Source organism: Lentzea sp. NPDC051213 (assembly GCF_044455585.1).
GTDB lineage: Bacteria > Actinomycetota > Actinomycetes > Mycobacteriales > Pseudonocardiaceae > Lentzea.
In genome coordinates this window covers 278498-389956 of sequence record NZ_JBITEX010000008.1, presented here as the reverse complement: position 1 = coordinate 389956, position 111459 = coordinate 278498, and the positions used below count along the sequence as shown (strand labels likewise).

At 68.6% G+C, this 111459-nt stretch carries 114 protein-coding genes and 1 riboswitch (2 of these 115 only partly in view); of the genes, 42 read left to right on the top strand and 72 right to left on the bottom strand.

What is annotated here, in order from left to right:
- Positions 1-1092 carry the 5' portion of an extracellular solute-binding protein gene (locus ACIA8G_RS33690; RefSeq protein ID WP_396422749.1) on the bottom strand. The gene continues 126 nt to the left of window position 1, outside the view, so 1092 of the gene's 1218 nt are visible here — the first part of the coding sequence; it begins with the start codon at positions 1090-1092; the stop codon falls past the left edge of the window.
- Positions 1089-1964 (bottom strand): carbohydrate kinase family protein, encoded by an 876-nt coding sequence (locus ACIA8G_RS33685; RefSeq protein WP_396422748.1) that lies wholly within the window; start codon positions 1962-1964, stop codon positions 1089-1091. The genes ACIA8G_RS33690 and ACIA8G_RS33685 overlap by 4 nt, the downstream gene beginning before the upstream one ends.
- 100 nt (positions 1965-2064) lie before the next feature.
- On the opposite strand from ACIA8G_RS33685, the gene ACIA8G_RS33680 reads away from it, so the two are divergent.
- The 3 genes from ACIA8G_RS33680 to lspA all read left to right on the top strand — a co-directional run bounded on the left by ACIA8G_RS33680 (position 2065) and on the right by lspA (position 4915).
- On the top strand, positions 2065-2853 hold the full coding sequence (locus ACIA8G_RS33680) for a DeoR/GlpR family DNA-binding transcription regulator (protein WP_396422746.1): 789 nt from the start codon (positions 2065-2067) through the stop codon (positions 2851-2853).
- Positions 2850-4145 (top strand): 6-phospho-beta-glucosidase, encoded by a 1296-nt coding sequence (locus ACIA8G_RS33675; RefSeq protein WP_396422745.1) that lies wholly within the window; start codon positions 2850-2852, stop codon positions 4143-4145. Before ACIA8G_RS33680 ends, ACIA8G_RS33675 begins: the two co-directional genes overlap by 4 nt.
- Before the next feature lie 284 nt (positions 4146-4429).
- On the top strand, positions 4430-4915 hold the full coding sequence (gene lspA, locus ACIA8G_RS33670; protein WP_396422744.1) for a signal peptidase II: 486 nt from the start codon (positions 4430-4432) through the stop codon (positions 4913-4915).
- Here lspA and ACIA8G_RS33665 read toward each other — a convergent pair.
- The 4 genes from ACIA8G_RS33665 to ACIA8G_RS33650 all read right to left on the bottom strand — a co-directional run bounded on the left by ACIA8G_RS33665 (position 4881) and on the right by ACIA8G_RS33650 (position 7744).
- Positions 4881-5540 carry an endonuclease V gene (locus ACIA8G_RS33665; RefSeq protein ID WP_396422743.1) on the bottom strand — a complete coding sequence of 220 codons (660 nt, stop codon included), beginning with the start codon at positions 5538-5540 and terminating at the stop codon, positions 4881-4883. The genes lspA and ACIA8G_RS33665 overlap by 35 nt on opposite strands.
- Entirely contained in the window at positions 5518-6483 is a 966-nt protein-coding gene (locus ACIA8G_RS33660) for a DUF3500 domain-containing protein (protein ID WP_396422742.1), read from the bottom strand. Before ACIA8G_RS33660 ends, ACIA8G_RS33665 begins: the two co-directional genes overlap by 23 nt.
- Complete coding sequence (locus tag ACIA8G_RS33655; RefSeq protein WP_396422741.1) at positions 6483-7250, bottom strand: Tat pathway signal sequence domain protein; 768 nt, start codon at positions 7248-7250, stop codon at positions 6483-6485. The genes ACIA8G_RS33660 and ACIA8G_RS33655 overlap by 1 nt, the downstream gene beginning before the upstream one ends.
- A 77-nt stretch (positions 7251-7327) precedes the next feature.
- On the bottom strand, positions 7328-7744 hold the full coding sequence (locus ACIA8G_RS33650) for a hypothetical protein (protein ID WP_396422740.1): 417 nt from the start codon (positions 7742-7744) through the stop codon (positions 7328-7330).
- A 62-nt stretch (positions 7745-7806) separates the two neighbouring features.
- On the opposite strand from ACIA8G_RS33650, the gene ACIA8G_RS33645 reads away from it, so the two are divergent.
- The gene (locus tag ACIA8G_RS33645; protein WP_396422739.1) at positions 7807-8154 is read left to right on the top strand and encodes an ArsR/SmtB family transcription factor; all 348 of its coding nucleotides are present in this window, start codon (positions 7807-7809) and stop codon (positions 8152-8154) included.
- On the top strand, positions 8147-8683 hold the full coding sequence (locus ACIA8G_RS33640) for an SRPBCC domain-containing protein (protein ID WP_396422738.1): 537 nt from the start codon (positions 8147-8149) through the stop codon (positions 8681-8683). Before ACIA8G_RS33645 ends, ACIA8G_RS33640 begins: the two co-directional genes overlap by 8 nt.
- A 365-nt stretch (positions 8684-9048) precedes the next feature.
- Here ACIA8G_RS33640 and ACIA8G_RS33635 read toward each other — a convergent pair whose 3' ends face one another.
- From ACIA8G_RS33635 to ACIA8G_RS33625, 3 genes are all read right to left on the bottom strand, one after another.
- Positions 9049-9477, bottom strand: coding sequence for a CBS domain-containing protein (locus tag ACIA8G_RS33635; RefSeq protein ID WP_396422737.1), 429 nt, complete (start codon positions 9475-9477; stop codon positions 9049-9051).
- Between the two features lie 144 nt (positions 9478-9621).
- Positions 9622-9783, bottom strand: coding sequence for a hypothetical protein (locus ACIA8G_RS33630; RefSeq protein ID WP_396422736.1), 162 nt, complete (start codon positions 9781-9783; stop codon positions 9622-9624).
- A gap of 203 nt (positions 9784-9986) precedes the next feature.
- On the bottom strand, positions 9987-10952 hold the full coding sequence (locus ACIA8G_RS33625; RefSeq protein WP_396422735.1) for a DUF6923 family protein: 966 nt from the start codon (positions 10950-10952) through the stop codon (positions 9987-9989).
- 315 nt (positions 10953-11267) lie between these two features.
- On the opposite strand from ACIA8G_RS33625, the gene ACIA8G_RS33620 reads away from it, so the two are divergent.
- Positions 11268-12026 carry a DUF4239 domain-containing protein gene (locus tag ACIA8G_RS33620; protein ID WP_396422734.1) on the top strand — a complete coding sequence of 253 codons (759 nt, stop codon included), beginning with the start codon at positions 11268-11270 and terminating at the stop codon, positions 12024-12026.
- Here ACIA8G_RS33620 and ACIA8G_RS33615 read toward each other — a convergent pair.
- From ACIA8G_RS33615 to ACIA8G_RS33600, 4 genes are all read right to left on the bottom strand, one after another.
- Entirely contained in the window at positions 12023-12679 is a 657-nt protein-coding gene (locus tag ACIA8G_RS33615; RefSeq protein WP_396422733.1) for an EcsC family protein, read from the bottom strand. The genes ACIA8G_RS33620 and ACIA8G_RS33615 overlap by 4 nt on opposite strands.
- A gap of 10 nt (positions 12680-12689) precedes the next feature.
- The gene (locus tag ACIA8G_RS33610) at positions 12690-13529 is read right to left on the bottom strand and encodes a bifunctional 5,10-methylenetetrahydrofolate dehydrogenase/5,10-methenyltetrahydrofolate cyclohydrolase (RefSeq protein WP_396422732.1); all 840 of its coding nucleotides are present in this window, start codon (positions 13527-13529) and stop codon (positions 12690-12692) included.
- An 18-nt stretch (positions 13530-13547) separates the two neighbouring features.
- Positions 13548-13630: riboswitch (ZMP/ZTP riboswitch) on the bottom strand.
- Positions 13617-16103, bottom strand: coding sequence for a PEP/pyruvate-binding domain-containing protein (locus ACIA8G_RS33605; protein WP_396422731.1), 2487 nt, complete (start codon positions 16101-16103; stop codon positions 13617-13619). Its footprint overlaps the riboswitch before it by 14 nt.
- A gap of 74 nt (positions 16104-16177) precedes the next feature.
- Positions 16178-17014: an alpha/beta fold hydrolase gene (locus tag ACIA8G_RS33600; protein WP_396422730.1), complete on the bottom strand. Its 837-nt coding sequence runs from the start codon at positions 17012-17014 to the stop codon at positions 16178-16180.
- Between the two features lie 45 nt (positions 17015-17059).
- Between ACIA8G_RS33600 and ACIA8G_RS33595 the strand changes: the two genes are divergently transcribed.
- Complete coding sequence (locus tag ACIA8G_RS33595) at positions 17060-17518, top strand: CGNR zinc finger domain-containing protein (RefSeq protein ID WP_396422729.1); 459 nt, start codon at positions 17060-17062, stop codon at positions 17516-17518.
- Positions 17519-17529: 11 nt separating this feature from the next.
- Here the strand turns inward: ACIA8G_RS33595 and ACIA8G_RS33590 are convergent, their stop codons facing one another.
- Together ACIA8G_RS33590 and ACIA8G_RS33585 are read right to left on the bottom strand one after the other, a co-directional pair.
- A complete protein-coding gene (locus ACIA8G_RS33590; RefSeq protein WP_396422728.1) occupies positions 17530-18411 on the bottom strand; it encodes an ADP-ribosylglycohydrolase family protein in 882 nt (293 codons plus the stop codon).
- Positions 18412-18444: 33 nt separating this feature from the next.
- Complete coding sequence (locus tag ACIA8G_RS33585; protein ID WP_396422727.1) at positions 18445-19122, bottom strand: SDR family oxidoreductase; 678 nt, start codon at positions 19120-19122, stop codon at positions 18445-18447.
- A gap of 70 nt (positions 19123-19192) precedes the next feature.
- Between ACIA8G_RS33585 and ACIA8G_RS33580 the strand changes: the two genes are divergently transcribed.
- Positions 19193-19981 carry a LysR family transcriptional regulator gene (locus ACIA8G_RS33580; RefSeq protein WP_396422726.1) on the top strand — a complete coding sequence of 263 codons (789 nt, stop codon included), beginning with the start codon at positions 19193-19195 and terminating at the stop codon, positions 19979-19981.
- Here ACIA8G_RS33580 and ACIA8G_RS33575 read toward each other — a convergent pair.
- Complete coding sequence (locus ACIA8G_RS33575) at positions 19956-20507, bottom strand: hypothetical protein (protein ID WP_396422725.1); 552 nt, start codon at positions 20505-20507, stop codon at positions 19956-19958. The genes ACIA8G_RS33580 and ACIA8G_RS33575 overlap by 26 nt on opposite strands.
- A gap of 85 nt (positions 20508-20592) precedes the next feature.
- Here ACIA8G_RS33575 and ACIA8G_RS33570 point away from each other — a divergent pair, with 85 nt between their 5' ends.
- Positions 20593-21114, top strand: a complete 522-nt coding sequence (locus ACIA8G_RS33570) for an HNH endonuclease (protein WP_396422724.1) — start codon at positions 20593-20595, stop codon at positions 21112-21114.
- A gap of 130 nt (positions 21115-21244) precedes the next feature.
- On the opposite strand, the gene ACIA8G_RS33565 is transcribed toward ACIA8G_RS33570, so the two are convergent.
- From ACIA8G_RS33565 to ACIA8G_RS33555, 3 genes are all read right to left on the bottom strand, one after another.
- Positions 21245-24055: a vitamin B12-dependent ribonucleotide reductase gene (locus ACIA8G_RS33565; RefSeq protein WP_396422723.1), complete on the bottom strand. Its 2811-nt coding sequence runs from the start codon at positions 24053-24055 to the stop codon at positions 21245-21247.
- 65 nt (positions 24056-24120) lie between these two features.
- Positions 24121-24591, bottom strand: coding sequence for a transcriptional regulator NrdR (gene nrdR / locus ACIA8G_RS33560; RefSeq protein ID WP_396422722.1), 471 nt, complete (start codon positions 24589-24591; stop codon positions 24121-24123).
- Between the two features lie 271 nt (positions 24592-24862).
- Positions 24863-25147: a hypothetical protein gene (locus ACIA8G_RS33555; protein ID WP_396422721.1), complete on the bottom strand. Its 285-nt coding sequence runs from the start codon at positions 25145-25147 to the stop codon at positions 24863-24865.
- Between the two features lie 222 nt (positions 25148-25369).
- On the opposite strand from ACIA8G_RS33555, the gene lexA reads away from it, so the two are divergent.
- Positions 25370-26047 (top strand): transcriptional repressor LexA, encoded by a 678-nt coding sequence (gene lexA / locus ACIA8G_RS33550; RefSeq protein ID WP_396422848.1) that lies wholly within the window; start codon positions 25370-25372, stop codon positions 26045-26047.
- Here the strand turns inward: lexA and ACIA8G_RS33545 are convergent.
- Positions 26031-26759, bottom strand: coding sequence for a helix-turn-helix domain-containing protein (locus ACIA8G_RS33545; RefSeq protein WP_396422720.1), 729 nt, complete (start codon positions 26757-26759; stop codon positions 26031-26033). The two genes, lexA and ACIA8G_RS33545, sit on opposite strands and share 17 nt — an antisense overlap.
- A gap of 109 nt (positions 26760-26868) precedes the next feature.
- Between ACIA8G_RS33545 and ACIA8G_RS33540 the strand changes: the two genes are divergently transcribed.
- Entirely contained in the window at positions 26869-27975 is a 1107-nt protein-coding gene (locus ACIA8G_RS33540; RefSeq protein ID WP_396422719.1) for a cytochrome P450, read from the top strand.
- A 22-nt stretch (positions 27976-27997) separates the two neighbouring features.
- Here ACIA8G_RS33540 and ACIA8G_RS33535 read toward each other — a convergent pair whose 3' ends face one another.
- Genes ACIA8G_RS33535 through ACIA8G_RS33525 form a run of 3 tightly spaced genes read right to left on the bottom strand, consistent with a single transcriptional unit; the run spans position 27998 to position 30916 of the window.
- On the bottom strand, positions 27998-28945 hold the full coding sequence (locus ACIA8G_RS33535) for an esterase-like activity of phytase family protein (protein WP_396422718.1): 948 nt from the start codon (positions 28943-28945) through the stop codon (positions 27998-28000).
- Positions 28942-30390: a GTPase HflX gene (gene hflX / locus ACIA8G_RS33530; protein ID WP_396422717.1), complete on the bottom strand. Its 1449-nt coding sequence runs from the start codon at positions 30388-30390 to the stop codon at positions 28942-28944. Before hflX ends, ACIA8G_RS33535 begins: the two co-directional genes overlap by 4 nt.
- 25 nt (positions 30391-30415) lie before the next feature.
- Positions 30416-30916: an ArsR/SmtB family transcription factor gene (locus ACIA8G_RS33525; RefSeq protein WP_396422716.1), complete on the bottom strand. Its 501-nt coding sequence runs from the start codon at positions 30914-30916 to the stop codon at positions 30416-30418.
- 54 nt (positions 30917-30970) lie between these two features.
- Here ACIA8G_RS33525 and ACIA8G_RS33520 point away from each other — a divergent pair, with 54 nt between their 5' ends.
- Positions 30971-32212, top strand: a complete 1242-nt coding sequence (locus ACIA8G_RS33520) for an MFS transporter (RefSeq protein ID WP_396422715.1) — start codon at positions 30971-30973, stop codon at positions 32210-32212.
- Positions 32205-33086, top strand: coding sequence for an SMP-30/gluconolactonase/LRE family protein (locus ACIA8G_RS33515; RefSeq protein WP_396422714.1), 882 nt, complete (start codon positions 32205-32207; stop codon positions 33084-33086). The genes ACIA8G_RS33520 and ACIA8G_RS33515 overlap by 8 nt, the downstream gene beginning before the upstream one ends.
- Positions 33087-33110: 24 nt before the next feature.
- Here the strand turns inward: ACIA8G_RS33515 and dapF are convergent, their stop codons facing one another.
- From dapF to ACIA8G_RS33500, 3 genes are read right to left on the bottom strand one after another with little or no spacing between them, the layout of a single operon-like run.
- Positions 33111-33932 carry a diaminopimelate epimerase gene (gene dapF, locus ACIA8G_RS33510; RefSeq protein ID WP_396422713.1) on the bottom strand — a complete coding sequence of 274 codons (822 nt, stop codon included), beginning with the start codon at positions 33930-33932 and terminating at the stop codon, positions 33111-33113.
- Positions 33920-34828 carry a tRNA (adenosine(37)-N6)-dimethylallyltransferase MiaA gene (miaA, locus tag ACIA8G_RS33505; RefSeq protein WP_396422712.1) on the bottom strand — a complete coding sequence of 303 codons (909 nt, stop codon included), beginning with the start codon at positions 34826-34828 and terminating at the stop codon, positions 33920-33922. Before miaA ends, dapF begins: the two co-directional genes overlap by 13 nt.
- Positions 34825-35505, bottom strand: a complete 681-nt coding sequence (locus ACIA8G_RS33500; protein ID WP_396422711.1) for a hypothetical protein — start codon at positions 35503-35505, stop codon at positions 34825-34827. The genes miaA and ACIA8G_RS33500 overlap by 4 nt, the downstream gene beginning before the upstream one ends.
- Before the next feature lie 170 nt (positions 35506-35675).
- Between ACIA8G_RS33500 and ACIA8G_RS33495 the strand changes: the two genes are divergently transcribed.
- A complete protein-coding gene (locus tag ACIA8G_RS33495) occupies positions 35676-37016 on the top strand; it encodes a DUF349 domain-containing protein (RefSeq protein ID WP_396422710.1) in 1341 nt (446 codons plus the stop codon).
- A gap of 222 nt (positions 37017-37238) precedes the next feature.
- Here ACIA8G_RS33495 and ACIA8G_RS33490 read toward each other — a convergent pair whose 3' ends face one another.
- Both ACIA8G_RS33490 and miaB read right to left on the bottom strand, forming a co-directional pair.
- Positions 37239-37706, bottom strand: a complete 468-nt coding sequence (locus ACIA8G_RS33490) for a hypothetical protein (RefSeq protein ID WP_396422709.1) — start codon at positions 37704-37706, stop codon at positions 37239-37241.
- Positions 37703-39169, bottom strand: a complete 1467-nt coding sequence (gene miaB, locus ACIA8G_RS33485) for a tRNA (N6-isopentenyl adenosine(37)-C2)-methylthiotransferase MiaB (RefSeq protein ID WP_396422708.1) — start codon at positions 39167-39169, stop codon at positions 37703-37705. Before miaB ends, ACIA8G_RS33490 begins: the two co-directional genes overlap by 4 nt.
- A 57-nt stretch (positions 39170-39226) precedes the next feature.
- On the opposite strand from miaB, the gene ACIA8G_RS33480 reads away from it, so the two are divergent.
- Positions 39227-40138, top strand: coding sequence for a TAXI family TRAP transporter solute-binding subunit (locus tag ACIA8G_RS33480; protein ID WP_396422707.1), 912 nt, complete (start codon positions 39227-39229; stop codon positions 40136-40138).
- Between the two features lie 28 nt (positions 40139-40166).
- Here the strand turns inward: ACIA8G_RS33480 and ACIA8G_RS33475 are convergent, their stop codons facing one another.
- Positions 40167-41552, bottom strand: a complete 1386-nt coding sequence (locus tag ACIA8G_RS33475) for a sensor histidine kinase (protein WP_396422706.1) — start codon at positions 41550-41552, stop codon at positions 40167-40169.
- A 67-nt stretch (positions 41553-41619) separates the two neighbouring features.
- Entirely contained in the window at positions 41620-42297 is a 678-nt protein-coding gene (locus ACIA8G_RS33470) for a response regulator transcription factor (RefSeq protein ID WP_396422705.1), read from the bottom strand.
- A gap of 160 nt (positions 42298-42457) precedes the next feature.
- Here ACIA8G_RS33470 and ACIA8G_RS33465 point away from each other — a divergent pair, with 160 nt between their 5' ends.
- The 4 genes from ACIA8G_RS33465 to ACIA8G_RS33450 all read left to right on the top strand — a co-directional run bounded on the left by ACIA8G_RS33465 (position 42458) and on the right by ACIA8G_RS33450 (position 45700).
- Complete coding sequence (locus ACIA8G_RS33465) at positions 42458-43186, top strand: amino acid ABC transporter ATP-binding protein (protein WP_396422847.1); 729 nt, start codon at positions 42458-42460, stop codon at positions 43184-43186.
- 39 nt (positions 43187-43225) lie between these two features.
- Entirely contained in the window at positions 43226-44119 is an 894-nt protein-coding gene (locus ACIA8G_RS33460) for a glutamate ABC transporter substrate-binding protein (RefSeq protein ID WP_396422704.1), read from the top strand.
- Positions 44120-44198: 79 nt separating this feature from the next.
- Complete coding sequence (locus ACIA8G_RS33455; RefSeq protein ID WP_396422703.1) at positions 44199-44846, top strand: amino acid ABC transporter permease; 648 nt, start codon at positions 44199-44201, stop codon at positions 44844-44846.
- Positions 44843-45700: an amino acid ABC transporter permease gene (locus ACIA8G_RS33450; RefSeq protein ID WP_396422702.1), complete on the top strand. Its 858-nt coding sequence runs from the start codon at positions 44843-44845 to the stop codon at positions 45698-45700. Before ACIA8G_RS33455 ends, ACIA8G_RS33450 begins: the two co-directional genes overlap by 4 nt.
- A 47-nt stretch (positions 45701-45747) precedes the next feature.
- On the opposite strand, the gene ACIA8G_RS33445 is transcribed toward ACIA8G_RS33450, so the two are convergent.
- The 3 genes from ACIA8G_RS33445 to ACIA8G_RS33435 are packed head-to-tail and all read right to left on the bottom strand — an operon-like array spanning position 45748 to position 46816.
- Entirely contained in the window at positions 45748-46227 is a 480-nt protein-coding gene (locus ACIA8G_RS33445) for a hypothetical protein (RefSeq protein ID WP_396422701.1), read from the bottom strand.
- Entirely contained in the window at positions 46212-46490 is a 279-nt protein-coding gene (locus ACIA8G_RS33440; protein WP_396422700.1) for a hypothetical protein, read from the bottom strand. The genes ACIA8G_RS33445 and ACIA8G_RS33440 overlap by 16 nt, the downstream gene beginning before the upstream one ends.
- A gap of 38 nt (positions 46491-46528) precedes the next feature.
- On the bottom strand, positions 46529-46816 hold the full coding sequence (locus tag ACIA8G_RS33435) for a hypothetical protein (RefSeq protein WP_396422699.1): 288 nt from the start codon (positions 46814-46816) through the stop codon (positions 46529-46531).
- Between the two features lie 134 nt (positions 46817-46950).
- On the opposite strand from ACIA8G_RS33435, the gene ACIA8G_RS33430 reads away from it, so the two are divergent.
- The gene (locus ACIA8G_RS33430; RefSeq protein WP_396422698.1) at positions 46951-47598 is read left to right on the top strand and encodes a response regulator; all 648 of its coding nucleotides are present in this window, start codon (positions 46951-46953) and stop codon (positions 47596-47598) included.
- Here the strand turns inward: ACIA8G_RS33430 and ACIA8G_RS33425 are convergent, their stop codons facing one another.
- The 6 genes from ACIA8G_RS33425 to ACIA8G_RS33400 all read right to left on the bottom strand — a co-directional run bounded on the left by ACIA8G_RS33425 (position 47599) and on the right by ACIA8G_RS33400 (position 52340).
- Positions 47599-47973, bottom strand: a complete 375-nt coding sequence (locus ACIA8G_RS33425; protein WP_396422697.1) for a hypothetical protein — start codon at positions 47971-47973, stop codon at positions 47599-47601.
- 17 nt (positions 47974-47990) lie between these two features.
- The gene (locus ACIA8G_RS33420) at positions 47991-48317 is read right to left on the bottom strand and encodes a hypothetical protein (protein WP_396422696.1); all 327 of its coding nucleotides are present in this window, start codon (positions 48315-48317) and stop codon (positions 47991-47993) included.
- A gap of 261 nt (positions 48318-48578) precedes the next feature.
- Positions 48579-49325 (bottom strand): succinate dehydrogenase/fumarate reductase iron-sulfur subunit, encoded by a 747-nt coding sequence (locus ACIA8G_RS33415; RefSeq protein ID WP_396422695.1) that lies wholly within the window; start codon positions 49323-49325, stop codon positions 48579-48581.
- Entirely contained in the window at positions 49322-51190 is a 1869-nt protein-coding gene (locus ACIA8G_RS33410) for a fumarate reductase/succinate dehydrogenase flavoprotein subunit (protein WP_396422694.1), read from the bottom strand. The genes ACIA8G_RS33415 and ACIA8G_RS33410 overlap by 4 nt, the downstream gene beginning before the upstream one ends.
- Positions 51191-51199: 9 nt before the next feature.
- A complete protein-coding gene (locus ACIA8G_RS33405) occupies positions 51200-51964 on the bottom strand; it encodes a hypothetical protein (protein WP_396422693.1) in 765 nt (254 codons plus the stop codon).
- Positions 51965-52049: 85 nt separating this feature from the next.
- Positions 52050-52340: a hypothetical protein gene (locus tag ACIA8G_RS33400; RefSeq protein ID WP_396422692.1), complete on the bottom strand. Its 291-nt coding sequence runs from the start codon at positions 52338-52340 to the stop codon at positions 52050-52052.
- A gap of 227 nt (positions 52341-52567) precedes the next feature.
- On the opposite strand from ACIA8G_RS33400, the gene edd reads away from it, so the two are divergent.
- The 4 genes from edd to ACIA8G_RS33380 all read left to right on the top strand — a co-directional run bounded on the left by edd (position 52568) and on the right by ACIA8G_RS33380 (position 58721).
- Positions 52568-54424 (top strand): phosphogluconate dehydratase, encoded by a 1857-nt coding sequence (gene edd / locus ACIA8G_RS33395; RefSeq protein ID WP_396422691.1) that lies wholly within the window; start codon positions 52568-52570, stop codon positions 54422-54424.
- A 245-nt stretch (positions 54425-54669) separates the two neighbouring features.
- Positions 54670-55293: a bifunctional 4-hydroxy-2-oxoglutarate aldolase/2-dehydro-3-deoxy-phosphogluconate aldolase gene (gene eda, locus ACIA8G_RS33390; protein ID WP_396422690.1), complete on the top strand. Its 624-nt coding sequence runs from the start codon at positions 54670-54672 to the stop codon at positions 55291-55293.
- Positions 55294-55518: 225 nt separating this feature from the next.
- A complete protein-coding gene (locus ACIA8G_RS33385) occupies positions 55519-57486 on the top strand; it encodes a PEP/pyruvate-binding domain-containing protein (protein WP_396422689.1) in 1968 nt (655 codons plus the stop codon).
- Positions 57486-58721: an MFS transporter gene (locus tag ACIA8G_RS33380; protein WP_396422688.1), complete on the top strand. Its 1236-nt coding sequence runs from the start codon at positions 57486-57488 to the stop codon at positions 58719-58721. The genes ACIA8G_RS33385 and ACIA8G_RS33380 overlap by 1 nt, the downstream gene beginning before the upstream one ends.
- Here the strand turns inward: ACIA8G_RS33380 and ACIA8G_RS33375 are convergent.
- The 3 genes from ACIA8G_RS33375 to ACIA8G_RS33365 form a co-directional block, all read right to left on the bottom strand.
- Positions 58681-61221 (bottom strand): BREX system ATP-binding domain-containing protein, encoded by a 2541-nt coding sequence (locus ACIA8G_RS33375; RefSeq protein WP_396422687.1) that lies wholly within the window; start codon positions 61219-61221, stop codon positions 58681-58683. The two genes, ACIA8G_RS33380 and ACIA8G_RS33375, sit on opposite strands and share 41 nt — an antisense overlap.
- A 223-nt stretch (positions 61222-61444) precedes the next feature.
- Positions 61445-61882 carry a zf-HC2 domain-containing protein gene (locus ACIA8G_RS33370; RefSeq protein WP_396422846.1) on the bottom strand — a complete coding sequence of 146 codons (438 nt, stop codon included), beginning with the start codon at positions 61880-61882 and terminating at the stop codon, positions 61445-61447.
- A 4-nt stretch (positions 61883-61886) separates the two neighbouring features.
- A complete protein-coding gene (locus ACIA8G_RS33365; protein WP_396422686.1) occupies positions 61887-62414 on the bottom strand; it encodes a sigma-70 family RNA polymerase sigma factor in 528 nt (175 codons plus the stop codon).
- Between the two features lie 259 nt (positions 62415-62673).
- On the opposite strand from ACIA8G_RS33365, the gene ACIA8G_RS33360 reads away from it, so the two are divergent.
- Positions 62674-63903, top strand: a complete 1230-nt coding sequence (locus ACIA8G_RS33360; RefSeq protein WP_396422685.1) for a DUF4142 domain-containing protein — start codon at positions 62674-62676, stop codon at positions 63901-63903.
- 174 nt (positions 63904-64077) lie between these two features.
- Here the strand turns inward: ACIA8G_RS33360 and ACIA8G_RS33355 are convergent, their stop codons facing one another.
- The 4 genes from ACIA8G_RS33355 to ACIA8G_RS33340 are packed head-to-tail and all read right to left on the bottom strand — an operon-like array spanning position 64078 to position 67194.
- A complete protein-coding gene (locus tag ACIA8G_RS33355; RefSeq protein ID WP_396422684.1) occupies positions 64078-64440 on the bottom strand; it encodes a hypothetical protein in 363 nt (120 codons plus the stop codon).
- Positions 64441-64493: 53 nt separating this feature from the next.
- Positions 64494-65627, bottom strand: coding sequence for an AAA family ATPase (locus ACIA8G_RS33350; RefSeq protein WP_396422683.1), 1134 nt, complete (start codon positions 65625-65627; stop codon positions 64494-64496).
- Entirely contained in the window at positions 65620-66387 is a 768-nt protein-coding gene (locus ACIA8G_RS33345; protein WP_396422682.1) for an RNA ligase family protein, read from the bottom strand. The genes ACIA8G_RS33350 and ACIA8G_RS33345 overlap by 8 nt, the downstream gene beginning before the upstream one ends.
- 42 nt (positions 66388-66429) lie before the next feature.
- Entirely contained in the window at positions 66430-67194 is a 765-nt protein-coding gene (locus tag ACIA8G_RS33340; protein ID WP_396422681.1) for a hypothetical protein, read from the bottom strand.
- Positions 67195-67440: 246 nt separating this feature from the next.
- Here ACIA8G_RS33340 and ACIA8G_RS33335 point away from each other — a divergent pair, with 246 nt between their 5' ends.
- Complete coding sequence (locus tag ACIA8G_RS33335) at positions 67441-68241, top strand: serine protease (protein ID WP_396422680.1); 801 nt, start codon at positions 67441-67443, stop codon at positions 68239-68241.
- Between the two features lie 57 nt (positions 68242-68298).
- On the opposite strand, the gene ACIA8G_RS33330 is transcribed toward ACIA8G_RS33335, so the two are convergent.
- From ACIA8G_RS33330 to ACIA8G_RS33300, 7 genes are all read right to left on the bottom strand, one after another.
- Complete coding sequence (locus tag ACIA8G_RS33330) at positions 68299-69099, bottom strand: alpha/beta fold hydrolase (protein ID WP_396422679.1); 801 nt, start codon at positions 69097-69099, stop codon at positions 68299-68301.
- Positions 69100-69209: 110 nt separating this feature from the next.
- Complete coding sequence (locus ACIA8G_RS33325) at positions 69210-69662, bottom strand: MarR family winged helix-turn-helix transcriptional regulator (RefSeq protein WP_396422678.1); 453 nt, start codon at positions 69660-69662, stop codon at positions 69210-69212.
- A 72-nt stretch (positions 69663-69734) separates the two neighbouring features.
- Positions 69735-70271: a regulatory protein RecX gene (locus ACIA8G_RS33320; RefSeq protein ID WP_396422677.1), complete on the bottom strand. Its 537-nt coding sequence runs from the start codon at positions 70269-70271 to the stop codon at positions 69735-69737.
- A gap of 1 nt (position 70272) precedes the next feature.
- Positions 70273-71316, bottom strand: coding sequence for a recombinase RecA (gene recA, locus ACIA8G_RS33315; RefSeq protein ID WP_396422676.1), 1044 nt, complete (start codon positions 71314-71316; stop codon positions 70273-70275).
- Positions 71317-71465: 149 nt separating this feature from the next.
- Positions 71466-71660, bottom strand: coding sequence for a DUF3046 domain-containing protein (locus tag ACIA8G_RS33310; protein WP_396422675.1), 195 nt, complete (start codon positions 71658-71660; stop codon positions 71466-71468).
- Positions 71661-71669: 9 nt separating this feature from the next.
- Positions 71670-72929 carry an MFS transporter gene (locus ACIA8G_RS33305; protein WP_396422674.1) on the bottom strand — a complete coding sequence of 420 codons (1260 nt, stop codon included), beginning with the start codon at positions 72927-72929 and terminating at the stop codon, positions 71670-71672.
- 52 nt (positions 72930-72981) lie between these two features.
- Positions 72982-74808, bottom strand: a complete 1827-nt coding sequence (locus tag ACIA8G_RS33300) for an Hsp70 family protein (RefSeq protein ID WP_396422673.1) — start codon at positions 74806-74808, stop codon at positions 72982-72984.
- A 109-nt stretch (positions 74809-74917) separates the two neighbouring features.
- Here ACIA8G_RS33300 and ACIA8G_RS33295 point away from each other — a divergent pair, with 109 nt between their 5' ends.
- Complete coding sequence (locus ACIA8G_RS33295; RefSeq protein WP_396422672.1) at positions 74918-79462, top strand: ATP-dependent helicase; 4545 nt, start codon at positions 74918-74920, stop codon at positions 79460-79462.
- Positions 79463-79474: 12 nt separating this feature from the next.
- Here ACIA8G_RS33295 and ACIA8G_RS33290 read toward each other — a convergent pair whose 3' ends face one another.
- Both ACIA8G_RS33290 and ACIA8G_RS33285 read right to left on the bottom strand, forming a co-directional pair.
- On the bottom strand, positions 79475-80461 hold the full coding sequence (locus tag ACIA8G_RS33290; RefSeq protein ID WP_396422671.1) for a 1-aminocyclopropane-1-carboxylate deaminase: 987 nt from the start codon (positions 80459-80461) through the stop codon (positions 79475-79477).
- Positions 80458-81093, bottom strand: a complete 636-nt coding sequence (locus ACIA8G_RS33285; RefSeq protein ID WP_396422670.1) for a GntR family transcriptional regulator — start codon at positions 81091-81093, stop codon at positions 80458-80460. The genes ACIA8G_RS33290 and ACIA8G_RS33285 overlap by 4 nt, the downstream gene beginning before the upstream one ends.
- Positions 81094-81144: 51 nt before the next feature.
- Between ACIA8G_RS33285 and def the strand changes: the two genes are divergently transcribed.
- Positions 81145-81645, top strand: coding sequence for a peptide deformylase (gene def, locus ACIA8G_RS33280; RefSeq protein ID WP_396422669.1), 501 nt, complete (start codon positions 81145-81147; stop codon positions 81643-81645).
- 5 nt (positions 81646-81650) lie between these two features.
- Here the strand turns inward: def and ACIA8G_RS33275 are convergent, their stop codons facing one another.
- Together ACIA8G_RS33275 and ACIA8G_RS33270 are read right to left on the bottom strand one after the other, a co-directional pair.
- Complete coding sequence (locus ACIA8G_RS33275) at positions 81651-82214, bottom strand: GNAT family N-acetyltransferase (RefSeq protein WP_396422668.1); 564 nt, start codon at positions 82212-82214, stop codon at positions 81651-81653.
- Entirely contained in the window at positions 82211-82699 is a 489-nt protein-coding gene (locus ACIA8G_RS33270) for a YbaK/EbsC family protein (RefSeq protein WP_396422667.1), read from the bottom strand. Before ACIA8G_RS33270 ends, ACIA8G_RS33275 begins: the two co-directional genes overlap by 4 nt.
- Before the next feature lie 203 nt (positions 82700-82902).
- Here ACIA8G_RS33270 and ACIA8G_RS33265 point away from each other — a divergent pair, with 203 nt between their 5' ends.
- On the top strand, positions 82903-83322 hold the full coding sequence (locus ACIA8G_RS33265) for an SAV_6107 family HEPN domain-containing protein (protein ID WP_396422666.1): 420 nt from the start codon (positions 82903-82905) through the stop codon (positions 83320-83322).
- A complete protein-coding gene (locus ACIA8G_RS33260) occupies positions 83319-84065 on the top strand; it encodes a maleylpyruvate isomerase N-terminal domain-containing protein (protein WP_396422665.1) in 747 nt (248 codons plus the stop codon). The genes ACIA8G_RS33265 and ACIA8G_RS33260 overlap by 4 nt, the downstream gene beginning before the upstream one ends.
- Here the strand turns inward: ACIA8G_RS33260 and ACIA8G_RS33255 are convergent.
- Positions 84042-85607 (bottom strand): alkaline phosphatase D family protein, encoded by a 1566-nt coding sequence (locus tag ACIA8G_RS33255; RefSeq protein ID WP_396422664.1) that lies wholly within the window; start codon positions 85605-85607, stop codon positions 84042-84044. The two genes, ACIA8G_RS33260 and ACIA8G_RS33255, sit on opposite strands and share 24 nt — an antisense overlap.
- A 24-nt stretch (positions 85608-85631) precedes the next feature.
- On the opposite strand from ACIA8G_RS33255, the gene ACIA8G_RS33250 reads away from it, so the two are divergent.
- A complete protein-coding gene (locus ACIA8G_RS33250) occupies positions 85632-86129 on the top strand; it encodes a VOC family protein (RefSeq protein WP_396422662.1) in 498 nt (165 codons plus the stop codon).
- A 156-nt stretch (positions 86130-86285) separates the two neighbouring features.
- On the opposite strand, the gene ACIA8G_RS33245 is transcribed toward ACIA8G_RS33250, so the two are convergent.
- The gene (locus tag ACIA8G_RS33245; RefSeq protein ID WP_396422661.1) at positions 86286-87938 is read right to left on the bottom strand and encodes a DUF885 domain-containing protein; all 1653 of its coding nucleotides are present in this window, start codon (positions 87936-87938) and stop codon (positions 86286-86288) included.
- 106 nt (positions 87939-88044) lie between these two features.
- On the opposite strand from ACIA8G_RS33245, the gene ACIA8G_RS33240 reads away from it, so the two are divergent.
- Positions 88045-88698 carry a DUF3153 domain-containing protein gene (locus ACIA8G_RS33240; protein ID WP_396422660.1) on the top strand — a complete coding sequence of 218 codons (654 nt, stop codon included), beginning with the start codon at positions 88045-88047 and terminating at the stop codon, positions 88696-88698.
- Here ACIA8G_RS33240 and metF read toward each other — a convergent pair.
- A complete protein-coding gene (metF, locus tag ACIA8G_RS33235; protein ID WP_396422659.1) occupies positions 88695-89576 on the bottom strand; it encodes a methylenetetrahydrofolate reductase [NAD(P)H] in 882 nt (293 codons plus the stop codon). The two genes, ACIA8G_RS33240 and metF, sit on opposite strands and share 4 nt — an antisense overlap.
- Positions 89577-89672: 96 nt before the next feature.
- Between metF and ACIA8G_RS33230 the strand changes: the two genes are divergently transcribed.
- The 3 genes from ACIA8G_RS33230 to ACIA8G_RS33220 all read left to right on the top strand — a co-directional run bounded on the left by ACIA8G_RS33230 (position 89673) and on the right by ACIA8G_RS33220 (position 93234).
- On the top strand, positions 89673-90749 hold the full coding sequence (locus tag ACIA8G_RS33230) for a polyprenyl synthetase family protein (protein WP_396422658.1): 1077 nt from the start codon (positions 89673-89675) through the stop codon (positions 90747-90749).
- A 102-nt stretch (positions 90750-90851) separates the two neighbouring features.
- On the top strand, positions 90852-92363 hold the full coding sequence (gene mptB, locus ACIA8G_RS33225; protein ID WP_396422657.1) for a polyprenol phosphomannose-dependent alpha 1,6 mannosyltransferase MptB: 1512 nt from the start codon (positions 90852-90854) through the stop codon (positions 92361-92363).
- A gap of 10 nt (positions 92364-92373) precedes the next feature.
- On the top strand, positions 92374-93234 hold the full coding sequence (locus ACIA8G_RS33220) for a phytoene/squalene synthase family protein (RefSeq protein ID WP_396422656.1): 861 nt from the start codon (positions 92374-92376) through the stop codon (positions 93232-93234).
- 8 nt (positions 93235-93242) lie between these two features.
- Here ACIA8G_RS33220 and ACIA8G_RS33215 read toward each other — a convergent pair whose 3' ends face one another.
- Together ACIA8G_RS33215 and ACIA8G_RS33210 are read right to left on the bottom strand one after the other, a co-directional pair.
- A complete protein-coding gene (locus ACIA8G_RS33215; RefSeq protein ID WP_396422655.1) occupies positions 93243-93644 on the bottom strand; it encodes a hypothetical protein in 402 nt (133 codons plus the stop codon).
- 69 nt (positions 93645-93713) lie between these two features.
- Positions 93714-94079: an Rv2175c family DNA-binding protein gene (locus ACIA8G_RS33210; RefSeq protein ID WP_396422845.1), complete on the bottom strand. Its 366-nt coding sequence runs from the start codon at positions 94077-94079 to the stop codon at positions 93714-93716.
- A gap of 77 nt (positions 94080-94156) precedes the next feature.
- On the opposite strand from ACIA8G_RS33210, the gene pknB reads away from it, so the two are divergent.
- Positions 94157-96169 carry a Stk1 family PASTA domain-containing Ser/Thr kinase gene (gene pknB, locus ACIA8G_RS33205; protein ID WP_396422654.1) on the top strand — a complete coding sequence of 671 codons (2013 nt, stop codon included), beginning with the start codon at positions 94157-94159 and terminating at the stop codon, positions 96167-96169.
- Between the two features lie 81 nt (positions 96170-96250).
- On the opposite strand, the gene ACIA8G_RS33200 is transcribed toward pknB, so the two are convergent.
- Positions 96251-97639 carry a class II 3-deoxy-7-phosphoheptulonate synthase gene (locus ACIA8G_RS33200; protein WP_396422653.1) on the bottom strand — a complete coding sequence of 463 codons (1389 nt, stop codon included), beginning with the start codon at positions 97637-97639 and terminating at the stop codon, positions 96251-96253.
- 151 nt (positions 97640-97790) lie between these two features.
- Here ACIA8G_RS33200 and ACIA8G_RS33195 point away from each other — a divergent pair, with 151 nt between their 5' ends.
- Positions 97791-98798 carry a DUF2891 domain-containing protein gene (locus tag ACIA8G_RS33195; RefSeq protein WP_396422652.1) on the top strand — a complete coding sequence of 336 codons (1008 nt, stop codon included), beginning with the start codon at positions 97791-97793 and terminating at the stop codon, positions 98796-98798.
- A 267-nt stretch (positions 98799-99065) separates the two neighbouring features.
- Here the strand turns inward: ACIA8G_RS33195 and ACIA8G_RS33190 are convergent, their stop codons facing one another.
- From ACIA8G_RS33190 to ACIA8G_RS33180, 3 genes are all read right to left on the bottom strand, one after another.
- On the bottom strand, positions 99066-100094 hold the full coding sequence (locus ACIA8G_RS33190; RefSeq protein ID WP_396422651.1) for a 6-phosphofructokinase: 1029 nt from the start codon (positions 100092-100094) through the stop codon (positions 99066-99068).
- Positions 100095-100169: 75 nt separating this feature from the next.
- Complete coding sequence (locus ACIA8G_RS33185; protein WP_396422650.1) at positions 100170-100682, bottom strand: polyadenylate-specific 3'-exoribonuclease AS; 513 nt, start codon at positions 100680-100682, stop codon at positions 100170-100172.
- 22 nt (positions 100683-100704) lie between these two features.
- Positions 100705-101439: a lysophospholipid acyltransferase family protein gene (locus ACIA8G_RS33180; protein ID WP_396422649.1), complete on the bottom strand. Its 735-nt coding sequence runs from the start codon at positions 101437-101439 to the stop codon at positions 100705-100707.
- Between the two features lie 193 nt (positions 101440-101632).
- On the opposite strand from ACIA8G_RS33180, the gene ACIA8G_RS33175 reads away from it, so the two are divergent.
- The 3 genes from ACIA8G_RS33175 to ACIA8G_RS33165 all read left to right on the top strand — a co-directional run bounded on the left by ACIA8G_RS33175 (position 101633) and on the right by ACIA8G_RS33165 (position 103301).
- Positions 101633-102103 (top strand): hypothetical protein, encoded by a 471-nt coding sequence (locus ACIA8G_RS33175; RefSeq protein WP_396422648.1) that lies wholly within the window; start codon positions 101633-101635, stop codon positions 102101-102103.
- 66 nt (positions 102104-102169) lie between these two features.
- Entirely contained in the window at positions 102170-102298 is a 129-nt protein-coding gene (locus ACIA8G_RS33170; RefSeq protein ID WP_396422647.1) for a hypothetical protein, read from the top strand.
- 205 nt (positions 102299-102503) lie between these two features.
- On the top strand, positions 102504-103301 hold the full coding sequence (locus ACIA8G_RS33165) for an aminoglycoside N(3)-acetyltransferase (protein ID WP_396422646.1): 798 nt from the start codon (positions 102504-102506) through the stop codon (positions 103299-103301).
- Here ACIA8G_RS33165 and ACIA8G_RS33160 read toward each other — a convergent pair whose 3' ends face one another.
- From ACIA8G_RS33160 to ACIA8G_RS33135, 6 genes are read right to left on the bottom strand one after another with little or no spacing between them, the layout of a single operon-like run.
- Positions 103302-104276: an ROK family protein gene (locus ACIA8G_RS33160; protein WP_396422645.1), complete on the bottom strand. Its 975-nt coding sequence runs from the start codon at positions 104274-104276 to the stop codon at positions 103302-103304.
- Entirely contained in the window at positions 104276-104635 is a 360-nt protein-coding gene (locus tag ACIA8G_RS33155; RefSeq protein WP_396422644.1) for a hypothetical protein, read from the bottom strand. The genes ACIA8G_RS33160 and ACIA8G_RS33155 overlap by 1 nt, the downstream gene beginning before the upstream one ends.
- A gap of 13 nt (positions 104636-104648) precedes the next feature.
- Positions 104649-105857, bottom strand: a complete 1209-nt coding sequence (locus tag ACIA8G_RS33150) for an ArsA family ATPase (protein WP_396422643.1) — start codon at positions 105855-105857, stop codon at positions 104649-104651.
- Positions 105854-106294 carry an SRPBCC family protein gene (locus tag ACIA8G_RS33145; protein WP_396422642.1) on the bottom strand — a complete coding sequence of 147 codons (441 nt, stop codon included), beginning with the start codon at positions 106292-106294 and terminating at the stop codon, positions 105854-105856. The genes ACIA8G_RS33150 and ACIA8G_RS33145 overlap by 4 nt, the downstream gene beginning before the upstream one ends.
- Before the next feature lie 23 nt (positions 106295-106317).
- The gene (locus ACIA8G_RS33140; protein WP_396422641.1) at positions 106318-107106 is read right to left on the bottom strand and encodes a metallophosphoesterase; all 789 of its coding nucleotides are present in this window, start codon (positions 107104-107106) and stop codon (positions 106318-106320) included.
- A 57-nt stretch (positions 107107-107163) separates the two neighbouring features.
- Complete coding sequence (locus ACIA8G_RS33135; RefSeq protein ID WP_396422640.1) at positions 107164-107544, bottom strand: polyketide cyclase / dehydrase and lipid transport; 381 nt, start codon at positions 107542-107544, stop codon at positions 107164-107166.
- Positions 107545-107642: 98 nt separating this feature from the next.
- On the opposite strand from ACIA8G_RS33135, the gene ACIA8G_RS33130 reads away from it, so the two are divergent.
- Positions 107643-109439 (top strand): AMP-dependent synthetase/ligase, encoded by a 1797-nt coding sequence (locus ACIA8G_RS33130; protein WP_396422639.1) that lies wholly within the window; start codon positions 107643-107645, stop codon positions 109437-109439.
- 246 nt (positions 109440-109685) lie between these two features.
- Positions 109686-111459 carry the 5' portion of a BTAD domain-containing putative transcriptional regulator gene (locus ACIA8G_RS33125; protein WP_396422638.1) on the top strand. Its footprint extends 1088 nt past the window's final position, so the window shows 1774 of its 2862 coding nt (coding positions 1-1774); it begins with the start codon at positions 109686-109688; its stop codon lies off the right edge, out of view.

Sequence of the window (111459 nt, the reverse complement as noted above, 5' to 3'; positions counted from 1 at the left end):
TGGCTCCCACGGGCTCAGGTACGCGACCGGCACCTGTTTCGCGGACTCGGCGAACGTGTCGACGATGATCTGGCCGCCGAAGAACTCGTCCGGCTGCCGCAGGTCGGGGCTCGCGAACGCGTCCGGTGTGGACGGGAACAGGCCAAGATCGAGGAAGCCCCGCACCTGTTGCTCCGGGGTGAGCAGCCAAGTGATGACCTTGAACGCCTTCTCGGGCTCGCGGCAGTACCGGGTGATGCTGAGGAACGAGCCGCCCCAGTTCGCGGCGCCGCCGGGAGTCGGGGCGACCCGCCAGAGTCCCTTGGAGTCCGGCGCGCCCGACTTGAGGTCGGCGGCCGCCCACGACGCACCGATCATGCTCGCGACCTTGCCGGTGGTGAGCGCGGCGTTGACGTCGGGACTGCCGTCCTGCATCGCGGCGTTGATGCCGAGGCGATGCGCCTTGATCGCCAGGTCCCAGGCGTGGCGGACGTGGTCGTCGCCACCGATGTACCGCTTGTTCTCGTCGACGAGCTGGCGCTTCGACTGCGCCATCGCCATGTTGTAGACGATGCGGAGGTTGAGGATCATCGACGCGTCCTGCTTCATCGCGACGCCGGCGTCGAAGTAGTCCTCCCACGTGCGCAGGTGCTCCGCCTTGATGCCGTGGCGGTCGAAGACGTCCTGGCGGTAGTAGAGGCCGGTGGGGCCGGTGTCGATCGGGAAGCCGATCATGCGGCCTTCCGCGGTGATGCCCTGCTGCCACTTCCAGTCGAGGTACTGCGGCTTGAACGTGTCCGCGCCGAGTGTCTTCAGGTCGGCGAACTGGTCGGCGTTGGGGAAGAACGCGGAGATGTCCTCGCCCTTGAGGCCGGTGATGTCGGGGACGTGGGAGCGGCCGGCGAGATTGGTCATCAGCTTGGCCTTGAACTGCGCGCCCGCCTTGAGCGATCGCAGGCCGGGGAATCTGGCGGTGGCCTCTTCCAACGACTTCTCGCTCAGGCCACCTGACCACATCCAGAGCGTCATGCCGTCGCGGGTCTCGGTGACACAGCCTGCCGCGGCTAAGCCCATGAGCGCGAGGAACGTCCTCCGCCCGACGACGCCGTTCATGCCAGCTCGGCCGAGGTCGGGGCGGCCGTCGCGCCACCTGGGCGTTGAACCGAGATCGCCGCTGCCCTGTTGGCGAACTCGAGACGCTTGCTCAGCGGCATTCCCGTCAACGTCGCATGGACGAACGCCGCGCCGAACACGTCGCCGGCGCCGGTGCTGTCCACGCAATCAACGTTGATTCCGTCAACCTCGGCATGCTCGCCAGTCATGTTGTCCACTGCCAGTGCACCCCGTGCACCTCGCGTGACGACGGCGATCGGGACGAGATCGGCGAGCTTCTCCAAGGCATTCCACGGGGTGTCAGTGCGCGTGTAGGCCATTGCCTCCACCTCGTTCGGCAGGAACGCGTGACAGCGCGTCAGCTGGCTCAGCAGTTCGGGACGCCATTGCTGGGACGGGTCCCAGCCGACGTCGGCGAAGACCAGACCAGGAAGGTCGGAAACTGATATATCGGCGTTGGGATCGAGGTGCACAATGGACGCCGACGTCGACGGCGTCGTCGTTTGCAACACCGGCGGCGGCGTCCCGTGCGTGACGAGGGCGCGGTCGTCGTCGTACGACAGCGCGACGGTCACTGGTGTCGCCCAGTCCGCGAAGCGGCGAGAGCACGTGAGGTCGACGCCTTCGTTCGCAAGGAAGTCCCAGCAGAGGGTGCCGTGGTCGTCGTCGCCGAACGCCGCGGCCAGCACCGGCCGGGTGCCGAGGCGGGCAAGTGCGACGGCGAAGTTCGCGATGCCGCCCGGCCCGCTCGCCATGCCGCCGGTCCAGAGTTCCTCACCTGGCGTCGGAGGCTTCGGCAATCCGGTGAAGACGAGGTCGTAGAAGAGCAGTCCGGACAGGTAGACATCGTTGTCATCCTCGACGTGGCGCACGCTGCCCCCTTCCAAGGTTGCGCAAGAGCGTGCGCCTGAGGTGCGCGAGTTGGCAATAGTTTGCTCAAGTCTGCGCGACTTTGGTTGGTACGGTGGCGGCATGCTTCCCCAGAGCAGGCGCGAGCTGATCCTGCGCACACTGCGCCAGGACGGGCCGAGCGAAGTGCGCTCGCTCGCCGCCAAGCTCGGCGTCAGCCAGGCCACGATCCGGCGCGACCTCGAACAGCTCGACGCCGACGGCAAGCTGACCCGCGTGTACGGCGGGGCGATGAACCTCGTCGTCGGTGACATCGACACCGACGACGTCGACGACCCGTTCGCCCAGGTCGCCGCTGAACGCGCCGAGGCCAGGGACGTCGTCGCCCGCGCGGCGGCCGCCGTGGTTCAGGACGGCGAGACCGTGCTGCTCGACATCGGAACCACGATGCACCGGCTCGCCCACCACCTGCACGGCAAGCGGATCACCGTCATCACGAGCAACCTGGCAGTGTTCGACGAGCTGCGCGACGACGCCGACGTCGAGCTCGTCCTGCTCGGCGGCATGGTGCGGCGGCGCTACCACTCCCTGGTCGGGTTCCTCACCGAGGACAACCTGCGGCAGGTGCACGCGGGCCAGCTCTTCCTCGGCACCAGCGGCGTGCGGGCGGACGGCGCCGTCATGGACACGACGCTCGTCGAGGTGCCGCTGAAGCGGGCCATGATCAAGGCCGCGGACCAGGTCGTGCTCGTCGCGGACGGCGGGAAGTTCCCCGGCGTCGGCGTCGCGCGGGTCTGCGGGCCCGACGACCTCGACGTCGTCGTCACCACCGCGTCCGCCGATCCGGCGACGCGGCTCGCATTGCAGGAGGCCGGAGTGGACGTGACCGTGGTGGATGAGGTCGGGGCATGAAGCTGGTCATCCTGGGCGGCGGTGGCTTCCGCGTGCCGCTGGTCTATCGCGCGCTGCTCGCCGACCGATCGCCCGGCCGTGTCACCGAGGTCGTGCTGCACGACCTCGACGCCGCCCGGCTCGCGGCTGTCGGCGGCGTCCTGGCGGAGCTCGCGACTGATATATCGGATGCGCCGAGCGTGACGACGTCGACGGACCTCGACGAAGCGCTGCGCGGGGCCGACTTCGTGTTCTCGGCGATCCGGGTCGGCGGGCTCGACGGGCGGGCGGCCGACGAGAGCGTCGCCGCGGGCTGCGGAGTACTCGGTCAGGAGACCGTCGGCGCCGGAGGCGTCGCATATGGGCTGCGGACCGTGCCCGTCGCACTCGACATCGCACGTCGTATATCAGTGCACGCGCCGGACGCGTGGGTCATCAACTTCACCAACCCCGCCGGCATGGTCACCGAGGCGATGTCGGCACACCTCGGCAACCGCGTCATCGGCATCTGCGACTCCCCCGTCGGACTCGGCCGGCGGGTCGCGCGTGCCGTCGGCGCCGACATCGAGGACGCGTGGCTCGACTACGCCGGCCTCAACCACCTCGGTTGGCTGCGGGGCGTCCACGTCCACGGGCGCGACGTGCTGCCGGACCTGCTCGCCGACAGCGAACGGCTGGAGTCGTTCGAAGAGGGCAAGCTCTTCGGCGCCGAGTGGCTGCGGACGTTGGGCGCCATCCCGAACGAGTACCTGCACTACTACTACTTCACGCGTGAGGCGGTGGCGTCGGGCGCGTCGCGCGGGGCGTTCCTGCTCGAGCAGCAGAAGCAGTTCTATGCAGCGCCGTCGTTGGACAGCTGGGAACGGACGCGCCTCGAACGCGAGCAGACCTACATGGCCGAGACGCGCGACGACGAACGTGACACCGACGACCTCGACGGCGGCGGCTACGAGCAGGTCGCACTCGACTTGATGCACGCCATCGCGTCGGACAAACGAACCACTCTCATCCTCAACGTGCCGAACAGGACGACGCTGTCGTGCCTGGACTCCGACGCGGTCGTCGAAGTGCCGAGCCTCGTCGACGCCAACGGCGCGCGGCCCGTCGCGGTCAGCCAGGTCCCCGACGAGGGAGTCGGGCTCGTCACCGCGCTCAAGGTCGTCGAGCGCGCCACCATCCAGGCCGCGATCAGCGGCGAACGCGCGCACGCCGTGAAGGCGCTGGCGCTGCATCCGCTCGTCGACTCCGTCGCCGTCGCCCGCAAGATCGTCGACGCTCATCCCCACCTGTCTGGAACCTTCCGCGCGCGATGACCGGCGGTGCGGCAGCTCGACACGACGCGTCTGGCACCCGTTCGGCTCGCCTACGTGAAGCTGGACGCACCGGCGTTCCTGAACCTGCACGCGCCCGACCTGATCCGCGGGTGGGCCGGCGAAGCAGGTGTTCGGCCACGCGGACTACTCGCACCAGATCGAGGAGTTCCTCACGGCGATCGACGTCGACGACATCGACGCGCTCAAGGCGTTGGACGCCGCCAACTGATATATCGGCGGCCCTCACCGCAAGCTGCTGGCGCCTTAACTACGCTCGTCCGCAAATGGACACCACCACCTCTCGCCGCGTGCCGCTCGTGATGAGCGTTGCCGTGCTCGTGCTGCTGCTGGACCAGGCCACGAAGTTCTGGGCCGAGAGCGCGCTGACCGGCCGCGCGCCCATTCCCGTGCTCGGGGAGTTCCTGCAGCTCAGGCTCCTCTACAACCCCGGCGCCGCGTTCTCGATCGGCTCGGGGTCGACGTGGATCTTCACCATCGTCGCGGCCGTCGCCGTCGTGCTGCTCGCGCGGTACGGCATGCAGCCGCAGACGAGGCTGCGGGCGACCGCGCTCGCGTTGATGCTGGGCGGTGCGACGACGCACCTGCTCGACCGACTCTTCCGGCCGCCGGGCTTCGCGCGCGGGCACGTCGTCGACTTCATCGACTACAACGGCTGGTTCGTCGGCAACGTCGCGGACATCGCGCTGGTCTGCGGCGCGATCCTGCTCGTGCTGCTCAGCTTCCAGCCGACGAAGCAGCCTGCCGCGTGAGCGTGTCGGCGCGGCGGGTCGTCTCGGGCAGGCGGTAGCGCGGGGCGAGGCGCAGCACTTCGGCGCACGCCCGGTCGAGGTCGATCTTGTGGCCGACCGACACGAACACCGGCTTCACGCCGTCCTGCGTCCGCAACGCCCGGCCGACGACATCGCCGTCCATCACGAGGTCGCTCATCGACCCGCGGGCGTGGCCGGGCTGGTCGAACTCACCCATCGCGTTCTTGGCGACTCCGACGCTCGGGATGCCGGTATGCACGCCGAGGTGGCACGCCAAGCCGAACCTGCGCGGGTGTGCGAGGCCCTGACCGTCCGCGACCAACAGGTCCGGCGCGACGGTCACCCGATCGAGAGCCCGCAGCAGCACGGGCATCTCGCGGAACGCGAAGAGCCCGGCAATATATGGGAAGTCGGTCGTGTCCTCGACGACGACCTCGTCGAGGACGACCAGCGTCTTTGCATCGAACACCACGCAGACGCCCGCAACTGTGTCATTGCTACGGTAGCCGACGTCGAGGCCTGCGGCGGTGTCTATGCGCAGGTCAGAGGCGCTGGTCGTGATCACCTGGGTGCGCAGGCGCTCTTGCAGTGCGACGGCGTCGTCAACCGTTCTGGGCCACTCCACGGGCGACAGTGTGCCGTGACGCGTCGTAGTGGGCGGCAAGGAGGTCTGCACCGAAGTCACCCGAATGGCGACGCCACACGGTGTGGATGTGGTTGGCCTCGTTGGCCGTGTTGTCGTACTCGATGAGCAGTTCCGGGCCCTGGATGCGGTAGTAGTGGCCCTCGCCGCGGCGCAGCGAGCCCTCCCACGAGAAGTGCAGGCGTTCCGGGTCGATCCGCGCGAACTCGTCGTCGGCGAGCTCGAACGCCAGCCGGTCGAGGTAGAAGCGGACGATGTCGACGAGCAGGTCCCCCGCAGCCCTGCCGAGGTGCGCCGGCGTCACGCCGACTGGTTCGGACGGGCTGATGCGTGGGGCGTTGGAGGTGCGGATGTCGTGCGGCGCGGTGTCGGACACGACAGCCAGGTGGCGCGCGGTCGGGCCCATGCGGTCTAGCAGTTCGCGGGCGAGTTCCTCTTCGAGCCGGAGCGGCTGGCCGACGACCTGACCGCGATAAGTGATGCGGGCGGGGTTCGCGCCGAGGAAGAACGGCGTCGCCGAAACGCGGCCGTCGGCGACGATGACGCTCACCGACAGGTGATGCCCCTCGACACGCCATCCCCACGGCTCGTCGCTACCGGGCGTGCCGAAGAGCACCGTCGAGAAGTCGCCGCTGTGCCGGTCGCGGTGCCCGCCTTCGCGGTGGTCGAGCACGTCTTCCAGCGCCATCACCGCTGCGGCCTGCGCATAGGCGTGAGGACTGAGCACGGTCGCGAGCATGCCGTGCACCGCCTTGCGCTGGTCGCGCCCGAGCTCACCGAGCGCGAGACCGGGGCGTGGACCGGGCGTGTACGCCCAGCGATGCCGAAGGTCGTCGTCGGTGACCGCGCGAATCGCATGTTCGCGCTGGTCACCGACGAGCAAACCAATATATTGGCGAGTGGCGTCAGCGACGTCGTGAAGCATCATTCGAACTTATAGGCCTTGAGGTTGCGGAGCAGCAGGTAGCAGTTCTGCAGTGAACCCGAGGTGTCGCCGAGCGAGCGGTAGATGCCCCACTTCGGGCGCAGCCGGTCGTCGAGCCACGTGTCGACGTTGTTCTTCGTCGCGTCCAGCACGGTGCGGCCGCCCTCGCGGACGATCCAGCGGACTCGCCCGGTGCCGTTGCCGACCTTGATCTCCACCTCGGTGTCGATCCACTTGTTGTGCAACGGCTCGAGGTCGACGTTGCCGACGAGCACGTTGCCCTCGGTGATCTTGAACTCGATCTTCTGCACGCCGCCGGTGCGGCGCAGCGACATGACCGTCACGGGCGCGGAGCCGAGGCCGGGCATCTTCGTCTGCATGATGTGGGTGAACGAGGTCGTCGACTTCAACGCGCTCGGGATGAACATGGAGTAGGTCCACTTCCACGTCTCGCCGTCGCCGACGTCGAGGTTCTGGCCGCCCGCCTTCATGCCGCGGACCTCGTTGCGCTGACGGTCGGTCGACGTGTCCCGGTCACGTGTGTGCATGTCGAACCGGTAGTCGTTGCCCGCCACGTAGATGTGCTTCGTGCCCGGATGCGAGCCGGCCCGGTCGTCCTCGATGCCCTCGAACGCGCCGAGCCCGTCCTTGTTCGCCTGCGGACTCCACTTGAGCTTCCAGGTCGCCGCTTCCGCGAGCCCGGAACCCGCCAGCAGCAACGGCATCGCCGCCCCGCCGATCAACGCCGAACGCCGAGTGATCTCCACGCCCGTTCCTCCCCAATTCCATGGCGGCGGATTTAGGGAAAAGGTCTGCACCAGTTCAGCTGGCGGGCGTGATCACATCATCGGGTGACCTTGGTGTCAATCTTCAGGGTCAACGGCAAGAGCGCCAACGGGATCAACACCACCGCGACCAACGAGACCACGTTGCCGGCCTGGTCGGCGAACGGCATGTGCGACAGATGCCCGAGGTGGAAGATCAGGTGCGGCACCGCGAACGCCAGGTAGCCGATCAGCACCGCCTGGGTCAGCCTCCGCTCCAGCGTCACCGCCGCGAACACCAGCACCACGCCCAGCGCGAGGTTGAGCCCGCCGAAGTCCCGGAGCAGGTGCTCGTTGAACGGCGGGTAGTAGGCCACCCACTGGTGCGCCGGCAGCGGGAAGTTGTCGTAGAAGTGCTGGGGCGCGAGCAACGGCCAGCCGCCGAGGATCACCTCGACCAGGGCGAGGAACGCGAGACCTGCGCGAAGAGTGCTCATGCCTCTACGGACGAAACCCGGTCTCGACTTGTGACACGGATAGGTGTTAGAAACCTTACGTAATGAAGATGCCACATGACGATGACGCCGTCTGGCGCGCCCTCGCGAACCCGCTGCGGCGCGCGATCCTCGACATCCTGCGCACCGGCCCGCGCACCACGGGCGAGCTGGTCGAGGCGCTCGAGACCAGCCGGCACGTCGTCATGCAGCACCTCGGTGTGCTCCGCGAAGCGGATCTGGTGCTCGTGGAGCCGCGGGGCCGGAAACGGGTCAACCACCTGAATCCCGTGCCCATCCAGCAGATCCACCAGCGGTGGGTCGCGCACTACGAGGAGAACTGGGCAGCGGCACTCGTCGGCCTGAAGCACGTGGTCGAGAGCGTCGAACAGGAGGATGAGGACGTTGGCTGACACCGGAACCGAGCTTTTGCACAGCATCGTGATCGCCGCGCCCATCGAGAAGGTGTGGGCGGAGATCACCAAACTCGACGGCAAGCAGCGCGCCATGATGGACGCCGTGCTCGACTCCGAGCTGGCGCCGGGCGCACCGCTGTACTACCGGTCGACCGACGGCAAGCGGGTCTTCGTCGTCGGTCGCGTCGTCGAGGTGGACCCGCCGCGACTGCTCTCCCACACCCAGCGGCTCACCATGCGCGACGACCCGTGGACCGTCGTCTCGTGGGAGCTCGAAGAGGTCGACGGCGGTACGCGCGTCACGCTGCGTAACACCGGTTGGCCCGAGGGCGTCAAGCGTCTCGACAAGGTCGACACCACCTGGAAGGGCATACTCGCCGCGCTCAAGCAGGTCGTCGAGTCCGGCGATGTCGGCACCGGGCTGAAGTTCCAGTACGCGATGATGCGCGCCTTCATGTGGGCGATGCCGGCGGGCACGAAGAGCGAGAACGTCCCCGAACCTCCTGGCATCGACCAGGCCGTCTAGAACATGAATCCTGCTTTTGCAATGAGACTTTGGACTTCGTCGTCCAAAGTCTCATTGCTAAGCAGCAGGTCAGCGAGGGTGCGAGAACTGATATATCGGTTCTGGCCGCGCGTGTGGCGGTGGACGGGATGGTCGTGCGGGTCCGGCCAAGAAGGTCCGCAGGTGGGCGAGAAGCGCGACTCGCGGGCGACCTCGGTCGAGGGTTTGCCGGCGGCATGACCCGGCGCGGGGCCGGCTCGGACAGGCAGATCGCAGACGAAAAGACTCCGCCGAGACGCGCAACGGTCGGTTGCGCGTCTCGGCGGAGTTGGATGTCGGCGTGAACTCCGGGCTTCACCCGATCAAGCGTGGGCGAAGCCTCAGGTTCACCCCTGGGTGATGTAGGCCTGCAGCTGGTCCTGGCTCTGCTCCAGCTGCCCGATCCGGCTTTTCACGACGTCACCGATGCTGACGATCCCGACCAGCCGCCCGTCGGACAAAACGGGCACGTGCCGGAAGCGTCGTTCGGTCATCACGACCGTGAGGCTGTCCACCGTGTCTGTCGGCGAGCAGGTGAACACCTCGGTGGTCATGATCGCCGACACCGGCGATGACAGCAGGTCAGCGCCGATTTCGTGCAGATGGCGCACGACGTCGCGCTCGGACACGATCCCCACCACGCCATCAGGCGAAGCAACGACGATCGCACCGATGTTGTACTCCGCGAGCGATCTGAGCAGCTCGGACACCGGTACGTCCGGGTCGATCGTCGCGACCGCCGATCCCTTGGTGCGCAACACGTCAGCGATTCTCATCTGGCGCCTCCGATCCGTGTCGGTCCGGTAGCACCTCAGGCTAGATCGGATTCGGACAGAACGGGAGGTCAACCCCCGAAGGGAGCAGGGGACGCATTCGATCGAATGCGTCCCCTGCCGTGTCCGCGCCTGGTTCGGCGTCGACTACGAGGATCCTCCCCGGCGACGGGCGGCGAACTGGCGCGGCTGGACCAGCGGAGCCCGCTGCTGCGGCGGCTGGAACTGCGGGTTCTGGTCGGTCTTGGCGCGCTTCTGCGCACGGCGTGCAGCGCGGTTGGTCGGCTCTGGCGGGGTGTTGTCAGGCATGCGAATGCCTCCTCGAGAAGGTGGCGTGCAAGGACACGGCAGTAGGCAGCCGTGAGAGTAGGACCCGCGCGAGGGTCACCAGAAGATCGCGACACGAGGTCGCTCGCCCAGAAGGCGTGGCAGCGTCTAGAGCGCCGCGGGGCTTCATCAGATGAAGAACATGCCCTCAACGGTAGCGGTGCCGCCGCGCCACGCCAAACGATTTATCCGCGGGCCCGAGCGGCGGCCGCGCCGGCGCCCAGCATCACCAGGATGATCGTCACCATCGCCCACTTGCGCGACTTCGTCAGCGGCGTCGTCTCGGCCGCCAGCGGAAGGTTCTTGCGCGGCTCCGGTTTCTGGCGCGCGGCTCGCACCGGCACCGGTTGCGGTGCCACGGACGGCGGCGCGGACGTCGTCGGAACCGGAGGCGGCACAACGACAGGAGCGGGTGCCGGCGGCGGGGTGGACGTCGGCTTCGGAGCAGGGGGCGGCGGTGGCGGCGGCACCTCGGGGCGCGGCGCGGGCGGTTCGGCGCGCGGTGGCATCGGCGTCGGCAGGCAGCCCGCCGCGTCGATCATGCCCATCTCCGGGCCCTGGGACAGTTCCACCGCGGTGGCACCGGAGATCCGGTAGACGCGGCTGCGGTGCTGGTAGCCGTTGTTGATCGCGTAGACGGTGCCCGCCGAGTCGATCACCACGGCGCCGTAGGTGGACTTGCCGGGCAACTGGGCGATCTCGGTCTTGCTCAGCACCCGCCCCGACACCGGATCGAACGACACGACCTCGCCCGGACCCCAGCCCGCCGCCGACACCCCGGTCAGCTTCCCGCTCGCCGGGTTGACCGTGAAGTCGTCGAGCGTCAGCGCGGGCCAGTCGAGCACCACGGTCCGCACGATCTTGAGGTACGTCGGGCTCTGCGGATCGATGTCGATGGCGTGCAACCGTGCGTTGTCGCGCACGTAGAACGTGGTGCCGACGACCGCGCCTGCCGACACGTCGTCGGTGCGGAACCAGTGAGCGTCAACGGGTCCGAGGTCGTTGACCACGCCCTTCGTGTCGATCAGCACGACGTGCGACGGGTTCTTCCACCAGTGGTGCCCCTTGGAGGTCAGGCCGACCAGGCGGCCCAACGCCGCCGAGTACCCCAGCGCGTTCACCGCGTAGTCCAGGCGGGCTACCTCCGTCACCCCACCGGATGACACGTCGAGCTTCGTCAACGTCGAGAGACCACCCCGATGGGTCGCACGAACTTGAAATGCGTCACAGTTTGCGGCTGCACCATGAGCAACGGCGCTGGTGAACGGCGCGGAAAGTACCAAAAGAGACGAGATACTGCTCAACGCAATCACATTCCGCCGCCACCGGAATGGACTAGTCCGATACGACAACCGGGTAATACTGCTGCCGCCGCGCATTCCCACCTGACCATTACTCGTTAACCAGACCGTGCTGTACCGGCCACAGTAGACCGTGGTCTAATCCCACACCAGAAAGGAGCCGAATTGAGCATTTACGTCTCCGGCCTGCTCTGGGTTCTCGGGGCAGCCGCCATCTCGTCTGTCATCGTCGTCATCGCGCGGCGGTTCGGCTCGGACGAGGTGGGCGAGAAGAACCTCGGCGCCGGCGGCTCGGTGTTCAGCATCGTCGCCGGTCTGCACGCCGTGCTGATCGCGTTCATCCTCATCTCCCTGTTCGACGCGGCCAACGGCGCCGAGGAGCAGGTGCAGAAGGAGGCCAACGCCCTCGTCGCCATCGACTGGGCGTCCGACTCGCTGCCCGAACCCGTGAAGTCCAAAGTAGACCAGCAGATCCGTGACTACGTCTCGATCGTCGTCGACGAGGAGTGGCCCCTCATGCGTGAGGGCGAGAGCGTCGACAACAGGGGCTGGAACACGTTGAACCAGCTGAGGGAGACGATCGCGACGGCCGCGCCGGACGGTGTCTGGCAGGAGGATCGCAAGACCGAGGCCGCGAACCAGCTGTGGGAGGTCTACCAGGCCAGGCAGGAACGGATCGACGCGGCGGGCAACGGCGTCAACCCGGTCGTGTGGCTCGCGCTGCTGATCGGCACCGGGCTCTCGCTGCTGTTCCCGTACCTGTTCGGCGGGCCGAACCTGATCTCGCAGCTGCTGATCACGGTCACGCTGACCTCGACGCTGGTCCTGCTGCTCTTCGCGATCTACCAGCTGCAGAACCCGTTCAGCGGTGGCGTGCACATCCCGCCGGACGCGTTCAGCTCCGCACTGGACCGGCTGAGCTAGCGCGAATCGGTCATTCCGTCCGCTTCCTCGATCTCCACGGACAGCACCTCGCCGTCGATAACCTTCGGCAATACGTCCGTGCGGGCGAAGTAGCGATTTGCAAATGCCCCAACCGCTCTGGTAGAGGCGGCGTCGACGCCACCGCCGATGACGCCGCCCAGTACCGGAACACCCTTCGCCGCGAGCGAACCGATCTTCTTCGTACCGTATTTTGTGATAAGCGCCGCTGCGGCCTTCTTGGTGAACTGCTTGATGCCGACCTTTTTGAACAGCTCGGTGCCCGCATTGCCGAGCAGGCACAGCAGGATGGCCGTCTGCACCTCCTCGCTGTCCACGTCGTGGCCGCGCAACGACGCGATGGACGCGATGAGGTGCGTCTGGATCACATAGGCGGCCGCGATGTTGGACGGCAGCGAGATCGGCAGCGTGATCAGGCCGCCGAGGTTCGTGATGAAGCCCTGCGCGCCCGCCAGCGCCACGTGCGTGCGGATGAGGTGCTTGATCGCGTCGGTCTCGTCGCCCTTCTTGACCAAGGCGTCGGACGCGGCCTCGCGCGCACTCTTGAACGGGCCGAACCCGTCCACACCGGCACGCAGCAGGTAGTCGGCGATGCCCTGCTGGACCCTGTTCAGCTCACCCTTGGACTCAGCCACACCACCGAGATTACGCGTCCAGCTGCCGCAGCGAGGCGTCAACGGTCTGCTCCAGCAGCACAGCGATCGTCGTCGGCCCGACGCCACAGGGCACGGGTGTGATCAGGCCCGCGTGCACCGCGGCGGCCTCGAACTCGACGTCACCGACGTTGCCCTCGTTGTAGCCGGCGTCGATCACCACCGCGCCGGGCTTGATCCAGTCACCCCGCACGAAGCGCGGCTTGCCCACCGCGGCGACCACGATGTCCGCCGTGCGGACGATTTCGGCCAGGCCGGCGGTCTTCGAGTGGCAGATCGTGACCGTGGCGTCGCGTGCCAGCAACAGCATCGCGGCGGGCTTGCCGAGGATCGGGCTGCGGCCGATCACCACCGCGTGCTTGCCCGCGATCTCCACGTCGTAGGCGTCCAGCAGGCGCATGATCCCGCCGGGGGTGCAGGACAGGAACTCGTTGTGCCCGAAGGACATTCCGGCGAACGAGTGCATCGTCACGCCGTCGACGTCCTTGTGCGGCGCGATCGCCTCGAACGCGGCCCGCTCGTCGATGTGACGAGGAACGGGGTGCTGCAACAGGATGCCGTGCACCGCAGGGTCGTCCGACAGCTCCCGGATCCGCGCGACGAGCTCCTCGGTCGTCGTCTCCTCCGGCAGCGCCACGTGGCGGGACTCGAGTCCCGCCTTGTGGCACCGGTTCTGCTTCATCCGCACGTACGTGACCGAAGCCGGGTCTTCGCCGACGATCACCGTGGCCAGGCAAGGCTTGCGGCCGGTGCGCTTGGTGTGGTCCGCGGCCTTCTCGGCCGCCCGCCCGACGATGTCGCGCGCGAGCTCGGTTCCGGACATGAGTGCCATGGGCTGCCTCCGCAGTCGAGGATTCGCCCAGGCGCGCGGCAGGTCAGGTAGGCCGCTCCCCGGTGGTGATCCACCTCTTCGCGCCAGTCACGACCCGTCGTCGAGTGTAGTCACCGCGCCCGTGCTGCCGTCCACGGTGATCCGCTCGCCGGTCTTGATCCTCGTCACAGCCTCACGCACGCCGACCACGGCCGGAATCCCGTACTCCCGCGCGACGACCGCGCCGTGCGAGTTCGCGCCGCCCATCTCCATCACGAGCCCGCCCGCCGTCAGGAACAACGGTGTCCAGCCCGGATCCGTCGAAGGCGCCACGAGGATCTCGCCCGGTTCGAGGTGCGCGCCGACCGGGTCCATCACGACCCGCGCGATGCCGGTGATCGTGCCCGCCGACGCCGGCGTGCCGACGAGATCGCCCTCGACCGGGGCACCGTGGTGCACCGCCTCGGCGTCCGTGCCGTCCGACATCAGCACGCGCGGGATGTGCCTGCGCCGCATCTCGCGGTCGTAGACCTCACGCCGCGCTGCCACGACCGAGCGCAGATCACCTTCCGCAGAACGCATTTCCTCGAAGTTGAGGAAGAAGACGTCGTCCGCCTGCGAGATCCTGCCCTGCGACGCGAGCTGCTCGCCGATCTCCGCGATCCGCCGGCGCAGCTGCCCGAACAGCGTGATGATCAGGTACTTCGGGTACTCCCGCAGCCCGGCCAGCACCCTGGTGCGGCGCAACGCGAAACGCACGAACCAGCCACGTCCGGGGGCCCTCCGCGCGAGCGTCTCGATCATCGCCTCGGCCTCCGCGGCACCACGCGCGAAGACCGCGTCCGCGGCGGCGTTCTCGTCCTCCAGGCGCAGGAAGTTCCGCACGACACCGATGACGTACGCCGGATCGTCGGACCACCGGGGCAGGCCGAGGTCGATCTCCGCGACGGCCCGGTGCCCCCACTTCGCGAGGAACCGATCCAGCGCGGCGGGACGTTCACCGTCCTGGAACTGGCGCAGCGCAACGGGATCGCGCCGGATCTCCTGCGCGAGATCCCACATCGCCATGTCCATCTCGGTGGTGATGTTGTTCGGCAGGCCGCGCAGCACGGTCTGCAGCTCCCCCGGCCGCACCTTCACGACCTTGCCGGCCAGGCCGAGCATCGCGAAGCCGATCAACGCGGTCGGCGCGAGCCGGGGCAGGACCGGGACGACGCACTGCCGCAACGCCTGCTCGATGGAGAGGTTCGCGGCCTTGTCCAGGATCTCCTGTTCCAGCCGCAACGCCTCGCGCGCGGCCTTCTCCGGGTTGGCCAGCGCCTTCCACACGGTCACGGGCACGCGGAACCGGCGGGCGAGCCGCAGCACGCGCTTGAGCGCCGGCCCCGGCGAGGAGTTGCGGATCGCGTACCTCGGGTCGTCGAACAGCCCGCGCAGCACCTGCGACGAGCGCGCCTCCATCACGCCGAGCAGCTTCGTGACGAACTCGCGGCCCACCTTGCTCTGCAACACCTTGGTGACGTCGAAGAAGATCCGCTCACCGGCCTCCACATAGGACTTGCTCGCCGGGTCGCCGATGACGATCTCGAACGCGGACTTGGAGATCTCCCGGAACGCCGCACGTCCCATCGGCGTGATCGGCCGCTCCAGCCCCTGCGCGAGGCTGAAGCAGAAGTAGACGTGGTCGGCGGGGTTGTCGTCCGGCAACGGGAACAACGTCGTGATCGGCCGCGCCTGGGTGAGGTGCAGCTCGCCATCCGCGTCGATCGCCCACTCCGTGTCCTGCGGCGAGCCGTAGTGCTGCTGCACCTTGCGGCCGAGGACGGCGAGCGCGTGGATCTGGCCGTCGGTCAGGCACGGCTCATCGCTCTCGCCGACCTCGACGTGCTCGGTCCCGCCACCGGGGAGTGAGCGGATGAGGAACTTCTTGTCCCCCAGCCGCTTCTCGACGATGTCAGGCCCGTCGACGACGAAGTGGTCGGGGTTGACCGCACCGGAGACGACAGCCTCGCCGAGGCCGGCGCTCGCGTCGATGACGATCTGGTCGCGCGTGCCGGTGACCGGGTTCGCGGTGAACATCACCCCGGACACCTCGGACTGCACCATCCGTTGCACCACAACGGCGAGGTACGTGGTGGTGTGATCGATGCCGTTCGTCTCGCGGTAGCTGACCGCGCGATCGGTCCACAGCGAGGCCCAGCAACGGCGCACCGCGTCGACCACGGCATCCTCGCCGACGACGTTGAGGAACGTGTCCTGCTGGCCGGCGAAGCTCGCGAACGGCAGGTCCTCGGCCGTCGCGCTGGAGCGCACGGCGACCGCGATGTCGTCACCGAGCTTGCGGTACTCGGCGACGATCGCGTCCCGGATGTCCTGCGGCACAGCGGTTTCCACCAACGTCCGGCGGGCGTTCTCCGGGGTCGTGCTCGCCAGCTCGTCGGCTTCCGCGACCATGCGGTAAGCGTCGGTGGTGACGCAGAAGCCCTGCGGCACCGGCAAGCCCGCCCTGGTGAGCTCACCGAGGTTGGCGGCCTTGCCGCCCACGGTGGCGAGCATCGAGCCGTCTATACCGCTGAAATCGATCACGAGCGCCATGGTTACCCCTCCAGGTTCCGCCTGAAGAGGAGGCTACGAGCGTTCGGCCAAAAACTCAACACGTGATGAATAAATCACACCGTAGAGGTAAAGCCCCTGATCAGCGCGACGATCTCGGCCAGGTCCTCCTCCAGCGCGAAGTGCCCGGTGTTCAGCAGGTGCAGCTGGGCGCCTGGGACGTCCCGCAGGTACGCCTTGGCGCCCGGCTCGATGAAGAACGGGTCGCCCCTGCCCCACGCGATCAGCGTCGGCGGCTGGTGTTCGCGCAGGTAGGCCTGCCACTCCGGATACTTGGCGACGTTGGAGTGGTAGTCGAGGAAGAGGTCGATCTGCGGTTCCGGGCGCAGGTCGAGGTAGTGCTGGTCGAGCGTCCAGGTGTCGGGCGAGATCGTCTCGGGGTCGCGCGCGCCTTCGAGGTAGCCGAACTTCGTGTACTCCAGCGCGAGCAGCTCACGGGCGGCCTGCGGGTCGCGGTTGCGGATGAAGCCCCAGGCCAGCTCGGAGAGACCGTCCTCGTAGGCGTTGCCGTTCTGCACGATCAGGCCCTGGATCCACTCGGGGTGGCGGGTCGCGATGCGGAAGCCGACCGGGGCGCCGAAGTCGAAGACGTACATCCGGAACCCCGTGAAACCGATGGTCTCCAGGAACTTCTCGATGGTGTCGGCGAGGAAGTCGAAGCTGTACGGCCGTTGAGGCGCGGCGCTGTGGCCGGAACCCGGATGATCCGGCGCGATCACGTGGAAGTCGTCCTTCAGCTCTTCGATGAGCCTCGCGTACTGGTGCGACGCGGACGGGAAGCCGTGCAGGAGCAACAGCTTGGGCGCGGCCGGGTCGCCCGCCTCCCGGTAGAAGACCTCGATGCCGTCGACGTCGACGAACCGGTGCCGTGTCACATGGATCTTTGTCGTCATGACGCATTAGGCTAATGGTAGATCGGGGTGTTGTACAGTTAGAACGTGCTCGCACTGGACTTCGTCAACACGCTGACGACCGAGGAGGACCGCCTGCCCCAGTGGCTGTCCGAGCAGGGTTTTCCCTGGTCAGACGCGATTCTGAGGCTGCGCGGCCACGTCGAGGCGGCGGTGCTCGCGGCACGGGAGGGCGCCGAGCCCGACCTGGCACCGTTGAACGCGGCTCTGCGCGGTGCACCGGCGCACGACGTGCTGACGTGGTCCGGCGCCGTCGTGGTGACGCGGGAACGGGAGGGCGACGAGATCGCGCGGGCGCTCGCCGTGCTGGCGGGAGCGGCGGCGGACCTGCTGGCGTCACCGGCGGTGCTGAAGGTGAAGAAGTGCGAGGCGCCGACGTGCCGGCTGCTGTTCGTGCCCGCACACCCGCGACGCCGGTGGTGTGATCCCGCGACGTGCGGGAACCGGGTGCGGGTGGCGCGGTACTACCAGCGGCACAAGGACTAGCGGCACAACGACTAGCGGCTCGTCCAGTCCGGCAGCGGCTCGCGTTCCTGCCGCCACTCCTGCGGCGCTGTCGCGATGATGCCGCCGACGATCGCCGCGGTCGTGTCGACGTCACCGCCCGCCCTGACGCACGCCGTGATGGCGGCGCGGTAGTCGTCGAGGTGGTGGGCGGCGACCCAGAGCGTGAACGGCACGGTGTCCTGTGCCGTGACGCGGGAGCCGTTGCCGAGGACGTACGCGGCCTCCTCGGCGTCACCGATCCCGCGTGCTTTCTCGATTCCCTTGCGCACGAACGAATCCTCGAGGTGGTCGAGAACGCTGCCGAGCAGGTCGCGCGGTGGCGTCCCGGTCAGCCGGGCCTTGGCCGCGATGGCCGCCGCGTGTGCCACGGCCACTCCGCCCGCGATGCCCTCCGGGTGCTGGTGCGTCACCTCGCTGGCCCGGATCGCCTGCTCTGTCACGGTTTCCGGGTCGTCCGCGAAGTACGCGCCGAGGGGCGCGATCCGCATCGCGGCGCCGTTGCCGCAGGACCCCTGCCCGCCGAACGCACTGCCGGCCGCCTCTTTCCACGGCGTGCCCTGGCGAATCTTGCGCAGGATGATGAACGCTCCCGCGCCGTACCCGCGGTAAGGCTCACAGCGATCGGCGAAGAGCGCCGCAAGCCGTTGCTGCTCGACTTCGCCGTGGTCGCGAAGCTCGGTGACGAGGTTGCAAGCCATTTCGGTGTCGTCGGTCCACTCCCACGGCCCTCGCGGCGGCTTACCGGCCACGAGGTCGGGCAACGAGCGGCCGACCATGAAGAACTGTGCGCCCAGAGCGTCGCCGACGGAGAGCCCGTCGAGCGAGGCGTATGCGAGGTCCAGGCGCGCACGTGCATGCAGAACTATGCGCATCACCCACCATTTTACCTTGGCGGGCAACACATTTCACGCGAGTACGGTGCCGCCGTCGACCGTGAGGATCGTGCCGGTCGCCCACGGCTGCGTCATCAGGTACAGGTACGCGTGGGCGATCTCCTCGACCTCGCCGACCCGCTGCAGCGGCACCGTCCTGCCGACGTCTGAGTAGAGCTGCTCGGCGTCCGGTCCCCACAGCGGGCTGCGCACCACGCCGGGGCTGACCGCGTTGACCCTGATCGGCGCGAGTTCCACCGCCAGCGCCTTGGTCAACGCCTCAACGGCCCCGCAGATGCTCGCCGCGACCGCCCAGCCCGGTCCTGGGCGGTCCTTCGCGATGCCCGTGGTGAGCGTGATCGAGGTGGTGACGCGCGCGGCGCCCACCGCGTCGAGCACGCCGAAGTACCGCAGCCCGAAGAAGTTCCTGGCGCGGTCCCGGTCGAGGTCCGCGATGGTCATCAACGCCAGGGGCTCCCCCGCCGTGTACACGAGGTGGTCGATCTCGCCGATCTCGCGGAAGAAGGCCTCGACGGCCCCGGGGTCACTCAGGTCGGCCGCGTGCGTGGCGATTCCGGGCTGGGCCTGGGGTTTGCGCGACACGACCGTCACCTCGGCGCCGCCGTCGCGGGCCGCGAGTGCCGTCGCCAGGCCGATTCCCGATGAGCCGCCGAGGATCGCGACCCTTTGTCCGTCCAGTGTGGATTTCATGGCTCCAGCGTGCTCGGCGGGCGGGCACGGCGTCCAAGACCTGCTCGGTCGCCTGTCATACCCTGGAGGTATGGACCTGGACCTGCGCAAGCTCCGGTACTTCGTCGCGGTCGCCGAGCACCTGAACTTCGGCCGTGCCGCCGAGGCTCTGCACATCGCGCAACCCGTGCTGTCACGGCAGATCCGCGCGCTGGAGGCCGAGCTGAAGGTGCAGCTGTTCGACCGTTCGTCGAAGGGCACCGCGCTGACGGCCGCGGGCGAGAGCCTGCTGGAGGACGCCCGGCCGTTGCTGACGCAGGCGTCGGCGCTGCTGCGACGGGTCGGCGTGGCGGACTCGTTCACCATCGGGTTCATGCCCGGCCTGATCGTGACGCCCGCGGCGCGGCTCATGGCGAAGCGACACCCCGGCCTGCGCGTGGACGTGTTGCGCACGACGTGGGAGGACCAGGTCGAGGTGATCCACGACGGCCGGGTCGACGTCGGTTACGTGCGGCTACCGGTGCCGCTGGAGGGTTTGCGGCACGTGCCGGTGCTCACCGAGCCGCGGGTGGCCGTGGTGCCCGCGACGCATCGCTTGGCGGGCAAGGAAAGCGTGCTGGAGGCGGACCTGTCCGGCGAACGGCGCGTGCAGCACACCGACCCGCCGGGGTTCAGATCCGTCGAGGAGAAGCTGGAACACGTCGCGATGCACGGCGGCGTCGCGATCCTGCCGTTGTCGACCGCGGTGTTCTACTCGCGCGAGGACCTGGTGCACGTGCCGATCGAGGACATCACGCCGAACGAGGTGGCGCTGGCGTGGGCGGAACACCGGCACACGCCGTTGATCGCCGAGTTCATCGAGATTGCCCGGCAGGTGTGAAGACGAAGCTGTCGCGGAAGCCGCCGTCACCGCGGCGCGTCGCCATCAGTCGCAGCTCCGGCAGGAAGTGGAAGAAGACCAACGACCCGGACCGGTCCGGATAGCCGAGCGTCTTCGAGTACTTCGGATTCGTGCCGCCCAGCCACAACGGCGGCTCGCCGTACTCCGCCACCACGTCGTCGAGCACCCGGTCCCGCTGCCCCAGCACACCGGGGATCCAGCTGTCCGCGTCGAGACTCAGCCAGCCGTGCCGGTGCGCGAGATCCGCGTACACCGACGCCATGACGTCCTCGCTGCGGTGGCCCAGCGCCTCCTGCACCGCGCCACTCACCATCGCCGCGTTCGCCGCGCCCCGCTTCACCAACGCGTCGAGCTCGGCCTGCCACCTGTCCGTGCGGTCGTCGGCGAACGCCAGCGCGTCGAGCAGGGTGAGGATCACCGGCTCGCCGCCGTACATGCCGGGGCGGCGGACTGCGGCGTTGAGCTGGCCGAGCAGGTAACCGCGTAAGTCGTCGAACGAGCGCATTCCGGTTGTTCTATCAGTTGCGCGAAGGTGAAACGCAATCGCCTCCGCGACCGACAGGAAGGTCAACTCACACTGGGGAGAGCGCATGGGCGTAGGCAACGAACAGGTCGTCGCGTACTGGGTCGAGCACGAGTTGGACCTGACCATCGACTGGAGCGAAGCCCACGAACGGTGCTGGCGCTGCGGCACCAAGTCAGGGCTGGAGAGGTGTCGCATCGTGTCCGCTGCACTGGGCGGCACCGACACGGTCGACAACATGGTCCTGCTGTGCGGCCGATGCCGTCGCGAGGCGCCGAGCCACCAGGATCCCCAGTACCTGTGGCGATGGCTGCGGGCGACGTCCGTCTCGTCCCCCGACGTCTACTGGACGATGCGCGGCTGGAAGGAGTTCGAGGTCATCTTCGGCCGCAAGCCGCTGGAATGCTTCGAGGAAGCGCCGGTCGACCACCGCGCGCTGAACGCCGAATGTCGTGCGCTGGCAGCGGACGAGTTCGCGAAGACCGTCTTCCAGTTCGGGGAGGGCCGGCTCAACCCGTCGACCATCGCGTGTGTGATCGCGGAGATCGAGAAGAAGCTGGCGAACCGGCACGGCATCAGACTGCCGTGACGGTCCGCTCAGTGGTCGCTGACGTCGACCAGGAGGGCTGGAACCCACAGGAAGACCTTCGGATCGCCCAGTCCGGAAGCCAGACAGACAAGGCAGAGCCGGGGCGCCACAGCCCCGGCTCTGACCAGGATCAGCTGCAGCCGGACGTGCTGCCGCAGCCCTCGCACAGGTAGCAGGACCCGGCCGGACGCATCTTCGTGCCACAGGTCATGCACAGCGGCGCGTCAGCGGCCTTGCCCAGGTGCAGCTCGAGCAGCTCGGTGGAGCTGCCGACGTGCTTGGGCGCCTCGACCTGAGCCGGAGCCGCCTCCACCGAGCCGCGCAGACCCTCGAGGTCCACATCGGACGAAGGCGCGCCGTACTCGTTGGCCACCTGCGCGGAACGCTCGTCGGCGGTGAAGATGCCGAGCTGCGCGCGCTTGTCGTACGGCAGGTAGTCCAGCGCCAGGCGGCGGAACAGGTAGTCCAGCACGGACGTCGCGATGCGCACGTCCGGGTCGTCGGTCATGCCCGCCGGCTCGAAGCGCAGGTTCTGGAACTTCGAGACGTAGAACTCCAGCGGGATGCCGTACTGCAGACCCACCGAGATGGACATCGAGAACGCGTCCATCACGCCGGCCAGCGTGGAACCCTGCTTGCCCAGCTTGACGAAGATCTCGCCGAGGCCGTTGTCCGGGTAGGAGCCGGCGTGCAGGTAGCCCTCGGCGCCACCGACCGTGAACGACACGGTCTGCGACGGGCGCTTCTTCGGCAGGCGCTTGCGGACCGGGCGGTACTCGACGACCGTCTCGGTCTTGGCCTCGGCGCCCTTGTTCGCGCCCTTGCCCGCGGACAACGGCTGGCCGACCTTGCAGTTGTCGCGGTAGATCGCGAGCGCCTTCAGGCCGAGCTTCCAGCCCTGGTAGTAGATCTCCTCGACCTCTTCGACGGTCGCCGACTCCGGCATGTTGACCGTCTTGGAGATCGCGCCGGACAGGAACGGCTGCGTGGCCGCCATCATCCGCACGTGGCCCATCGGCGCGATGGAACGCTCGCCCATCGCGCAGTCGAAGACCTCGTAGTGCTCGCGGCGCAGGCCCGGCGCGTCGACGACGTGGCCGTGCTCGCCGATGAACTCGACGATCGCCTCGATCTGCTCGTCCTGGTAGCCCAGGGACTTCAGCGCGCGCGGCACCGTCTGGTTGACGATCTGCATCGAGCCGCCGCCGACGAGCTTCTTGAACTTGACCAGGGCCAGGTCCGGCTCGATTCCGGTGGTGTCGCAGTCCATCATCAGGCCGATGGTGCCGGTCGGGGCCAGCACGGACGCCTGGGCGTTGCGCCAGCCGTTCTTCGCGCCGATCTCCAGGGCCTGCTGCCACGCCTCGGTCGAGACCTTGTGCGTCGCGGCGTCGTTTCCGCCGTACGTGCGGATCAGGTCGTTCGCGGCGGCGTGCTTGCGCATGACGCGCTGGTGCGCCGTCTCGTTGCGCTTGTAGCCGTCGTACGCGCCGACGATGCCCGCGAGCTCCGCGGAACGGCGGTAGGACACACCGGTCATCAACGAGGTGATGGTCGCGGCGAGCGCGCGGCCGCCCTCGGAGTCGTACGCGTGACCCGTCGCCATGAGCAGCGCGCCGAGGTTGGCGTAGCCGATGCCGAGCTGGCGGAACTTGCGGGTCGTCTCCGCGATCGGCTCGGTCGGGAAGTCCGCGAAGCAGATCGAGATGTCCATCGCGGTGATGATCAGCTCGACGGCCTTGGCGAACGTGACGGCGTCGAACCTGCCGTCGTCACCGAGGAACTTCATCAGGTTCAGCGACGCGAGGTTGCAGCTCGAGTTGTCGAGGTGCATGTACTCCGAGCACGGGTTGGACGCGGTGATGCGGCCCGACTCGGGGCAGGTGTGCCAGTCGTTGATCGTGTCGTCGTACTGGATGCCGGGGTCGGCACAGGCCCACGCCGCCTGCGCGAGCTTGCCGAACAGCGACTTGGCGTCGACGCGCTCGATGACCTCACCGGTCTGACGGGCGCGCAGGCCGAAGTCGGCGCCGCCCTCGTAGGCGTGCATGAACTCGTCCGACACGCGGATCGAGTTGTTCGCGTTCTGGTACTGCACCGACACGATGTCCGCGCCGCCGAGGTCCATGTCGAACCCGGCGTCGCGCAGCGCGCGGATCTTGTTCTCTTCCTTCGCCTTGGTCTCGATGAACTCCTCGACGTCCGGGTGGTCGACGTCGAGCACGACCATCTTGGCCGCGCGGCGGGTGGCGCCACCGGACTTGATGGTGCCCGCGGACGCGTCGGCGCCGCGCATGAACGACACCGGGCCGGACGCGGTGCCGCCGGAGGACAGCAGCTCCTTGGAGGAACGGATGCGCGAGAGGTTGAGGCCGGCACCGGAGCCGCCCTTGAAGATCAGGCCCTCCTCGCGGTACCAGTTCAGGATCGACTCCATGGTGTCGTCGACCGCGAGGATGAAGCACGCGCTGACCTGCTGCGGCGAGCTGGTGCCGACGTTGAACCACACCGGCGAGTTGAAGCTGAACACCTGGTGCAGAAGCATGTAGGTGAGCTCGTGCTCGAAGATCTCGGCGTCCGCTTCGACCGCGAAGTAGCCGTGCTCCTTGCCCGCGCCCACGTAGGTCTTCACGACGCGGTCGATCAGCTGGCGCAGCGACTGCTCGCGCTTCTCGCTGCCGACGGCACCGCGGAAGTACTTGCTGGTGACGATGTTGGTGGCGTTCACCGACCAGAACTCGGGGAACTCGACACCGCGCTGCTCGAAGTTCACCGAGCCGTCGCGCCAGTTCGTCATGACGACGTCGCGGCGCTCCCAGGTGACCTCGTCATAGGGGTGGCGGCCTTCGGTGGTGTAGACGCGCTGGACCTTCAGCGCGGCAGGCTTCGCAGCCGCCCGTGCGGCTGTCTTCTTGGCTGAGCCGCCGACGGTCTCGGTCACGGTGGATCTCCCTCGTACTGGTGCTTAGAAAAGATGATGTAGGCGCGCGCTCTAGTGCACGCGGATCACTGCTCGGCCTGTGCGTCCTGGGCCCGAGCGGTGCGAAGATCAAGAATCTCCTTCTCGAAGTCCTCGACGGACGAGAAGGATCTGTAGACGCTCGCGAACCGGAGGTAAGCGACTTCGTCGAGCTCACGCAGGGGGCCGAGAATGGCGAGGCCCACCTCGTGACTGGGGATTTCCGCGCATCCCGTCGACCGGATCGACTCTTCCACTCGCTGGGCGAGTTGCTGGAACGCGTCCTCGTCGACCGGGCGGCCCTGGCACGCCCTGCGCACACCGACGACCACCTTGTCGCGGCTGAAGGGCTCCGTCACCCCGGAGCGCTTGACCACGGCGAGGACCGCTTCCTCGACCGTGGTGAACCTGCGACTGCAGCCGTTGCAGGAGCGGCGACGACGGATCACCTGTCCCTCGTCGACCTCACGGGAGTCAACGACCCGTGAGTCCGAATGGCGGCAAAACGGACACCGCACGCCACCTCACCCCTTCCCGGCGCAGCACCCGTCGCAGCAGCCGCACCGGTCGGGTCACCCACAACCTGTGGACTACTTACAACGGTGTAACCACTAGATGTAGGGGTAGAACCTAGATCGCAGCGGACGCCGACGCAACTCGACACGGCGCGTCGCGTGTCACTCGCTTGGAGGAACCGCAGCCGATCAGGGGCGATTACACAACGACGCCCGCCCATGACGGAGAGAAAACGTCACGGCGGGCGCTCAGACACAAGATGTAGGGGCGGCCCTACGGCGTGACCCCCACCTGCTGGAGGTAGAGCACGCCGAGAGCGATGACCGTCAGGGCGCTCAGCACGCCGACGGCGATGAGCTCGAGCGTCGACTCGCGCTTGGGCCGGACGTTGCACGAACTGGACTCGCGCGACACGGGCACCACGACCGGGCGCGGCCTCGTGGCCGGGCGCCGCGGCATGACGCGAGGCCCCGAACGGAGTGGACGCCCCGCTGCGACGTCCGCGTCCTCGACAACGCGCAACCGCTTCTCGACGAGCACCGCCATGACGACCTCCATCGCAGGTCAACCACCATGATCGAACAGGGGTTCGATCGAACGTCCGTGCGAATTTCTACCAGAACGACCCGCCGAACGCCACAACACGCGCCCAAATACCTCGAACAGGTGTTTGATCTGTGCAGCAAACACGACTACCGTCGACCACGAAGATCGACGGAGGCCGGAATCCCATTCGAACTGGGGGCGGCGAGGAGGACAGCGACCGTGGCAGGCAAGACGATCGACCCGGACCCCGCTCTTGTAACGGCTGAGGTAAGTGAGATCGCGGGCAACGCCGGCCTGACCCTGCGCCAGCGCAAGGTGCTCGACGTGATTCGCGATTGGGTCGACCGCTTCGGCTACCCGCCGAGCGTGCGAGAGATCGGTGAGGCCGTCGGCCTGACCTCGACGTCGTCGGTGGCGTACCAGCTGCGCGCGTTGGAGCGGAAGGGTTTCCTGCGCCGCGACGCGAACCGCCCGCGTGCGGTGGGCATGCTGCCGTCCGAGATCGACCCGGGCCTCGACCCGATGTCCAAGCCGACGCCGGCGTACGTGCCGATGCTCGGTCGCATCGCGGCCGGTGGCCCGATCCTGGCGGAGGAGTCGATCGAGGACGTGTTCCCGCTGCCACGCGAGATCGTCGGCGAGGGTGAGCTGTTCCTGCTGCGCGTCGTGGGTGACTCGATGGTCGACGCCGCGATCACCGACGGCGACTGGGTCGTGATCCGCAAGCAGCCGACCGCCGACCAGGGCGAGATCGTCGCCGCCATGATCGACGGCGAGGCGACCGTGAAGACGTTCAAGCGCAAGGACGGGCACGTGTGGCTGCTGCCGCACAACACGGCCTACGAACCGATCAACGGCGACGAGGCCACGATCCTCGGCAAGGTCGTCACCGTGCTCAGGCGTCTCCCCTAGCCTTTTTCTTCTTCTCGAAGAAGTCGAGCCACTTCTTCCTGGTGGACTCCATGTCCGTCACGACGAACGCGAAGAACTGGCCCATGTCCTTGAGGCGCGCGCCCACTGGCGTGCCGAGACCGAAGATCTCGGCACCGTCCAGTGCGGTGTGCGCCCACACGGAGTTGCGCTCGGCGCTGGACAGCCACGCGCGGTACCAGAGGTCGTCGTCGAGGAAGTAGCGCATGCGTTTGCCGTCGCGCTCGCTGCGCAACAGTCCCAGGTCCTGCAGGTAGGCCGTCGAGCGCGACACCGTGCCGGGGCTGACCGAGAGCCTGAGCACCAGTTCGGTCGCGGACAGACTGCCCTTGTCGACCATGAAGATCTCGGCCAGGATCCGCGCGGCCGTCTTCGGGATGCCGGTCTGCGCGAACGACGCGACCAGCCTCAGGTGGAACTCCTGCACCTCGCCGGGACTGCGCCCGAACGAGTACGCCTCCTCGTCGACGTCCAGATCGTCGACCGCGGGCATCCGGCGCATCGCGCGCTCGCTCGCGGCCCGGTGCGCCGCCCCCGGCCGGTAGTTGTTGTGGCCGCCGTTGCGGACGACTTCGCGCTGGATCGTGGACGCGGGCCTTTGCAACCGCCTCCCGATTTCGGAGTACCCCAGCCCGTCCCACAGCCACTGGGCGATGAGCTGCCGTTCTTCCTCGTCTAGCCGTTTACCAGGCACTACTTCATGGTGCCTTGCGCGTCAGGCCATTGCAATGAGTCTTTTGACTTCGTCCGCAAACGTTTTTAGCTTGCAGGTAGGGGAAAGACCTCGTTGCAAGGGGGAAGCAATGCCACTCAGCCCGATGACGTACCCGGACGGGCACGTCGGCTGGCGAGCGCACGACCACGCGGCTGTGCGTGCGGTGCTCGCCGACAGGAGATTCAGCATCCGGCCGGACCTGATGCACAACCCGTTCGGTCCGGGCAGTCCTGGCGACGCGCCGCCGGCACCGCCCGGAGCGTTCACGGACATGGACGCGCCGGACCACACCCGCTACCGCAGCCGGCTGACCGGTCAGTTCACCGTGCGGCGGATGCGGCTGCTGGCCGAGCGACTTGAGGAGATCACCGCCGCACAGCTCGACGAGCTGGAGGCGGCCGGTTCGCCGGCGGATCTCGTGCAGCATTTCGCGTCGCCGGTGCCCGCGTTGATGATCTGCGAGCTGCTGGGCGTGCCGTACGAGCGGCGCGCGGACTTCCACCAGGACGCGATGACGATGGTCAGCGCCAGCGGCCTGGCTGAGGAAGCGGAGGCCATGTACGCCGCGTTCGGGCGGCTGCAGGTGTTCATGCTGGAAATGGTCGCGGCCAAACGCGCCGAGCCGACCGACGACCTGTTGAGCGATCTCGTCAACGTTGATTCGGACCTGACCGACGACGAGCTCGCGACGATGGGCATGGCGTTGCTCGGCGGCGGCCTCGACACGACGACGAACATGCTCTCGCTCGGCACCCTGGAGCTCCTGCGCGAACCGGCGCGGGTGGAGGCGATGCTCGCGAATCCCGACGCCGCCGTCGAGGAGCTCCTGCGATATATCAGTCTGACGCCAGCGACGGCGCGCACCGCGTTGGAGGACGTCGAGGTCGAGGGCGTTCTCGTGCACAAGGGCGACACGGTGCTGATCGAACTGGGCTCCGCGAACCGCGACCCGGCGCGCTACGCCGATCCCGACGTGCTCGACCTCGCGAAGGGTGCTTCCGGGCACGTGGCCTTCGGGCACGGCATCCACCAGTGCATCGGCCAGCACCTGGCCCGGATCGAGTTGAAGATCGCCTTCCCCGGCCTCTTCAGCCGGTTCCCGAAGCTGCGGCTCGCCGTGCCGGAGGACGAACTGCCGCACCGGCCGAGCCTGGTGATCCGCGGTCTGGAGCGGATGCCGGTCGCCTGGGACTGATATCCGATATACCGGATATCAGTCAGGCCCGGCGGCGCATCTTCAGGCCGATGACGAGGGCGGCGACGAGGACGATGCCGCCGAGTCCCAGGGCTAGGGGCCAGTTCTGCCACGACGAACTCGTCGCCGGCGCAGCCTGGGGCTCGTCGGCGGCGGGTGGTGGCGACGAGGTCGTCGGCGCTGGTGGTTGAGCCAGCGCGGCGGCCCCGGCGACGGCACGGATCGGTGTGCCGGCGCCTTCCGAGGCCGAGAGCAGGGTGCCGTCCGGGTCGAAGGCGATGGCCTCGCCCTGGGGCTCGTTCGGCAGCGGAACGCGGACCGGGTCTCCGGACAACGCCTTGACGACGTCGCCGTCGGGGACCGGGTAGAGGTAGGCCTCGGTGTAGGTGCGCAACGCGATGACGGAGCCGTCGGCCATCGACGCGGCGCCGGTCACCAGGCGCGAGTCGAGGTTGCCCTCCAGCGGGCCGCCCGGCGTGTCCGTCGACGGCAGCGACACGCGGGCCACCTGCTCCAGCGGAACTGATATATCGGCTCGCAGCGGGGCTGTCGGGCGATATATCAGTGCGGAGCCGAGGGGTTCCTTGGTGACGATGTACGGCGTGCCGGACTTGTCGAGGAACAGTGCCTCGGCGTCGTGTTTGCCGTCCGGGTACGTCAGGCGGAAGCGCTCGACGGCGCCCGACGCTGACACCTTGTGCAGGGCGACGGTGGTGCGGGACTTGTTGTTGTCGCCGGTGTCGGAGGCCCACAGGGTGCCGTCCGGCGCCATCGCCAGGTCTTCGACGTCGAACGGGTCCATGGGCGCGGTGATCGTGCGCTGCACGACGCAGTCGCGCCCGAGGACCTGGATGCGCAGCGTCCCGTTGTCGCTGTCGCTGACGGCGTAGAACTGCTTGCCGTCGGACGTGAGCCCGGAGAGCTCCTGCATGACTACCGGGCACACGTCCACCGGTGGAGGCGGGATCAAGCAGGTGTCCCGTTCGTCGCGAACTCCTCGAGCAGGCCCGCGAGGTCCGGGCGCACGCGGGCGCTGAGCAGCGTGCCCGACTCCGTGTGCTTCTCGGACAGCACCTCGCCGTCGCGGTGCACACGGGCGACGACCTCGCCGCGCGCGTACGGCACGAGAGCCTCGACCACGACCTCGGGACGTGGGATCAGCTCGGCGATGCGGACCTGCAGCTCCTCGATGCCGAGGCCCGAGTGCGCCGACACGAACGACGCGTCCGGGAACAGGTGCCGCAGCCGGGCCATGCCCAGGTCGCCCACCGCGTCGATCTTGTTCACGACGAGCAGCTCGCGCGGCATCGGCGTGTCGTTCTTCGCGTTGATCTCCGCGAGAACCTCGCGCACGGCGCTGACCTGCTTCTCCGGCATGCCGTCGGAGCCGTCGACCACGTGCACGAGCAGGTCGGACTGGCCGACCTCCTCCAGCGTCGAGCGGAACGCCTCGACCAGCTGGTGCGGCAGGTGCCGCACGAAGCCGACCGTGTCCGTCAGCGTGTAGGGCAGGCCCTCCGGCGAGAGCGCGCGGCGCGTCGTCGGGTCGAGGGTGGCGAACAGCGCGTCCTCCACCAGGACACCGGCGCCCGTCAGCGCGTTGAGCAGCGAGGACTTGCCCGCGTTCGTGTAGCCCGCGATCGCGACGCTCGGGATTTCGTTCGCCGTGCGACGGCCCCGCTTGGTCTCGCGGATGACGCCGATCGCGGAGATCTCGCGGCGCAGCTTGGCGATGCGCGCGCGGATCCGGCGCCGGTCGGTCTCGATCTTGGTCTCACCGGGACCACGCAGACCCACACCGCCGTTGCCGCCGCCGGCACGACCACCGGCCTGCCTCGACAACGTCTCACCCCAGCCGCGCAGGCGCGGCATCAGGTACTGCAGCTGGGCCAGCTCGACCTGCGCCTTGCCCTCCTTGGACCGCGCGTGCTGCGCGAAGATGTCCAGGATGAGCGCGGTGCGGTCGATGACCTTGACCTTGAGCTTCTCCTCCAGCTGCCGCAGCTGGCCGGGCGAGAGCTCACCGTCGCAGATCACGGTGTCCGCGCCGGTCGCCTGCACCACGTCCCGCAGCTCCGACACCTTGCCGGAGCCGATGTAGGTCGCGGCGTCCGGCTTGTCGCGCCGCTGCACGACGCCCTCGAGCACCTCGGAACCAGCGGTTTCGGCGAGGCGGGCGAGTTCGGCCATCGACGCGTCGGAGTCCGCGGCAGTGCCCTCGGTCCACACCCCGACGAGCACGACCCGTTCCAGGCGCAGCTGCCGGTACTCGACCTCGGTGATGTCCTCGAGTTCGGTGGACAACCCGGCAACGCGGCGTAGCGCGGCGCGTTCGGCGAGTTCGTAGTCACCCGTCGAGAAGTCTTCCTCTTCCCACGTGGCGTCGAACTCTGTGCTCTGGATGTTTTCCGTCATTTGCCCTTCATCGTCCCATGGACCTTCAGTCCCCCGGATACACCGCGAGGTAGATCGCCACACGGGGAACTTCCGGCCTGACCGGTTGCGCGGCCAGCTCATCCATCAACGATGCGAGCCGCTGCTTTAGTTCCTCCGGGTCGACGGTCACGACCAGACGGCTCTGATCCACGTCACTGAGCCCGATGTCGGCGACCTCGCCGAGGAAAGCGTGCAGCATCGCCTCGCCGACGGCGACCACATTTTCGCTGTTGTCGAGCTGCCACGACAGTCCTGTCGACCGATAGGGGATTTCTTTCGCTCCCCGGTTGCCCGCGCGCGGCGGCATCGCCTCGAGAAATCCCGTGGCGACGAGCTTGCGCACGTGGTGCAGCGTCGTGGCCGGATCCTTGCCGAGCCGCTGTGCCAGCTCCTTGTTGGTGAGCGGGCGGTCGAACGTCAGGCGGATCATCCGCAGCCGCAGGTCGGAGCTGAGCGCGGCGGCTTCTTCCTTGGTCGCCGGCCGTCGCTTGCTGGAGAGCGTCACGGGCGCAGTCTAAGTGATTGACAGTTTCCAATCACTCAGCGCAGACTTTCCGGCATGGCGCTTTGGGGGCATCACGACTTCCGCCGGCTCTGGGCCGGCGACACGATCAGCCAGTTCGGCTCCATCGTCGGCATGACGGTGATCCCGCTGCTCGCGGCGGGCGTGCTTGACGCGACGCCGTTCGAGATGGGCCTGCTGGCCGCGGCGGGCACGATGGCGTTCCTGATCATCGGACTGCCCGCGGGCGTGTGGGTCGACCGGATGCGCCGCAAGCCGTTGATGATCGCGATGGACGTCGTCCGCGCCGTGCTGATGCTGACCGTGCCCGTCGCGTGGTGGTTCGGCGTGCTCGACCTGCCGCAACTCATCGTGGTGAGCCTCGCGGTCGGTGTGTGCACTGTCTTCTTCGACGTCGCGTACCAGTCATATCTGCCGTCACTGGTGGGTCGCGACCAGCTCGTCGAAGGCAACTCGAAACTGCAGGCCAGCATGTCTGTCGCGGAGGTGTCGGGGCCCGCGATCGGTGGCTACGCGGCGCAGTTCCTGGGTGCCGCGAACGGCGTGCTCGCCACCGGGCTGGGCTACCTGAGCTCGGCGTTCTTCCTGTTCCGGATCAAGACCGTTGAGCCGCCACCGGAACGCCACGCCTCCCCCGACCTGCGGCGCGAGGTGGCCGAAGGGCTGAGGTTCGTCTTCGGCAACGTCACGTTGCGCAAGATCGTGGCGTGCACCGGCACGTCGAACTTCTTCCACGGCATCCAGAACGCCGTGATGATCCTGTTCCTGCTGCAGGTCGCGGGGCTGAGCGAGGGAACGGCGGGCCTGGTGCTCAGCGCGGGCGGGATCGGCGGTGTGGTCGGCGCGGCGCTCTCGTTCCGGCTCGGCCAGCTGATCGGGCAGGCCAGGATGATCTGGCTCATCCCACTGCTGACCTGGCCTTTCACCTTGTTCCTGCCCTTCATCAGCGACGGCTGGGGTCTCGTGCTCCCGATGGTCGGCCTCGCGGTGAACGTGTTCGGCATCGTCGTCTACAACGTCGGCCAGGTGAGCTACCGGCAGGCGATCTGCCCCGACCAGATGCTGGGCCGGATGAACGCGTCGGTGCGCTGGGTGGTGTGGGGCACGACGCCGCTGGGCGCGCTCGCCGGCGGCGCGCTCGGGTCGTGGCTCGGGATCGTGCCGACGCTGTGGATCTCCCTCGCCGGCTCTGTGCTCGGATTGTTGTGGGTTTTGTTCTCACCGTTGCGGACGATGCGGGACCTCCCGGCCACAACTAGCGTCGAGGCCCATGGCTGAGACGACGGTGCTGCGCGACGGTCTCCACTTCGGCGAAGGACCGCGGCGCGGGCCTGACGGGCGCCTCTACTACTCCGACTTCTACTCGGGCGAGGTACACGCGCTCGACCTCGAGACAGGTGACGACGAGGTCATCTGCTCCATCGACGGCCAGTTGTCCGGCATCGGCTGGCTGCCCGACGGGCGCCTGCTCGTCGTGTCGATGCTCGACCACACCGTGCGGCGGCTGGAGGGCGACGACCTCGTCCTGCACGCTGATATATCGGATATCGCGACGTTCCACGCCAACGACATGCTCGTCGACGGCGAGGGCCGCGCGTACGTCGGCAACTTCGGCTTCGATCTGCACGGCCTCATCACCGAGGTCGGCATCCCGCGGCTGCTCGAGCCGGACTTCGAGCCGCCGGGTGCCGCGCTCGCACTCGTGCAGCCCGACGGCTCCGTCAGCGTCGCCGCCGAGGACCTCAAGTTCCCGAACGGCATGGCCCTGCTGGCCGATCCGACCGGCGAGTCGGAGAGCGGCAATATATTGGTTGTCGCCGAGACCATTGCGTTCCAGCTGACTTCGTTTTCGGTCGACCGGGACGGATCGTTGCAAAACCGCAGGGTGTGGGCCGATGTGAAGGAGTTCGGCATCGCGCCGGACGGGATCGCGGGTGACGGCGACGGCGTCTGGGTGGCGCCGGCGTTGCAGCCCGCGGTGTTCCGGGTGACCGAGGGCGGCAAGATCACGCAGCGGGTGGAGACGACGCAGATGTGCTACTCCGTCGCAGTCGTCGGCGACAAGCTCGTGTGCCTGACGGCGCCGGATTCGCATCCGGACGTCGTGAAGCAGGCTCGCCTCGGGAAGGTCGAGGTGTTCGAGCTGAACTGATATATCGGCGGACTGATATATCAGTTAGGAGAGGGCGTCCCACCAGGACTTGTCGAGCTCGCCGCGCGCGACGAGCACCGCCGGGCCGGTCAGCGTCGACGTCGACGGCCCGATCGTGACGAAGACCTGGCCGCCGAGCACGTCGACGGTGGCCGAGCCGGTCGTGCGGCCCTGGCCAGCGAGCCACGACGCGACGGACGCGACGGTGCCGGTGCCGCACGAGCGGGTCTCGCCGACGCCGCGTTCGTAGACGCGCATCTTCAGCGCACCGCCGCGGGGGCCGTCACCATTCTCGGCCGCCTCGAGGACGTTGATCAGCTCGACGTTCACACCGTGCGGGAACATCACCGGGTCGTAGCCCGGCGGCACGGTGAGGTCGAAGCCGTCGACCGGGGCGTCGACGACGCACGCGAGGTGCGGGTTGCCGACGTCGACCGCGAAGCCGCCGATGCCCTGGCCGTCGACCGCGGCGATAGACGTACCGGTCACCCTGGCGGGGCCCATGTCGTTCGTGACGGAGCCGTCCGGGTGCGTCACCACGGTCCGGTCCCCCGCCCGCGTGCCGACGACGAACTCGCCCTGCGGCTGGTGGCCCGCGTCGACGAGGTAGCGGGCGAAGACGCGCAGGCCGTTGCCGCACATCTCGGCGATGGAGCCGTCCGCGTTGCGGTAGTCCATGAACCACTTGCCCTCGGACCGCACGACGCGCAGCACGCCGTCGGCGCCGAGGCCGCGCTGCCGGTCGCACAGCGCCTGGACGCGCGCCACCGTCAGGTCCAGCTGGTCATCGAGGTCGGGCAGGACGACGAAGTCGTTCTCCGTGCCGTGCCCCTTCACGAACTCCACGGGACAAGGTTACCGGCGGCGTCCAAAAGATCCGGCCGAGCACCGTCCAACCAGGTGATGCGCTGGTCACGCCGGAACCAGGATCGTTGCTTGCGCACGAACCTGCGGGTGGCGCGTTTGGTCTCCTCCGCGGCGAAGTCGATCGTGCACGCTCCGTCCATTGCGGACAGCACCTGCTGGTAGCCCAGCGCACGCGAGGCGGTCTTGCCGTCGCGCAGACCGAGCCGGACCAATGCACGCACCTCGGCTTCGAGACCGGCGGCGAACATCAGGTCCACCCGCAGGTCGACGCGGGTGTCCAGTTCGGACACCTCGCGGTCGACGCCGATCTGGACGGTGTCGTAGCGCGCGGGGCCGGGCTTGGGGAGGTTCGCGGAGAACGGTTCCCCGGTCAGCTCGATGACCTCCAGCGCGCGCACGATGCGGCGCCCGTTCGACGGCAGGATCGCGATCGCGGCCGCCGGGTCGAGCTCCTGCAGGCGCCGGTGCAGCGCCTCCGGGCCGACCGAAGCGAGCTCTGCCTCGAAGCGCTCACGAACGGCGTCGTCGGTACCGGGAAACTTCAGGTCGTCGAGCACAGCCTGCACGTACAGACCGGAACCGCCGACGAGGATCGGCGGCTTCCCCTCGGCCAGCAAGCCTTCGATGACCAGGCGTGTCTCGCGCTGGTACGCGGCGACGGACGCGGTCTCGGTGACGCTGAGAACGTCGAGCAGGTGGTGCGGGACGCCGCGGCGTTCCTCGGCGGTCATCTTCGCGGTGCCGATGTCCATGCCGCGGTAGAGCTGCATGGCGTCGGCGTTGACGACCTCTCCCCCGAACCGCTCCGCGAGCGCGACGGCCAGGTCGGACTTCCCGGTGGCGGTGGGGCCGACAACGGCGATGGGCGTGATCACGGGCGCTCCCAAACGGCGACGTGGTAGCCCACGCCGAACGGTGCGAAGAACTCGGCGCTCGCGCAGCGCCACGGGCCGGGCACGCCGGCGAGCACCTGCCACGCCGCGCGGCCCTGCGCGCCCAGCTCACGGGCGAGTTCGAGGTCGAGTGCGAGCAGGCCATCGGTGTCGGCGCCGGCCAGCAGCTTGTGGACGTGGTCGTCGAACGGGCCCGAACGGTCGTCGTTCGAGCCGGGTGAGCGCAGGCCGTGGCGGGTGGACCCGTCACCGAGGATCAGCAGTCCGCAGTCCTCGCCGGCGAGTTGTTGTCCAAACGAGACACAGTCGGCCGCGGCCAGGTCACGAGGGATGAGTTCGACGCGTGACACCTCGACCGCGCAGCGTTCTCGCAGCCACGCGGTGATTAGCACTGGCAACGGAATTCGGGGATCCGCGGGCATCGCGCCGCCGAGTGATACCTCGACGTCGACCCCATATCCGAGAAAAGTTCCCGACAACGGCGGCACGACCGTCGCCGGGCCGCTGTCGTCCACCGCGACGACGACCCACGGACCGGGTAGATTTCCTGCTGCGGCAAGGGTTGCGGCGCGTACAGGTGCGGTCTCGGCAGCAGCGCCCACGACCAGTTCTGGCACCAGAAGTGGCGGGTGCGGCACCACTGCGGCACGGGTGATCACAACGAACGAGGCTACCTATCGTGGACTCCCAGTACCGAGTCGAGCTCTGACCTGTTTGAATGCGCGCGGGGAACTGGGGACGGGAGACCCTCCAGCGCCCGTATTGCATAGGCCCCGCCGCTGGCGGGGCGCTCGTGGCTGGCACGGGCGTCAGATGGGAGGAACCGGCGATGTCGGAGCAGGACAGCACACCGGAGACCGTGGTGGGTGACGCCGTGGTCGAGGGTGGAGTCGAGGAAACGCCGAAGGAGACCGCACCGCCGCACGCGACGCCTCCGGCCGTCCCCGTGGCGTCGGACCACCCTGACCGCTGGGGGCGCGTGGACGCCGACGGCACCGTGTTCGTGAAGACCGAGGACGGCGAGCGCGCCGTCGGGTCGTGGCAGGCCGGCGAGCCGGTCGAGGGCCTCGCGCACTTCGCGCGCCGGTTCGACGACCTGCGCACCGAGGTCGAGCTGCTGGTGTCGCGCCTCAAGTCCGGCGCCGGCGACCCGAAGCACGCTCTGACCAGCGCGAAGCACGTCAAGGAGCAGCTCGCCGAGGCCGCCGTGGTCGGCGACCTCAAGGCGCTGGCCGCCCGCGTCGAGCACGTGCTGGAGCAGGCCGAGGCGGGCATGGAGAAGGCCAAGGAGGCCAAGGAGGCCGCCCGCGCCCAGTCCGTCGCCCGCAAGCAGGCGCTGGTCGACGAGGCCGAGTCGCTCGCGAACGAGTCGACCCAGTGGAAGGTCGCCGGCGACCGGCTGCGCGCGATCCTCGACGAGTGGAAGACCATCCGCGGCGTCGACCGCAAGACCGACGAGCAGCTGTGGCGCCGGTTCTCGAAGGCCCGTGACGCGTTCAACCGCCGTCGCGGCTCGCACTTCGCGGACCTCGACCGCCAGCGTTCGGTGGCGAAGACCTCCAAGCAGTCGCTCGTCGAAGAGGCCGAGAAGCTCGTCGACTCCGACGACTGGGGCCCCACGGCCGGCCGCTACAAGGAGCTCATGGTCGAGTGGAAGGCCGCCGGGCGTGCGCCCAAGGAGGCCGACGACGCGCTGTGGCAGCGGTTCCGGGCCGCGCAGGACGCGTTCTTCCAGAAGCGTTCCGAGGCCTTCAGCGAGCGGGACGCCGAGTTCTCGGCGAACGCGAAGCTGAAGGAGGAGCTGCTCGCCGAGGCCGAGGCGATCGACCCGTCGACCGACCTCGAGTCGGCGCGCAACCACCTCTACAAGATCCAGGAGCGCTGGGACGCGATCGGCAAGGTGCCGCGCGAGCGCATCCGCGAGCTCGAGGGCAAGCTGCGCACGATCGAGGAGAAGGTCCGCGGTGCGGTCGACGCGCAGTGGCGTCGCTCCGACCCCGAGGCCGAGGCCCGCGTGGCGCAGTTCCGCGAGCGCGTGGAGCAGTTCGAGGCGCAGGCCGCCAAGGCCCGTGCCGCTGGCGACAAGCGCCGCACGGAGCAGGCCGAGGCGCAGGCGGCGCAGTGGCGCGAGTGGCTCGCGGCCGCTGAGCAGGCGCTGGCGACCCGCTAGTCCGTTTCACGCTGAAGGCCTCCTCTCGCACGTCGAGAGGAGGCCTTCAGCGTGTTCAGGGGGTGATGCGCCAGCGTTGGGCCGGGCTGTCCTGGCAGATGGTCACGACGAGCGAGGTGCCGAACGGAGGCGAGGCGTCGCCTGGGCCGAGGCGAAGTCCGCCATTCCACGGCACCTCGACTCACCGTTTGAGAAGAAATGGAGTCGAGACCGTACTGCAGATCAGAGATGAGGCGGACGGGAAGCGGCGATCCGGACCCACTTCACCAGCAGGAAGATCACCGCGATGACAGCGATGATCAGGCCGATGCCCGGACCGGGGCCGATCGTCTTGTTGCTGGTGGTCGTCTGCTGCGTCCAGATCGACAACACGCCGGTCACCGACCCCGCGAACAGACCCAGCGAGCACACCCACGCGAGGCCCCAGCGGCGCACCGCGAGCGTGATGCCGGAGCCGATCACGCCGACGCCGAATGCGAAGAACGCGAACAGCCTCGGCAGGAACGTCGTCGACTCACCCAGCACGACGTTCAGGCCCGTGTCGTCACCGATCCACGGCAGCACCAGCGACACCAGCAGCGCCAGCACGGCGATGGAGATCGTCAGCGCGCCGGTGCCGGGATCGATGCGGCGGGCGGCAGACCGTTCGACCTCGTCGATCTCCTTGCGCAAGAAGTCCTCGTCACTCACTGGGCCGCGCACCCCGAGACGGCGGGCAGCGGCGCGGGCGCGCCGAACGACGGCAGGCCGAGGCCGACGCCCGCTGTCTTGGGCTTGATGCCGGCTTCGGAGCGGTCGCCCGCCTTGGTGCGGCGCCAGGACAGCGGTTCCCCGTCGGCGACGAGGTAGTGCGGCGCGCCGTATGTCACGACGGTCTCGACGACGTCGCCGGGACGCGGGGCGGTGGCGCCGGGCGTGAAGTGCACGAGGCGTCCGTCGCGGGAACGGCCGCTCATGCGGTGCGTCTCCGCGTCGCGCTTGCCCTCACCGGTCGCGACGAGGACCTCGACGGTGCGGCCCACCTGCTCGACGTTGAGCGAGCGGGTCATCTCGTTCTGCAGCGCGACAAGACGCTCGAAGCGCTCCTGGACGACGGCCTTGGGCAGCTGGTCGGGCAGCTCCGCGGCCGGGGTGCCGGGACGCTTGGAGTACTGGAACGTGAAGGCCGAGGAGAACCTGGCCTGGCGCACCACGTCGAGCGTGCCCTGGAAGTCCTCTTCGGTCTCGCCGGGGAAGCCGACGATGATGTCCGTGGTGATCGCGGCGTCCGGCATGGCGGCACGGACCTTGTCGATGATGCCCAGGTACTTCTCGGTGCGGTACGAGCGGCGCATCGCCTTCAGCATGCGGTCCGAACCGGACTGCAGCGGCATGTGCAGCTGGTGGCACACGCTCGGCGTCTCGGCCATCGCGGCGATGACGTCGTCGGTGAAGTCCTTGGGGTGCGGCGAGGTGAAGCGCACGCGCTCGAGGCCGTCGATCTCACCGCAGGCGCGCAGCAGCTTGCCGAACGCCAGCTTGTCGCCGAACTCGACGCCGTAGGAGTTGACGTTCTGGCCGAGCAGCGTCACCTCCAGCACGCCTTCCTCGACGAGCGCCTGGACCTCGGCGAGAACGTCACCGGGGCGGCGGTCCTTCTCCTTGCCGCGCAGGGACGGCACGATGCAGAACGTGCAGGTGTTGTTGCAGCCCACCGAGATCGACACCCAGCCCGAGTAGGCGGAGTCGCGGGTGGCCGGCAGCGACGACGGAAACGTCTCGAGCGCCTCGAGGATCTCGACCTGCGCCTCTTCGTTGTGGCGGGCGCGTTCGAGCAGCACCGGCAGCGAACCGATGTTGTGCGTGCCGAAGACGACGTCGACCCACGGGGCGCGGCGGACGATCTCGCTGCGGTCCTTCTGCGCGAGGCAGCCGCCGACCGCGATCTGCATGCCGGGCTTCGCGGTCTTCTGCGGGGCGAGGTGGCCGAGCGTGCCGTACAGCTTGTTGTCGGCGTTCTCGCGGACCGCGCAGGTGTTGAAGACGACGACGTCGGCCGGCTCGTCGCCGGTGGCCCGCGCGTAGCCAGCGTCCTCCAGTAGACCGGCGAGCCGCTCGGAGTCGTGCACGTTCATCTGACAACCGAACGTGCGAATCTGGTAACTGCGGGTCACTGCAACCAACCTTTCGTCGGGTGCAAGCGTAGAACGCCCGCGTGGCACGATGCGCAGGTGCTGGGACGAGTGCATGCCGCCGTGAGCCTGTTGACCGCCGCAACGGTCCTGACGGGGTGTGGCAGCACGCTCGAAGACGTCAAGATCACGATGGCGACCGGCGGCGAGGGCGGCGTCTACTACACGCTCGGGAACGCCCTGGCCGACGTCTGGAGCGGCCGGCTCGGCATCGTGCGGCCCCAGGTCGTGATGACGGCCGGGTCCAGGGACAACGTCACCCGGCTGGTCAACGCGCAGGCCCAGGTCGGCTTCTCGCAGGCCGACACGGTCGAGGTCGTGCCTGGCGGGGACCGGCTGCGGGCGCTGGCCCGGATGCACGACGACTACCTGCAGGTGATCGTCCGCAACGACCTCCCGGTGACGAAGCTCAGCCAGCTCGCCGGCCTGCGGGTGTCGATCGGCGCGAAGGACTCCGGGGTGGAGATCATCGCGAGCCGCCTGCTGGACGCGCAGGACGTCACGCCGCGCACCGTGAACATGAACCTCGAGGAGTCGGCCGACGCGATGCAGGAGGGCAAGCTCGACGCGTTCTTCTGGTCCGGCGGACTGCCCACGCAACGCATCACGCGGCTGACCAGGGAGCTCGGCGTGCGGATGCTGGACCTGCGCGACGAGCTGCCGGCCTTCCGCGAGCAGTACCCCGTGTACGGGTCGGCGACGCTGCCCGCCTCGACCTACAACCTCTCCGGCCCGGTGATCACCCTCGTCACGCGGAACTTCCTGCTCGTCACGGAGTCGATGCCGGACGACGTGGCCGAGGCGCTCGCGCGGCAGCTGTTCGAGGGGCAGCCCGACCTGGTGAAGGCCCACTCGGCGGCGCGGACGATCGAGCAGCGGTCGGCGATCGAGACGTCGCCGGTGCCGCTGCACAACGGCGCCATGCGCTACTACCGCGACGCCAAGGTCTGACGCCCGCTCAAGATCAGATGGCCGGAGATCAGATGGCCGGCAGCTCGATCACGACCTTGAGACCGCCGTCCTCAGGAGACTCGAGGCGCACGGTGCCGTCGACGCGTTCGACGACGAGCCGCACGATCGAGAGGCCGAGACCGGACCCCGCGACGTTCTGGTGGGCGGGGCTGCGCCAGAACCGGTCGGTCGCGCGCTCCAGCTCGTCGGGCTGCAGGCCGGGGCCGTGGTCGGCGACGGAGAGCCGGACGATGTCGCCGTCCTTGCGGGCGTCGACCACGATCAGCGTCCCCTCCGCGGTGAACTTGAGGGCGTTGTCGAGCAGGGCGTCGAGGATCGTCTCCACGCCGCGCGGAGGTGCGAGGACCATGCCGACCCGCTCGCCGTCGAGCACCAGGTGCACCTCCTTCGCCGCCGCGGCCGCCTGCCACGCCGACAGGCGCGCGGCCACCGACTTGTCGACGTCGACCGGCAGCGGGTCGACGGAGCTCGACTCGGCGCGGGCCATGGCGAGCAGCTCGTCGAGGATCCGGTTCAGGCGATCGGTCTCGCTCAACGCCTCCACCTGGTGCACCTCGGCCTCCGCGTCGACGTGACCCTCCAGGTTGGACAGCCGGAGTTTCAACGCGGTCAACGGGTTGCGCAGCTGATGTGAGGCGTCGGCGACAAAGGCGCGTTGGGCGGCAAGCACATCGCTCATGCTCGCGGCCATCTGGTCGAACGATCTGCTCAGCTGCCGCAGTTCCGGCGGACCGCTCTCCGCCCCCACCGGCGGCACGGGCCGGCCGGACACGACGGCGGCGAGCAGCTTCCCGGTCGCGTCGTCGAGCCTCTGCACCGGGCGCAGGGTCCACCGCACGACCGGCAGGGCCAGCAGCACCGCCAGCGCCAGCACCAGCAGGCTCGCCGCGAGCAGCAAACCCCACCAGGCGAGCACCTCGAAGCGGGTCTTGACGGTCGGCGAGAACGTGACGACCGCCCCGCGCACCTCGCCGTCGACCAGGACGGGTTCGGCGAGCACGACGTCGATATCACTCCAAGGTGTGAAAAGCGGTGGCGCGACCGGCAACCGGCCGGCGAGCGCCTTGCTGATCAGGTCCTGGACGGCGCTGTCGCCGAGCGCGAGGTCGTTGCGAGAGGCCACGACCGGGACCGTCGGCGCGTCACGGGCCACGACGGCCACGCCGATGTCGTAGAGCTCGTCGTAGCGCTCCAGCTCCTCACGCAGCAGGTGCGGCTTGTCGTCGATCAACGGGCGCTGCGCCAGCGACGCGAAGCGGCTGGTGTCGGTGAGGCGGTCGAGGAACATCTCCTGCTGTTCCGCAGCCGCCACCCCACGCCCCAGCGGAAGGCCCAGGCCGACGAGCACCAGCACGATCAGGGCGAGCACCACGCCCAGCAGTCGAGACCTCACAGGCAGTCACCCCACCCGCCGGCGACACGCCGGCGAAAGTTGACCCGAATGAGATCACAGGACTCACTCACGAAACGTGACCAAGCCGGTATCCGACGCCGCGCACGGTCTCCAGCAGCGCCGGGCGGCCGAGCTTGGTGCGCAGCGTGGCGACGTGCACGTCGAGCGTGCGGTTCGCGCCCGACCAGGTGCGTCCCCACACCTCGGCGAGGATCCGCTCCCGCGTGCACACCGCGCCGCCCGCCGCCATCACCAGCGCGAGCACCTGGAACTCCTTGCGGGAGAGCGCGACGGCGTCACCCGCCACGGTGACCTCGTGACGCCCCAGGTCGACCCGCACGTCGCCGGTCTCGAACACTTCCGTCGACACCGCGCCCACACCGACCGGGTCGGCACCACGACGGCGCCGCACGGCGTGCACGCGCGCCACGAGTTCGCCCACGTCATAGGGCTTGACCAGGTAATCGTCGGCCCCGGCGTGCAGGCCGAGGATCCTGTCGTCGATCTCCCCTCGCGCCGACACGACGATGATCGCGACGTCCGAGGCCGCGCGGATGGCACGGCACAGCGTCACGCCGTCCATGTCGGGCAGGCCGAGGTCCAGCAGCACCACGTCGACGCCGGTCAGGCGGTCGAGCGTGCCGCGGCCCGTCGCTTGACGGTCCACGTGGAAACCTCGTCTGGTCAGGGCTGGGACCAAGGCCTCGGCGACCCTGTCGTCGTCCTCGACGAGCAGCACGCGCACTTTCGCTACCTCCCGGGCAACCGATGTCTGCCTGTGACAGAGTTGAGACCCTAAGTCTTGCTCAATGTCCTGGACTGGTGTGGTGGCGGACACCTAGGTTTCCGCCAACGCCGACGACCCCTAAATGGAGGACTGGATGACTGCCGCCTCTGCCCCGCCGATGATTCGTGTGGCGGGTGTGGACAAGTTCTTCGGCCCGCTGCACGTGCTCAAGAACGTGCAGCTGGAGGTGCCGAAGGGGCAGGTCGTGGTCGTGCTCGGGCCGTCGGGTTCCGGCAAGTCGACCCTGTGCAGGACCATCAACCGCCTCGAGCCGATCGATTCCGGCACCATCGAGGTCGACGGTCAGCCGCTTCCCGCCGAAGGAAAGGAACTGGCGCGCCTGAGGGCCGATGTCGGCATGGTGTTCCAGTCCTTCAACCTTTTCGCGCACAAAACCATCGTCGAGAACGTGATGCTCGCTCCGACGAAGGTGCGCAAGACCCCGGCGGCAGAGGCGCGCAAGACCGCGATGGAGCTGCTGGAGCGCGTCGGGATCGCCAACCAGGCCGACAAGTTCCCGGCCCAGCTCTCGGGTGGGCAGCAGCAGCGTGCGGCGATCGCCCGCGCGCTCGCCATGAAGCCCAAGGTGATGCTGTTCGACGAGCCCACCTCCGCGCTCGACCCGGAGATGGTGCAGGAGGTCCTGGACGTCATGACGGGCCTCGCGAAGGACGGCATGACGATGCTGGTCGTCACGCACGAGATGGGCTTCGCCCGCAAGGCCGCGAACCGGGTGATCTTCATGTCCGACGGCGAGGTCGTCGAGGATTCCTCCCCGGAAGAGTTCTTCTCGGCCCCGAAGTCCAACCGCGCGAAGGACTTCCTTGGCAAGATCCTGACTCACTAGTAGTCAGCCCACTTTCGAACGAATGGCAGGAGAAGGACGATGAGGGTTCGCACCCTTGCGGCGGTGCTGCTGACGGGCGCACTGGCCCTGACCGCGTGTGGCAAGGAGGGCACCCCGACCGACCAGGCGGCGCCCGCCGGCCTCTTCGAGGTCGCCAAGGACGTCAAGGTCGACGGCTCGCCCACGTTCGAGAAGATCAAGGCGCGCGGGAAGCTCATCGTCGGTGTCAAGGAGGACCAGCCCGGCCTCGGCTACAAGGACCCGACCACGAACAAGTACAGCGGGTTCGACATCGACATCGCACGCCTGGTCGCCGCGAAGCTGGGTCTCGACCCCGAGTCGAAGATCGAGTTCAAGACCATCCAGTCCGCCGCGCGTGAGCAGGCGCTGATCAACGGGGACGTCGACTACTACGTCGGCACCTACACGATCAACGCTGGCCGCAAGGAGAAGGTCGGCTTCGCCGGACCGTACTTCGTGGCTGGCCAGGACCTGCTGATCAAGGCCGACAACACCACGATCACCGGCAAGGACACCCTCAAGGGCAAGAAGGTGTGCTCGGTGACCGGCTCCACGCCGGCCAAGCGCATCAAGGACGAGGGCCTGACCGAGGCGACCAACGTCCTCGAGTTCCAGGGCTACTCGCAGTGCGTCACCAAGCTCCTCAACGGTGAGGTCGACGCGGTCACCACCGACGACGCGATCCTCAAGGGCTACGCCGCCGCCGAGCAGGGCAAGCTGAAGGTCGTCGGCAAGACGTTCTCCAGCGAGCCGTACGGCATCGGCCTGCCCAAGGAGGACAAGGCGCTGCGCGACAAGGTGAACGACATCCTGCAGACCTCGCTGGACGACGGCACCTGGCAGAAGATCTACGACGGCACGCTGGGCAAGTCCGGCTCGTCCGCCGAGAAGCCGAAGATCGACCGGTACTGACGGTTCTTCACGTGGCCGGTGGATCCCACGTGGGTCCACCGGCCGTTCCTTTGAAGGCGGACGGACGGCAAGGAAACCGATGAGCGTCCTCACCAACAACCTAGATCTGTTCCTGCGCGCTTTTGGCCAGACACTCCAACTCTTCGCGATCTCCGCGGTGCTGTCGTTGGTGCTGGGCACGCTCCTCGCGGCGCTGAGGGTCAGCCCGGTGCCGGTCTTCCGGGGCGTCGGCACCCTGTACGTGACGGTTCTGCGCAACACGCCGCTGACGCTGGTCTTCGTGTTCTTCCTGTTCGCGTACCCGCTGCTGGAGATCCTGAAGATCGACGAGTACACCGCGGCTGTCGTGGCGTTGTCGCTCTACACGGCGGCATTCGTCTGCGAGGTCGTGCGGTCGGGCATCAACACCGTGCCGGTCGGCCAGGCCGAGGCGTCCCGCGCGCTCGGTCTCACGTTCGTGCAGATGCTGAGCAACGTGGTGCTGCCGCAGGCACTGCGCTCGGTCATGCCGCCGATGACGAGCACCATGATCGCGTTGCTGAAGAACACGACGGTCGCGTCCGGCTTCGCCGTCTTCCAGGCCGGCAACATCCGCGAGCAGCTGGCGGACCAGGGTGACAACGTCCTGTTCGGACTCCTGTGGGTGGCGATCGGGTTCGTGATCCTGGTCATGCCGCTGACGTACTTCCAGCAGGTCTTCGAGAAGCGGTGGAGCGTGGCCCGATGAGCATGGTGCTGTTCGACGTCCCGGGCCCGAAGGCCCGCACGCGTCACCGGATCATGGCTGTCGTCGGCATCGCGGCGGTGGCCGCGGCGGTGGTGTACGTGGCGATGCGGCTCGTCGTCACCGACCAGTTCACCGCCCGCAGGCTCGACTGGCTCAACTACAAGCAGATCCAGCTCTCGCTGGTCGAGGCGATCGGCAACACGCTCACCGCGTTCGCCGCGGGCGCGGTGCTGGCACTCGCGTTCGGTGCGATCTTCGCGGCGGCCCGCCTGTCCGACCACGCGTGGGTGCGCACTCCCGCGGCGGTGATCGTCGAGATCTTCCGCGCGATCCCGCTCGTGATCATGATGTTCTTCTTCTACTACGGCCTGCCGGTGGCCGGGGTGAAGCTGACCGCGTTCACGGCTGTCGTGCTGAGCCTGATGCTCTACAACGGCTCGGTGCTCGCGGAGATCTTCCGCGCGGGCATCAACTCGCTGCCGAAGGGGCAGAGCGAGGCGGCGTACGCGCTGGGCATGCGCAAGACGCAGGTGATGACGTTCGTCCTGCTGCCGCAGGCGTTGCGCGCGATGCTGCCGACCATCATCAGCCAGCTGGTGGTGCTGCTGAAGGACACCGCGCTGGGCTTCCTCATCACCTTCGAGGAGCTGCTGAGGTGGGGTACCCGCATCGGTGGTGACGCGGTGAACTTCGGCCGGCCGATGATCTCGGTGATGATCGTGGTCGCCGCGATCTACATCGGGCTGTGCCTGTTGCTGACGTGGCTCGCGAACTACCTCGAGAAGCGCAACCGCCGCAACAAGAAGGTCATCCACGTGGACGCCGACGACATCCCCGAGATGGCACCGGCCTGATGTGAACGACAGGAACGGGGCGCGTCCACTTCGGACGCGCCCCGTTTCTACTTCCAGGACACCGAATCGCAGTTGTTCGCGACGTAGTCCGCGGCCTGCGCGCCGTCCCCCGTCTTGGCCTTCGCCGCCGTCTCACGGGCGTAGCGCTGCCCGTCCGGATCCTCCGGTGAGAACTTCGGCAGCACCTCGTCCATCACCTTCAACGCCGCGGCGACCGCCGTCTGGTCGCCTCGCCGGCGCGCGTCCTCCCAGTCGAGGTACCAGGCGCACGAGTTGGTGATCTCCAGGACGACCCGCTCGCTGCCGGACGGCATCCTGTCCGGTCCCGGCCCGGACTTCTCCGCGAGCACGGTGAGATCCGGCATGCGGCTCTGCGGCCAGGTGAACGTGGAATAGCTGTCCTGCATGGCTTTCACGTACTGCTGCTGATCCACCAGCTGCACCGGAGCGGGTTGCGGCGCCGCACAGCCCGCCAGCGCCGCGCAGGCGACGAGCGCCCCGAGTGCCCCGATCAGTGGCCGCTCCACCACAGCGTTCCTCCGACGGTGCCCGAGGTGTAGGGGCTGTTCGAGGCGAGGCAGAACTTGGTGCCCGCCTTGAAGTTCGTGCCCACGTGCTTGCGGTACTCCTCCATCCTGATGAACGCGCCGCGCGTGTTCCGGTCGCCGCACTTGTACCAGGCGAGCTGCATGACGCCGGCGAGCGCGACCTGGGCGTCGATGTTCGACCCGGCGACGGTGATCGTGCGGGCGGTGGTGAACCAGGTGATCTTGTTGTGCTCGAACGGCACCGTGATCGTGGTCGACGCCGCCTGGGCAGGAGTCCCTTTCAGGAGTAGACGTTCCAGTCGACGACACCGCACCAGGCGTGCCCGGCCCGCGCCTCGCCCACGACGTCCAGGCAGAACGTGGTGCCGGCGCGGAAGTTCGACCCGAGGCACCGGCGCGCGAGATCGCCCGCCGGGAACAGGACGGGACTGCCGGCCACCCGGCGATCGCCGTCGCGGTACCACCGGATCTCCAGGTCGACAGGACTGGAGGTGACACGCAGGTAGACGTCCGAGCCGTCGGCGGTGATCGTGCGGACGGTTTGCAGATCGGCCGATGCGGTGCGCATGAGCGGAACGTAGCGACGCGAGCCGAACGGGGCGTCTCACGAAGAGTGGATCTCCCGTCAACTTTCGCGGTACGCTCCTGGTTGGGGGAATCTTCCGCGGTGACGTCACATGATTGAGGGGCATTGTGACGCGCGTGCTCGTAGTCGACGACCAGCCGCTGTTCAGAGCAGGCCTGGTCGCGTTGCTGAACGCCACACCGGACATGACCGTCGTCGGCGAGGCCGCTGACGGCGACACCGCCGTGCTGCTGGCCGAGTCGTTGCGCCCGGACGTGGTCCTGATGGACATCCGGCTTCCCGGAATCGCTGCGCTGGAACGAATCGTGACGTCGGGATCACCGGCACGGGTGCTGGTCCTCACCACGTTCGACCTCGACGAGTACGTCTACGAGGCGCTGCGCCTGGGTGCCGCCGGGTTCGTGCTGAAGGAGTCGCAACCGGCCAGGCTGCTGGCCGCGATCACCGCGGTCGCGTCCGGCGAGATGCAGTTCGGTCCCACCGTGATGCGCCGCCTCGTCGCGGCGTACCTGCGGGGTGATGTGCCTGCCGCGCCGTGGATCCCGGTCGGTCTCGACGATCTCACCGACCGCGAACGCGAGGTGCTGAGGCTGGTCGGCACCGGCCTCACCAACGCCGCCATCGCGAGCAAGCTGACCGTCACCGAGGGCACGGTGAAGACGCACCTCAACCGCGTGATGACCAAGCTGCGGCTGACCAGCCGGGCCCAGGCCGTGGTGATGGCCTACGAGTCCGGGCTGGTCACGCCGCAGCTCGCCGGGTGACTACCAGCGCAGGCCGAGATGAGCGAAGTCCGGGCTCATCTTGTTGATGCTCAGCGAGACGTATCCGCCACGGATCCCCTCGCAGGTCCACGAACCAGCCGGGTCGTCGGACCAGATCTCGCGCTTGCAGCCGGTGGGCCCCTGGCTGTCCCACACCTCCCAGGTGGCCCGGTAGTTGCCGAACGGCCAGCCCCGGACGAGGTCGGCGTCGACGAAGAGCCTGCCGCCGGGGAACTGGTCGGTCGCGATGACGCACTCGCTCTGCGTCGGAACCGCCCCGCACGTTCCGTTCGTGCCGTCCGAAGCCGCGTTAGCGGTTCCCGGCAGAACGACGGCCGCGATCACGACCGAAATCATCAAACCACGAATCTTCATGTCGTCCCCCAAGAATGTCAGAACTGACCGCAGACCGGATCACTGGTACGCGTGAACGAGGTTCCCGTCTTCATCCAGAACTCCGCGCACCACAGCGAACCCTCAAAAGCTTTCTGGTTCACCTCGACGCGATAGGACTCCTCGAAAGTCCACAGCTTGGTCACGCTGTCCCCGAGGTGCCCTCGCGGGCCGAACATCCGGAAGAACCCGGTGGTGCTGGGCGGCCCCACCGGCGTGAGCTGCGCCATCATCCGGAGCACGGAACAACCGTCCCCGCTCTGCGGAACGATGTACACCGCCACCACGCCGTTGCCCTGGATGTCGGGGAGAGAACACCTCGACACCCCCGCCGACGCGGCCGACGGAACAACCAGGCATGACATCAATGCCGTCACAGCGACGGCAAACAGTTTTACTGCTCGCATTTTCAATTCCCCCGAAGTGCCACGGACCGCTCCATACGATCCGGCATCAGTACAGCACCGGGCATCGTCGCCGGTGCAGCGAAAACTGGGGGAACCCACGAACGTGGCAAATGAGAGAAATCGGCCCCACATCCCGTGGGCCGGAGCTACGATGCCCGGCCCACGAGACGGAGCTGGCTACTAACGCTTGAACAGCTTGTTGCCGAGCCAGACGATCGGGTCGTACTTGCGGTCCGCCACGCGCTCCTTCATGGGGATGAGCGCGTTGTCGGTGATGTGGATGTGCTCGGGGCACACCTCGCTGCAGCACTTGGTGATGTTGCACAGGCCGAGGCCGTGCTGCTCCTGTGCCTGGTCGACGCGGTCCTCGGTGTCGAGGGGGTGCATCTCCAGTTCGGCCACCCGCATGAGGAACCGCGGCCCCGCGAAGGCTTCCTTGTTCTCCTCGTGGTCACGCACCACGTGACAGGTGTTCTGGCACAGGAAGCACTCGATGCACTTGCGGAACTCCTGCGAGCGCTCGACGTCGACCTGCTGCATCCGGTACTCGCCGGGTGCCAGGTCCTTCGGCGGCGCGAACGACGGGACCTCGCGCGCCTTGGTGTAGTTGAAGGACACGTCGGTCACGAGGTCGCGGATGATCGGGAACGTCCGCATCGGCGTGACCGTGATCGTCTCCGACTCGTCGAAGATCGACATGCGGGTCATGCACAGCAGCCGCGGCCGTCCGTTGATCTCCGCCGAGCACGAGCCGCACTTGCCCGCCTTGCAGTTCCACCGCACCGCGAGGTCCGGCGTCTGCGTGGCCTGCAGCCGGTGGATGATGTCGAGCACGACTTCACCCTCGTTGACCTCGACGGTGAAGTCCTCCAGCGCGCCGCCCGCGTCGTCGCCGCGCCACACCCGGAACTTTCCCTGGTAGCTCATGACAGCTCCTCGGCGGTGAGGTACTTCTCCAGCTCGCTGCGGTCGAACAGGTCGAGCAGGTCGTGGCGGATCGGGATCTGCGGTTTCTCCTCGACGCTCGCCCCGTCACCGGACGCTCGGCAGACCAGCAGCTTGCGCCGCCACTCCGCGTCCATCCCGGGGTGGTCGTCGCGGGTGTGCCCGCCACGCGACTCGGTGCGCAGCAGCGCGGCCTTCGCCACGCATTCCGAGACCAGCAGCATGTTGCGCAGGTCCAGCGCGAGGTGCCAGCCGGGGTTGAACTGCTGGTGACCCTCGACCGTCAGCGACTGGGCCCGCTCCTTGAGCTTCTCCAGGCGCTGCAACGCCTCTTCCATCTCACCGGCGCGCCGGATGATGCCGACGAGGTCGTTCATCGACTGCTGCAGCTCCATGTGCAGGGTGTACGGGTTCTCCCCGCCCTCCTGCTGGAACGGGTTGAGCGCCGTCGCCCGTGCCTCGGTGACGGTCTCCTCGGACACCACCGGCCGGTCGGTCATCGCCCGCACGTACTCCGCGGCACCCGCGCCCGCCCGCCGCCCGAAGACCAGCAGGTCCGACAACGAGTTGCCGCCCAGCCGGTTCGAGCCGTGCATGCCACCGGACACCTCACCGGCGGCGTAAAGCCCTGGCACCGAAGAGGATCCGGTGTCCGGCTCGACCTCGACGCCACCCATCACGTAGTGGCACGTCGGGCCGACCTCCATCGGCTGCGCGGTGATGTCCACATCGGCCAGTTCCTTGAACTGGTGGTGCATCGAGGGCAGCCGGCGGCGGATCTCCTCCGCGGGCAGACGCGTTGACACGTCGAGGAAAACGCCGCCGTGCGGTGACCCGCGCCCGGCCTTGACCTCGGAGTTGATCGCGCGCGCCACCTCGTCGCGCGGCAACAGTTCCGGTGGGCGCCGGTTGTTCGCCTGGTCGGTGTACCAGCGGTCGGCCTCGGCCTCGTTGTCGGCGTACTTGTCCTTGAACACCTCGGGGATGTAGTCGAACATGAACCGCTTGCCGTCGGAGTTGCGCAGCACGCCACCGTCACCGCGGACGGACTCGGTGACGAGGATGCCCTTCACGGAAGGCGGCCAGACCATCCCGGTGGGGTGGAACTGGATGAACTCCATGTTGATCAGCGAGGCGCCCGCGCGCAGTGCCAGCGCGTGGCCGTCGCCGGTGTACTCCCACGAGTTCGAGGTGACCTTGAACGACTTGCCGATGCCGCCGGTCGCGAGGATCACCGCGGGTGCCTCGAACAGCACGAACCGGCCGGACTCGCGCCAGTAGCCGAACGCGCCGGCGATCCGGTCGCCGTCCTTGACCAGGTCGGTGACGGTGAACTCCTGGAACACCCGCAGGCGTTCCTCGTAGTTCCCGAACTCCTTGAAGTCCTCCTGCTGCAACGACACGATCTTCTGCTGCAGCGTGCGGATCAGTTCGAGGCCGGTGCGGTCGCCGACGTGCGCGAGACGCGGGTACTCGTGGCCACCGAAGTTCCGCTGCGAGATGCGGCCGTCCTTGGTGCGGTCGAACAGCGCGCCGTAGGTCTCGAGCTCCCAGACCCGTTGCGGCGCCTCCTGGGCGTGGAGTTCGGCCATCCGCCAGTTGTTGAGGAACTTGCCGCCGCGCATGGTGTCGCGGAAGTGCACCTGCCAGCTGTCGCTCGAGTTCACGTTGCCCATCGCGGCGGCGATGCCGCCCTCGGCCATCACCGTGTGGGCCTTGCCGAACAACGACTTGCAGAGCACAGCCGTGCGCAGGCCGTGCTCACGGGCCTCGATCGCGGCGCGCAATCCGGCACCACCGGCGCCGATCACGAGAACGTCGAACGAGTGCCTTTCCAGCTCGGGCAAAACCACTCCTTAGTTGATGAAGCGGAGGTCGGAGATCGTTCCCGAGGCGACCAGCGCGACGTAGAGGTCGGTGACGCAGACGAAGATCAGCGAGGCCCACGCGAGCTGCATGTGCTTGTTGTTCAGCTTGGAGATCTGCGTCCACATCCAGTACCGGACCGGGTGCTTGGAGAAGTGCTTGAGGCGGCCGCCCGCGATGTGGCGGCACGAGTGGCACGACAGCGTGTACGCGCCGAGCAATGCGACGTTGGCCAGCAGGATGATGTTGCCGAGGCCGAGGCCGGTGCCGAACGCGAGGATCGCGTCGAAGACGTTGATCAGCAGCAGAAGCGAGGCCGCGTAGAAGAAGTAGCGGTGCAGGTTCTGCGCGATCAGCGGGAACTTCGTCTCGCCGGTGTACTTGCTGTGCGGCTCGGCCACGGCGCACGCGGGCGGTGACGCCCAGGCGGCCCGGTAGTAGGCCTTGCGGTAGTAGTAGCAGGTGATCCGGAATCCCAGCAGGAACGGGATGATGATCACCGGCGGGGTAAGGAAGCCGGGCAGTGCTGGGAACCACTGACCGAAGTGCGATGCCGCGGGGATGCACTCCTCGGTGAGGCACGGCGAGTACATCGGTGTGAGGTAGTGGTACTGGTCGACCCAGTAGAAGTCCCCCTGGAACGTGCGGAACGCCGCGTAGATCGAGATGAGCAGCAGGCCGACGAATGTCGTCAGCGGCGGCAACCACCATCGGTCCGTGCGCAGAGTCCTGGCGGCGATCTCTGCCCTCGCCATTACTCACCTTTCTGGGGGGTCCACGTCGTTGTGGAGGAACGCATACGGCCCCCGCGTCAGGCGGGGGCCGTGTGATCAGCTCGGCTCAGGTCCGGTTGCGGTAGCCACCGAGTCCTTCGTCGTCTGCGTCCTTCCAGAGCGACTCGTCGTAGGGCGTGTCTGGCACGACCACGACCTCGCGTTCCACTCGAGGCGCTTCGCGCTGCCTCGGGGTGCTGGGGTCGACGAGTTCGGTGGCGTCGATGTCCATGCGTTCTACGTCGTTGGCAAGGCGTTGAACCGCCGCCACGTCGCCGTACTTGGCGCGCAGCGCACTCACGCAGTGCCGCATCTGCCCGATGACTCGGCGCAGTTCGACGATCTCCGTGGACGTCATGGGACACCTCCGTTCCAAGGTCGTGCCCCGCACTCTGCCCAATCTCAAGCCATGTGACAAGCACCACACGCCAAGATTCAAAACTGGTTCCCTCCCAGTTACTGAATCGTTTTTGTGTCTACGACCAGCCATGACTTACTGTGTGTGGCGTCACGCCCGTCCGTGGGACGCCACCGTTGTCGTCTCGTAAGGGCCCCACCACGGCCCGTGATGACCCGGAGACCCCCATGAGTGTTGTGCATCCCGTGCTGACAGAGGTGACACGCCGTATCGCCGCCCGCAGCGCAGACTCCAGGCGGATTTACCTCGAACGTGTGGCAGCTGCCACGCAGGACGACACGTCCCGGTCCGGCTTCGCGTGCAGCAACCTGGCGCACGGCTTCGCTGGTATCACCGGCGGCGACAAGGCGGCGCTGCGGGCGCTGCGCAAGTCGAACATCGCGATCGTGTCCTCGTACAACGACATGCTGTCTGCCCACCAGCCGTTCCAGGAATACCCGGCGTGGATCAAGGACACGGTCCGTGCGGCCGGCGGCGTGTCCCAGTTCGCGGGCGGCGTGCCCGCCATGTGCGACGGCATCACCCAGGGCCGTGAGGGCATGGAGCTCTCGCTGTTCAGCCGCGACGTGATCGCGATGTCCACCGGTGTGGCCCTGTCCCACGAGATGTTCGACGCCGCCGTGCTGCTCGGCGTCTGCGACAAGATCGTGCCGGGCCTGCTGATCGGCGCGCTGTCGTTCGGCCACCTGCCGTCGATCCTGGTGCCCGCGGGCCCGATGGCGTCCGGCCTGTCGAACAAGGAGAAGGCCCGCGTCCGGCAGCTCTACGCGGAGGGCAAGGCGACGCGTGACGAGCTGCTGGAGGCGGAGGCGGCTTCGTACCACTCCCCCGGCACCTGCACGTTCTACGGCACCGCGAACTCGAACCAGATGGTCGTCGAGGTCATGGGCCTGCACCTGCCTGGCGCCTCGTTCGTGCCGCCGGGCACCGGCCTGCGGCGCGCGCTGACCGAGTACGCCGGCCGCCGCGCCGTCGAGATGGCCAAGGGCGAGGGCTACACGCCGATCGCGCACATCGTCGACGAGAAGGCCGTCGTGAACGGCGTGGTCGCGCTGCTGGCGACCGGCGGCTCGACCAACCACACGATGCACCTGGTGGCCATCGCCGCCGCCGCGGGCATCGAGCTGAGCTGGGACGACTTCTCCGACCTGTCGGCCATCGTGCCGCTGCTGGCGCGGGTCTACCCGAACGGCAGCGCCGACATCAACCACTTCCAGGCCGCGGGCGGCGTGCAGTTCATCGTCGGCACGCTGCTGGACGCGGGCCTGCTGCACGGCGACGTCAACACCGTCGCCGGCCACGGCCTGGACCGCTACCGCCAGGAACCGGTGCTCGCCGACGGCGAGGTCGTGTGGGTCGACGGCCCCGGCCGTTCGCTGGACCTCGACGTGCTGCGCCCGGCCTCGGACCCGTTCGCCGCCGACGGCGGACTGCGGATGCTCTCCGGCAACCTCGGCCGGTCGGTCATCAAGGTGTCGGCCGTGGCGTCGGAGAACCACGTCGTCGAGGCGCCTGCCCGCGTGTTCACCACGCAGGAGGCCTTCCAGGCGGCGTTCAAGGCCGGCGAGCTCGACCGCGACGTGGTCGTCGTCGTCCGCCAGCAGGGACCCCAGGCCAACGGCATGCCCGAGCTGCACAAGCTGACGCCGCCGCTCGGCGTGCTGATGGACCGCGGCTACAAGGTGGCGCTGGTGACCGACGGCCGCATGTCCGGCGCCTCGGGCAAGATCCCCGCCGCGATCCAGCTGACCCCCGAGGCCGCCGTCGGCGGACCGCTCGGCCGGGTCCGCGACGGCGACATCGTCCGCCTCGACGCCACCGCCGGAACGCTGGAGGTCCACGTGTCCGCGGAAGAGCTGGCTTCGCGGCCCCTGGTCGACTTCCCGCCGACCGCACACGAGTGGGTCGGCACCGGACGCGAGCTGTTCGCCGCCCTGCGCCGTACCGTCGGACCTGCCGACCGCGGTGCGACGGTGTTCGGCCCCATCACCGCCGACCACTTCGCCCCGGTCACGCACCACTAGCCCCGCCCACAACCCAATATATTGGCTCCACCCCGCCCCTGACCTGCCCCTTAGCAATGAGACTTTGGACGACGAAGTCAAAAGACCCGTTGCAAAGGGGCGGCGAGGGGGCGGCGGGCCAGACCGCCGGCCACCCCGCCAGCCTTTGCAATGAGTCTTTTGACTTCGTCCGCAAACGTTTTTTGCATGAGGGCTGGCGGGGGAACGACCTGCGATATATCGGTTTTCGATCAAGGAGAGCACCAGTGACCACCGGAGCGGACCTGCTCGAGCTGTCGCCCGTCATCCCCGTCGTCGTGGTCGACGACGCCGACCACGCGGTGCCGCTCGCCCAGGCACTGCTGCGCGGTGGCGTCCGCGTCATCGAGCTCACGCTGCGCACCCCGGCCGCACTCGCCGCGATCGAGAACGTCGCCCGCGAGGTGCCGGAGATCGTGATCGGCGCGGGCACCGTCACGGCGCCGGAGCACGCCGAGCAGGCCGCCAAGGCGGGGGCGGCGTTCCTCGTCACCCCCGGCACGACCGACCGGGTGCTCGACGCCGCCGACGCGACCGGGCTGCCGTACCTGCCGGGTGCGGCGACCGTGTCCGAGGTGATGCGTCTGGCCGAGCGCGGGCTGTCCGCGCTGAAGTTCTTCCCCGCCGAAGCCGCGGGCGGGGTCGACTACCTGAAGTCGATCGGCGGCCCGATCCCGCACATCAGGTTCTGCCCGACCGGCGGCATCACGCCGCAGACCGCGCCGAACTACCTGAAGCTGCCGAACGTCGGCTGCGTCGGCGGCTCGTGGCTCGCCCCGAAGGACGCGCTCGAAGCAGGCGACTGGGACCGCATCGAGACCCTCGCCCGCGAGGCGAGCCTGCTCGGGTAACGAAGATCACGAACCGGGCCTGATGCCCGCATACCGGGACCGGCGTTCCATCCGGCTGGACGAGTGAGCCAACCGGACGTGACGCCGGTCTCTGATTAACGGAAGTTTAAGGAACGGCGAACTCGGCCGGACCAATTGAGATTTTCCCGGGAATACAAACAAAGATCAACATGTCACACTTGCTCGTTGCGGTAACCCAAATCGGGACGCACGAGAGGAGCGGGTGTGCCTGTCCAGGAAGCCGATGTAGCCGCGTTGGTCGGTGAGCAGCTGACGTTGTCGGCATTCAACCAGCTTTCGGGCAGTCTCGGAGGTTATTCCTTCGTCAAGGTGGTCGTCGACCGGCAGAACGAGACGATCCACTTCCTGAACAACGCCCGCCACGAGTTCCACGCCATCTACATCGGCGAGGAACTGCTGGGCGTCTCCTCCGAGGAGATGCGCGCCCGCATCGACGAGTTCAACCAGAGCTTCTACCACGCCCTTGACCGGCGCTTCTTCCTCGGCATCCTGTCGCTGCACCAGCGCGAGGACAAGCGCATGTTCTCGCTGGAGACGGTCGAGGTCGACACCATGTCGCCGGACATGATCGAGTTCTTCCACGGCTTCGTGCGCGATAACGTCGATCCGTCGCTGCCGTTGCTGTTCAAGCCTGCGAACCACCTTCAGGAACAGGCTGTCGCGGGCATCCCCGTGGAAAGGCTCCCACGGATCCTCGCTCATGAATTGTTCTCGACGGCGCAGTTCGTGGCGTTGAATCCCGGTAAGACCCGAGGCCGGTTGCGCGCATTCCGCACCGAGCAGGAGTATCGGGCGAACACGCTGGAGTGGTACGACATCGTGGTGATGCACCGCGTGCCGGACGACATTCCGCGGCTCGCCGGCATCATCAACGCCGAGCACACCACTCCTCTCTCGCACACGAACGTGCTCGCGACGGGCTGGTCGATTCCGAACGCCATCCAGATCGGCGCGTTCGACCTCATCGATCGGGAGAACCTCAACGGCCAGTGGGTCGAGTACGAGGTGACACCGGCCAACGCCTCGGTCGCGCTCACGCTCGTCGACGAGCCGGCCGACCTCGGGCAGCGTCCCGCCTGGTACGCGCAGCGCGTCACGCTGGAGGAGCCCGAGGAGACCTACAACCCGATCCTCAACCTCAGCAAGATCCGCTACAACGACAGCCACCGCTACGGCACCAAGGCGGCGAACCTCGGCGAGCTGCACCACGTGCTCGCCGCCGACGCGCCGCGCCGCCTGCTCGGGTTCTTCTCCGTGCCGCGCCCGCCGCGCGACAACCTGATGCCGTACCTGGCGAAGCTCCTTGGCAAGAACGAGGACGAGGACCTGCTCGCCGCCGCGCAGCAGCTGCTCGCGGAACGGGTCCGGGTGCCGCGCGGCATCGCGTTGCCGTTCTCGATGCACCAGGGCTTCCTGGAGTCGTCGCCGAAGATCCAGCAGGCCATCGGCAAGCTGAAGATGGCGCTGGAGCTCAACGCCCGCGAGATCGAGCCGCTGTGCGTGGAACTGCAGCAGCTCATCCGCAAGACCCGCGTGCCGGACTACCTGTTGTCCGAACTGGACACCGCCCTCGTCGAGAACCTCGCGGGGGTGCGGACGTTCGTGGTCCGCAGCTCGTCGAACGCCGAGGACCTCGCCGGATTCTCCGCCGCGGGCATCTACGAGTCGTACAACCACGTCACCAACGCCGAGAAGATCGTCGAGTCGGTCAAGGAGGTGTGGGCCTCGCTCGTGTCGGCGCGCAGCGTGCGGCTGCGCCAGCAGGCGGGCATCTCGCTGGACGACTGCTTCATGGGCGTCGTCATCCAGGAGCAGGTGCAGGCGGACTTCGGCGGGGTCATGGTCACCACGAACCCCATGAACCGCAACGACTTCCGCAACGTCTACGTCAACGTCTCGCCGAACGTCACCGACGTCGTCGAGGGCTCGAAGCAGCCGATGCAGTACCTCTACTCCACTGTGGAGGGTGGCGGCCGCACGGTCTCTCTCGGTGACGCCAAGGAAGACCTCGACGCGAAGGGGCACGCGCAGCTGCAGCGGCTCGCGATCGTGGGCCGGTTGCTGCAGTCGCACTTCTCGCCCGACTACACGTTCGACTCGCCGGTGGACGTCGAGTGGCTCGCCACCGACGAGATCCTGTACGTCCTGCAGCTGCGGCCGTACTCGATCTGATGCTGGGTCTTCGCGTACCGGCGACTCCGGAAGTGGCGCGTGCCGTCCGCCTGACGTACGGCTTCCAGTTCTTCTTCGGGCTGCTGCTGTGGATCCCGATCTTCTACGAGTACCAGAAGCAGCTCGGGCTGAGCGACGCCGAGATCTTCGGCATCCAGTCGATCTACTACATCGCGTTCTGCCTCCTGGAGATCCCGACCGGCATGGTCGCGGACCGCTTCGACTACCGCACGTCGCTGTGGCTCGGCGCGGGTGTGCTCGTGGTGGCGAACATGGTGCCGGTGTTCGCCGGCAACTACACCGGCTTCCTGATCCACTTCCTGCTGATCGCGCTGGCCAGGTCGTTGATCTCGGGCGCCCAGAGCGCCTATCTGTACGAGTACCTCAACGCGCACGACGCCGGGCACCTCTACCTCAAGGTCGAGGGCGTCGGCCGGTCGTACAGCCTGGTCGGCAAGATCGTGTACTGGCCGGTCATCGGTCTGCTGATGCAGTGGAACATGCCGTCGCCGTACTGGCTCACCGCGATCAACGCCGCGATCGCCGTCGTGCTCGCGCTGAAACTGCCGCCGATCCCCGGCTGGCAGCGCCCGGAGGGCAAGACGGCGAAGCTGCTCGCGGGCGTCGGCGGAGCGTTCGGTTCGCTCAAGACCTCGCGCTGGCTGCTCTTGCTGATGGTCCAGGGCATCGCGATGTTCACGCTCGTGCGGATCCTGCAGGTGAACCTCTTCCAGCCGGTCCTCGACTCGAAGAACGTCTCGGTCAACTGGTACGGCTCGGTGCTCGCCGCGATGACGATCTTCGAGGCCATCGCGGCCGCCCGCCCGCACTGGCTGTCGAAGAAGATCGGACCGGCGAAGTCGGTGTTCCTGCTGACGATCGTGATGGCGTTGGCGATCGGCTTCATCGTGCCGTCCGGCGGCATCGTGACGATTGTGTTGCTGTGCCTGTTCTCCGTGACGGCGGGCATGAGCTTCCCCATCCAGAAGAAGCTGCTCAACGACGCGATCCCAGATTCCCGTTACCGCGCAACGCTTCTCTCGATGGAGTCCATCATGGACCGTGCCGTCTGCGCGGTCGTGGCGGTCGCGCTCGGCGCCTACCTCGCCGGCGGGCAGCTCAACCAGTTCCTCGTGCTGTCGTCCGTCGTCACCGTGATCCTGATGGCGTTGCTGGCGGGCCTGCTGATCGTCGTCAGGACCACAAGGCGGCGACGAGCTCAGCTCGTCCCGTGATGCCGAGCTTGCGGTAGGCGCTCGACAGGTGCAGTTCCACCGTGCGGCGGGTCAGGTGCAGGGTCTCGGCGATCTGCCGGTTCGTCAGGCCCTGCACCGCCATCCGCGCGACCCGGTTCTCCTGCTTGGTCAGGCCCTGCACCTCGTTGTCCTCGTCGCGGACCTCGTCGCCCGCGAGTTTGGCCAGCGGGTGCGCGCTGAGCTCGCGGGCCAGGTCGAACGCGCGGCGCAGGAGCGGGGCCGCCGCTTCGGTGCGGCCCTTGCGCCGCAGGTGGTGGCCGAGCCAGTACAACGACTGGGCGTGCAGCAGCCGGTGCGGTGACGAGGCGAGAAGTTGTTCCGCCTCAGTGAGGACATCGATGTCGTCGGTGCTCATGCCGACGCTCATCAACGCGGTCCCGATCACCCTCGGCGTACCCCACCGCTTGGCCAGGTCGAGTTCCTCGTGCGCGAGCCGGGCGGCGTCGTCGCGGTTGCCCAACGCCAGGTAGGCGCGCACAGCGTGGTGACGCCACGCGATGAGCGCCGGGTTCGGCATGTGGCGCAGGGCGAGCCGCCTGCCGCACTCCAGCAGGTCCTCCAGCGCGCCCTCCGCGTGACACGACGCCAGCTTGAGCCGGCCGCGGGCGTAGACGATGTTGATGTGCTGCAGCAGCGGCCCGTCCTCGGCCACGTGAGGGGCGGCCGCGTCGAACTGCCCGAGTTCGACGCACACCTCCGCGAACTTCGCTTTGGCCAGCACCACGGCGGGGCATTCGGCGTCGCCGGTGGAGACCGGTGTCTGCAGGAACGTGTACGCCCGCGCCAGGTCTCCGCTGTTGTGGAACGCGGCCCCACGAGCGATCGTGCTCAGGATTCCGCGGCGCAGGTGCGGGTCGTACGAGACGGTCGCGCTGCTCAGCGAGAGCCAGAGCTTGTTGATGTGCTCCGGGTCGTCGCCCAGCACCGGAACCAGGAACGTGAACAGGAAGGGCTCGCTGAAGAGATCGACGTACTCGCCTTCGAGTGCTTCCAACGCGTGTTCCACGGCCTCGGCCGCCGAGTCGCCGGTGCGGGCGTTGCCGACCGCGAGCAACGCCGACCGCACCCGCTTCAGGTTCGGGTCCTGGGGGATGTCGCCGATGAGGTCGTCGTAGTACTTGTTCGCGCAGTTCGCCATCTGCATGTCGCGGTTGGCGGCGACGAGGTAGGCGGTGCAGACGATGTTCCACACCAGGTCGCGATCCTCCGGCAGCAGCCGCGCGATCACCTGGATCGCGATCGAGGCGCCGAAGTACGCGTCCGTCTCGGTGCACATCCGCTGGATCAGCGACAACGCGATGTTCGCCGCGACGTGCGGGTCCTCGCAGCGGGCCAGCGCCTCGTGGACGCGGTCACGGCCCTTCCCGAGGTCCGCGACGTGCTCGGCGTGACCGAGTTCGACCTCGATCGACAGCCGGTCCTCGTCGGGCAGGTGTTCCTCGAGCGCGCGTTCCAGGTGTTCGACCCCACCGACTTCACGGAGCAGGTCGACAGCCCACGGCAAGCGGACTGATCTGGCCTTCAGCACGTGATCGGCGACCCGGTCGTCGGGAGCGTCCGACTCGAACAACAGCCAGGCTGCCCTGGCGTGCGCGGCGGACCGCACCGCGACCGGCATGTCGGCCAGGATGCTGTTGCGCACGAACGGATGCCGGAACGTCAGCGGATCGGTGTCGGCGAGCACGCCGAGCCGGACGAGCGTGTCGACGGCGGGCAGCGCGTCGAAGCCGGTGAGCGCGGACAGCAGTTCCAGGCCGGCGGCACCGTCCAGGACGGCGGCGGACCTGGCGACCTCGGCGGCGCCGGCGTACTCGCGCAGCCGCATGCCGACCATCTCACCGACCGCGGCCGAGCCCTCGTCTTCCTCGCGTAGCAAGGCTTGTAGCAAGTACGGGTTGCCACCGGTGAGTTCGTAGCAGCGCCGCGGATCCCTGTCGGGAAGATCCTCGGTGAGGCGCGCGATGGACGCTATGTCGAGGCCGTCGAGGTCGATGCGGTGCGGGTGGGCACCGGCGATCTCGGGCAGCGTCACCTCGTCCGTCGACAGATAGCCCTGGGACGCGCCGAGTGCGATCACGACCGGCAGGCCCTCCAGGCGTGGCCGCAGGTAGGCGAGAGCACGCTTGGAGAACGTGTCGGCGACGTGCACGTCGTCGATGACCATCAGGATCGGTCCCTTGCGGGCCGAGTGCGCAGCTCGCGAGTAGAGCTCCTCGAGGTCGTGCTCGTTCGCGAGGCACGGGGCGAGCTGGCGCACCACGGCGCCGGGCAGGTGGCTCTCCAGGCGGGCGCTCTTGGCGAGGCGGACGGTGAAACCTCGTTCGCGGGCGTCGGCGGTGAACGCGTCGAGCAGAGCGGACTTGCCGATGCCGAAACCGCCGGTCACGACCACGCAGGAGGACTTGCCCTGCAGTGCGTCGTCCAGCAAACGTCCGAGAGCTGCGAGTTCCGCGTCCCGACCGAGTAGTGGAGATGTCACCTCTGCCTACCCCTGCCTTCGGTACCGAGAGGCCCGCGGGCTCGAAGGTTTCGGTGTTCCTTCGGTGCGGACCGTAAAGACCTGCGCTTCGTCGTCGGGCAAACTTACCCACAGGTAACGGTTAACGGAACTGTGACGCCGTCCGGTAGTCACGTGGGAGCGAGCGATGATCTTGGACAGGCTGATGCGCGGGTGGTTCCGCCTCGCCCGCCTGCTCATCGGCTCACACCAGGGTTTGCCCGTACTGGAACAGCGGAAACGGTCCGTCGTGCACGGGATGCGCGTACGTCAGGAAACCGGCCTCGACCGGGTCCTGGACGTGCGGGGACATCGACTCCACGACGGACAGCACCGCGGCGAGGGCCACCATGACGCCCGCCGCCACCACCAGGATGCTGCGCGTGACGCGCCAAGGGTGGTGGGTCGCGACGGGTGGGCCGACGGACTGGCGCAGCACCGGCGTGAACATGCCGAAGTCGGCCGCGTCGCCCTGGCAGCTCTCGCACCCGGCTAGGTGCCGGCTGAAGATCACATGCTGCGCGGGGTCGAGTACTCCCAGCACGTACGCCGCGACATCACCGCACGGCCCTTCCGGGCTCGTGCGGTTTTCGGCGTCTTCCTCTTCGTACCTGTGCTCGTGATGTGGTTGTCGTGTCACCATCACGCTAGCTCCTGTCCTGCAGCGCCCGGCGGATCGTGTGCATCGCCTTGTACAGCCGGGACTTGACGGTTCCTTCGGGCACTCCGAGAACGATCGCGGCCTCCTTCACCGTTCGGCCCATGACATACGTTTCGTAGATAGCTGAACGGTGTTCGTCACTCAATTGGCGTACTACGTCGGTAATGACCATCACCGAAAGTGTCTGTTCGGTGTCGTCCGGAGATTCGGCGATGTCCGGGCGAAGCAATTCCACTTCCTGGGGGCGCGCCTGCCGGCTCCGCCATCCGTCGATCACAATGCGACGAGCCACAGTACAAAGCCATCCGCGCAACATGCCCGGTTCACGAACGAGATGTGCGGAGTTCTGCCACGCCCTGATCAACGTCTCCTGGACGACATCTTCTGTCCACTGGCGGTCGTAGTTGGTCAGGCACAGGACCTGCGAGAACAACATCCGCTGGAACTGCCCGTAGAGCAGAGTCAGCAATTCCTCGTCCTGTCGGGCTTGTGTGACCTGGCCCTGTTCACCCATGAAGCTGACGACCTCCCCAGATTTCGGCGACGACTTCGCTTCGGGCGGCGGCCTAGCGACTCGGTGGCCGAGTGTGGAATCCACCGCATCCTACATCGTGAACACGAAATCCCCTCGGGTACGTAAATTCAGACCGAATGGTTCGCAAGTTCCACTGTGATCCACGTCACATCGACATGTGCGCATACGACGTGAACTACGGCTCCACCTGCACGTATCACCTTTGAAGGCAGCTCGATCGTGGGAGGGAACGGGCACTATGCGTCACCGGTTGGGCACGCTGGGGCAGCGCGCAGCGCTGCTTACTGCTCTGTCCGTCGTATTTCTTGGGGCATTCATAGGGGCGATCCCGGCACATGCGCAGTCAACCGACGTGCAGCCGTCGGAACGTTCTTTCATTGGATCCCTGCGCCAAGCGAACTCCTGGTTGATTCCAATCAGCAAAGATGCTCCGGCGCGCACGACGAATGCGGGAATCAGCAACGCCGGAAGGGACATCTTCGAAGCACATTCGCGCCTGGACGTCGACCTCCTCAAATCCGCCGAGGAACTGGGTGTGGTACTGCCGAACGATGTGAGCAGCGAACAGCAGGCTCTCATCAACGAGATGGCCGAACGTACCGGCGACAACCACGACCGCGCCTACGCCACGATCGTCCGGCAGGCACAGGGCGGACTTCTCGTAATGTCCACCCAAATGCGGGCCACCACGCAGAACACCACAATTCGCACACTCGCCCATCAAACAGTGCAAATGCTGGTCCGCACCATGACGGTGCTGGAGAACACCGGCCTGGTCGACCCGTCCGCTCTCGAATTGGTGACGGCCAAGGCACAGGTGAACGCGGTGCGCGTCATCGGTCAAAGCGTCGAACCGTCGGATCGCGAATTGCTCGTTCTGCTCACCCAGCATTCGCTGTGGCAGAAACCGATCAGCCGGGAGAGTTCCGACCGGGCCCGGGACGCGAAGGTCCGCAAGGTGGCCGGCCAGCTCGCCGCCGAGCACACCCAGTTGGCACAGGCGGTCACCGAGGCCGCGGGCCAGATCGGGGTCGACCTCCCCGTCGAACCGACGACGGAACAGAAGTCGTGGGCGAACGCCGTCTCGTCCAGCTCCGGCGAGGAGCTCGACCGCATGTACGCGAACCTGTCGCGTGCGGCCAACGGCTCGCTCATCGTGCAGGTCGCCCAGTCGCGGGCGACGACCAAGAGCGTTCCGGCGCGCATCGCCGCCCAAACCGGTCTCACCCTCCTCCTCAAGCACATGCTGCTGCTGGAGGGCACGGGCCTGGTGAAGGCGAACTCCCTGCAGATGACCGACGGGGCGGGCGTCGCTCAGCCCAAGTCGAACACCAGCCCACCACCCCAGCCGGACGACTCGTCCACGAGCATCGGCTTCCTCACCGGCATCGCGGTCCTGGTCGTCGCCGGCGCGGGCACGCTCTGGCTGGTCCGCGCGATCGGCCACCACGGAGAACATCGCCGTTAGCTCACCCACCGATATATCGGCTGTCGCCCTCGCCATCCGATATATCAGCCGCCCGGCGGGCACTCCATCTGCCCGCCGGGCGCCCCCCAACGGCCTTAGCAATGAGTCTTTTGACGACGAAGTCCAAAGACTCGTTGCTAAGGGCCAGGTCAGGGCGATGGCGGGTTGACATAACTACAGTGAAAGTCGGAACGTGCCGAGCACCTCGGTGTCGATGCCGACGGCGGTGCCGGTGTAGCGGACGACGGCGACGTGGTCGGCGTCGGGCGGTGCCGGGACAACGACGGTGAGGACGTGTGGGGTGTCCGCACTGATATATGGATCTTCGGGGAAGGTCTCGACGCTGCTGCCGACGCCCGCGCGCACCGGCACGCGGCTCAAGGTCTGACCGTCCCGGTCGCGGACCTCGACGTAGTCGCCGGCCTGTTGCTCATGGGCAAGACCGGTGACGTTCCTTGGGGCGTTGACCGGATGCTGCTCCACCAGCCGGACGCCGTTCGCACCGAACTCGAAGATCATGCGGACGGATCCGGTCATCGCACTCCCCAAGGGCTGAGCAGGGTCCCTTGTATGAGGCATCGGCCGCGGGGCTAAGTACGTGTCGAGGTTTGTGCCGTGTCCACCCGTTCGACGGCATGCGCCTCGGTGACGTCGACCGCCTCCCACTTGTCGATGAGCCGGTCGATCACCGCGGCGGGTACCGGTTCCCGGCGGGCGCGGTTGCGGGAGTGGATCACGTCCTTCGGCGCTTCGAGCCCGATCAGCGTCACGCGAGCCCGGTAGTCGGCGGCCAGCCCGATGCACCGGTCGCGCAGCTGCCGGGAGATGTTGGTCGCGTTCCACACGAACCGCTCCCCCGCCCTCAGCAGCACCCGCGCCTCCTCGAACGCCGCGGCCGCCACCGTGCGCTGGTCACCGTCGGGAGCGATGCCGAGCCGCTCGCGGACCGAGTCGAGGCTCACCACCGGCCAGCCCGGCCGATGTGCGGCGATCCAGTGGTCCTTGCCGACCCCCGGCAACCCGGACAGCACCGTCACCTCGACGCGCGTGTCGTCGTACGCGGCGTAGTTCGGATCACGGCCGGGCGTGCGGAAGTACTGGAACCGCGCGTGATCGGACGGGAACGAGCGCGGCCGGTCCCAGCAGTCGTGCTCGCGGCAGTACTCCTCGAACAGCGCGATGTTCTCCAGTACCGACTCGACGTCGCCGCAGATGCGGCCGAGGATGTCGGCCCGTGCGAGCGTGGCCAGGTCGTCGTTGCGCGCGACCAGGCTCACCCGGAACGCGATGCGGTCGAGGTCGGGCCGTTCCAGCGCCCAGAACGGCACCTGGTGGTGCCGCACCAGCGCGGCGACGTGCTCGCGCCAGTCGATCGGCCGTCCCATCTCCCACAACACCTTGCGCGCGAGCAGATCTCCGGCACGCGAATGGCCGTGCGCAGTGATCCGGCCGTCCTCGATCTGCGTGCGGAACGGCTTCGCGACGTCGTGCAGCAACACCGTCGCGAACAACCGCACTCGGTCGGCCTCCGGTCGCGCCCGCCACTCCGGCAGCGACACCAACGCCTCGCACGCCATGCGCGTGTGCGTGGCGACGTCGCCTTCCGCGTGGTGCACCGGATCCTGCGGCACGCCGTCCAACGCGCGCACCCACGCGAACGCCGATCGCACGGCGTCCCAGTCGAGAGTCCACTGTGGACCAGATGGGCAGAGTTCCTCAAACACGGGACACCACCCGGTTCGGCAGGATCGGGCGGTCCTGCCAGTGGCTGCCCGAGTCCAGCACGGCCGTGACGAACGTCGGCCGCACCCACTTGTACCGCTCGACCGTGCGCCCGTCCTCCTCCACCTTGATGTAGAGGCCCTCCATGTGGTCGTCCGAATCCGTCTCTGCGGCAACGACGTCCGGGTCCTGCCCCGCCGCACGCGCCGCCTCCGCGAGCACTTCACGCCAGCGCGGCGTGCGGCAGGTGGACGGTCCGATCAACGCGGTCAGCTCCTTCACCGTCCTCAACGGCCCTTCGTGCAGAACCGGCACGGACACCACCGGTGTACCCGCGAGCAGCTGGCGACGTTCCGGTGTGGACAGGAACTCGCCGGTCTCCCGGTCCAGCAGGTCGAACTCGCAGAAGTGGTCCGGCAGCGCGTCGTAGAACACGGTGTGCTTGGCGTACAACCATTCCCCGTACAGCACGTACCGCGAGCCGAGCCGCTCCCAGAGCACGCCCTGGTGCGTCGCGGCCCACGCCTTGAGCGGCGCGAACTGCCGTTCCCGCGGCCCACCGGTCAGGAAATGGCCGCGTGACTGCAACTTCAGCGCACCGGCGGAGTCGAAGCTGATGCCCGCGTTGGCACCGTCGAGCTTCTCCTCGACGACCAGGTGCCGTCCCGCGATCGCGCGGAACGGCACCTGGTCGAGGTCCTCGTCGCCCGGTTGCAGGCGCGAGCCCTCCAGGTGGGGCGTTCGCGGATACTTGCGCAACATGCCCCGATTTGTAACCCGTCCGTGCGCCCGCAAGCGAACGGATTACGCCTGGCCGACGAACGCCGCCTTGTCGGAGTTGAAGCTCGGCTCGAACACGAGCTGCATCTCACCGGGCTGCGCGCCGACGGAGTACGCGACGTCGAAGGTGTAGGTCTTGCCGGGCAACACGGTCGCGGTGTCGAACGTGCCACCGCACCCGCCGCCGGTGTCGAACACCCTCTCCGCTTTCTGCCCGTTGAACTGCGCGTCGTTGCCGAGCGACATCAGCGCGGTCTCGAACGCGGCGCTCATCCCGTTGGTGATGGTGATCTTGAACTTCACCGCGCGGACGATGTTCGACGGCGCGGCGTACTGGCCCGGCGCGCACGCGACCGGCGGGGCGACGTCGACCGCGAGCCCGTTCGCCCACGTGTACCGCTGGCCCCAGGTCGGCGTTTCGGCGAGGGCGTTCTGCTTCGGCGTCTCGCCCGCGACGCCGACCTGTCCCTGGTTGGTGGTGCCGTCGAGGATCTTGTCGAGTTCCTTGACCGCGGCCTGCTGCGCGATCATCGTGAAGGTGATGGCGGCGACGCACAGCACGACGCCGACAGCCGCCAGGATCTTGCGCGTGCCGAACAACGCGATGATGCCGAGCACGAGCCCCACGACCGCCGTGATCACGGTGAGGTTGTTGAAGATGATGATCGGCGAACCGACGACGCCGACGATCCCGAGGATCAACGCGGTCCAGGCCAGCGCGCCGAATCTCGCAGGCCTCTGCGGGGCGACCGGAGGCGGGGCGTAGACGGGCTGCGGCGGGTAGGTCATCACGGCTCCTGGCGGTTGCGAAGTGTGATCACGACGTCGATTGGTCCTCTTTGCCTGTTACTCACCGCGATGCATCCCTGAACGCACTCCGGTAGCCCTGAACAGCGCAAACGCCCTAATGCCCCAGCACCACAACGTCACCCGATCGAGTTAACGGCGGCACGTCAGCCGACTTCCGTCGGTAGCGGTCTGGATACGATCCGTACAGGCTAGGCGCGCACTGCCTGCCTGAAAGGAACCCTGCACATGGCACGACGACTCGTCGGATCCCTGCTCGCGGCGATCGCCGCACTCGGCATGACGACGGCACCCGCACAGGCCGCCGTCGACTTCACCGGCATCGTGGCACTCGACAACTGCTCCGGCTCCGTGGTCCGCACACCGACCTCGGCCCCCTCGGACAAGGCGCTCGTGCTCACGAACGGGCACTGCGTCAGCCTGCTGAAGGCGGGCGAGGTACGGGTCGACCAGCCGTCGACGCGGAGCTTCAGCCTGCGCGACAGCACCGGCCAGAAGGAGCTTCGGAAGGTCTACGCGACCAAGCTCGCCTACGCGACGATGACCGGCACCGACGCCGCGTTCTACCAGCTCAGCGCCACCTACGCGCAGATCGAGCAGTACGGCAGCCGCGCGCTGGAACTGTCCGCCGCGCACCCCGTGGCCAAGCGCGACATCCGCGTCGTCTCCGGCTACTGGAAGCGGATCTACTCCTGCCAGATCGACGGCTTCGTGCACCAGCTCAAGGAAGCCGACTGGACCTGGCGCGACTCGCTGCGCTACACGTCGTCGTGCAACACCATCGGCGGCACCTCGGGCTCGCCGATCATCGACAACGCGAGCGGCAAGGTCGTCGGCGTCAACAACACCGGCAACGAGAGCGGCGCCCGCTGCACGATGAACAACCCGTGCGAGGTGGACGCCGCCGGCAGGATCACCGTCCGCAAGGGCATCAACTACGGCCAGCAGACGTTCGACTTCGTCTCCTGCTTCGGTGCCGGCACGACGCTGAACCTGGCGCTGCCGGGTTGCAAGGTCGCGAAGCCCTAGTACGACGACAAGCAGGAAGCCGGGACGCCCCTGCCGCGTCCCGGCTTCCTGTTCTTACTAACGTGCGGCGCGGGCAATCAGTTCGCTCACGGCGCCAGGTTCCGAGACGGCGACCGAGTGCGAGGCGTCCGGCAGCTCGACGACCGCGCGGGCGTTCGCGCGCTCGGCCATCCACTTCTGCGCGGCCGGCGGGATGTTCTTGTCCTTCCCCGCGACCACGAAGTACGACGGGATCGTGTGCCACGCCGGCTCCCCGGAAGCCTCGTTCAGCGCGTAGTCACGCACCGGCCGCTGCGTCGCCGCCGCCAGCGCCGCGTCACCCTTGGACACGTCCGCCGCGAACTGCTTGCGGTACAGGTCCTGCTTGATCACGAGGTCCTTCGTGCCGTCACCGAGGTCGATCGCCTCCAGCGTGTCGCCCAGCGTGCTGCCGGGGAACTTGGTGGACAGCCCCAGCGTCGTCTCCCCCGCCTCCGGCGCGAACGCCGCGACGTAGACCAGCGCCTTCACGTTCGGGTTGCCGAGCGCGGCGTTCGACCCGACCATGCCGCCGTAGGAGTGGCCGGCCAGCACGATCGGCCCGTCGATCGTGGCGAGCACCTTGCGCAGGTAGTCCGCGTCACCGCTGAGCGACCGCAGCGGATTCGCCACCGCGACGACCTTGAACCCCTTGCGCTGTAGGCGTTCCACGACACCGTTCCAGCTGGACGCATCGGCGAACGCGCCGTGCACGAGCACGATGGTCGGCTTCTTCGCGCCCGGCTTCGCGGCCTCGTCGGCGGCACCGGCACCCGACGGAACGGCAGCAGCCAGGGCCAGCATGGTTCCCAGAACGGCGATCACCTTACGAACTCGCATTGGTCTCTCACTCTCGTCAAGGCACCGGTGGCGATGCATCGTGTTCGATTAGATCGTGTACGATGTACATTACCGGACGAGATACCTCGCACGCGATGTGTTTCAGCTCACTAGCGGTCTGCGCCGTGCTTGACCCGGCGCAACGCCTTCCTGAGCACGGCGATCTCCTGCTCGTCCATGCCGAGTGCCGCACCGAGCTGGTTCGTCATCTCGGCACCGATCCACCGCAGGTCACGGCCCTTGTCGGTGAGCTGGACGAGCACGGAACGCTCGTCGTCGGGGTGCGTGACGCGCACCAGCAGCCCGCTCTTCTCCAGCCGCTTGATCAACGGCGAGAGCGTGCTGTACTCCAGGTCGAGCTCCTGGACGAGCTCCCGGATGGGGCGTGAGTCGCGCTCCCACAGCAGGAGCATCACCAGGAACTGCGGGTAGGTGATGCCGGCCTTGTCCAGGATCGGGCGGTAGAAGCCCGTGACCGCTCGCGACGTCGTGTACAGGTCGAAGCAGAGCAGATCGGAGACCGTGGGGGTCACGGCCGACGACGCGTCGGGAGTAGTGCTCACGATGTTCAGGCTACTCGGAGCGAACCGGCGAAGCGGCGAGGTTGGTTACGGAGCGCCGCACGCACCCACCGCCTACGACCAGGGCTCGTCCAACGCCGAAGCCTCGTTCCCGGCAGCACGCAACTCGTCGCGCACCACCCGATAGGCGAGCCCTTCCGCGTAGCCCTTGCGGGCCAACGCCCCCACGAGCCGGCGGATCTTCGTCGTCTCGTCCACACCGGACAGTGCCCGCAGCCGTTTGCGCACCAGCTCGCGGGCCCGTTCCTCCTCGGCGTCACCGTCGACCGCGGCGACAGCCTCGGCCACCACCTCGTCCGCGACGCCCTTGCGGCGCAGTTCCATCGCGAGGGCACGACGGCCCAGCCCGTTGTAGGTGTGCCGGGAGCGCACCCACATCTCGGCGAACTGGGCGTCGTCGATCAGGCCGGCGCGGTCGAACTTGCCGAGCACGATATCGGCCGCGGCGGCACTGATTCCCTTGCGCAGCAACGCTTCGTGCAACTCGTGCCGACTTCGGGGGCGGGCGGTGAGCAGCGCGTAGCAGATGTCGCGCGCCTTGCGCTGCTCTTCGACCGGGTCAGCTTCGTGCTGCTCATGTGCGGAGTCCAACTCAGAACTCGACAGGCGCCGGGACCGTCTCGTCGGCGTCGAGCGTGGCACCGATGCCGAGCTTGTCCTTGATGCGCTTCTCGATCTCGTTGGCGATGTCCGGGTTCTCCAGCAGGAACTTGCGGGCGTTCTCCTTGCCCTGGCCCAGCTGGTCGCCCTCGTAGGTGTACCAGGCGCCGGACTTGCGCAGGATGGCCTGGTCGACGCCCATGTCGATGAGCGAGCCCTCGCGGCTGACGCCCTTGCCGTAGAGGATGTCGAACTCGGCCTGCTTGAACGGCGGCGCGACCTTGTTCTTCACGACCTTGACCCTGGTGCGGTTGCCGACGGGCTCGCCGCCGTCCTTCAGGGTCTCGATGCGGCGCACGTCCAGGCGCACGGAGGCGTAGAACTTCAGCGCCTTACCACCGGTCGTGGTCTCCGGGGAGCCGAACATCACGCCGATCTTCTCGCGCAGCTGGTTGATGAAGATCGCGGTCGTGCCGGACGAGCTCAGCGCACCGGTGATCTTGCGCAGCGCCTGGCTCATCAACCGGGCCTGCAGACCGACGTGGTTGTCGCCCATCTCGCCCTCGATCTCGGCGCGCGGCACGAGAGCGGCGACCGAGTCGATGACCAGGATGTCGAGCGCGCCGGAGCGGATCAGCATGTCCGCGATCTCGAGCGCCTGCTCACCGGTGTCGGGCTGGGAGACCAGCAGCGCGTCGGTGTCGACGCCGAGCTTCTTCGCGTACTCCGGGTCGAGCGCGTGCTCCGCGTCGATGAACGCCGCGATGCCGCCGGCCTTCTGCGCGTTCGCCACGGCGTGCAGCGCCACGGTCGTCTTACCCGACGACTCCGGGCCATAGATCTCGACGACCCGGCCACGCGGCAGGCCGCCGATGCCGAGCGCCACGTCCAGGGCGATCGCGCCGGTCGGGATCACGGCGATCGGGGCACGGCCCTCTTCGCCGAGCCGCATCACGGAACCCTTGCCGAACTGCTTGTCGATCTGAGCCAGGGCCAGCTCGAGCGCCTTGTCCCTGTCGGGTGCTGCCGGTGCCATCTGAGGTCCACCTTTTGTCGTCTTCTGCCGTTGCTTCGTCATGTAGGACCTGACGCTACTGGCGGGGTCTGACAATTCTGCGAAGCCGGGGTCGGAGCCACTCTAACCGAACACGTGTTCGAGCACACGCGACACACCGAACCGCGAGGTCAACGGCGATTTTCGGGAATTTCGAACGCGTCGCAGACCGCGGCCCAGACTTCCTTGGCCCCGGTCCCCACCTCCAGCGCCTCGTCGGCGGTACGGCCGCCGAGCGACGACAACACGTGGTCTCGGGCGATCATCTCGGCCCTGACCTGGCCGAACTCCCCCGCCATGAGTTTGCGGAACACGGTGATGCGCACCCGGAGACCCTAGCTGGCGGTCCTGCGCAGGGATGCGAAGAGGCACACGATCAGCAGCGGCAGCGCGGTGAACCCGACGATCAGCCCGAGCGTCGCGTACGACCAAGCGGTCACGACGATCCCGGACACCGCGCCGCCCACGGCACCGCCGACGTTCATCACCAGGTCGGACAGTCCCTGCGCGGCCGGCCGGTCCTCGACCCGCACGGACTCGGTCAGCAGCGCGGACCCCGACACCAGTCCCGCGGACCAGCCGAATCCGAGCAGCGCCAGTCCCGCGGCGAGTTGCGGCGCGTCGTGCGACGGCGCCATCCCGGCGACCGCGGACGCCGCCACCACCAGCGACGCGCCGATCGCGAGCACCGGCACGCGGCCCAGCCGGTCGGCCATCCACCCGAACAGCGGGCTCGCGGCGTACATCGCGGCGACGTGCAGGCTGATCACGATGCCGACCACGCGCAACGACGACCCGGCGTGGTTCATGTGCACCGGCGTCATCGACATCAGCCCGACCATCGCGGTGTGGCACAACATCACTCCAACGAGTGCAAGTCGTGCCATCGATCCGAGTGATCCCCAGATGCGGAAGACGCCGGGCGTGGCACCTGCGGACCCTCCGGCGCAGTGCGGAGATTCAACCGGCCGGGTGCTTCTCACCACGACCAGCGGATCCGGCCGCAGCCCGAACTGGATGACCAGCGCGGCCGCGACGAGCACCGCGGCGGCGAGCAGGAACGGCCCCACCCCGACCGGCAGGCCCAGCCAGGCGGCCAGCCGTCCGGCGGGATCGGCGAGGTTGGGGCCGATGATCGCGCCGATCATGGCCGCCCAGACCACGCGGGAGAGCTCCCGCGCACGACGTTGCGGATCCGCCAGGTCCGTTGCGGCATAACGAGCCGCGTAGTTCGCGCTGGACGCCCCTCCGAACAGCAGGAGCCCCACCAGCAGCACCTGCCACGCACCGAGCCCCACGGCGACCGCGGCGACCAGCGCACCGAGCGCGCCCATGCCGTAGCCGAGGATGAGCGCGGGACGCCGCCCGCTGCGCTGGGCGAGACGGGCGCCGGGCAGGGCGAGCAGCGCCGCACCGGCGACGGCCGCGGTCTGCGCGAGCCCGCCGACGGCTTCGGATCCGGACAGCGACGCGGCGATCAACGTGCTGAACGCGAGGCCGATCGTCACGGCGGCCGACCCCAGGACCTGGGTGCCGGTCAGCACGCGGACGACCTTGCGCTGCACGCGTTCGACCTGCGGCGCGACGGTCACCATGATCACGATCGTGACACGGTTCGCCGCGTGCCGACAGGGCCATCAGGGGCGGTTAGTCACCCGGTTGCACGGACTTCTCGAAGAAATCGGCGATTTCGTCCGACTTGAGCTCGTCGGCGTTCTCCTCGGCGTTCTTGGTGAGGATGCCGAACATGGGGCGGCCCTTGGCGGTGAACACCAGCACGCCGGTGCCGCTCGAGGTGGCCGCGCGGTAGTTGCCCTCCAGGCCGTTGCCGGTCCAGTCGGCCTCGACGTGGTCGGTCTGGAAGGACTTCACGATGGCGGCGGCGTTGTTCTCGGCGCCGGTGACGCTGTCGGTGAGGATGTACTGGACCGCGTAGCCGTCGCGGATCGTGCAGCTCACGACCGTGCCCTTGATCTCCTCCATGCCGGTGATCTGCGCGGAGTCGGCCTTCTCGCAGCCGCCGCCGTCCGGCACGTGACCCGCGAGCTGACGCAGGCAGCTCGTGAAGCCCTGACCGTCCTGGGCGGTGTCGTCCTTGCACTCGTCCGCGCTGGGCAGGTTCGGGCCGGACAGCGCGAAAGCAGCACCGATGACGGCCGCCAGCACCACCACGGCGGCACCGATGCCGAGGAAGACCTTCTTGTTGTCCTTCTTCGGCGGCTGCTGCGGGAAGTTCATCGGGTAGCTGCCGCTGACCGCCGGGTTCACCTGGAACGGGCCGGTCACCGGGTAGGTACCGCTCGCCGAGTACGCGCCGCTCACGTTCGGGTTGACCGGGTACGACCCGCTCGCCGTGGGGCCGACCTGGTGCGGGCCGCTCACGGCGGGGCTGACCGGCGCGGTCACGACGGTGGGCGGTTCGACGTACTTGGGCTTGTCGTCCTCGGGCTTCAGCGTGATCGTCGTCTTGTCGACGACCTGCGCGCCGGACGCGACGATGGTCTCCGGGTTGTCCGGGTTGGTCGGGACGATGCCGACCTTCTCCGCGATGATCTGCGCGACCAGCGGCATCCGGCAGGAGCCGCCGACGAGGTAGACGTGCTCCGGCGTGACACCGGCCCGGTGGACGGTGGAGATGAGGAGCTCCGTGGTGCGGATCAGGCTCGACCGGATCAACGCCTCGAGCTCGCCGCGCGTGACGACGACCTTCTCGAACGGCTCCGGCATCAGCACCTCGACCTGAGGCAGCTCGGAGAGGTCTTCCTTGGCCAGCCGCAGCTCCTCACGCAGGCCGAGGCGCGCGCGGTGGTCGTCCACAGTGGTCGGGCGGAGCAGCCGCTGCCAGCCGGCCGGGTCCTTGTGCGAGACCGTGCGGCCGATGTGCTCGAGCAGCGCCTGGTCGATGTCGAGACCGCCGACGTCGCTGAGGCTGCCGTCGGCGAGGATGCGGTGCTCGGCGTCGAGCACGGAGACGTCGAACGTGTCCGCGCCGAAGTCGTAGATGGCGAGCGGACGGCCGCCACCGAGCGCGGCCACCGCGACGGCCTCGGGAACGGGCACGAGCTCGCCGGTCATGCCCGCGAGACGGGCCGACGACAGCAGCCTGTTGCGCCTGCTCGGGCCCCATTCGGCCGGGTGCGTCAGGCGGATCTCGTCGAGTTCCGCGCCCATGAGCAGCGGCGCCACGGCCTCCATCACTCGCGCGTAGATGGCCGCGAGCGCGTCGTTGACCGGGAGGTTCGTCTCGCCGAGCTTCAGCGTCGCCTTGTCGATGTGGCGCTTCGGGTTCGCCTCGTAGCGCGACGGGTCCTGGCGGGACCGCCGCTCGGCTTCTCTGCCGACGCGCAGGGTGCCGTCCTCGTCGAGGTAGACGGACGAGGGCATGGTGGGCCCTCCGTCCAGATCCACCACACCGTGGCCGGACAGCACCGCAACCGTGTTGGCGGTGCCCAGGTCGACGGACAGGACGCGCACCGTGCTCCCCTCGAAGGACGTTCGGGGTGATCGTGCCACAGCGGGCGTCGCCGGATGCTCGGACCTGCGCAATCAGAAATTGTCAGACCCCGCCGTCATGATGGTTCCCATGGATGCGATGGAGGCTTTCTCACCGGCGACCAGGCAGTGGTTCGCCGGGGCTTTCGCCGCGCCCACCCAGGCTCAGACCGGAGCGTGGGCGGCCGCCGCGGCGGGCGAACACGCGCTGGTCATCGCCCCGACGGGCTCCGGCAAGACGCTGGCCGCGTTCCTGTGGGCGCTGGACCGGCTGGCGTCCGCCGCTGTCCCGTCCGAGCCGCGGCAGCGCTGCCGGGTGCTTTACGTCTCGCCTTTGAAAGCACTGGCGGTGGACGTCGAACGAAATCTGCGCGCGCCGCTGGCCGGTATTCGGCAGGCGGCACAGCGGCTGGGCCTGACCGAGCCGTCGATCACCGTCGGCATGCGCACCGGTGACACGTCGCCGGAGGAGCGCAGGGCGTTCGGGCGCACCCCGCCGGACGTGCTGGTGACGACGCCGGAGTCGTTGTTCCTGCTGCTGACGTCGTCGGCGCGCGAGTCGTTGCGCGGCGTGGAGACGGTGATCGTCGACGAGGTGCACGCGGTGGCCGGCGGCAAGCGCGGCGCGCACCTGGCGTTGTCGCTGGAGCGGCTGGACGCGCTGCTCGACCGGCCGGCGCAGCGGATCGGGCTGTCGGCGACGGTGCGGCCGGTCGAGGAGATCAGCACGTTCCTGTCCGGCGGGCGGCCGGTGTCGGTGGTGCAGCCGAAGACCCCCAAGACCATCCAGGTCGAGGTCGAGGTGCCGGTCGAGGACATGTCGGTGCTCGGCCAGCCGACGGGTGAGGTGTCGGGTTCGGCCGCTGGAGCCGAGCAGCGCACCTCCATCTGGCCGTCGGTCGAGGCACGGGTGCTGGAACTGGTGCGGGCGCACCGGTCGACGATCGTGTTCGCGAACTCGCGGCGGCTCGCGGAACGGCTGACCGCACGGCTGAACGAGCTCGCGGAAGAAGGTGCGGAGCTGGAGTCCTTCCCGGCCGAGGCCATCGGCCAGTCGGGGCTCACGGTCCAGAAGACGGCTTCGGTTGCCCGCGCGCACCACGGGTCGATGTCGCGGGAGCAACGCACCGCCGTTGAGGAAGATCTGAAGTCCGGGCGGCTGCCGTGCGTGGTGGCGACGTCGTCCCTGGAGCTCGGGATCGACATGGGCTCGGTCGACCTGGTGGTGCAGGTGGAGGCGCCGCCGTCGGTCGCGTCCGGGCTGCAGCGCGTCGGCAGGGCCGGGCACCAGGTGGGCGCGGTGTCGCGGGGCGTGATGTTCCCGAAGTTCCGCGGCGACCTGGTGTCGTGCGCGGTGGTGGCGGAGCGCATGCGGGACGGCGCGATCGAGGCCGTGCGGTTCCCGCGCAACCCGCTGGACGTGCTGGCGCAGCACATCGTCGCGATGGTGGCGATGGAGACGTGGACGGTCGAGGAGCTGACGGCACTGGTGCGCCGGGCCGCGCCGTTCGCCGGGCTGCCGGACTCGGCGCTGCACGCGGTGCTGGACATGCTGTCCGGGCGGTATCCGTCCGAGGAGTTCGGCGAGCTGCGGCCGCGGATCACCTGGGACCGGGTGAACTCCGAACTGCGCGGCCGGCCTGGCTCGCAACGGCTGGCGGTCACGTCCGGCGGCACGATTCCGGACCGCGGGTTGTTCGCGGTGATGACGCCACCGTCGGAGAACGGTCCGGGTTCGCGCGTCGGCGAGCTCGACGAGGAGATGGTCTACGAGTCGCGCGTCGGTGACACGTTCCTGCTGGGCACGTCGTCGTGGCGGGTCGAGGACATCACGCACGACCGGGTGATCGTGGTGCCCGCACCGGGCCAGCCCGCGCGGATGCCGTTCTGGAAGGGCGACGCTCCGGGCCGTCCGCTGGAACTCGGCCGTGCGATGGGCAGGTTCCTCCGCGAAGTGTCCACAATGGAGTCTTCGGCCGCTCGGGACCGGGCCGCGGCGGCGGGCCTGGACGAGTGGGCGACGGACAACCTGCTGGCGTACCTGGGCGAGCAGCGGGAGGCGACCAGGCACGTCCCGAACGACAGGATCGTTCTGGTGGAACGGTTCCGCGACGAGCTGGGCGACTGGCGGCTCGTGGTGCACTCCCCGTTCGGCGCCCAGGTGAACGCGCCGTGGGCCTTGGCGATCGCCGCGCGGCTGCGCGAACGGCGGGGCGTCGAGGTGCAGGCGGCACACTCCGACGACGGCATCGTGCTGCGCCTTCCCGACGCGCTGGACCTCGACGGCCTGGAGGTGACGGCCGGAGCGGAGGACGTGCTGCTCGATCCGGACGAGGTCGAGCAGATCGTGGTGGCCGAGGTGGGCGGTTCGGCGTTGTTCGCCGCCCGTTTCCGCGAGTGCGCGGCCCGCTCCCTGCTGCTCCCCCGCCGCGATCCGCGCCGGCGCACCCCGCTGTGGCAGCAACGCCAGCGCTCGGCCCAGCTGCTGTCGGTGGCCGCGAAGTACGAACGCTTCCCGGTCGTCCTGGAGGCGATGCGCGAGTGCCTGCAGGACGTCTACGACGTGCCGGGCCTGCGCGAGCTGATGTCGGACGTCCGCGCGCGCCGGGTCCGCGTGGTCGAGGTGGAGACGCCGTCGCCGTCGCCCTTCGCCCGCAGCCTGCTGTTCGGTTACGTCGGCATGTTCCTCTACGAGGCCGACGCGCCGCTGGCCGAACGCCGGGCCGCGGCCCTGTCGCTGGACTCGACGCTGCTGGCCGAACTCCTCGGCTCCGAGGCGATCCGCGAACTGCTCGACCCGGAGGTCATGGCCGAGGTGGAGCGCAGCCTCCAGCGGCTCTCCGAGGACCGGCGCCCCCGTCACGCCGAGGACACCGCGGACCTGTTGCGGTTCCTGGGAGATCTCTCCGACGCGGAGGCGCTCGACCGGGGCGTGCCTCGCGCGTGGCTGGACGAACTGGTGGCGCAGCGCCGGGCGATCCGCGTCCGCATCGCAGGCGAGGAACGCACCATCTCCATCGAGGACGCGGGTCGTGTGCGCGACGCGCTCGGCGTCGCCCTGCCGGTCGGGGTTCCGGAGGCCTTCACCGAACCGGTGGCTGATCCCTTGGGCGACTTGTTGAGCCGCTATGCCAGGACGCACGGACCGTTCCCCGCCTCCGACCCGGCCACCCGGTTCGGCCTGGGCGTGGCCGTGGTGACCGGTGTCCTGGAACGGATGGCCGGCACGGGCCGCCTGGTCCGCGGCGAACTGCGCCCCGGCGGCACCCACACCGAGTACTGCGACGCGGAGGTGCTCCGCCGTCTGCGCCGCGGTTCGCTGGCCCGCCTGCGTTCCGAGGTGGAGCCGGTCGAACCGGCCGCACTGGGCCGCTTCCTCCCGTCGTGGCACGGCCTCGGTCGCCGGCTGCGCTCGGCACCGACAGTCGACGACGTCTTCGCAGTGGTGGAGCAGTTGGCGGGCGCACCGCTTCCCGCCAGTGCCCTCGAATCCCTGCTCCTGCCCTCCCGCCTGCCCGGCTACTACCCCGCCCTGCTGGACGAGCTCACCGCGTCCGGCGAGGTCACCTGGACCGGGTGCGGCTCGCTCGCCGGGGGCGACGGCTGGATCGCGCTGGCTCCGGCCGACGTGGCCGACCTGCTGCTGCCCGACCTGGTGCCGGAGTCGATCCCGGAGTCGCCGCTGCACACCGCGGTGCTGGAGGTCCTGTCCGGCGGCGCGCTGTTCTTCCGGCAGGTGGTCGACCGGGTCTCGGCGTCCGTGGAGTGCACCGATGCCGAGGTCGTCGGCGCGCTCTGGGATCTGGTGTGGGCGGGCCTGATCACCAACGACACGTTGGGACCGTTGCGGGCGCTGGTGTCAGGTGGCGGTGCGGCGCACAAACCACGCCGCAGCACGCCGCGCGGCCGGTACGCCCGGCTGCGGGCCGCACGTCCGGACCTGCCGTCTCGTACCGGTCCGCCGACCGCCGCGGGCCGGTGGTCGCTGGCCGTGCGTCCGGCGGAGGACCCGACCCGTCGTGCGCACGCCAGAGCCGAGGCTTTCCTGGAACGCCACGGAGTGCTGACCCGAGGCGCCCTCGACACCGAGCGCGTGACGGGTGGGTTCAGCGGTGTGTACAAGGTGCTGCGGGCGATGGAGGAATCGGGCCAGGTGATCCGCGGCTACGTCGTCGAAGGGCTGGGTGCCGCCCAGTTCGCGGCGCGGGGCGCGGTGGATCGCCTGCGGGCGTTGTCCCGTCCTCCTGGTCAGCCGGTGCAGACCGACCAGGCCGCCGTGGTCCTCGCCGCGGCCGACCCGGCGCAGCCGTACGGTGCCGCCCTGCCGTGGCCGGACCCGGTGGGCGAGGGCAAACACCGCCCTGGCCGCAAAGCCGGTGCGCTGGCCGTCCTGGTCGACGGCACCCCGGCGTTGTACGTGGAGCGGGGCGGCAAGTCCCTGCTCTCGTTCACCGACGACGACCCGGCCCTCCGCACGGCCGCGAACGCGTTGAGCCGGGCGGTGCGGGACGGGTGGCTGGGCCAGCTCGCGGTCCAGCGGGCAGACGGCGAGGTCGCACTCACCTCGCATCTGGCCACCGTGCTCCAGGAAGCGGGCTTCCGCGCCACTCCGAAGGGACTCCGGTTGAGAGCTTGAGCTGCTCCGGAGCTACTCCGGGAAGAGAGAGCTGTAGGCGTTCAGGGCAGGCTGCCCGCCCAGGTGGGCGTAGAGGACCGTGGAATCGCGGCCGATCTCGCCGGACGACACGAGGTGGATCAGGCCTGCGAGGGATTTGCCCTCGTAGACCGGGTCGGTGATCATGCCTTCGAGGCCGGCGCCCAGGCGCATGGCGTCCATTGTGGACTCGTCGGGGCGGCCGTAGACGCCGGCGTGGAAGCGGTCGTCGAGGAGGATGTCCTCTTCGGACACCGTCACCTCGCGGAGCTTGGCGGTGTTGTGGGCGATGCGGGTGATCTGGGCGAGGGTCTCGGCCGGTTTGGCGGAAGCGTCGATGCCCAGGACGCGACGGCCGCGCTCGCCCGCGAAGCCCGCGACCATGCCTGCCTGGGTGCTGCCGGTGACCGAGCAGACGACGATGGTGTCGAAGAAGATGCCCAGCTGGGCTTCCTGCTGGCGGACCTCGTCCGCCCACGTCGCGAAGCCCATGCCGCCCAGCGGGTGGTCGGAGGCGCCGGCCGGGATCGGGTAGGGCGTGCCGCCGGAGGCGCGGACCTCCTCGATCGCCTGTTCCCAGGCGGGTTTGACGCCGATGCCGAACTCGGCGTTCACCAGGCGGACGTCGGCTCCCATCATGCGGCTGAGCAGGATGTTGCCCACTCGGTCGTGGCCCACGGCGGTCCAGTCGACCCAGCTTTCCTGCACCAGCACGGCTTTCAGGCCTGCGCGTGCGGCGGCGGCCGCTACCTGGCGGGTGTGGTTGGACTGGATGCCGCCGATCGAGACCAGGGTGTCACAGCCGGTGGCCAGCGCGTCGGCGACGAGGTACTCGAGCTTGCGGGTCTTGTTGCCGCCGTAGGCGAGGCCGGAGTTGCAGTCCTCGCGTTTCGCCCAGACCGCGGCGCCGCCGAGGTGCGCGGTCAGGCGGTCCAGGCGGTGGACCGGGGACGGCCCGAAGAGGAGCGGGAATCTGTTCATAGTTCCTCCTGGAGCGTGGCCCAGTTCTTGTCGACGAGCTCGGCGGCCAGCTTGTAGTCGCCTTGCTCGCACGCCTCGATGATCTGCTGGTGCTGGGTGACGGAGTGGCGGGCGTTGGGCGAGGAGAAGCGGCTGTGCTCGGCCCGGCGGACGAGCGGGGTGAAGCGGTCGATCGTCGCGGCGATCGCGAAGTTGCCGCAGCGGTGGACGGCCACCGCGTGGAAGTCGTCGTCGGCGGCCAGCGCGGCCACGGCGTCGTTGGCGTCGAGCGCCTTCTTGAAGGCCTTGTTCGCGGCGCGCATCGCGGCGATGTCCCCGGCCGTGAGCGACTTCCTCTGGACGACCGTGCCGGTGGCGAGGGAGTGCATCGACTGCACGACAACGAGGGCGTCGAGCACGGGGTCGGCTTCCAGTGCGGTAACGCGCGTGTAGGCGTGCGGCTTGGTTTCGACCAGGCCCTCGTCGGCGAGCGTGGCGAGCGCCTCGCGCACCGGGGTGCGGGAGAGCCCGAGCCTCTCCGCCAGCTCGATGTCCTTGATGGCCGTGCCCGGTTCCAGGTCGCCGCGCACGATCGCCGACCGGATCTCGGCGGCGGCTCGCTCCTTCAGTGACCCATATCCAATATATTGCATATTAGTGAGAGTAGGACCGGACACCGGAGAGCGCAACCTAGGCTGGCTGACATGGCGGTACGCGATATCCGATATTTCGGTGACCCGCTGCTGATGAGCCCCGCCGACCCGGTGACGCGGTTCGACCGCAACCTCGAGGCGTTGGTCGCCGACCTGCTCGACACCGTCGAGCTGGACGGGCGGGCCGGGCTCGCGGCGCCGCAGATCGGCGTGGGACTGCGCGCGTTCAGCTACGACGTCGAGGGACAGCGCGGATACGTGATCAACCCGGAAGTCGTTGAGCTGTCCGGGGAAACGCAGGACGGCGGCGAGGGATGCCTGTCAGTGCCGGGGTTGTGGTACCCGACGGTGCGCGCGCAGGAGGCCGTCGTGCGGGGTGTTGATCTGCGCAACGAGCCGGTGACCGTGCGCGGGGCCGGGTTGATGGCGCGCTGCCTGCAGCACGAGACCGATCACCTCGACGGGAAGCTGTACCTGTCCAGGCTCACGCCCGAGCTGCGGCGCAAGGCGTTGCGCGCGGCGCGGGAGTCGGAGTGGTTCTGGGCCGGCTGATCGCTTCAGGCCATCGGGAGAACGCGGCCGAGCACCGCGAACGGGCGCGGGTCGCCGGTGAACTGGTAGTGCCGCAACACGTCCTGGAATCCGACGCGCCGGTACAGCTTCCACGCCTTGCTCGGGCCCTCGGGCGTGGACAGCAGCACGCGGGACGAGGGCACGCCCTCCATCAGGCGGCGCAGCAGGTCCTCGCCGAGGCCGCGGCCCTGCGCGCGCGGCAGCACGTGCAGTTCGGTCAGCTCGAAGTAGTCGTTGAGCCATTCCTCGACCACGGTGGGCGGCGAGACGGCCATCAGCCCGCGCCGGACCTGCTCGTGCCACCACTGGCCGGTGGCGCCGCGGTAGCCGTAGCCGATGCCGACGAGCTCGTCCTGCTCCCCCAGCGCCACGACGCAACGCCAGTCTTCGCGCATCATGTGCGCGAGCCACATCGGGGCGCGCAGTTCGACGGTGCCGGGCGGGTAGTTCATCGCGGTCACGTACAGCGAGAGCGCCTCGCCCAGCCGGACGTTCAGCTCGCCGGCGGACATCTCGACGATGCGCTCCAGGCGCGGCGACGCCGTCATACCGACACCACCGCCACACGCCCGCCCGTCAGTGCCACCAGCTCCGCGAAGGTCGTGGGGTACACGGCGTGCGGATGTCCCGCGGCCGCCCAGATCTCGTCGTAGCCCGACAGCGCCCTGTCCACCACGGTCTCGATCGGCGCGGGGTGCCCGACCGGCGACACACCGCCGATCACCTGGCCCGTGTGCACGCGCACGAACTCCGGGTCGGCGCGCTTCACCGCGTCCGCGCCCACCAGCTCGGCCATCATCGACGTGTCCGCGCGGTGCGCACCCGAGGTCAGCACCAGCAGCGGGGCCGCCACGCCGTCGCGCACCGCGGCGAACAACAAACTGTTCGCGATCGCGCCGACCTGCACCCCCACCGCCTCCGCAGCGGCTGCCGCTGTCCGCACCGCGTCCGGCAGCACGACGATGCGTTCTGCGTTCGCGGGTGGCAGGGCTTCGGCGACCTTGCGGATTCCAGGGTGTTCGAGCGCACTCACATCACCATCAGACCACGACTGGCGCCCACGTGGTGGGGCGGGTTGAGGAATCCATCCGCCGGGAGCTACGCTGAGCAGGACTCGAACATGTGTTCGAGTCGCACCATGCCTCGGAGGTGGGGTGGGGGAAGCACCCCACCTCCGAGAGCCGCCGGCTTCCCCTCGGCGGAGACGTCGTTCACCGACGCCACGAGGAGGCCGAGATGACAGCCGAAGTATCGAATCCGGCAGCCTTCCCCATCCCGTTGCCACCCGCGTCCGCGCTCGCGCTGCTGCAGCAGGCTCGCGACTCGCTCGCCGAGTCCGAACGCACACCGGAGCCTTCGGAGCGGTTCGCCACCGCCTACCTCGCCGCGTTGCGCGCCGCCGCGGCGGTGCTCGCGTTGCGCGGACGGCCCCACCGCGGTCGTTCGAAACCGGCCAGCGCCTGGGTGTTGCTCGCCTCGATCGCGCCGGAGATGCGGGAGTGGGCCGCGTTCTTCGCGTCGTGGTCGGCCACGCGGGCCGCCGTGCTCGCGGGCATCACCCGGCACGTCACCGCGCGCACGGCCGACGACCTGGTGCGCCAGACCGATCAGTTCGTGACGCTCGTCGATCGCGTGATGAACGAGGCGAGGCGGTGAACGCTCTCGAAGTCCTGCGCCGTGAGGCCGATCTGCTCGCGGTGTCCGCTATCGGCCAGCCACCGCACAAGGGCGTGCCCGCCTGTCCCGGGCTCAACCTCGGGGAGACCGTGCGGCACGTCGGCAGCGGCTACCGCATCGCGCTGGCGTGGATCAGGCTCGGCCGGGAGCCCAAACCGGGTGAGTGGCAGGAGTATCCGGAGCAGGGGCAGGACGCGCTGGGTTTCATGCAGTCGGGCGCGGAGGCCGTGATCGCGGAGCTCACCGCGCACGACGAGGACGAGCCGTGCGCGACGTGGTGGCCGGTGCAGCAGAACTACGGGTTCTGGCGGCGCCGGCTCGCGCACGAGACCACGGTGCACCGCATGGACGTCCAGGGTGCGGCGGGCGCCGAGGCCGAAGCGGTCAGCGACGAGGTCGCGATCGACGGTGTCGACGAGGTGCTGACGTTGTGGCTGGGGCACAAGCTGGACGTGCTCGGGGTGCGCGGCTCGCGGGACAGCCTGGTCGCCGTCCAGGTCGAGGACCACCTGTGGCTCACGCGCTGCGGTCCGCGTGGCGCGTCGGCGTGGCGGGTCGTCGATCCGGAGGACGCCCACGTCGCCGACGCGCAGGTGACGGCGAGCCCGATGACGATGTACCGCTGGCTGTGGGGACGGCTGCCCGACCGGTTGGTCGACGTGGTCGGCGACCACGACGCGATCGCGCAGCTGTGGGCGCTACTGCGGCTCGCGACCAAGTAGGACGGAGGCGGTCTCCTCGCCCGTCGCCGCCAGCAGGCGGTAGCGGGCGCGGCGGCCGTCGAGGTCCAGCAGTGCCACGGAGTTCCCGAAGTGCGGGCCGGTGGTCTTGCGCCAGCGCATCAGGTCCTCCGGCACGCCGGCGAGGCTCGCGAGGCCGCGGAACACCCGCGCGGCGAGGCGCGACCACGACAGCCGGAACGCGGGCCGGAAGATCTTCGGCGGCTCGTTGTGCACCGGCGAGCACACGAGCTGCGTGACGATTGCCTTGGTGGGCCTGGGAAACTCGGCTTCGGCGACATAGCTGTGGTGGACGTCGCCGGAGAGCACGCTGACCGTCGCCGCGCCGTTGTTCGCGGCTTTCTCGATCATGCGGGTGAGCCTGTCGAACGACTCGCGGAACGCCGGCCAGTGCTCGAGGTCGAGCGCCTGCCGGATCTTCTCCGCCGCATTGCCCTGCCAGCCGGGCTTGCGCGCGCCGATCTCGTTGAGGGACTGGAAATGGCTGAGCGCGTGCGGCATCAGCCACGGCAGCGACGAGCCGATCAGCAGGTGGTCGTAGTCGCCGTCAGCGTTGCGCTCGAGCCACGCGAACTCTTCGTCGCTGACCATCTGCCGCTTGCCGTTCTCGAGGATGCGGCCGCAGCGGGTGTCGATCATCAGCAACCGCGCGCGCCCGAAGTCGCGGCGGAAGCTCCACCACGTCGACTTGCGCCCCGCCGCTTCCCTGTCCGCCTCTTCAGCGAACTCCTCCAGCAACGGCAGCGCATCCGCGCCCTGAGCTTTCACCTTGGCGTACAAGGGATCCTTGGCGAGCTCGTCCGGGCCGAGGTTGCCGAGGTGCTGGTAGACCCAGTAGGACGCGAGGGCGCCGCGAATCCTGTTGCGCCACCACGGTTTGTCCTGCATCTCCTGCTTCCAGACCGCGGACGTGTTCCAGTCGTCGCGCACGTCGTGGTCGTCGAAGATCATCGAGGTCGGGACGACCGACAGCAACCAGCGGATCTCCGGGTCGCCCCAGGTCTCGTGGTAGAGATGCGCGTACTCGGCGAAGTGCACGACCTCGCCGTCGGGCTCCTGCGTGCCGTGCCGGCGGTCGCGCAGCCACTGCTTCGTGGCCTCGGTGGGTTCGTCGGCGTAAACCTGGTCTCCCAGCAGGATCAGCGCTTGCGGCCACTCGTGTTCCGGTGCGTTCATGAGCCGTTGCGCGAACGCGTCGAGAGCGTCCGGGCCGACCGGCTGACTCGGCGCGGCGCGGCACGACCCGAAGGCGATCCTGCGGACCTCGCCGGTGCGGATCACGGGCTTGGGAAAGCCGCTGCCGGCCTCCGGCCAGACGGCGTCGCCGTCCAACCGGACGTCGTATTCCGTGCGCGGGCCCAGGTTCTCCAGCCGCACCAGCGCGAAGTGCTGCTCGCCGACCTGGAACGTCCGCGCGGTGTGCCCCGCGATGGTGACGTCGCACGAGGAGTCTGTCTCTACCCACACGGTCGCCGACGTCGCGTTCACATGCCTGAGGAGCGGTCCGAGCACCAGCTTCGCCACCCGCGAGACAGTACCCTCGCACGCGTGGAAATCACGTTCGACGCCGCCGACCCCTCCGCGCTGGCCGCGTTCTGGTCCGAGTTCGCCGGTGACGAGATCGAGCTGACGTTCGTGTGGAGCGACGCCCCGAAGATCGAGAAGAACCGGGTGCACATCGACCTGGCCTCGACGTCGCTCGAACACCAGGCGGACATCGTGGCCCGCGCGCTGAAGCTGGGCGCGGAGCACGCCGACGTCGGGCAGCGCGATGTGCCGTGGGTCGTGTTGCGAGATCCGCAGGGCAACGAGTTCTGCGTCCTGGAGCCCCGGCCCGAGTACACCGGGGTGATCGCGGCCGTCGTCGTCGACTCTCGTGATCCGCTGGCTTCGGCTCGGGCGACCGGGCATCCGGTGGTGCGCAGTGGTGACGGGTTCGCTTCGGTGCGGCCTGAGCCGGGGCCGTGGCTGGAGTTCGTGCGGACCGACGACCCGGACCCGATCACCAACCGGGTGCGGGTGCGGTGGGAGCCCGCCTCCTCGTAACCTGCGCCGTCCCGACCCACGCTGATATCCGATATATCACCTGCCCAGCGCCGCTCTGTGCAGCGCCGCGATATATCAGTTATGCAAAAGACGTTTGCGGACGTCCGCAAACGTCTTTTGCATCCGGTGGGATCAGCGCAGGTCAGAGGCTTAAGCTCAGAGGGCGGCGAGGCGCTCCCGCAACGTGTCGAGGCCCATCGAGCCCATCTCCAGGGCCTCCTTGTGGAAGCGCTTCAGGTCGAAGTCCGCGCCCTTGCGGGCCCGCGCTTCCTCGCGCGCGGCGAGCCACAGCCGCTCGCCGATCTTGTACGCCGGCGCCTGGCCCGGCCAGCCGAGGTAGCGGTCGATCTCGTCGCGGACGTGCGCGTGCTCGCTCAGGGTCCTGGTCATCATGAACTCCAGGCCGAGCTCCGGGGTCCACCGCTCGCCGGGGTGGAAGCCGGTGCCCTGCGGGATCTCGAGCTCCAGGTGCATGCCGATGTCGATGATCACGCGGGCGGCGCGGAACAGGTGCGCGTCCAGCATGCCGAGCAGGTCGCCGTCGTCGTCGAGGTAGCCGAGCTCGCGCATGAGGCGTTCCGCGTACAGCGCCCAGCCCTCGCCGTGACCCGACACCCAGCACACCAGCCGCTGGAAGTCGTTCAACGTCGCCGACTGGAATACCGCCGTCGCGCACTGGAGGTGATGCCCCGGCGCGCCCTCGTGGTAGACCGTCGACGTCTCACGCCAGGTCGGGAACACCGTCTTGCCCTCGGCGATCGACCACCACATGCGGCCGGGGCGCGAGAAGTCTGCGGTCGGCGGCGTGTAGTAAGCGCCGACGCCACCGCCGGGCGGCGCGATCTTGCACTCGAGGTTCATCAGCGTGTCCGGCAGATCGAAGTGCACGTCGCGCAGGTCGAGCAGAGCCTTGTCGGACAGTTCCTGCATCCACGCCTGCAGCCCGTCCCGGCCGTGCACCTGGTAGCGCGGGTGCTCGTCGAGGTACGCCGCGGTCTCGGTCAGCGACGCGCCGGGCTTCAGCCGGGCCGCGACCTTCTTCATCTCGGCCTCGATGCCGAGGAACTCCTCCCAGCCCCACTCGTAGGCCTCGGCCAGGTCGAGCCGCGACCCCGTGAAGTAACGCGAGCCGAGCCGGTAGCGCTCCTCGCCGACCGCGTCCTTCGTCGGTGCCTGCGGGGCCAGCGAGGTCCGCAGGAACGAGGCGAAGTCGGCGTATGCGGACGAAGCCGCGGCGGCGCTGGAGTCGAGCGACGAACGCAGCGTGCCCTCGGCACCGGACGAGACGACGAACGAGCCGAAGAACGTCGAAGCCCAGACATCGCACTGCTCGGCGACCCTGGTCACCTGGCGCAGCGCGGAGACGTGACCCTGGGCGGCGGCGTGCGCGAGCGAGGCGCGCAGACCCTCCAAAGCGGCCGGCACAGCGGAAAGACGACGCCCGATCGTGGCCCATTCCTCCGGCGTGTCGGTGGGCATCTGGTCGAAGATGTCGCGCACGGACTGGATCGGGCTCGCGATCACGTTCAGCGAGGACTCGACCTGACCCGCCTCGTAAAGCTCGTGCTCAAGCCCTGTGCGCTCCAGGAACACGGCCTTGGCCGCCGCTTCCGAGGCATCCGCGGGCTCGGTGGCCGCGATGTCGGCGAGGGCGCGGGTGGCGAGTTCGTGACGCGCCGCGTGCCCTTCCGGCGAGAGGTCCGTCAGCTGGTCTTCGGAACCCGCGAATCCGAGACTGGTGGCGGTAATGGGGTCCAGCGCCACGTAGTCGCTGACGAATTTGTTGCTGATGTCGTGCACGGATGCCATGTGCGGAGACGCTACCTCGCGCCTCGCGACGCCAAAAGGTAGTTAGTCAAGCTCACGACCAAAGGAGGGACTGCGTCGTTTGGACCGTGCTGGCAGGATGTCCGCCGTGCGTACGTCCTCGGCACTTTTGGTGCCGGTCTTCCTGCTGCTCACCCTGTTCTCCTTGAGCGGGTGCGTTCGCGTCTACGCGGCCATGGCCGTGTCCGACGACGACCGCATCTCGGGTGAGATCGTCGCGGCCACGCCGCCCACGCAGGACAACGACCCCGGTCCCCAGCTCAAGGTGCCACCGGAGCTGGCGAGCCGCGTCACGACCAAGCCGTACCGGGTCGAGTCGTACGCCGGTACGCAGCTGTTCTTCAACGGCCTGTCGTTCGACGAGATGCGCACGCTCTCCATGGCCACCAGCTCGTCGAACAGCCGGTACAGCATGAACTTCCGCCGGTCGGGTGATCTTGTCACGCTCTCCGGGTCCGTCGACCTCACCCAGGTGCCCGTGGAACGCGCGGACATCCAGGTGAAGGTCAGCTTCCCCGGCAAGGTCGTCAACACCAACGGCCGCGAGGAGGAGAACAACACCATCGCGTGGTCTCCGAAACCCGGCCAGGCCTCGATGCTCACGGCCACCGTGCAGTACGCGGGCGAGAACTCCAGCTCGTTCTTCGGCTGGGCGCTGCTCGTCGCCGGTCTGACCGGCGGTGCCGCGCTGATCGTCGTCGTGCTCGCGCTCATCGCCCACAAACGAAGCTCGATGGTCTAGGCGCGCGTCACCAAACCCAGGCGCCCCAGTACTTCCCGCGTCGCCTTGGACCGGTTCATCGTGTAGAAGTGCAGCGCCGGCACGCCTTCTTCGAGCAACCGCTGGCACATCTCGGTCGCGATGTCGATGCCGGTCGCACGGAAACCCGCGACGTCGTCCGCGTACGGCTCCAGCCTGCGCGCCACGTCGAGAGGCAGGTCCGCGCCGGACAGCTCGACGATCTTGGACAGGCCGCGCGGCGACAGCATCGGCATGATCCCCGGCAGGATCGCCGCCGAACAGCCGGCGTCCGCCACCCGGTCACGCATCCGCAGGAACGGCTCCGGCGCGTGGAACAGCTGTGCCACCGCGTAGTCCGCGCCCGCGTTGAGCTTGCGCAGCAGGTACTTCAGGTCGGTGTCGAGGTCGCCGGAACGCGGGTGCCCGTACGGGAACGCCGCCACGCCCACGCAGAAGTCGCCGAGCTCGCGGACCAGTCGCACCAGCTCGTCGGCGTAGTTGAGGCCTTCCGGGTGCGCGACCCACTCGCCCATCGGGTCGCCGGGAGGATCGCCCCGCAGCGCCAGCACGTTGCGCACGCCGATCGCCGCGTACCAGCCGATCACGTTGCGCAGCTCGGCCACCGAGTGGTCGACGGCGGTGAGGTGGGCGACCGGCAGCAGCGTCGTCTCCTGCGCGATGCGGCCGGTGGCGCGGATCGTCCGGTCCCGTCGTGACCCGCCGGCGCCGTAGGTGATCGACACGAACGCCGGGTCGAGGCCTTCCAGTTCGCGGACGGCCTTCCAGAGGATCTTCTCGTCCTCGGCGTCCCGCGGTGGCAGGAACTCGACCGAGAACTTGGGAGACTGACCCAGAAGCCTTTCCACCACCGACGTCATGAGAACAAGCGTAGTGGTTCTTCCGCTAGGTGAGATATCCGCTCACCATGTGGTACGCGGGCCCCGATATGCGGGTGGCCCCGGACACAGCGGACCATGGGGGGCGTGTCCCACCACCCCATCGACGTCGCCCTGCCCCAGCACGTCGAAGCAGCACTGACCACGTACCTGGCCTCCCGGCGCGCGTCCGGAGAGGCGATGGACCCGAGCTTCGCGAGTGCGGTGGACGCGCTCTCCGGTTTCGTGCTGGGCGGCGGCAAGCGCATCCGGCCGACCTACGCGTGGTGGGGGTGGCGGGCGGCGGGTGGCGACCCGGACGGTGAGCTCGCCGAGGAGGTGCTCACGGCGGTCAGCTCGCTGGAGCTGATCCAGGCGTGCGCGCTGATCCACGACGACCTGATGGACGCCTCGTCGGTGCGCCGGGGCAAGCCGACCGTGCACATCGCGTTCGGCGCGCGGCACCGCGAACAGGGCTGGCTCGGCTCGTCGGAGCGGTTCGGCATGTCCGCGGCCGTGCTGATCGGCGACATCGCGCTGGCCTGGGCGGACGACATGCTGTTCGCCGCCGGGCTGCCGGCCGAGGTGCTGCGCAGGATGAGCGAGCCGTGGCGGGACATGCGCACCGAGATGCTCGCGGGCCAGTACCTCGACGTGCTGACGCAGGCGCAGGGCGACTCGTCCCCGGACGCCGCGGTGCGGATCGACCGGCTCAAGACCGCCGCGTACACCGTCGAACGGCCGTTGCACATGGGTGCCGCGATGGCGGGTGGCTCGCCGGAGCTGATCGACGGGCTGCGGTCGTTCGGCGCCGACATCGGCGTCGCGTTCCAGCTGCGCGACGACCTGCTCGGGGTGTTCGGCGACCCGGAGGTCACCGGCAAGCCCGCGGGCGACGACCTCGCCGAGGGCAAGCGCACGCTGCTCGTGGCCCTGGGCATGCAGTTCGGCGCCGATATATTGGATATCGCGCTGGGCAAGCCGGACCTCGACCTCGACATGGTCGAGGAGGTGCGGCGCACGCTCGTGAAGGTGGGCGCCGTCGACGCCGTCGAGGAGCGCATCGAGGAGCTGACGAAGAGCGCCCTGTCCGCGCTCGACGCCGCACCGGTGGCCGAACCGGCCGCGACCAAGCTCGCCGACCTCGCGATCAGCTCCACGAAGCGGGCCTTCTGAAGTCGATCTTCACGTCAACCTGAGAACTTGATTAAGACCTCGTGACCGGTGTGGGCTGTTGCTTGCTGACGCTTCCGCGCCTTGTGCAACGATGTTCGGGCGATGGCAGCAACTCCGTCCCTTCCCCGCACGAGCTCCGAGGTGTCTCCGCAGGAGCTTTCAGTCGTGCCCACGAACACCTACGCCATCCCCATCCGCACGACCATGCTCGGTCTGCTGGGTGTGGCGCTGATCGCGCTCGGCGGCATGGGCGCGGGCGCGATCCTGGAACGCGACCCGCTGCTCACCCAGGTCGGGCTGAGCTGGCTGCGCTACGGCCACGGCCGCGACCTCGCGAGCATGGTGCTGTACCTGGGGCTCGGCCTCGTCATCTGGGCGTGGATCCGGCTCGGCAGGCTCGTCCGGTGGGGTGAGATCGGCGACTTCGCGGTGCTGGTCGCGGTCACGGTGTGGACGTTGCCGCTGCTCTTCGCCCCGCCGCTGTTCAGCAAGGACATCTACAGCTACCTGGCGCAGGGCCAGCTCGCGCTGAGCGGCTACGACCCGTACACGGTCGGGCCCGCCGTTCTGCAGAGCACGCTCAGCGAGAACGTCAGCTGGGTGTGGCAGCACACGCCGGCGCCGTACGGGCCGCTGTTCATCCTCATCGCCAAGGCGATCGTGTGGGTGACGGACGCGAGCGTCATCCTCGGCGTCGTCGCCATGCGCCTCTCGATCGCGGGCGGGCTCGTCCTGCTTTGCTGGGCGCTGCCGGGCCTGAGCCGGCACCTGGGCGGCAAGTCGGCCATCGCGCTGTGGCTCGTGGCGGCGAACCCGCTGCTGCTGATCCACCTGATCGGCGGCGCGCACAACGACCTGCTGATGATCGGGCTGATGGCGGCCGGTGTGCTGCTGGTGCTCGACCGCAGGCACGTGCTCGGCTTCGTGCTGCTCGGCCTCGCGTTCTCGGTGAAGGCGACGGCGATCGTGATCGTGCCGTTCCTCGTGTGGATCTGGGCGGCGCGGCTCGAGGGCGACAAGCGCACCCAGTTCCGCAAGGCGCTGCTGCCCGCGGTCGCGGCGTTCGTCGGGACGTTCCTCGCGTGCACGCTGGTCGCCGGGGTCAGCCTCGGCTGGATCCTCGCGCTGCGCAGCTCGTCGATGATCATCAACTGGCTGTCGCTCCCGAGCGCGGTCGGCGACTTCGTGCGCATGGTCGTGAACTGGTTCGTCTACGTCGACGGCGGCATCTTCATCGGCGTCGCGCGGGCGCTCGGCTCGGCCGTGCTGATCTGGATCGCGTACACGCAGTGGTGGGCGGCCCGCGACGGCGAGGTGCGCGACGCCATCCGGCGCGGCGCGGTCACGATGCTGGCCGTCGCGCTGCTCTCCCCCGCGACGCTGCCGTGGTACTTCAGCTGGCCGCTGGCGCTCGCCGCCGGGTTCGCGTGGACCACGGGCCCGCTAGTCACGGTGACGCTCGCGTCGTTGTTCCTGTTGCTGGTGACGTTCCCGAACGGCGACACGGCGCTGTACTCGTGGGGCTACCTGTTCTTCGCATTGGTGGTCTCGGGGCTCGCGGCCCGGTCGCTGGTGAAGCCGGACCCGTTCGGCCTGTCCACGCGCTACGAGTGAGCCTCCCAGCATGAAGTTGGCAGCCTCGTACGCCGCCTGCCGCCGGGTGAACGCGCGGTACGGCAAGACGTTCTTCCTGGCCACGACCCTGCTGCGGCCCGAACAGCGGCCCGCGGTGCACGCGCTGTACGCGTTCGCGCGCTGGGCCGACGAGATCGTCGACGCCGCGGGCGTCGATGACCGGGCCGGCGAGCTCGACCGGCTGGAGCGGCTGCTGGACGAAGAGCCGTCGAACCCGGTGCTGCACGCGCTGGCGGACACGATGCGCCGCTACGACATCGACCGGGCGCTGTTCACCGACTTCCTCGCGTCGATGCGGATGGACCTCGACGTGACGGAGTACGCCGACCTCGACGCGCTCGGCGTCTACGTGCACGGGTCGGCGGAGGTCATCGGGCTGCAGATGCTGCCGGTGCTCGGCACCGTCGTGCCCCGCGCGGAGGCCGAACCGTACGCGGCACGGCTCGGGGTGGCGTTCCAGCTGACGAACTTCCTGCGCGACGTGGGCGAGGATCTCGACCGCGGCCGGGTCTACCTGCCGCAGGACGTCCTCGGCGCGCACGGCGTCGACCGCGACCTTTTGCAATGGTGTCGTCGTCATCGTCGCGCAAACGACCGGGTGCAACGGGCTCTTGACGACCTCGTCGCGCACTCATATGCGATATATCAGTCGGCTGAGCCGGGGATCGCGATGCTGTCGCCGTCGTCGCGGCCCTGCATGCAGACCGCGTATACGCTGTATCGCGACATTCTGGGACTGGTGAGCTGCGAGGCGCTCTGGAGGCGGGTTGCTGTGCCGAACACGCGTCGTCTCGCGGTCGCAGTGCCCGGCGCGGGCCGGGCACTGCTCGCACGCGCGATGGTCAGATGAACCCGGCGTTAGATGATGACGACGCCCACGATGTTGGACGTCGCGGAGGCGTAAGCGCTCGTGCCGGGGAAGTAGAGGCGCAGGTCGGCGGACGCGTCGATGGTCAGCTTCGCGTTGAACGTCGCGTTCGGCTGGCAGTTCTTGGTGTAGATGTTGGTCCACACCGACGCGCCGACCTTGACCTGGGCGAACACGTCGAGCCCCAGGGTCAGCTGCCGCTCGCCTCCCTGAGCGCCGAGCTTGCCTTTGATCTGGAGCTGGTTGCCCTTCTTGAGCTTGACCTGGGCACCACCCGCGTCGAGTGCGAGCGTGGTCGGCTTGGCGTGCACGGCCGGCGACGCAGTCGCGGCGACCGGCGAGAGAAGCAGCCCGACAGCCGTGAGACCGGCGAGCAGAGTCTTGATGATCATGCGCACCAGTTCAGCGGTTCCAGGCGTCTCCCGCCTGCGGAGACGCCTGGAACCGCTGCATCGGGTGAACTAGAAACCCATGGCTTGCGCGCGTCGCTTTACCTCACGCCCACGGTCTCCGCGCAATGCTTCGATCGGAGTGCCAGGGAGGCTTTCGTCCTCCGTGAAGAGCCAGCGCAGAATCTCGTCCGTGGAGAAGTTCTGGTCGCGCAGCACCGTGATGGTGCCGGGCAGACCCTTCACCACCGTTCCGGCGGCGAGGAAGGCTTCGGGAACGACGAGGACGCCGTCCCGCCGCACGGCGAGCAGTTGCCCGTCGCGCAGCAGTTGCTGGATCCGGGTGACCGGAAGTCCCATTCGGTCGGCCACCTCGGGGAGAGGAAGAACCTCCAGGTCGGCAGCCAGTACATCCGCAGCGGCAGGAATCGCACTCACAGGGGTCACGATGCCATAACCGAACTGTGAACGCCCTTCCGCCAACCGGGTCATCCTGAGCTTTACCATCTCGCACTGTGGAGAGGTCGGTTTCGAACGTGATGGGTGGACTGCTGGAGCAGCGCTACCGGGTGGACTCCGTGCTCGCGCGCGGTGGCATGTCCACCGTCTATCGAGGTCGCGACACCCGCTTGGACCGTGATGTCGCCGTCAAGGTGATGGATCCGCGCCTGACGACGGACCCTGCCTTCGTCGCGCGCTTCGAGCGAGAGGCACGCGCGGCGGCTCAGCTGCATCACCCGGCCGTGGTGTCCGTGCACGACCAGGGCGTCGACGGTGACCAGGTGTACCTGGTGATGGAGCTGATCGACGGAGGAAACCTCCGTGACCTGCTGAATCAGCGCGGCAAGCTCCCTCCGGCCATCGCGTTGAGCGTGCTCGGCCCGGTGCTCTCTGCACTGGGCGCGGCGCACCGCGCGGGGCTGGTCCACCGCGACGTGAAGCCGGAGAACGTGCTGATCGGAGCGGGTGGCCAGGTGAAGGTCGCCGACTTCGGGCTCGCCAGAGCCATCGCCGAGAACGGTGTGACCAGCGACAGTGAGATCCTCGGCACAGTCGCCTACCTGTCACCTGAACAGGTGGAGTCGGGCGCCGCGGATGCGCGCAGTGACGTCTATGCGGCCGGCATCGTGCTCTACGAGATGCTCGCCGGGCAGGCCCCGTATCGCGGCGAGACCCCCATCTCTGTCGCCTACCAGCACGTCAACTCGGACGTCCCGTCGATCCCGGAGATCCCGCTGGCGCTCGACACGCTCGTGCGCAAGGCGACGCGGCGGGACCCGATGCTGCGGCCGGCGAACGCCGATGCGTTCCTCGCCGAGCTCGAGCGCGTGGGTGCTGAGCTGGGCCTGACGCCGCAGGCGGTGCCTGTGCCGGGTTCGGCCCCCGAGAACGACAAGACCGTCATCATGAGGCCGGTTCCGGTCTCGGTCGGCGCCACGCCGCCTCCCGCGGCTGCTCTGGACGCTGAGGCGACCCGGCGGGTGGCCATGCCCGCGATGACGACGGTGAACACCGGCCCGCCGACGCCGCCACCGGGCATTTCCGGCACGCGCGCGATGCAGCGGCCGGAGCAGCCACGGCGTCGTCCCGCCCAGAAGAAACCGAAGGTCGACCCGGTCGAGGTGGAGCGCAAGCGCAGGAAGAAGCTCTTCCTGATCTGGGGCTCCGTGGTCGCCGTGCTGGCGTTGCTCGTCGGCCTGTTCTCCTGGTACCTCGGCGCTGGCCGCTGGACGGCGGTGCCGCCGGTGGTCGGGCAGTCCGAGACGAACGCGGTGCGCCTGGTCCAGAACGCGGACCTCACGGCGTTGATCGAGAAGGTGCCGTCGGACGAGGTGCCGAACGGTCAGGTCATCAGCTCCGATCCCGGTCCCGAGGCCGAGCTGCGCAAGAACGCCACCGTGAAACTCGTCGTGTCGCGCGGTAAGCCCGTGGTGCCGTTCATCAACGTCGGTGCCGAGGTGGACGCCGCGACCAAGGAGATCGAGGCAGCGGGCCTGAAGGCGGTCAAGGACCCCGCCAAGGACGCGTTCCACGACACCGTGCCGATCGGCAAGGTCGTGGGGGTGGACCCGCGCCCCGGTACGGCGCTCAAGCTCAACAGTCCGGTGACCCTGGTGCTGAGCAAGGGTCCCGCGCCGCGCAGGCCGGTGCCGAACGTCACGGGCAAGACGAAGGACGAGGCGTTCGCGGAGCTGCAGCGGGCCGGGCTGGAGCCGGTCGAGGCGACCGGTCAGGACGCCGCCGAGAACGAGAACTCCCGCGTGGTGCGGACGGATCCGCCCGCGGGCACCGTGCTGGAGGGGACGGCGAACAAGCGCGTCACCGTGTTCTTCCAGGACAACTCGGAGGTCGAGGTGCCGAACGTGACCCGGCAGAAGGTCCGGGACGCGAAGAAGGAGCTCGAGGACCGGGGCTTCCGGGTGAAGGTCGAGTTCAACAAGAGCAACAACGCGACGGTCATCAACCAGGACCCGCAACCGGGCAGCAAGGTCCGGCGTGGCACGGAGATCACGATTTTCGGTCTCTGACCAGGAAGAACAGCAGGGCCCCGCGTTCTCGACGCGGGGCCCTGCTGTCTTCAGCTCGTCTTCAGGAAACTCCCAGAAACGCTACGAGCGCAGCATCTCGGCGACGAGGAACGCGAGCTCCAGCGACTGCTGCGTGTTCAGGCGCGGGTCGCACGCCGTCTCGTAGCGGCCGGCCAGGTCGTCGTCGGAGATCTCCTGCGCGCCGCCCAGGCACTCGGTGACGTCCTCACCCGTGAGCTCGATGTGGATGCCGCCGGGGTGCGTGCCCAGGCGCCGGTGCACCTCGAAGAAGCCCTGGACCTCGTCGACGATCCGGTCGAAGTGCCGGGTCTTGTAGCCGGTCGAGGACTCGTGGGTGTTGCCGTGCATCGGGTCGCACTGCCAGATGACCTTGTGACCGGAGGCTTCGACCTTCTCCACGATGGCGGGGAGCACGTCGCGCACCTTCTGGTTGCCCATGCGCGAGATGAGCGTCAGACGGCCCGGCTCGTTGCGCGGGTCGAGGCGCTCGACGTACTCGACGGCCATCTCGGGCGACGTCGTCGGGCCGATCTTCAGGCCGATCGGGTTCGACAGCAGCTCCGCGAACGCGATGTGCGCGCCGTCGAGCTGACGGGTGCGCTCACCGATCCACACGAAGTGCGACGACAGGTCGTACAGCCGCGGCTGGTCGCCCGTCGTGTCGAGGCGGAGCAGCGCGCGCTCGTAGTCGAGGAGCAGCGCCTCGTGCGAGGCGAAGATCTCCGTGCCGTGCAGCGACTGGTCGTTCACGCCGCACGCCGACATGAACCGCAGGCCGCGGTCGATCTCGCCGGCCAGGGCCTCGTACCGCTCGCCGGCGGGCGAGGTGCGCACGAAGTCCCTGTTCCAGTCGTGCACGCGGTGCAGGTCGGCGAGACCCGCGCCGGTCAGCGCGCGCAGCAGGTTCATCGCCGCGCCGGCGTTCGCGTAGGCGCGGATCATGCGGCCGGGGTCCGCCACACGGGCCTCGGGCGTCGCGACCAGGGAGTTGATGATGTCGCCGCGGTAGGACGGCAGGCCGAGCGCGTCGATGCCCGACGAACGCGGCTTGGCGTACTGGCCGGCGATGCGGCCGACCTTCACCACCGGCAGGCTCGCGCCGTAGGTCAGCACCACGGCCATCTGCAGCAGGGTCCGGATGTTCGCGCGGATGTGCGGCTCGGTGTTGTCCGCGAACGTCTCGGCGCAGTCACCGCCCTGCAGGAGAAACGCCTCACCGCGAGCGACCTGCGCCAGTTGCGTGTGCAGCCGGTCGATCTCGGCGGGCACGGTGATCGGCGGCACGCTCTCCAGCACGGTCCGCACCCGACGCACCTGTTCGGCGTCGGGCCACTCGGGCTGCTGGGCAGCCGGGCGCGACAGGGCGTCGTCCAGGCGCTTGCGCATCTCGGGAGGCAGCGGCGGAAGCTCGGGAAGCGTGTCGATGGGCACGTCCACGGTCCAGTTCACGCTGCTCAGCTTAGTTGTTCCACTCTGAGAGACCCGGCCGGGCCTGTCAGCTGTTCGGTGTGATTTGACCTGGGCGTCATCCGCGGATGTCTGTTACTTGTCAACTATCGCCCTCTGCCCTATTGAGATGCCGCCCTGCATGATGAGGCCCATGAACGCCACCCGATTGGATGACGGCACCGCGACCCGGCTGCTGGCCATCGCGATCGACAACATCCAGCGCGACTACCCGGTGCACTGGACGCACGTGATCGACGGTGATGACCGGCTCATCCCGCAGCGGGTGCTGCATCCCGTGTTCGCCGGTTCGTTCGACTGGCACTCGTGCGTCCACCAGACCTGGCTGGCCGTGCGGCTGTTGCGACTGCGGCCCTCGCTGCCCGGCTCCGACCTGGCCCGTGACGTGCTGGACAAGCTGGTCACGCACGAGAACTGCGCCGCCGAGGCCGCGTTCTTCTCGTCGCCGGCGGGGCGGCACTGGGAGCGGCCGTACGGGTGGGCGTGGCTGCTGCTGCTCGACGCCGAGCTGCGAACCTCCGGACTGCAGTGGTCCGTGGCGCCGATCGCGGAGGTGCTGCGCGACCGGTGGCTCGAGTGGATCTCGGCGGCGCGGCTGCCGATCCGGACGGGCACGCACAGCAACACCGCGTTCGCCACCGGACTGGTGTTCGACGCCGCGCAGGCCAACGGAGACGCCGAGCTGGCTTCGGCGTGCGTCGACGCGGCGCTGCGGTGGCACCGCGACGAGGTCGCTTACGGCGGGTTCGAACCGGACGCCGCCGACTTCCTCTCCCCCGCGCTGACGACGGCCGACCTGATGCGGCGCGCGCTGGACGCCCCGGCGTTCGCCTCGTGGCTCGACGCGTACCTGCCGGAACTCGACGCGGAACGGTGGCGCGTGCTGCGCGAACCCTTCCCGGTCGACGACCCCAGCGATCCGTACGGCTCGCATCTGGCCGGGCTCGCGTTGTCCCGCGCCTGGAACTGGGAGGCGATCGCGGACTCGTTGCCGGAGGGGCACCGGTATGCCGAACTGGCCCGCACGGCGTCTGCTGCGCATCGCGAGGCCGGGTGGACGTACGTGTTCGGCGGGCACGGCTACATGGCCGACCACTGGCTCGGGACCTTCGCCGCGTACCTGGACGTGAAGGCCTTCTGAGCTGCGGCGATATCCAATACATCGGATATCGCACACCACGCTCTGACGGGCGGACTCGCCAGGCGATTAGCACCGATATCCCATATCCCATATATCAGACGAGCTTTGCAATGAGTCTTTTGACTTCGTCCGCAAACGTTTTTTGCATCCGGGTGGGGTCGGCGCGATAGATCGGATCAGGGTGAGGAGGGCCAACCCGGCACACCGGTCGCAGACGCAGAATGCCCAGACACCGACCGGTGCCTGGGCATTCTGATATCCGATATATCAGGCGCCGAAGAAGACCTCGGCCTCTTCGTAGCGCTCCGTCGGAACGGTCTTGAGCTCGGCCGTCGCCTCGGACAGCTTCACGCGCACGATGTCGGTGCCGCGCAGCGCGACCATGACGCCGAAGTCGCCATCGGCGACGGCGTCGACGGCGTTGAGGCCGAAGCGGGTCGCGAGGACGCGGTCGTACGCGGTCGGCGTGCCACCGCGCTGGATGTGGCCGAGCACCGCGGCGCGGGACTCCTTGCCGGTGCGGTCCGCGATCTCCTCCGCGAGCCACTGGCCGACGCCGCCGAGGCGGACGTGACCGAAGGCGTCGCGCTCACCGGAGTGCAGCACCTCGGCGCCGCCCTCGGGGATCGCACCCTCGGCGACGACGATGATCGGCGCGAACTCGCTCTCGAAGCGGCGCTCGACCCAGTTGACGACCTTGTCGACGCTGAACGGGCGCTCAGGGACGAGGATGACGTTCGCGCCACCCGCGAGACCCGAGTGCAGCGCGATCCAGCCGGCGTGACGGCCCATGACCTCGACGACGAGCGCACGGTGGTGCGACTCGGCCGTGGTGCGCAGGCGGTCGATCGCCTCGGTCGCGATGTGGACGGCGGTGTCGAAGCCGAACGTGTAGTCCGTGGCACCGAGGTCGTTGTCGATCGTCTTCGGCACACCGACGACGCCGATGCCGTCATCGGTCAGCTTCTTGGCGACTCCGAGGGTGTCCTCGCCGCCGATCGCGATGATCGCGTCGATCTGGTTCGCCGCGATGGTCTCGCGGATGCGGTCGACGCCGCCCTCGACCTTGTAGGGGTTCGTGCGCGACGACCCGAGGATCGTGCCGCCCCTGGTCAGGATCTCCTCGACGTCCGCGAGGCCGATCGGCTTGGTGAGGTTCTCGATCGGGCCTTGCCACCCGTTGCGGAACCCGACGATCTCCCAGCCGTGTGCCTTGATGCCCTTGCGGACCACGGCCCGGATCACGGCGTTCAGACCGGGGCAGTCACCACCGCCAGTGAGCACACCGATGCGCATCTGCTTCCCAATCTCTCGTGTTCTGTGTCACTCACACTTTCACGAGCTGGATCGGTGCAGCAATGCGGGTCTCACTTACCGGACGGGAAACCCCAGTTTCTGGCGCTGTTCCTCGATCACTTTCCAGCGCGCGAGGTTGTGCCGCGCGTCGGCTAGGGCGTCGTGCGCGTCGGCGGGCGGGGCCGGCAGCTTGGGGCGGCCGACGTCGTCCCAGCGTTGCCGCAGGTCGCGGGTGAACCGGGGCAGGGCTCGCGGCAGCGCCGGCATCGCACCCCACAGCTGGGCCAGCGCGACGTGGTCGTAGGCGGCGAACCAGGCCCACAGCTCCACGTCGTCACGGGCGGCGTTGCGCGCGCCGAGGAAGTCGAGCAGGTCCTCACGGATGCGGCTGCGGCTGCGCCACGCCTTGTCCGCGGGCGAGGGCAGCTGGTTGAGAACGTTCTGCCGCACCCACGGCCCCGCACGCTCGGGATCGAACTCGGTGGACACGGCGTAGAACTCGCGGCCTTCCTCGTCGACCACACCGATCGACACCAGGTCGATGGTCAGCCCGTCCTCGATGAACTCACAGTCGTAGAAAAACCGCACCGCGACACCCTAGGGCTTGCGGTCAGCCGGCCTTCTTCTCGGGCACCCGGTCGTCCGGCTTGGCCTGTTCCGGAACAGGCGTGGCCTGTTCCTTGGCCTTCGCCGCGTAGACGTCGACGTACTCCTGGCCGGATAGCTCCATCAACGAGTACATGATCTCGTCGGTGATCGAGCGCAGCACGAACCGGTCGCCGGACAGCCCCTCGTAGCGGGAGAAGTCGAGCGGCTTGCCGATCTTGATCCGGATCGGGTACGGCTTCCACATCCGCGAGCCGATGGGGTTCGCCTTGTCCGTGCCGAACATCGCCACCGGAATGACCGGCGCACCGGACTCCAGGGCGATCCACGCGACGCCGACCTTGCCCTTGTAGAGCCGGGCGTCGGGCGAACGCGTGCCCTCGGGGTAGATGCCGAGCAGCTTGCCCTCACGCACGATCCGCACGCCGGTGTCGAGCGCTCCCTGCGCGGCGGACGCGCTGGACCGGTCGATCGGCACCTGGCCGACGCCGGAGAAGAACCACTTCTGCAGCCGGCCCTTGATCCCGGTGCCGGTGAAGTACTCGATCTTCGCGGGGAAGGTCACCCGCCGCGACAGCATCAGCGGCAGGAAGAAGGAGTCGGAGACGGCGAGGTGGTTGCTCGCCAGGATGGCGCCGCCATCCTTCGGGATGTTCTCGGCACCCTCGATGATCTTCGGCTGGAAGAACAGCCGCAGAATCGGCCCCAGGAGGACGTGCTTCATCAACCAGTACAGCACCCGGGAAGCGCCTCCCTTAGACCCCGCGAACCTTGATCCCGACAATCAGCCTACGGAGCCGACCGCTCCTCACACAACGAGTCCAAAGGTAGTGCGTCACGGCCACGACTGAGCCGACTGCCGTAACCCGCAACACATCCGGCCCGTGCAACGATGAGGGGTCAGAGGGTTGCGGCACTTGGAGAGGCTCTGAATGAACGCCCGGCGCGACTCGACCGACGGCCCCGAGAACGTCGACGAGCTCTTTGCCGAGATCGTCGCGGGTCTCGAACGGGACGGGGTCGGCAAGGACTGGCTCGACCTCGACGAGGCGGGCACCGAGGACATCAAATCGGTCGACCTCAAGGCGCACGACGACCCGACCGGCGACATCCCCCTTGACGTGGAAGAAGAGCCAGAACGACGCGGCCAGGACGACGAAGACCATTACGTGCCACCGGAGCCGCCGCCGTTCCCGGTGCTGCGCGCGTCCACGATCGCGGCGCTCGGCCTGCTCGGTCTGGGCATCGTGCTGCTGGTCGCCCCCGGCCTCTTCGGACTGCAGTCGCGCATCGGCACGCCCCTGTCGCTCGTGGCCCTCTGCGCGGGCGTCGGCTGGCTGATCCTGCGCATGCGCAACACCCCGCCGCCGGACTCGGGATGGGACGACGGCGCCCAGGTGTGACACGTCACGTCTTACTTGGTAACGACGTGATAACGGCCACTCAAACCTTCAGATAACGATTCGGTCATGCCTACGGTGTCGGACATGGACCAGATGCAGCACCTGATGATGGCCCGCGCCATGGCGACCTTGAGCAAGAAGGACGCGGAGCGCGCCAAGCGCCGCCCGCGCATCCTGCGCCTGCTCGGCCGCTAGTCCCCCGGCCCGCGTCTTCCCCGGCCGGGCGTTCGAGCTGGGTGTTCGCGGCGGGCGAACAGACCCCGACACGCCCGTCGCGACACTCCTCAAACCGATATATCAGTCGCCCTGACCTGCACCCTTGCAACAAGTCTTTTGACGACGTCGGCAAAAGACCCATTGCCAAGGCGGCGCATGGGGCCTCCCGGCAAGATGGCCGTCGATGGCACGGGTGAGTTTCGATCTTCTGCACCGGGGCTTCCGCGCGCTCGGCGTGACCGAGGGCGCCACGCTCGTCGTGCACTCGTCCGTCTCGGCGTTCGGACAGGTCGACGGCGGAGCCGTGACCGTCCTTCGTGCGTTGCGGGCAGCTGTGGGTCAGTCGGGCACGGTCGTGGTCCCGGCATTCACCGGGGACGTGATCGCAGATCCGCATCCTGGCTGCCGCACCGCCGGTGACCCCGAGGTCGAGGCCGCGAGGGCTCGCGTGCCGCTGTTCCACGACGCGTTTCCCACCGCCATGGGCGCGGTTCCCACCGCTGTGCTGGCCGAGCCCGAACGACTGCGCAGCCGGCATCCGCAGGCTTCGGTGGCGGCGCTCGGCGCCGCGGCGGAGTACATCACCGAGCACCAGCCGTTCGCGTACGCGCTGGGGCCGGACTCACCGTTCAGCAGGCTTTACGAGCTGAAGGCGCAGATCTTGCTGCTCGGCGTCGGACACAACCGCAACTCGTTCCTGCACCACGCCGAGTCGATGGTGCCCGGCCATCGCACCAAGCTCCGCCGCTTCCCCTACCTCGTAGAAGGGCAGCGGGTCTGGCTCGAAGCGCCGGATGTCGGCGACGACAACGACACGCACTTCCCACGGGTGGGCACCGACTGGGCTGACCAGGGGCAGGTCAGCCGTCAGGTCATCGGGGCCGCCCGGTGCGAGCTGGTCGACGCGGTTCCGTTCATCGAATTCGCCCGGAAGCGACTCGCCGAGCTCCTGTGCGAGGTCGCCGGCCACCCCCGCAAATGATCAGGAGCGGCGGGAGTTGTTCCGGGTCATCGACGCGGCCATCTCGCGGGCGAGCGTCGCCGCGCCCACGATCCCGGCGTCATCGCCGAGCTGTGCAGTGCGGATCCGGGCCAGCGGGCGATGGCCCGCACCCGTCACGACGGCGGCGTAGCGCTCGCGGGCGTCGTCGAGGAACAGCGGCGCCGAGGTCGACACCCCTCCCCCGATGACGATCACCTCGGGGTCGTAGACGTCGGCCACCAGCGCCAGGCCCTCGGCCAGCCAGCGCGCCAGGTCCGCCATCGCGCGCTTCGCCAGCGGGTCGCCGTCGCGGGCCGCTCCTGCCACCCGGCGGCCGGTCACCGCGCGCGAGTCACCGGCGGCCTCACGGGCCAGCACGGTGGAGACGCCGGGGTGTTTGGCCAAGAGCTCCACGGCCGTCGCGCTCAGCGCGGTGCCACTGCAGTAGCGCTCCCAGCAGCCGTTCTTGCCGCACGGGCAAGGCCGCCCGTCGGGCACCACGCGCAGGTGGCCCAGCTCGGGTGCGACGCCGTGTGCGCCGCGGAAAACCTCGCCGTTCAGCAGCAGCGCGGCGCCGATGCCGGTGCCGATCGCCACCAGCACGGCTGTCTTGGCGCCGCGGGCAGCGCCGAAGCGGTGTTCGGCGAGGGCGGCGGCGTTCGCGTCGTGTTCGAGCACGACGGGCATGCCCAGGCGGTCGCTCATGCGGTCGGCCACGTCGGCCTCGCGCCACGCCAGGTGCGGCGCGAAGCGCACCGTGCGGAGATCGGGAGCGATGAAACCGGCGACGGCGAGACCGACGGCGTTCACCGCGTGCCGGTCCGCCACCTCCTCCACCGCCGCCACGATCGCGTCCTCGAGGGCGCGTTCGCCAGCGGGTGTCGGTGCGCGCGAGGTGTCCAGCACCGAGCCACGCGCGTCCACGACGCCCGCGCGGACGCTGGTGCCACCGATGTCCACTCCGACGGTCAGCACTAGTCGGTCTTCCTGACGACCTTGATGTGCTGCACGCGCTGGCCTGCCTCGGCGGGCTCCTCCTCGGGCACGCCACCCGGAGGCGGCGGCGAGGGCGGCGTGCCGGGCTCGCGCAGGGCCGCCCGCAGCACGGCGACCAGGCCGGCCGCGTGCTCGGCGGCCTTCGCGGCCAGTTCGGAGCGGTCACCGCGCAGCAGCGCCACGCCGTTGCACAGCGGGCACCAGCCGCACGTCTCCGGCGTGTGCGAGCCGTCGCCCGCCTCCGCGATCTGCTGCAGCCACGGCTGCATGCGCTCCGCGGCCGCGTCGATGAGCAGCCGCAGCTCCTCGGCGAGCTTGCCGGTGTTGTCCTGAGTCATCCAACGCTCCTGATCAGCGCCACAGCGCCGGGTCCGGGCGGAATCCCACCGTCACGCCACCCGAGTCCATCTCCGCGCCGGTCACGATGCAGCGCCTCAGCAACGAGGGCAGCGCCACCAGCCGGCGCCGGCCGTCCACGGTCAGCGCGAGGTCGTCGCCCACGCGTGCGAGGTCCAGCTCTGTGTCGTCGGCGAGCGGCAACGCGATCCGCAGCGAGTATCGGGCGTCGAGGCCACGCCCGCTGCCCGACACCTCCAGCAACGACTCCGCCACGGCCGCACCGGGCAGCGGATCCTCGTCGCCGTAGAGCTGCTCGGCCACCTCCAGCAGTGCCGGCACGCCCACGGGCTCGGACGCGCGGTGGTCGACCATGCGGATCTCGCCGATGCCGGTCAGCTCGGCCAGCACCGCGTCCTGTTCGTGGCGGCGGGTACGCAACCACGTAGCCGCGGCACCCCGCGCCGAACCCGGCGAGGGCACCAGCCGGTTCGCGATCACGCTGTCGACGCGGATTCCCTGCAACGCCAACGCGGTCAGCGTCCGCCGCGTCTCGGCGGCGACCACGCGTTCCGGCGTCAGCACCAGCCGCACCGAGCACGACGACGAATCGGTGAGCATCGAGCGCAACGCGTCGAGCCGCTCGGCGAGCCTGCTCAGCGCGTCGGCCGTCGCGTCCCACTTCTCGACGGTGCCGGTACCCGCGACGCCCGCCAAAAGCCCTCGCACCACACGCCGGTGCGTCGGGAAGAGCCTTTCCAGGTACCCCGCGAACGCCTCGGGCAGCGACAGCAGCCGCAACGTCTCCGCGGTCGGCCCGCAGTCGACGACCACGACCTCCCACGGCCCGGACGACGCGAGCCGCCGCACCTCCGACAGTGCGAGAAGCTCCTCGACACCGGGCAGCACGGTCAGCTCCTCGGCGTCGATCTCGTCGACGCCCGCACCGGCCAGCACCGTGCGAAGGTGCCCGCGCAGGTCGCCCCAGGCTTCGTCGACCAACCCGCGCGGGTCGATCTGGCACGCGTACAGGCCGGCCGAACCATCCACTTCGGACGGTTCGGCACCGAGCCGCACGTCGAGCGCGTCGCCCAGCGAGTGAGCGGGATCGGTGGAGACCACGAGCGCCTTGCGGCCGTGTGCCGCCAGTGTGGCGGCCGTCGCGGCGGACAGCGTCGTCTTGCCGACCCCGCCCTTGCCGGTGAAGAGCAGGACGCGGCTCAAGCCGCCTTCTCCGCGCGCTTCTTGAGCTCCTTGAGCGCGGTGTCGAGGATCAGCTTCTCGGCCTTGCGGCGGAACAGCCCGATCATCGGGATCACCAGCTGCACGGACAACGTGTAGGTGACCTTGGTCCCGGCGCCGGACGGCTCCAGCACGTAGCTGCCTCGCTGCGCCTTCTGCATGGTGCCCTTGACGAGCTCCCACCGCACCGAAAGACCGTCGGCGGACCAGTCGTACTTCAAGGTGTACTCGTCCTTGACGGGCCCCTGGTCGATCGCGAACCGGACCTGGTCGGCCCGGCCGTCCTCGCGGGTGTCGAGGACCTCGACCTCTTTCATCCCGTTCGCCCAGTCCGGGTACGAAGGGAAGTCAGCGATGATCGCCATGATCTTCTCAGGCGGCGCGTCGATGACGATGGACTGAGTGGACTCGTCGGCCATGTGTGAGGAGGTTACTCGCGTCTTTACCAATTGAGGACGTGAGGCTTGCCGCTGCGCTGGAAGTGCCCGACGTTGATGCACTCGGTGTAGCCGAGGCGCACCCGCCGGGCCAGTGGCTGATGCACGTGCCCGAACACCGACCAGCGCGGACTCTCCCGCACGATCTTGTCCAGCGCCGGTCGCGAGCCCCACTCGGGACGGCGCGCCACGACGTCGTAGGTGAGGTCCGGAACAAGGGGCGGGATGTGCGTGCACAGCACGTCGACCGTGCCCATGCGGTCGAGCGCGGCCGCCATGTCCTCCTCCGTCCGGAGGTACGGGAACCATGGCGCGTTGGGATTGCGCACGTGGCCGGGCAGCATCAGCCCGCCGCCCGCGAACCCGAACCTGAGCCCGCCGATCTCCACGGCCTCGCCGTCGAGCACGTGCACGCCGTCGCGGACGAACTGCGGCCACAGGTGCGGACTGTCCACATTGCCCGGTGTCGCGTACGTCGGCGCGGACATCGCGGAGAACAGCGCGTGGTACTGCTCCAGCACCGCCTCTTCCACCACGGACCGGGCGTCCGCGAGACCGTCCCAGAGGGACCGGATGTAGCTCGCCGTGTCGGCGCGTTTCGTACCGCGTCTCAATTCGGCGAAGATCCCCACCTTCTCGGCACCGAAGACGCGGCCGAGGATCCCCTTGGAATGGTCGTAGTAGTCGACGAAGTCGATCAGGTCGCCGAGCACGACGAGCGCGTCCGCCCCGTCGCCGGCGCGCGCGAGCGCCTCGGCGTTGCCGTGCACATCCGAAACCACGTGAACCCGCACGGTTCCCAACCTAGTTCACGGGAGCTGGGGGGTTTCTGAGACGCACGTCAACCAAGATCACCCTGCTGGCGGGCAGCCAGGCGGGCGGCCGTCCTCCAGAGTCAGCTTGAGTCCCAGCGCGACGGACTTCGCGGCGAGCTGACGGCGTTGCACCTCACGAAGGGCGTTGCGCGGGGTGAGCGAGCCTGCCGCTGGATCAGCGCGGAGGAAGTAATGCAGCACAGTGCCGTCGAGCATCGGCTCGAGCCAGATCTCCATCGTGCCCACGAGCGCGCCGCCGACGGTCCAGCGCAGCCCCTCGTCACCCCGGTCGGCGTAGACGTCGAGCTCGAGATCGGGCCAGAACGACCGCCACGACGATGGCATCGAGAAGGCGGCGGCGACCACGCTGGGTGGTACCGCCAGAAAAGTCTCGTCGACGACGTCCACACTGGCCATGGGTGCAAAAGGTAACGGAAGGGCGTACCAACCTTTGTATCGCCGGAATCACACGCTAAGTTTCCCGACCAGTAACATTTCACCGTACGGAGGTTGACGTGCGCGAGTTCAGCGTCCCCGCCACCGCCGCTGTGGCTCCGGAGGAGAACCTCACCGACATGGTGTGGGCCAACGCGGAGCGCTTCGGCAACGCCGTCAGTTTCCGCAGGCAGATCGACGGCACCTGGGTCGACATCACGGCGCGTGATTTCGCCGCGCAGGTCATGGCTGTTGCCAAGGGCCTGGTCGCGGCCGGTCTCGGGCTCGGCGACCGGGTCGGTCTCGTCTCCAAAACGCGCTACGAGTGGTCGCTGCTCGACTTCGCCGTCTGGGCGGCGGGCGGCGTCGTGGTGCCGATCTACGAGACGTCGTCGGCCGATCAGATCGAGTGGATCCTGTCCGACTCCGGCGCGACGGCGGTCTTCGTCGAGGCGTCCTCACATCGAGCGATGGTCGACGAGGTCGTCGGCAAGCTGCCCGAGCTGCGCCACGTGTGGCAGATCGACGGCTCGGCCCCCGCTGTCGACGAGCTGACCGCCCTGGGCGCCGAGATCACTGACGAGCAGGTGCACGAGCGGCGCGGTCAGGTCCAGGCCGACCACACGGCGACGTTGGTCTACACGTCCGGCACCACCGGCCGGCCCAAGGGCTGCACGCTCACGCACCGCAACCTGCTGTCCGAGGTGCGGTCGGCGCTGTCGCGGTTCCCGGAGATCCTGGCGGCGGGCAACTCGCTGCTGCTGTTCCTGCCGCTCGCGCACATCCTGGCCCGCGCTCTGGGCCTGGCGTGTGTGTACTCGCGCGCGACGGTCGGCCACACGGCGGACGTGAAGAACCTCGTCGAGGACCTCGGCCAGTTCCGCCCGACGTTCGTCGTCGCGGTGCCGCGCGTGTTCGAGAAGGTCTACAACGGCGCCAAGCAGAAGGCGCACGCCGGCGGCAAGGGCAAGATCTTCGACGCCGCCGAGGCGACGTCGGTCGCGTACTCCAGCGCGCTGGACAACGGTGGCCCCGGCCTGGGGCTGCGGATCAAGCACGCCGTGTTCGACAAGCTGGTGTTCTCGAAGCTGCGTGGGGCTCTGGGCGGTCGTGCGATCGCGGCCGTGTCCGGCGGCGCGCCGCTGGGTGACCGGCTGTCGCACTTCTTCCGCGGTGCGGGCATCCCGGTGTACGAGGGCTACGGCCTGACCGAGACCTCGGCGGCGGCGTGCGTGACGTTCCGCGGCCAGGAGAAGGTCGGCACGGTCGGCCTTCCGGTCCCCGGCACGTCGGTGAAGATCGCCGAGGACGGCGAGATCCTCATCAAGGGCGACATCGTGTTCACCGGCTACTGGAACAACGAGGCCGCCACCAAGGAGGCCCTCGAGGACGGCTGGTTCCACAGCGGTGACATCGGCGAGCTCGACAACGACGGGTTCCTGAAGATCACGGGCCGCAAGAAGGAGATCATCGTCACCGCCGGTGGCAAGAACGTCTCCCCCGCGCAGCTCGAGGACCGGATCCGGGCGCACCCGCTGATCTCGCAGTGCATGGTCGTCGGCGACAAGCAGCCGTTCATCGGCGCGCTGATCACGATCGACCCGGAGTTCTTCCCGACGTGGAAGGACTCGCACGGCAAGCCGGCATCGGCAGAGGTCCCCGACCTGATCGAGGACGCGGACCTGCTGGCCGAGATCCAGGCCGTGGTGGACGACGCGAACAAGTCGGTGTCGAAGGCCGAGGCGATCCGCAAGTTCCGCGTGCTGCCGGTGGACTTCACCGAGGCCGGTGGCGAGATGACGCCGAGCCTGAAGCTCAAGCGCAACGTGGTGGCGACGACGTTCTCTGCGGACATCGACGCGATCTACGCCAAGTAGGGCTGAAAATACGCGAAAGGCCCAGGAGCTGAGAGAGAGCTCCTGGGCCTTTCGACCCCCAGCGATCGTGATCCGCAGAGTTCCGCGGAACCCGAGAAGTTTGTTGCCCCGGCCCCCCGACCGGGACGAGTAGAAGATTGCCTTACGACGCTGACGTATCGCTGACGCGCCGATGTCACTCCGCGACAGCGCGCTAATAGGCTGTCCGGGAGACGGGGATCAACCGGCGCGCACGAGGGGTAGGCGATGGCTTCGGGTCCGCAGTTCCGGCTGCTCGGCCCGTTGGAAGTGCGCCTGGACGGCTCGCCCGTGGTCCTCCGCGCAGGCAAGCACAGGGCACTGCTGGCGGCGTTGCTGCTGCGCCCGAACCGCGTCGTTCCCGTGACGGAACTCGTCGAACATGTGTGGGGCGTCACACCGCCTGCGCGCACTCGTGGGACGTTGCAGACGTACGTGATGCGGCTGCGGGCGGCGCTGGGTGACCCGTCGCTGATCCAGACCGCCGCGGACGGCTACCGGATGCGGGTCGATCCGCTGGCCGTGGACGTGCACAGGTTCGCTGACGCGGCCGCGCGCGGGCGGGCGGCGGCGACGTCGAACGACCTGGTCACGGCCCGGAAAGCGTTTGCCGAGGCGTTGGACCTCTGGCGCGGTCCGGTGCTGTCGGACGTGCCCTCGGAGACGCTGCACTCCGAGCACGCGCCGAGGCTGATCGAGTTGCTGATGACCGTGCACGAGCAGCAGATCGACGTGGAACTCGCGCTGGGCAACCACGCGGATCTGGTGCCGGAACTGTTCACGCTGACGCGGGATCACCCGTTGCGCGAGCGGTTCTGGGGACAGCTGATGCTCGCGCTGTACCGCAGCAGCCGGCAGGCGGAGGCGCTGGAGGCGTTCCGGCAGCTCGACCGGACGCTGGACGAGCAGCTCGGCATCGATCCTTCGGAGGAGCTGCGCTCGCTGCACCAGGCGATCCTGGTGGGGGCGCCGGGGCTGGCGGCACCGGTGGTGTCACGGGAACCGGAACGGGCGCCGGCGTCGCCGATGCGGCTGCCGGACGACATCGCGGACTTCACCGGGCGCGAGTGGCACGTGGACCGGATCGCCGGGCTGGTCACGGGTGCGGCCGTGCCGATCGTGACGCTGGCGGGGCAGCCAGGTGTGGGTAAGACGACGCTCGCGGTGCACGTGGCGCATCTGTTGCGGGAGAGGTTCCCGGACGGGCAGCTGTACGTCGATCTGCGCGGGTACGCGCTGGGGCCGCCGGCGGACGGGCTGGACGTGCTGTCGCGCTTCCTGCGGGCGTTGGGGGTGCCTCCGGACGAGATCCCGCCGGACGCGGACGAGCAGAGCACGATGCTGCGGTCGTTGCTGTCGGGACGGCGGATGCTGCTGATGCTGGACAACGCCTCCGCGCCGGACCAGGTGCGGCCGTTGCTGCCGGGGACGGCGTCGTGCCGGGTGATCGTGACGTCGCGGGACGACCTGCGGGGGCTGATCGCGATGAACGGCGCCAGGACCGTGCCGGTGGACGTGTTCGGTGCTCCGGAGTCGGCCGCGTTGCTGGAGAAGTTGCTGGGGCCGGGTGAGCACGCGGAGCTGGCCGAGCGGTGCGGGCACCTGCCGCTGGCGTTGCGGGTGGCGGCGGCGTACCTGGCCGGCCGTGACGACGTGACGATCTCGGGGTCGCCGATCGAGCTCGCCTACGCGGCACTGCCGCCGGCGCCGCAGCGGTTGTTCCGGTTGCTGTCGCTGGTGCCGGGACCCGACTTCACCCCGGAGGCCGCCTCGGCGCTGGCCGACGTGGACGCCGAGGGCCTGCTGACGGTGCTGGCGATCGCCAAGCTGGTGGTCTCCGCAACGCCTGGGCGCTACCGGTTCCACGACGAGCTGGTGCGCTACGCGGCGGCGTTGCGCGAGGAGTCGGACAGCCCGTCCGAGCAGCAGGTGGCGTGGACGGCGTTGCTGAACCACTACGCGCGCGGCGTCGAACGCTGCGCCGAGCTGCTCTACCCCGGCA

Excerpts from the sequence above, each read along its gene's own strand:
- def (WP_396422669.1), top strand. The coding sequence starts at position 81,145 with ATGGCGGTACGCGATATCCGATATTTCGGTGACCCGCTGCTGATGAGC.
- ACIA8G_RS33610 (WP_396422732.1), bottom strand. The coding sequence starts at position 13,529 with ATGGCACTCATGTCCGGAACCGAGCTCGCGCGCGACATCGTCGGGCGG.
- ACIA8G_RS33175 (WP_396422648.1), top strand. The coding sequence starts at position 101,633 with ATGAACGCCCGGCGCGACTCGACCGACGGCCCCGAGAACGTCGACGAG.
- ACIA8G_RS33305 (WP_396422674.1), bottom strand. The coding sequence starts at position 72,929 with ATGGTGACCGTCGCGCCGCAGGTCGAACGCGTGCAGCGCAAGGTCGTC.
- ACIA8G_RS33360 (WP_396422685.1), top strand. The coding sequence starts at position 62,674 with ATGCGTCACCGGTTGGGCACGCTGGGGCAGCGCGCAGCGCTGCTTACT.
- metF (WP_396422659.1), bottom strand. The coding sequence starts at position 89,576 with ATGACGTCGGTGGTGGAAAGGCTTCTGGGTCAGTCTCCCAAGTTCTCG.
- ACIA8G_RS33425 (WP_396422697.1), bottom strand. The coding sequence starts at position 47,973 with ATGAAGATTCGTGGTTTGATGATTTCGGTCGTGATCGCGGCCGTCGTT.
- ACIA8G_RS33540 (WP_396422719.1), top strand. The coding sequence starts at position 26,869 with ATGCCACTCAGCCCGATGACGTACCCGGACGGGCACGTCGGCTGGCGA.
- ACIA8G_RS33660 (WP_396422742.1), bottom strand. The coding sequence starts at position 6,483 with ATGCTTCACGACGTCGCTGACGCCACTCGCCAATATATTGGTTTGCTC.
- ACIA8G_RS33580 (WP_396422726.1), top strand. The coding sequence starts at position 19,193 with ATGGACCTGGACCTGCGCAAGCTCCGGTACTTCGTCGCGGTCGCCGAG.
- ACIA8G_RS33555 (WP_396422721.1), bottom strand. The coding sequence starts at position 25,147 with ATGGAGGTCGTCATGGCGGTGCTCGTCGAGAAGCGGTTGCGCGTTGTC.
- ACIA8G_RS33600 (WP_396422730.1), bottom strand. The coding sequence starts at position 17,014 with ATGACGACAAAGATCCATGTGACACGGCACCGGTTCGTCGACGTCGAC.
- ACIA8G_RS33340 (WP_396422681.1), bottom strand. The coding sequence starts at position 67,194 with ATGACCTACCCGCCGCAGCCCGTCTACGCCCCGCCTCCGGTCGCCCCG.
- ACIA8G_RS33675 (WP_396422745.1), top strand. The coding sequence starts at position 2,850 with ATGAAGCTGGTCATCCTGGGCGGCGGTGGCTTCCGCGTGCCGCTGGTC.
- mptB (WP_396422657.1), top strand. The coding sequence starts at position 90,852 with ATGGCAGCAACTCCGTCCCTTCCCCGCACGAGCTCCGAGGTGTCTCCG.
- ACIA8G_RS33380 (WP_396422688.1), top strand. The coding sequence starts at position 57,486 with ATGCTGGGTCTTCGCGTACCGGCGACTCCGGAAGTGGCGCGTGCCGTC.
- ACIA8G_RS33290 (WP_396422671.1), bottom strand. The coding sequence starts at position 80,461 with ATGAACAGATTCCCGCTCCTCTTCGGGCCGTCCCCGGTCCACCGCCTG.
- lspA (WP_396422744.1), top strand. The coding sequence starts at position 4,430 with ATGGACACCACCACCTCTCGCCGCGTGCCGCTCGTGATGAGCGTTGCC.
- ACIA8G_RS33370 (WP_396422846.1), bottom strand. The coding sequence starts at position 61,882 with ATGGTGACACGACAACCACATCACGAGCACAGGTACGAAGAGGAAGAC.
- ACIA8G_RS33460 (WP_396422704.1), top strand. The coding sequence starts at position 43,226 with ATGAGGGTTCGCACCCTTGCGGCGGTGCTGCTGACGGGCGCACTGGCC.
- ACIA8G_RS33590 (WP_396422728.1), bottom strand. The coding sequence starts at position 18,411 with ATGCGCATAGTTCTGCATGCACGTGCGCGCCTGGACCTCGCATACGCC.
- ACIA8G_RS33275 (WP_396422668.1), bottom strand. The coding sequence starts at position 82,214 with ATGACGGCGTCGCCGCGCCTGGAGCGCATCGTCGAGATGTCCGCCGGC.
- ACIA8G_RS33215 (WP_396422655.1), bottom strand. The coding sequence starts at position 93,644 with ATGATCATCAAGACTCTGCTCGCCGGTCTCACGGCTGTCGGGCTGCTT.
- ACIA8G_RS33330 (WP_396422679.1), bottom strand. The coding sequence starts at position 69,099 with ATGCGAGTTCGTAAGGTGATCGCCGTTCTGGGAACCATGCTGGCCCTG.
- ACIA8G_RS33165 (WP_396422646.1), top strand. The coding sequence starts at position 102,504 with ATGGCACGGGTGAGTTTCGATCTTCTGCACCGGGGCTTCCGCGCGCTC.
- ACIA8G_RS33630 (WP_396422736.1), bottom strand. The coding sequence starts at position 9,783 with ATGCCTGACAACACCCCGCCAGAGCCGACCAACCGCGCTGCACGCCGT.
- ACIA8G_RS33285 (WP_396422670.1), bottom strand. The coding sequence starts at position 81,093 with ATGCAATATATTGGATATGGGTCACTGAAGGAGCGAGCCGCCGCCGAG.
- ACIA8G_RS33570 (WP_396422724.1), top strand. The coding sequence starts at position 20,593 with ATGGGCGTAGGCAACGAACAGGTCGTCGCGTACTGGGTCGAGCACGAG.
- ACIA8G_RS33435 (WP_396422699.1), bottom strand. The coding sequence starts at position 46,816 with ATGCGCACCGCATCGGCCGATCTGCAAACCGTCCGCACGATCACCGCC.
- ACIA8G_RS33680 (WP_396422746.1), top strand. The coding sequence starts at position 2,065 with ATGCTTCCCCAGAGCAGGCGCGAGCTGATCCTGCGCACACTGCGCCAG.
- hflX (WP_396422717.1), bottom strand. The coding sequence starts at position 30,390 with ATGACGGAAAACATCCAGAGCACAGAGTTCGACGCCACGTGGGAAGAG.
- ACIA8G_RS33575 (WP_396422725.1), bottom strand. The coding sequence starts at position 20,507 with ATGCGCTCGTTCGACGACTTACGCGGTTACCTGCTCGGCCAGCTCAAC.
- ACIA8G_RS33190 (WP_396422651.1), bottom strand. The coding sequence starts at position 100,094 with ATGCGCATCGGTGTGCTCACTGGCGGTGGTGACTGCCCCGGTCTGAAC.
- ACIA8G_RS33155 (WP_396422644.1), bottom strand. The coding sequence starts at position 104,635 with ATGACTCAGGACAACACCGGCAAGCTCGCCGAGGAGCTGCGGCTGCTC.
- ACIA8G_RS33135 (WP_396422640.1), bottom strand. The coding sequence starts at position 107,544 with ATGGCCAGTGTGGACGTCGTCGACGAGACTTTTCTGGCGGTACCACCC.
- ACIA8G_RS33515 (WP_396422714.1), top strand. The coding sequence starts at position 32,205 with ATGGCTGAGACGACGGTGCTGCGCGACGGTCTCCACTTCGGCGAAGGA.
- ACIA8G_RS33605 (WP_396422731.1), bottom strand. The coding sequence starts at position 16,103 with ATGGCGCTCGTGATCGATTTCAGCGGTATAGACGGCTCGATGCTCGCC.
- ACIA8G_RS33495 (WP_396422710.1), top strand. The coding sequence starts at position 35,676 with ATGTCGGAGCAGGACAGCACACCGGAGACCGTGGTGGGTGACGCCGTG.
- ACIA8G_RS33415 (WP_396422695.1), bottom strand. The coding sequence starts at position 49,325 with ATGAGCTACCAGGGAAAGTTCCGGGTGTGGCGCGGCGACGACGCGGGC.
- ACIA8G_RS33230 (WP_396422658.1), top strand. The coding sequence starts at position 89,673 with ATGGGGGGCGTGTCCCACCACCCCATCGACGTCGCCCTGCCCCAGCAC.
- ACIA8G_RS33520 (WP_396422715.1), top strand. The coding sequence starts at position 30,971 with ATGGCGCTTTGGGGGCATCACGACTTCCGCCGGCTCTGGGCCGGCGAC.
- ACIA8G_RS33345 (WP_396422682.1), bottom strand. The coding sequence starts at position 66,387 with ATGTTGCGCAAGTATCCGCGAACGCCCCACCTGGAGGGCTCGCGCCTG.
- ACIA8G_RS33265 (WP_396422666.1), top strand. The coding sequence starts at position 82,903 with ATGACAGCCGAAGTATCGAATCCGGCAGCCTTCCCCATCCCGTTGCCA.
- ACIA8G_RS33195 (WP_396422652.1), top strand. The coding sequence starts at position 97,791 with ATGAACGCCACCCGATTGGATGACGGCACCGCGACCCGGCTGCTGGCC.
- ACIA8G_RS33650 (WP_396422740.1), bottom strand. The coding sequence starts at position 7,744 with ATGAGCACTCTTCGCGCAGGTCTCGCGTTCCTCGCCCTGGTCGAGGTG.
- ACIA8G_RS33170 (WP_396422647.1), top strand. The coding sequence starts at position 102,170 with ATGCCTACGGTGTCGGACATGGACCAGATGCAGCACCTGATGATGGCC.
- ACIA8G_RS33365 (WP_396422686.1), bottom strand. The coding sequence starts at position 62,414 with ATGGGTGAACAGGGCCAGGTCACACAAGCCCGACAGGACGAGGAATTG.
- ACIA8G_RS33405 (WP_396422693.1), bottom strand. The coding sequence starts at position 51,964 with ATGGCGAGGGCAGAGATCGCCGCCAGGACTCTGCGCACGGACCGATGG.
- ACIA8G_RS33465 (WP_396422847.1), top strand. The coding sequence starts at position 42,458 with ATGATTCGTGTGGCGGGTGTGGACAAGTTCTTCGGCCCGCTGCACGTG.
- ACIA8G_RS33220 (WP_396422656.1), top strand. The coding sequence starts at position 92,374 with ATGAAGTTGGCAGCCTCGTACGCCGCCTGCCGCCGGGTGAACGCGCGG.
- ACIA8G_RS33245 (WP_396422661.1), bottom strand. The coding sequence starts at position 87,938 with ATGGCATCCGTGCACGACATCAGCAACAAATTCGTCAGCGACTACGTG.
- ACIA8G_RS33635 (WP_396422737.1), bottom strand. The coding sequence starts at position 9,477 with ATGAGAATCGCTGACGTGTTGCGCACCAAGGGATCGGCGGTCGCGACG.
- ACIA8G_RS33295 (WP_396422672.1), top strand. The coding sequence starts at position 74,918 with ATGGATGCGATGGAGGCTTTCTCACCGGCGACCAGGCAGTGGTTCGCC.
- ACIA8G_RS33645 (WP_396422739.1), top strand. The coding sequence starts at position 7,807 with ATGAAGATGCCACATGACGATGACGCCGTCTGGCGCGCCCTCGCGAAC.
- edd (WP_396422691.1), top strand. The coding sequence starts at position 52,568 with ATGAGTGTTGTGCATCCCGTGCTGACAGAGGTGACACGCCGTATCGCC.
- ACIA8G_RS33145 (WP_396422642.1), bottom strand. The coding sequence starts at position 106,294 with ATGGCCGACGAGTCCACTCAGTCCATCGTCATCGACGCGCCGCCTGAG.
- ACIA8G_RS33585 (WP_396422727.1), bottom strand. The coding sequence starts at position 19,122 with ATGAAATCCACACTGGACGGACAAAGGGTCGCGATCCTCGGCGGCTCA.
- recA (WP_396422676.1), bottom strand. The coding sequence starts at position 71,316 with ATGGCACCGGCAGCACCCGACAGGGACAAGGCGCTCGAGCTGGCCCTG.
- ACIA8G_RS33400 (WP_396422692.1), bottom strand. The coding sequence starts at position 52,340 with ATGACGTCCACGGAGATCGTCGAACTGCGCCGAGTCATCGGGCAGATG.
- ACIA8G_RS33335 (WP_396422680.1), top strand. The coding sequence starts at position 67,441 with ATGGCACGACGACTCGTCGGATCCCTGCTCGCGGCGATCGCCGCACTC.
- ACIA8G_RS33355 (WP_396422684.1), bottom strand. The coding sequence starts at position 64,440 with ATGACCGGATCCGTCCGCATGATCTTCGAGTTCGGTGCGAACGGCGTC.
- ACIA8G_RS33455 (WP_396422703.1), top strand. The coding sequence starts at position 44,199 with ATGAGCGTCCTCACCAACAACCTAGATCTGTTCCTGCGCGCTTTTGGC.
- ACIA8G_RS33450 (WP_396422702.1), top strand. The coding sequence starts at position 44,843 with ATGAGCATGGTGCTGTTCGACGTCCCGGGCCCGAAGGCCCGCACGCGT.